General features: G+C 45.1%; 88 protein-coding genes (2 of these 88 cut by a window edge). 34 read left to right on the forward strand and 54 right to left on the reverse strand.

From position 1 onward, the window contains the following. The 5 genes from NZ848_RS12950 to NZ848_RS12970 all read right to left on the reverse strand — a co-directional run. On the reverse strand, nucleotides 1-1,317 hold the start of the coding sequence (locus NZ848_RS12950) for a VCBS repeat-containing protein (protein ID WP_259015804.1). It extends 2,076 nt beyond the left edge of the window; the window shows 1,317 of its 3,393 coding nt (coding positions 1-1,317); it begins with the start codon at nucleotides 1,315-1,317; its stop codon lies beyond the left edge, outside the window. An 88-nt stretch (nucleotides 1,318-1,405) separates the two neighbouring features. Further along, nucleotides 1,406-3,289, reverse strand: a complete 1,884-nt coding sequence (locus tag NZ848_RS12955; protein ID WP_253522590.1) for a RagB/SusD family nutrient uptake outer membrane protein — start codon at nucleotides 3,287-3,289, stop codon at nucleotides 1,406-1,408. A 19-nt stretch (nucleotides 3,290-3,308) separates the two neighbouring features. Further along, nucleotides 3,309-6,416 (reverse strand): SusC/RagA family TonB-linked outer membrane protein, encoded by a 3,108-nt coding sequence (locus NZ848_RS12960; RefSeq protein ID WP_259015926.1) that lies wholly within the window; start codon nucleotides 6,414-6,416, stop codon nucleotides 3,309-3,311. Between the two features lie 594 nt (nucleotides 6,417-7,010). After that, a complete protein-coding gene (locus NZ848_RS12965; protein WP_259015805.1) occupies nucleotides 7,011-8,033 on the reverse strand; it encodes a FecR family protein in 1,023 nt (340 codons plus the stop codon). Nucleotides 8,034-8,072: 39 nt separating this feature from the next. Further along, nucleotides 8,073-8,630, reverse strand: coding sequence for an RNA polymerase sigma factor (locus tag NZ848_RS12970; RefSeq protein ID WP_259015806.1), 558 nt, complete (start codon nucleotides 8,628-8,630; stop codon nucleotides 8,073-8,075). Nucleotides 8,631-9,180: 550 nt separating this feature from the next. On the opposite strand from NZ848_RS12970, the gene NZ848_RS12975 reads away from it, so the two are divergent. Further along, nucleotides 9,181-10,335, forward strand: a complete 1,155-nt coding sequence (locus tag NZ848_RS12975; protein WP_259015807.1) for an MFS transporter — start codon at nucleotides 9,181-9,183, stop codon at nucleotides 10,333-10,335. Nucleotides 10,336-10,493: 158 nt separating this feature from the next. Here the strand turns inward: NZ848_RS12975 and NZ848_RS12980 are convergent, their stop codons facing one another. The 8 genes from NZ848_RS12980 to NZ848_RS13015 all read right to left on the reverse strand — a co-directional run bounded on the left by NZ848_RS12980 (nucleotide 10,494) and on the right by NZ848_RS13015 (nucleotide 23,754). Continuing rightward, the gene (locus NZ848_RS12980; protein WP_259015808.1) at nucleotides 10,494-12,425 is read right to left on the reverse strand and encodes a heparinase II/III-family protein; all 1,932 of its coding nucleotides are present in this window, start codon (nucleotides 12,423-12,425) and stop codon (nucleotides 10,494-10,496) included. 19 nt (nucleotides 12,426-12,444) lie between these two features. Then, nucleotides 12,445-14,319 (reverse strand): heparinase II/III-family protein, encoded by a 1,875-nt coding sequence (locus tag NZ848_RS12985; RefSeq protein ID WP_259015809.1) that lies wholly within the window; start codon nucleotides 14,317-14,319, stop codon nucleotides 12,445-12,447. 367 nt (nucleotides 14,320-14,686) lie between these two features. Continuing rightward, nucleotides 14,687-16,303, reverse strand: coding sequence for a RagB/SusD family nutrient uptake outer membrane protein (locus tag NZ848_RS12990; RefSeq protein WP_259015810.1), 1,617 nt, complete (start codon nucleotides 16,301-16,303; stop codon nucleotides 14,687-14,689). Nucleotides 16,304-16,436: 133 nt separating this feature from the next. Beyond that, nucleotides 16,437-19,901, reverse strand: a complete 3,465-nt coding sequence (locus NZ848_RS12995) for a TonB-dependent receptor (protein WP_259015811.1) — start codon at nucleotides 19,899-19,901, stop codon at nucleotides 16,437-16,439. A gap of 324 nt (nucleotides 19,902-20,225) precedes the next feature. Beyond that, nucleotides 20,226-21,245 (reverse strand): FecR family protein, encoded by a 1,020-nt coding sequence (locus tag NZ848_RS13000; protein WP_259015812.1) that lies wholly within the window; start codon nucleotides 21,243-21,245, stop codon nucleotides 20,226-20,228. Nucleotides 21,246-21,455: 210 nt separating this feature from the next. Further along, the gene (locus NZ848_RS13005) at nucleotides 21,456-22,031 is read right to left on the reverse strand and encodes an RNA polymerase sigma-70 factor (RefSeq protein WP_259015813.1); all 576 of its coding nucleotides are present in this window, start codon (nucleotides 22,029-22,031) and stop codon (nucleotides 21,456-21,458) included. A gap of 121 nt (nucleotides 22,032-22,152) precedes the next feature. Next, nucleotides 22,153-22,677 (reverse strand): gamma carbonic anhydrase family protein, encoded by a 525-nt coding sequence (locus NZ848_RS13010; protein WP_101726094.1) that lies wholly within the window; start codon nucleotides 22,675-22,677, stop codon nucleotides 22,153-22,155. 75 nt (nucleotides 22,678-22,752) lie between these two features. Beyond that, the gene (locus NZ848_RS13015) at nucleotides 22,753-23,754 is read right to left on the reverse strand and encodes a YitT family protein (RefSeq protein WP_101726095.1); all 1,002 of its coding nucleotides are present in this window, start codon (nucleotides 23,752-23,754) and stop codon (nucleotides 22,753-22,755) included. Between the two features lie 224 nt (nucleotides 23,755-23,978). Between NZ848_RS13015 and NZ848_RS13020 the strand changes: the two genes are divergently transcribed. From NZ848_RS13020 to NZ848_RS13080, 13 genes are all read left to right on the forward strand, one after another. After that, complete coding sequence (locus tag NZ848_RS13020) at nucleotides 23,979-24,185, forward strand: hypothetical protein (protein WP_259015814.1); 207 nt, start codon at nucleotides 23,979-23,981, stop codon at nucleotides 24,183-24,185. Nucleotides 24,186-24,203: 18 nt separating this feature from the next. Further along, nucleotides 24,204-24,758, forward strand: coding sequence for a ThuA domain-containing protein (locus NZ848_RS13025; RefSeq protein WP_259015927.1), 555 nt, complete (start codon nucleotides 24,204-24,206; stop codon nucleotides 24,756-24,758). Nucleotides 24,759-25,127: 369 nt separating this feature from the next. Next, nucleotides 25,128-26,306: an AAA family ATPase gene (locus tag NZ848_RS13030; RefSeq protein WP_259015815.1), complete on the forward strand. Its 1,179-nt coding sequence runs from the start codon at nucleotides 25,128-25,130 to the stop codon at nucleotides 26,304-26,306. After that, complete coding sequence (locus NZ848_RS13035) at nucleotides 26,299-27,051, forward strand: HNH endonuclease (protein WP_259015816.1); 753 nt, start codon at nucleotides 26,299-26,301, stop codon at nucleotides 27,049-27,051. Before NZ848_RS13030 ends, NZ848_RS13035 begins: the two co-directional genes overlap by 8 nt. 167 nt (nucleotides 27,052-27,218) lie before the next feature. Further along, nucleotides 27,219-28,556 (forward strand): sigma-54-dependent transcriptional regulator, encoded by a 1,338-nt coding sequence (locus tag NZ848_RS13040; protein WP_259015817.1) that lies wholly within the window; start codon nucleotides 27,219-27,221, stop codon nucleotides 28,554-28,556. Between the two features lie 799 nt (nucleotides 28,557-29,355). Continuing rightward, nucleotides 29,356-29,433, forward strand: a complete 78-nt coding sequence (kdpF, locus tag NZ848_RS13045) for a K(+)-transporting ATPase subunit F (protein ID WP_259015929.1) — start codon at nucleotides 29,356-29,358, stop codon at nucleotides 29,431-29,433. A 5-nt stretch (nucleotides 29,434-29,438) separates the two neighbouring features. Continuing rightward, nucleotides 29,439-31,166, forward strand: coding sequence for a potassium-transporting ATPase subunit KdpA (gene kdpA, locus NZ848_RS13050; RefSeq protein ID WP_259015818.1), 1,728 nt, complete (start codon nucleotides 29,439-29,441; stop codon nucleotides 31,164-31,166). A gap of 8 nt (nucleotides 31,167-31,174) precedes the next feature. Continuing rightward, a complete protein-coding gene (kdpB, locus tag NZ848_RS13055) occupies nucleotides 31,175-33,217 on the forward strand; it encodes a potassium-transporting ATPase subunit KdpB (RefSeq protein ID WP_259015819.1) in 2,043 nt (680 codons plus the stop codon). Between the two features lie 7 nt (nucleotides 33,218-33,224). Next, on the forward strand, nucleotides 33,225-33,785 hold the full coding sequence (locus tag NZ848_RS13060; protein ID WP_259015820.1) for a K(+)-transporting ATPase subunit C: 561 nt from the start codon (nucleotides 33,225-33,227) through the stop codon (nucleotides 33,783-33,785). 150 nt (nucleotides 33,786-33,935) lie between these two features. Then, the gene (locus tag NZ848_RS13065; protein WP_259015821.1) at nucleotides 33,936-34,991 is read left to right on the forward strand and encodes a porin; all 1,056 of its coding nucleotides are present in this window, start codon (nucleotides 33,936-33,938) and stop codon (nucleotides 34,989-34,991) included. Between the two features lie 113 nt (nucleotides 34,992-35,104). Then, nucleotides 35,105-36,229 (forward strand): sensor protein KdpD, encoded by a 1,125-nt coding sequence (locus tag NZ848_RS13070; RefSeq protein ID WP_259015822.1) that lies wholly within the window; start codon nucleotides 35,105-35,107, stop codon nucleotides 36,227-36,229. A gap of 191 nt (nucleotides 36,230-36,420) precedes the next feature. Beyond that, complete coding sequence (locus tag NZ848_RS13075; protein ID WP_259015823.1) at nucleotides 36,421-38,160, forward strand: cell wall metabolism sensor histidine kinase WalK; 1,740 nt, start codon at nucleotides 36,421-36,423, stop codon at nucleotides 38,158-38,160. A gap of 120 nt (nucleotides 38,161-38,280) precedes the next feature. Then, nucleotides 38,281-40,974, forward strand: coding sequence for an alpha-L-rhamnosidase (locus NZ848_RS13080; RefSeq protein WP_259015824.1), 2,694 nt, complete (start codon nucleotides 38,281-38,283; stop codon nucleotides 40,972-40,974). 364 nt (nucleotides 40,975-41,338) lie between these two features. On the opposite strand, the gene NZ848_RS13085 is transcribed toward NZ848_RS13080, so the two are convergent. Then, nucleotides 41,339-42,061 (reverse strand): hypothetical protein, encoded by a 723-nt coding sequence (locus NZ848_RS13085; protein ID WP_259015825.1) that lies wholly within the window; start codon nucleotides 42,059-42,061, stop codon nucleotides 41,339-41,341. A 379-nt stretch (nucleotides 42,062-42,440) separates the two neighbouring features. Between NZ848_RS13085 and NZ848_RS13090 the strand changes: the two genes are divergently transcribed. Continuing rightward, nucleotides 42,441-45,029, forward strand: coding sequence for a cation-translocating P-type ATPase (locus tag NZ848_RS13090; protein ID WP_259015826.1), 2,589 nt, complete (start codon nucleotides 42,441-42,443; stop codon nucleotides 45,027-45,029). 190 nt (nucleotides 45,030-45,219) lie between these two features. Here NZ848_RS13090 and NZ848_RS13095 read toward each other — a convergent pair whose 3' ends face one another. From NZ848_RS13095 to NZ848_RS13105, 3 genes are all read right to left on the reverse strand, one after another. Continuing rightward, nucleotides 45,220-46,761 (reverse strand): M28 family metallopeptidase, encoded by a 1,542-nt coding sequence (locus tag NZ848_RS13095; RefSeq protein ID WP_259015827.1) that lies wholly within the window; start codon nucleotides 46,759-46,761, stop codon nucleotides 45,220-45,222. Between the two features lie 185 nt (nucleotides 46,762-46,946). Continuing rightward, on the reverse strand, nucleotides 46,947-47,786 hold the full coding sequence (locus tag NZ848_RS13100; protein ID WP_259015828.1) for a maleylpyruvate isomerase N-terminal domain-containing protein: 840 nt from the start codon (nucleotides 47,784-47,786) through the stop codon (nucleotides 46,947-46,949). Nucleotides 47,787-47,966: 180 nt separating this feature from the next. Beyond that, nucleotides 47,967-49,520 (reverse strand): serine hydrolase, encoded by a 1,554-nt coding sequence (locus NZ848_RS13105; RefSeq protein WP_259015829.1) that lies wholly within the window; start codon nucleotides 49,518-49,520, stop codon nucleotides 47,967-47,969. A 484-nt stretch (nucleotides 49,521-50,004) separates the two neighbouring features. Here NZ848_RS13105 and NZ848_RS13110 point away from each other — a divergent pair, with 484 nt between their 5' ends. The 9 genes from NZ848_RS13110 to NZ848_RS13150 all read left to right on the forward strand — a co-directional run bounded on the left by NZ848_RS13110 (nucleotide 50,005) and on the right by NZ848_RS13150 (nucleotide 58,177). Further along, nucleotides 50,005-50,382 carry a hypothetical protein gene (locus NZ848_RS13110; RefSeq protein WP_259015830.1) on the forward strand — a complete coding sequence of 126 codons (378 nt, stop codon included), beginning with the start codon at nucleotides 50,005-50,007 and terminating at the stop codon, nucleotides 50,380-50,382. A 194-nt stretch (nucleotides 50,383-50,576) separates the two neighbouring features. Beyond that, nucleotides 50,577-50,969, forward strand: a complete 393-nt coding sequence (locus tag NZ848_RS13115; protein WP_259015831.1) for a hypothetical protein — start codon at nucleotides 50,577-50,579, stop codon at nucleotides 50,967-50,969. A 185-nt stretch (nucleotides 50,970-51,154) separates the two neighbouring features. Further along, on the forward strand, nucleotides 51,155-53,521 hold the full coding sequence (locus tag NZ848_RS13120; protein ID WP_259015832.1) for a TonB-dependent receptor: 2,367 nt from the start codon (nucleotides 51,155-51,157) through the stop codon (nucleotides 53,519-53,521). Between the two features lie 93 nt (nucleotides 53,522-53,614). Continuing rightward, on the forward strand, nucleotides 53,615-54,781 hold the full coding sequence (locus tag NZ848_RS13125; protein ID WP_259015833.1) for an exo-alpha-sialidase: 1,167 nt from the start codon (nucleotides 53,615-53,617) through the stop codon (nucleotides 54,779-54,781). A gap of 11 nt (nucleotides 54,782-54,792) precedes the next feature. Then, a complete protein-coding gene (locus tag NZ848_RS13130) occupies nucleotides 54,793-55,605 on the forward strand; it encodes an MbnP family protein (RefSeq protein WP_259015835.1) in 813 nt (270 codons plus the stop codon). Nucleotides 55,606-55,608: 3 nt separating this feature from the next. Continuing rightward, a complete protein-coding gene (locus NZ848_RS13135) occupies nucleotides 55,609-57,114 on the forward strand; it encodes a cytochrome c peroxidase (protein WP_259015836.1) in 1,506 nt (501 codons plus the stop codon). Then, nucleotides 57,111-57,347 (forward strand): YHS domain-containing protein, encoded by a 237-nt coding sequence (locus tag NZ848_RS13140; protein WP_253522682.1) that lies wholly within the window; start codon nucleotides 57,111-57,113, stop codon nucleotides 57,345-57,347. Before NZ848_RS13135 ends, NZ848_RS13140 begins: the two co-directional genes overlap by 4 nt. Next, nucleotides 57,344-57,685, forward strand: a complete 342-nt coding sequence (locus NZ848_RS13145) for a heavy-metal-associated domain-containing protein (RefSeq protein ID WP_259015837.1) — start codon at nucleotides 57,344-57,346, stop codon at nucleotides 57,683-57,685. Before NZ848_RS13140 ends, NZ848_RS13145 begins: the two co-directional genes overlap by 4 nt. A gap of 144 nt (nucleotides 57,686-57,829) precedes the next feature. After that, nucleotides 57,830-58,177: a hypothetical protein gene (locus NZ848_RS13150; RefSeq protein WP_259015838.1), complete on the forward strand. Its 348-nt coding sequence runs from the start codon at nucleotides 57,830-57,832 to the stop codon at nucleotides 58,175-58,177. 91 nt (nucleotides 58,178-58,268) lie between these two features. On the opposite strand, the gene NZ848_RS13155 is transcribed toward NZ848_RS13150, so the two are convergent. The 13 genes from NZ848_RS13155 to NZ848_RS13215 all read right to left on the reverse strand — a co-directional run bounded on the left by NZ848_RS13155 (nucleotide 58,269) and on the right by NZ848_RS13215 (nucleotide 73,775). After that, entirely contained in the window at nucleotides 58,269-60,722 is a 2,454-nt protein-coding gene (locus tag NZ848_RS13155) for a glutaminase family protein (RefSeq protein ID WP_259015839.1), read from the reverse strand. Between the two features lie 190 nt (nucleotides 60,723-60,912). Next, complete coding sequence (locus NZ848_RS13160; protein WP_259015840.1) at nucleotides 60,913-62,151, reverse strand: MFS transporter; 1,239 nt, start codon at nucleotides 62,149-62,151, stop codon at nucleotides 60,913-60,915. Between the two features lie 292 nt (nucleotides 62,152-62,443). Next, nucleotides 62,444-63,742 carry a Gfo/Idh/MocA family protein gene (locus NZ848_RS13165; RefSeq protein WP_259015841.1) on the reverse strand — a complete coding sequence of 433 codons (1,299 nt, stop codon included), beginning with the start codon at nucleotides 63,740-63,742 and terminating at the stop codon, nucleotides 62,444-62,446. Between the two features lie 612 nt (nucleotides 63,743-64,354). Continuing rightward, entirely contained in the window at nucleotides 64,355-65,125 is a 771-nt protein-coding gene (locus NZ848_RS13170; protein WP_259015842.1) for a 3-ketoacyl-ACP reductase, read from the reverse strand. After that, a complete protein-coding gene (locus NZ848_RS13175) occupies nucleotides 65,122-66,573 on the reverse strand; it encodes an oxidoreductase (protein ID WP_259015843.1) in 1,452 nt (483 codons plus the stop codon). The genes NZ848_RS13170 and NZ848_RS13175 overlap by 4 nt, the downstream gene beginning before the upstream one ends. Before the next feature lie 16 nt (nucleotides 66,574-66,589). Beyond that, complete coding sequence (locus NZ848_RS13180) at nucleotides 66,590-67,975, reverse strand: glycosyl hydrolase (RefSeq protein ID WP_259015844.1); 1,386 nt, start codon at nucleotides 67,973-67,975, stop codon at nucleotides 66,590-66,592. Beyond that, nucleotides 67,975-68,844 carry a sugar phosphate isomerase/epimerase family protein gene (locus NZ848_RS13185; protein ID WP_259015845.1) on the reverse strand — a complete coding sequence of 290 codons (870 nt, stop codon included), beginning with the start codon at nucleotides 68,842-68,844 and terminating at the stop codon, nucleotides 67,975-67,977. Before NZ848_RS13185 ends, NZ848_RS13180 begins: the two co-directional genes overlap by 1 nt. Before the next feature lie 16 nt (nucleotides 68,845-68,860). After that, nucleotides 68,861-69,790, reverse strand: a complete 930-nt coding sequence (locus tag NZ848_RS13190) for a sugar phosphate isomerase/epimerase family protein (protein ID WP_259015847.1) — start codon at nucleotides 69,788-69,790, stop codon at nucleotides 68,861-68,863. 257 nt (nucleotides 69,791-70,047) lie between these two features. Next, nucleotides 70,048-70,530, reverse strand: coding sequence for a CAP domain-containing protein (locus NZ848_RS13195; protein WP_259015849.1), 483 nt, complete (start codon nucleotides 70,528-70,530; stop codon nucleotides 70,048-70,050). A 166-nt stretch (nucleotides 70,531-70,696) separates the two neighbouring features. Next, nucleotides 70,697-71,524, reverse strand: coding sequence for a DUF4097 domain-containing protein (locus tag NZ848_RS13200; protein ID WP_259015851.1), 828 nt, complete (start codon nucleotides 71,522-71,524; stop codon nucleotides 70,697-70,699). A gap of 1 nt (nucleotide 71,525) precedes the next feature. Further along, a complete protein-coding gene (locus NZ848_RS13205) occupies nucleotides 71,526-72,392 on the reverse strand; it encodes a DUF4097 family beta strand repeat-containing protein (RefSeq protein ID WP_259015854.1) in 867 nt (288 codons plus the stop codon). 26 nt (nucleotides 72,393-72,418) lie between these two features. Next, a complete protein-coding gene (locus NZ848_RS13210; protein ID WP_259015855.1) occupies nucleotides 72,419-73,240 on the reverse strand; it encodes a HEAT repeat domain-containing protein in 822 nt (273 codons plus the stop codon). Then, nucleotides 73,230-73,775: an RNA polymerase sigma factor gene (locus tag NZ848_RS13215; RefSeq protein WP_253535574.1), complete on the reverse strand. Its 546-nt coding sequence runs from the start codon at nucleotides 73,773-73,775 to the stop codon at nucleotides 73,230-73,232. Before NZ848_RS13215 ends, NZ848_RS13210 begins: the two co-directional genes overlap by 11 nt. A 340-nt stretch (nucleotides 73,776-74,115) precedes the next feature. Between NZ848_RS13215 and NZ848_RS13220 the strand changes: the two genes are divergently transcribed. Further along, nucleotides 74,116-75,069 (forward strand): aldo/keto reductase, encoded by a 954-nt coding sequence (locus tag NZ848_RS13220; RefSeq protein ID WP_259015856.1) that lies wholly within the window; start codon nucleotides 74,116-74,118, stop codon nucleotides 75,067-75,069. Between the two features lie 3 nt (nucleotides 75,070-75,072). Here NZ848_RS13220 and NZ848_RS13225 read toward each other — a convergent pair whose 3' ends face one another. The 6 genes from NZ848_RS13225 to NZ848_RS13250 all read right to left on the reverse strand — a co-directional run bounded on the left by NZ848_RS13225 (nucleotide 75,073) and on the right by NZ848_RS13250 (nucleotide 84,471). Beyond that, the gene (locus NZ848_RS13225; protein ID WP_253522722.1) at nucleotides 75,073-75,372 is read right to left on the reverse strand and encodes an AtuA-related protein; all 300 of its coding nucleotides are present in this window, start codon (nucleotides 75,370-75,372) and stop codon (nucleotides 75,073-75,075) included. Between the two features lie 321 nt (nucleotides 75,373-75,693). Then, nucleotides 75,694-77,016: an acyclic terpene utilization AtuA family protein gene (locus tag NZ848_RS13230; RefSeq protein WP_259015858.1), complete on the reverse strand. Its 1,323-nt coding sequence runs from the start codon at nucleotides 77,014-77,016 to the stop codon at nucleotides 75,694-75,696. 397 nt (nucleotides 77,017-77,413) lie between these two features. Continuing rightward, a complete protein-coding gene (locus NZ848_RS13235) occupies nucleotides 77,414-78,709 on the reverse strand; it encodes a CitMHS family transporter (protein WP_259015859.1) in 1,296 nt (431 codons plus the stop codon). Between the two features lie 88 nt (nucleotides 78,710-78,797). Further along, nucleotides 78,798-80,774: an alpha/beta hydrolase domain-containing protein gene (locus NZ848_RS13240; protein ID WP_259015860.1), complete on the reverse strand. Its 1,977-nt coding sequence runs from the start codon at nucleotides 80,772-80,774 to the stop codon at nucleotides 78,798-78,800. Between the two features lie 308 nt (nucleotides 80,775-81,082). After that, nucleotides 81,083-82,684 carry a carboxylesterase/lipase family protein gene (locus tag NZ848_RS13245; protein ID WP_259015861.1) on the reverse strand — a complete coding sequence of 534 codons (1,602 nt, stop codon included), beginning with the start codon at nucleotides 82,682-82,684 and terminating at the stop codon, nucleotides 81,083-81,085. A gap of 149 nt (nucleotides 82,685-82,833) precedes the next feature. Beyond that, the gene (locus tag NZ848_RS13250) at nucleotides 82,834-84,471 is read right to left on the reverse strand and encodes a carboxylesterase/lipase family protein (protein WP_259015862.1); all 1,638 of its coding nucleotides are present in this window, start codon (nucleotides 84,469-84,471) and stop codon (nucleotides 82,834-82,836) included. 118 nt (nucleotides 84,472-84,589) lie between these two features. On the opposite strand from NZ848_RS13250, the gene NZ848_RS13255 reads away from it, so the two are divergent. Beyond that, nucleotides 84,590-85,291: an NUDIX hydrolase gene (locus tag NZ848_RS13255; RefSeq protein WP_259015864.1), complete on the forward strand. Its 702-nt coding sequence runs from the start codon at nucleotides 84,590-84,592 to the stop codon at nucleotides 85,289-85,291. 338 nt (nucleotides 85,292-85,629) lie between these two features. Here the strand turns inward: NZ848_RS13255 and NZ848_RS13260 are convergent, their stop codons facing one another. The 3 genes from NZ848_RS13260 to NZ848_RS13270 all read right to left on the reverse strand — a co-directional run bounded on the left by NZ848_RS13260 (nucleotide 85,630) and on the right by NZ848_RS13270 (nucleotide 88,866). Continuing rightward, nucleotides 85,630-86,742, reverse strand: coding sequence for an aldo/keto reductase (locus tag NZ848_RS13260; protein ID WP_259015865.1), 1,113 nt, complete (start codon nucleotides 86,740-86,742; stop codon nucleotides 85,630-85,632). A gap of 144 nt (nucleotides 86,743-86,886) precedes the next feature. Then, nucleotides 86,887-87,879, reverse strand: coding sequence for an aldo/keto reductase (locus NZ848_RS13265; protein ID WP_259015866.1), 993 nt, complete (start codon nucleotides 87,877-87,879; stop codon nucleotides 86,887-86,889). A gap of 87 nt (nucleotides 87,880-87,966) precedes the next feature. Continuing rightward, entirely contained in the window at nucleotides 87,967-88,866 is a 900-nt protein-coding gene (locus tag NZ848_RS13270; protein WP_259015868.1) for a helix-turn-helix domain-containing protein, read from the reverse strand. Between the two features lie 362 nt (nucleotides 88,867-89,228). Here NZ848_RS13270 and NZ848_RS13275 point away from each other — a divergent pair, with 362 nt between their 5' ends. The 4 genes from NZ848_RS13275 to NZ848_RS13290 all read left to right on the forward strand — a co-directional run bounded on the left by NZ848_RS13275 (nucleotide 89,229) and on the right by NZ848_RS13290 (nucleotide 94,911). Next, nucleotides 89,229-89,678: a hypothetical protein gene (locus NZ848_RS13275; protein ID WP_259015869.1), complete on the forward strand. Its 450-nt coding sequence runs from the start codon at nucleotides 89,229-89,231 to the stop codon at nucleotides 89,676-89,678. Between the two features lie 249 nt (nucleotides 89,679-89,927). Further along, nucleotides 89,928-92,303: a TonB-dependent receptor gene (locus NZ848_RS13280; protein WP_259015870.1), complete on the forward strand. Its 2,376-nt coding sequence runs from the start codon at nucleotides 89,928-89,930 to the stop codon at nucleotides 92,301-92,303. Between the two features lie 23 nt (nucleotides 92,304-92,326). Continuing rightward, on the forward strand, nucleotides 92,327-93,613 hold the full coding sequence (locus NZ848_RS13285) for a DUF4249 domain-containing protein (protein ID WP_259015871.1): 1,287 nt from the start codon (nucleotides 92,327-92,329) through the stop codon (nucleotides 93,611-93,613). Continuing rightward, a complete protein-coding gene (locus NZ848_RS13290; protein WP_259015873.1) occupies nucleotides 93,610-94,911 on the forward strand; it encodes a DUF4249 domain-containing protein in 1,302 nt (433 codons plus the stop codon). Before NZ848_RS13285 ends, NZ848_RS13290 begins: the two co-directional genes overlap by 4 nt. 12 nt (nucleotides 94,912-94,923) lie before the next feature. Here NZ848_RS13290 and lepB read toward each other — a convergent pair whose 3' ends face one another. Continuing rightward, nucleotides 94,924-96,084 (reverse strand): signal peptidase I, encoded by a 1,161-nt coding sequence (lepB, locus tag NZ848_RS13295; protein WP_259015874.1) that lies wholly within the window; start codon nucleotides 96,082-96,084, stop codon nucleotides 94,924-94,926. A 216-nt stretch (nucleotides 96,085-96,300) separates the two neighbouring features. Between lepB and NZ848_RS21520 the strand changes: the two genes are divergently transcribed. The 3 genes from NZ848_RS21520 (at nucleotide 96,301) to NZ848_RS13315 (ending at nucleotide 98,797) form a co-directional block, all read left to right on the forward strand. Continuing rightward, the gene (locus NZ848_RS21520; protein ID WP_309600834.1) at nucleotides 96,301-97,203 is read left to right on the forward strand and encodes a redoxin domain-containing protein; all 903 of its coding nucleotides are present in this window, start codon (nucleotides 96,301-96,303) and stop codon (nucleotides 97,201-97,203) included. Beyond that, complete coding sequence (locus tag NZ848_RS13310) at nucleotides 97,200-97,667, forward strand: MarR family winged helix-turn-helix transcriptional regulator (protein WP_259015875.1); 468 nt, start codon at nucleotides 97,200-97,202, stop codon at nucleotides 97,665-97,667. Before NZ848_RS21520 ends, NZ848_RS13310 begins: the two co-directional genes overlap by 4 nt. A gap of 266 nt (nucleotides 97,668-97,933) precedes the next feature. Next, nucleotides 97,934-98,797: a DUF5780 domain-containing protein gene (locus NZ848_RS13315; RefSeq protein WP_259015876.1), complete on the forward strand. Its 864-nt coding sequence runs from the start codon at nucleotides 97,934-97,936 to the stop codon at nucleotides 98,795-98,797. A 246-nt stretch (nucleotides 98,798-99,043) separates the two neighbouring features. Here NZ848_RS13315 and NZ848_RS13320 read toward each other — a convergent pair whose 3' ends face one another. The 13 genes from NZ848_RS13320 to NZ848_RS13380 all read right to left on the reverse strand — a co-directional run bounded on the left by NZ848_RS13320 (nucleotide 99,044) and on the right by NZ848_RS13380 (nucleotide 110,198). Beyond that, nucleotides 99,044-100,393, reverse strand: a complete 1,350-nt coding sequence (locus NZ848_RS13320) for a TolC family protein (protein WP_259015877.1) — start codon at nucleotides 100,391-100,393, stop codon at nucleotides 99,044-99,046. A 10-nt stretch (nucleotides 100,394-100,403) separates the two neighbouring features. Beyond that, complete coding sequence (locus NZ848_RS13325) at nucleotides 100,404-103,475, reverse strand: efflux RND transporter permease subunit (RefSeq protein WP_259015878.1); 3,072 nt, start codon at nucleotides 103,473-103,475, stop codon at nucleotides 100,404-100,406. A gap of 2 nt (nucleotides 103,476-103,477) precedes the next feature. Then, nucleotides 103,478-104,509, reverse strand: a complete 1,032-nt coding sequence (locus NZ848_RS13330; RefSeq protein WP_253522783.1) for an efflux RND transporter periplasmic adaptor subunit — start codon at nucleotides 104,507-104,509, stop codon at nucleotides 103,478-103,480. A 92-nt stretch (nucleotides 104,510-104,601) separates the two neighbouring features. Continuing rightward, nucleotides 104,602-105,195, reverse strand: coding sequence for a TetR/AcrR family transcriptional regulator (locus tag NZ848_RS13335; RefSeq protein ID WP_253522786.1), 594 nt, complete (start codon nucleotides 105,193-105,195; stop codon nucleotides 104,602-104,604). 91 nt (nucleotides 105,196-105,286) lie between these two features. Next, nucleotides 105,287-105,775 (reverse strand): DinB family protein, encoded by a 489-nt coding sequence (locus tag NZ848_RS13340; protein WP_259015879.1) that lies wholly within the window; start codon nucleotides 105,773-105,775, stop codon nucleotides 105,287-105,289. Nucleotides 105,776-105,965: 190 nt separating this feature from the next. Further along, nucleotides 105,966-106,517, reverse strand: a complete 552-nt coding sequence (locus tag NZ848_RS13345) for a DNA-3-methyladenine glycosylase I (RefSeq protein WP_259015880.1) — start codon at nucleotides 106,515-106,517, stop codon at nucleotides 105,966-105,968. A gap of 139 nt (nucleotides 106,518-106,656) precedes the next feature. Continuing rightward, a complete protein-coding gene (locus NZ848_RS13350) occupies nucleotides 106,657-107,220 on the reverse strand; it encodes a DUF4256 domain-containing protein (RefSeq protein ID WP_259015881.1) in 564 nt (187 codons plus the stop codon). Between the two features lie 31 nt (nucleotides 107,221-107,251). Then, the gene (locus tag NZ848_RS13355; protein ID WP_259015882.1) at nucleotides 107,252-107,710 is read right to left on the reverse strand and encodes an RES family NAD+ phosphorylase; all 459 of its coding nucleotides are present in this window, start codon (nucleotides 107,708-107,710) and stop codon (nucleotides 107,252-107,254) included. A gap of 1 nt (nucleotide 107,711) precedes the next feature. Beyond that, nucleotides 107,712-108,197: a type II RES/Xre toxin-antitoxin system antitoxin gene (parS, locus tag NZ848_RS13360; protein ID WP_259015883.1), complete on the reverse strand. Its 486-nt coding sequence runs from the start codon at nucleotides 108,195-108,197 to the stop codon at nucleotides 107,712-107,714. Nucleotides 108,198-108,262: 65 nt separating this feature from the next. Beyond that, a complete protein-coding gene (locus NZ848_RS13365; RefSeq protein WP_259015884.1) occupies nucleotides 108,263-108,667 on the reverse strand; it encodes a DoxX family protein in 405 nt (134 codons plus the stop codon). A gap of 139 nt (nucleotides 108,668-108,806) precedes the next feature. Continuing rightward, nucleotides 108,807-109,400: a YdeI/OmpD-associated family protein gene (locus NZ848_RS13370; RefSeq protein WP_259015885.1), complete on the reverse strand. Its 594-nt coding sequence runs from the start codon at nucleotides 109,398-109,400 to the stop codon at nucleotides 108,807-108,809. Then, nucleotides 109,387-109,869, reverse strand: coding sequence for an SRPBCC domain-containing protein (locus tag NZ848_RS13375; RefSeq protein ID WP_253522809.1), 483 nt, complete (start codon nucleotides 109,867-109,869; stop codon nucleotides 109,387-109,389). Before NZ848_RS13375 ends, NZ848_RS13370 begins: the two co-directional genes overlap by 14 nt. Continuing rightward, complete coding sequence (locus tag NZ848_RS13380; protein ID WP_259015886.1) at nucleotides 109,869-110,198, reverse strand: ArsR/SmtB family transcription factor; 330 nt, start codon at nucleotides 110,196-110,198, stop codon at nucleotides 109,869-109,871. The genes NZ848_RS13375 and NZ848_RS13380 overlap by 1 nt, the downstream gene beginning before the upstream one ends. A 404-nt stretch (nucleotides 110,199-110,602) precedes the next feature. On the opposite strand from NZ848_RS13380, the gene katG reads away from it, so the two are divergent. Further along, a complete protein-coding gene (gene katG, locus NZ848_RS13385; protein ID WP_259015887.1) occupies nucleotides 110,603-112,870 on the forward strand; it encodes a catalase/peroxidase HPI in 2,268 nt (755 codons plus the stop codon). Nucleotides 112,871-112,984: 114 nt separating this feature from the next. Here the strand turns inward: katG and NZ848_RS13390 are convergent, their stop codons facing one another. Beyond that, nucleotides 112,985-115,343, reverse strand: the 3' portion of a protein-coding gene (locus NZ848_RS13390) for a hypothetical protein (RefSeq protein ID WP_259015888.1). The gene runs 56 nt beyond the window's last position; 2,359 of the gene's 2,415 nt are visible here — the last part of the coding sequence; the start codon falls outside the window, past its right edge; it ends in the stop codon at nucleotides 112,985-112,987.

Raw genomic sequence — 115,343 nt, forward strand, 5'->3', positions numbered from 1 at the left:
GTCCATATTGGTGTAGTCGCGCAGGTAACCGTTGGTAATGAACAGGTCTTTCCAGCCGTCGTTATCATAATCGGCAAAGAGTGCGCTCCAGCTCCAGTCGGTATTTGAGATACCTGCCAACTGGCCGATTTCAGAAAACTGAGGCGTTTGAATGGCCGAACCATTGTGAAGCACCCCCTGGTTTAGCTGCAACATATTGCGCATATACTGATGCCCGAAGCCTACTTTGAGGTTGAAATCAAATTTCTCGTAGTTATCGGGTGCCATCAGCAATTTTTGCCGGCGGTTGTCTTCCGGCAGCATATCTAAGGTAAAAATATCTGTAAGGGCATCGTTATTGATATCGGCGGCATCGCTACCCATTGAAAAGTGCGAAAAATGGCCAATGCCCTGTTCTATCTGATTGATAAACCCACCTTTTTTGTTATTGAGGTAGAGAAAGTCAGGAATGGTGTAGTCATTAGATACGTACATATCCTGCCAGCCGTCATTATTGTAATCGGCAATGGCAATACCCAGGCCGTAAGACAGGGCCGAGCTAAGCAGACCTGCCTGTTTGGTAATATCTTTAAAAACGGGTTCGCCGTTTTTTCCTTTATCGTGTCTGAAAAAACGCATTCCGTTGGAAGCGTCATCAGTTTTTAGAATATCTGCAGTGGTGGATTCGTCAAGTACTGGTAATGATTTAGGGTTGTGGTTCAGCAGAAACATGTCCAGGTCGCCGTCTTTGTCGTAATCAAAAAAGGCAGCCTGCGTACTGGTGGCTGGGCTGTCAAGGCCGTATTCATGTGCTTTTTCGGCAAATACAGGCACTCCGGCAGCATTTTTACCCTGATTGATAAACAACTGATTGGTGCGTTTTTCTGGCAGCAAATTGCCCGAATAACATACGTAAATATCAAGCAGACCGTCGCCGTTTACATCAGCCATGGTGGTTCCGGTTTTCCAGGGGCCTTCGCGGCCTGCTACTCCGGCGGCTGTGGTTATGTCTTCAAAAACCATATTGCCTTTATTTAAATAAAGGCGGTTTTGCTGCATATTGCTTGTAAAATAAATATCATCCAGCCCGTCGTTGTTCACATCGCCTACGGCCACGCCACCGCCATTATAGAAGTACTCATACATTAAAACGTTGGTATTAAGCCCCTCGTTTATTACGTTCTGGAAATCTATGTGGGTCTTTTCAGGCTCTAGCAGGGTAAACAATTGTGGTTCGTCTGAGGCTTCATCGGGTAGTGTGCCTCCTGCCTGGTCTTTTTTGCTGCAGGCTTGTAATATTAATAATAAGGTTAGCGAAACTAGGGTCTGGAATTTCATTGGTAAGTGATTAGGCTTCAAAACAAAAATTTGGGTAGCTGTGCGCTTCTTGAAAAACGCGCAACTACCCAATTTATAAAGAGGTTAATTAATACCCCGGATTCTGAACCAGATTTTTGTTACGGTTAATTTCGTCGCGGTGAATAGGAAGGAAATACATCTTATCCAACCATGTACGGTTTTCTTTACCAGGGTCAAGCTCATTTACAATGTATTCGTAATTGTAGTTATCACGGTCATACTTATACAATGAAACGGTTTTGCCAGGTTTAAGTGTACCTAAAATGGTAATAATGTTTGCTTTTCTGCCTAAGGTAGAAGGCGCAATCATCCAACGACGGGCATCAAAATAACGGTGCTCTTCAAAAGCCAACTCAACGCGGCGTTCGTTGCGGTAACGTTGACGAAGCGCATCGCCCGACTCAGTAACGGCAGGCATACCTGAACGGAAACGGATTTTGTTCAACCATGTGCGTGCTTCTGCATCTTCACCCAATTCAATACAAGCCTCAACATAGTTTAATACGGCTTCGGTGAAGCGCAAGTGAGGCCAAGGTACTTGTTGCCATGTGTTCTGGTCAACAATTGCCGGGCTAGGGTCAATAAATTTACGCATATAGTAACCAGTGTAGCTACCGTTCCAGTCTTCAACTGTACTCTTACGGGTATCTAAACCAAAGTATGCGGTTTTGGTACCTGAACCGCTACCTAGTTCATACTGACCAGTTTGAATCTGATTAGCAGGGTCTTTAGCGGCAACGTCAGCCGTACGTGGTTTCCAAGGCGCTCCGTCATAAAGAATAGAAGCATAGAAACGTGGGTCACGGTTGGCGTAAGGGTTGCTTTTCTGGTCAGCATTGCTCCAGCTGAACTTCGTTCCATCCATCATCTCATAGTCATCAACAAAGTGTTGGATAGGTGCATTACCAGCCCAGTTGTGATATCCGTTAGGACCATTGAACAGACCCTGACGACCACCATCTTCTTGCTTGGCATTGATAAAGTAGCGGCCAAAAAGCAAATCTTTTTCTCCACCATTTCTTGAAAGCGATAGATTGTTATAGTTCTGTGTACCTTCTGCTGCACTTACAGGTGCAGAAAGGTTAAGCGCATAGCCATAACCAGACAGGTCTAATACTGCTTTGGCAGCAGCTTTAGCTTTTGTCCAACGTTCAGCACGGCTACCAGAAGATACAGTAAGTACTTCAGGTTTACCAAAAGCACCCATTACAGATGATTTGGCTTTAGCAGTGTTTACATCATACAGGTCGCTGGCAGCATACGTAAGCATACGTGCTTTAAGCGCCAGCGCAGCAGCCTGAGAAGCGCGGCCAGCCGCCATTGATTTACCCGCAAGCAAAGCAGCTGCATCGTCGCAATCTTTTGTAATAAAGTCAATACACTCCTGCATGGTGTTACGCGGAGCAAGGTAATCTGCTTCACCTAGTGCATAAGGGCGATTAACCAAAGGTACACCACCATAAACACGCACTAACTGATGGTAAAAATAAGCACGCATAAAAAGCGCTTCACCTTTCAGGCGATCGGCAATTTTGCTGGTGTTATCAAACTTAGGGCTTGCAAGGTTGGCAAGAGCCAGGTTACAGGCTCTGATACGCACATACAGGTTACCCCAGCTAAAGCTACGGTTGTTACCGGTAGCGCTGGTACCTTGTCCCCAACCGATATCAGCAGGGTTTGAACGGGCTTCTGTAATAGTTGTGATACCACGGCCAGGGTGAGTAAATGAGGTTTCATCAGTTAATGATGCCTGCATTTCTTCACTAAAACCACCCATTTGCAAACCACCGTAAATTTCGGTTACGAAAGCCTCTGCCAAAGCGGCATCAGTCCAAACGGCTGTTTCAGACACCTGGTCAAGCGGACTGGTGTTCACAAAATCATCATTACAACTTGCTACAACTAAACCAGCTATAACAGTTGAAGCGAATATTTTCTTAAATTTATTCATTGCTGTTCGATTTAATTTTTTAGAATGTTGCTGTTAGACCTACGTTAATAATTTTCGACTGAGGATAGTACTGTCCTGTTGAGTTATCAGTCTCTGGGTCATATACTTTCAGTTTGTCCCAAGTCAACATGTTTAGTCCGTTTACATAAACTCTAAAATTACTAAAGCCAACTTTTGAACCAATTGCTTCAGGAATGGTATAACCAATCTCGAAGTTTTTCAGACGGATATAGTCTGTGCTTCTCAACCAATAAGTATTACCATTTGAATAATACTGGTCGCTACGGTTAGCAATACGTGGGTGTACGCTGCTAGGGTTGTCGATTGTCCAACGGTTTTCGTAGATATCTAACAAGAAGTTACCAATGTTACCAGACTCACCTGCACTTACGTATTGTTTAGCGCCAGCGGCACCCTGGAACAACACGGTAAGGTCGAAGTTTTTGAATTGTGCTGACAGGTTAGCACCACCCTGGAACAACGGAAGGTTGGTGTTATCTGTACGTACCTGGTCATCAGGTGTAATTTTACCGTCGCCGTTGTAATCTTTGTATTTCATATCACCAGGACGTAACTGGTTTACGATAGCCTTGTAATCAATCTTGTTTTCGTTGATTTCAGCCTGATCTTTGAACACACCGTCATAGAGATAAGCCATGTAGGTATTCATAGGGCGGCCTGTAGTACGTTGCCAGTCTGGTGCACCCGGAGCTTCGTCCCAGAACACAACTTTGTTTTTAGCGTATCCACCGTTAACGCTGGCGCTGAATTTCACATCGCCCACTTGTCCGCGGTAACCTACGTTAAATTCCCAACCTTTGTTTGATACCTTACCGATGTTTTCAGCAGGCAATGTTAAACCGGTTGATTGCGGAACCGATGCATTTCTGAACCAAAGAATGCTGGTACGTTTGTTAGAGAACACATCAAATTCGAACGATAATTTACCGTTGAACAACTGACCTTCCAAACCTAAGTTTGAGTTATTGGCAACCTCCCATGTAATGTTGTTGTTAGGGATACGAGTTTCGTACAAGGTTTTTGTTTCAGTGTTATTGATGATATAACTACGGAAACCATAAGTAGACAGGTACTGATAAGTAGCAGGTGTAGTTGTATTAGGCAGGTAAACGTTATCGTTACCCATTTGCCCCCACGATCCGCGTAGTTTCAGGTAATTAACCACAGGTAGTGCATTTTTGATGAAGCTCTCTTCAGAAAGCACCCAACCCATCATTACACCCGGGAAGAAACCGTAACGGGTTGCTTTCGGGAAGATATCTGAACCATCATAACGCCACAAGAACTCAGCAAGGTATTTTTCTTTATAGTTATAGGCAACACGACCGAAGTAGTTCAGACGAGCACTGTTATAAGCACCGCCACCGTTGTTTTTCTCAAGGTCACCACCGGCAAAAATCTGGTCGATAGAAGTTGAGATGAAGTAACGACGGAAAGCATTGAAGTTATCACCCTGAATAGTCTCACGGTTAGTACCAGCCAATACGGTAAGGCCATGCACACCAAATTTACGTTCGTAAGTACCAATGGCACCTAATAGAATGTTCAACTGGTTTTCGTTACCCAAAGTAAGGCGTGGCTCGGCAGGGCCGCGTTTGCTTGGTACCAATACTGGCGTTCCGTCCGGGTTTGTACCAGAACCTTTTTCATAAAGTGTCCATGGTGTCTCCCAACGTTTAGTGCTACGGATACGTTTGTCAATAGACGCTGTACCGGTAAATTTCAAACCTTCAATACCAGGGATTTTGATATCCAACTGTCCGTTTGTCTGGAAATAGTCTTGTTTGTCGCGGTCATAACCTGTCTGGTTAGTTGTAATAACCACCGGGTTTTCACCGTTTTCGATGTCAGGACCTGGTAAGCCGTTTGGCCAGAAAGCAGGTTGATGTGGTTTACCACGCATCTGCATACGGAAAATAGCACTGGCAGATTTGGTAGGGAACTTACGAGCCTCTTCACGTGCCAATAAACCAATTTGCAGGTTCATGTACTTGTTGATTTTGGCATCAAGGTTTACTCTGATGTCATATTGTTCATAACCTGTTGCAGAGTTTTTGTAGAAGGCATCCTGTTTCTGATAACCTAAAGTTGACAAATAACGGAAGTTTTCTGTACCACCTGTTACCTGAAGGCTATGACGAGACTGAGGAGACCAGTCTTTCAAAGTAGCTTTGTACCAGTCGGTGTTTGGATATAACCAAGGGTCTGAGCCGTCGGCGTATTTCTGAATATCGCTAGGCGAGAAAGGCGCTTTTCTGATGTCGCCGTTTGGTCTTGTATAAACACCATTGGTTTTATATGCCTGGTTGGCAGCAGCCCACTCGCTGGTTGGCAAGCCGTAGATGTCAAGATCGTTCAACATACCAACATACTGAGCAGCGTTAGCCAGTTTAGGCACTACGGTTGGTCTTGCAAAACCCTGGTTGAAAGAGTAAGAAAGCTCTGGTTTACCTGTTTTACCTCTTTTGGTGGTAATCAGGATAACACCGTTAGCCGCACGAGAACCATAAATAGCGGCAGAGGCATCTTTAAGAACCGAGATGGTTTCGATATCGGCCGGATTCAGACGAGACAAACCACCGGCACGGTTAGGGATACCATCAATTACAATCAGGGCTTCGCTATTGTTAAGGGTATTGGCACCACGAATACGAATGGCTGAGTTATCATAACCTGGCTCTCCACTTCTGTTGACGGCAACAACACCGGGAAGACGACCAGCCAATGAGTTAGAAAGGTTAACAGCAGGTGATTTTACCAGCTCTGCGCCTTTTACACTAACAACCGAACCTGTTACGGTTTCTTTTTTCTGCACACCGTAACCTACAACTACCACTTCGCCCAACGTTTTTACGTCTGATTTCATGGCGATATCAATTACAGAGCGGTTACCTACAATTACTTCCTGTGGTTCAAAGCCTACAATGCTAAAAACCAATACCGCCTGGTTGTCTGGCACTACAAGGGTGTAGTTACCGTCGCCGTCGGTGGTGGTACCTTTGGTAGTACCTTTAATTGTAACGCTTACGCCCGGCAAACCTTCATTCTTATCGGCTTCGGTTACCTTTCCTTTTACTGTTTGTTCTATCACCTCACCATCCTTCATCCGAAGCTCATCGATATGAGACATTTTTTGTAGTTGAGATTTCTTTCTAAGTAAAATCCGGTCACCGATAACCTCATAAGAAATTTGCAATGGCGTAAACAAATCGTCAAGCACTTCAGAAAGCTTGTTGCTCATCATGATAGATACTTTCTGATTCAGCCGTATAGTATTTGAACTATACACAAACTTCACATCAGCCTGTTTTTCTATCTGGCTAAGAATTTTCTTGACTTCCAGTGACTCTATCCTTAAAGATACGTTAGTGTTGAGGACTTCCTGGCCGTTTACATCGTAGGCGTAGGAGAGTCCGCTAAAAAGAGAGACCATCAAGAGTTGAATAAACGTAATTTTCATTGCTTTAAGCAAAAAATGTTTGCTACGTACGTCTTTTTTCATACATTTAGGTTGTTTTTATACTTAAGATAGGTAAAAACTCTGCTTCCTTTCAACCGAATTGCCGTTCGGCAGGAAGCGCTCCGGAGCCGATAATGTGACAGCATTGTCGGCTTTTTTTGTTCATGTTTTCATTGTGATTACTGAAGTTTTGTTTTTAGTGATTATTATAATTTGTAGGTTAAAATAGAATTCAAAATTTTATCTGCAACCTTCGCCGCTCACAAAGTAGCTGGTTCCGCGCTGCTCAAACCGGGCATTAATGGTTTTGCATATTAATTCAAGTTGTGTGGCTAGCGGCAGGTCGTTTAAATCGGCCGTAATAACGCAATGTTCCAACTCCTGATTTTCCAGAATAATTTCAATACCATACACGTTTTTCAGTTTTTGTAACACCTGCGGTAACACAGTATCTTCAAAAGTAAAATCATGTTGGGTTATCTCCGGCACCAGCATAATTGGTTTCTCAACTATGCCTGTCATAATTTTTCTGGATGCCTTGTCGAAAGTTACCTTCTGATTTGGCGTTAATATCACTCCGTTCTTTTTTCTGTCGGCGTTTTCTGAGACTTCATAAACCGAAACGCGGCCGGAAGTAACCGAAACCTCTATGTCGCTCACGTTGTCGTATGACTTAATGTTGAAGCTCGTACCTAGTACCTCGGTTACCAGGTCTCCGGTATGTACCATAAATGGCGCATTCGGGTTTCTTTTTACGTTAAAAAAGGCCTCGCCTTTCAGATACACATGGCGGAAACGGGTTCCAAAATGCTTGGGGTAACTAATACTGCTGTTGCTTTTCAGTTTTACAACGGTACCGTCTTCCAGTTTTATGTCGCTGTCGGTGGCTGAGGTATTCCTGATTTCAATGTCTGTTGATTCTTCGGTTTTGGCAGCCCGGGCTACCGGCTTCAACTCTTTTTTGTTGAAATACAGCACGCCGTTTACCAGACCAATTACCAACATGGCGGCAACCCCCCATTTTAACAATTTGAGCATCCGCCCTTTTGTCGAATGGTATTCTTCTTCAACCACACCAATGGTGTTGTTGTAGATGCGGTTCCAGAGGCGCTTTCTGATAGCCTCTTTTTCTTCAGGGTTAAGTGTTACCCTGGTGTTTTTCAACATATTTTCCTGCCATTCCCAAATCAGCCTTTCTTCTTCAGAATTACACTCGCCGGCCAGGTATCTTTCTAGTAGTTTGTCGAATTCATGCTGGTTCATAAACCCTGCACCGTAGCTAACGGCATTTTTAATTGCTAATTAATTATCTGTATGATAAGCCTTCAACTGTTCTTTTAAAACCTTGAGGGTTTTGGTAAGGTGGTATTCAACGGCTTTTTCAGACAGGTTCATCTGATTGGCTATGTCTTTTACCGACCTGTTTTCGAAACGGCTCATCTTGAAAATCTCTGAGCTTCGTTCGGGCAACGACTTCATGGCTTCTTCTACTGCCTTGGCCAGGTCAGTAAAGTTGACGATTTCGTCGGTTGAGTAAGATTGTTGTATCTGATTAAATATCAGGTACTCCTGATATTTTCTCTGTGTAATCTGCGACTTAATATAATTAGTTGACAAATGCTTGATAGACACAACCAGATAAGAGCTTAGGTGGCGGATAACACTTACCTGCCGGCGGTTCCAGAGGCTCTCAAACAAATCATGCACCAGCTCTTCTGCTTCTTCTCTGGTTCCGGTTTCGTTAAAGGCAACGCCATACAACTTCAACCAATAACGGTTATAAATTTCTTCAAAAGCGGTCTGGTTATCGCTTTTCAAGAAAGAAACCAACTCTTCATCACTAAGTTTCTGGTACTGCATTTTTTAGGATAGGTCTGAATTCAAACGTATTTGTTCCTGAAATATATAGTCAACTTACGCACTAAAATCCCTAAATCATTTTACATATTCTTTGAAAAATACAACTTAAAACGGTTTAGCGGATTCCCTGTATTTTAATTCTCTCAAAAAAACGAGAACTAAAAAGTTGGGCTCAAACAATCAGATAATTCTACAAATCAAACAGTTAGCTTTTGCAAAAATGAACGCTAGCGGGGTACTTAGTAATTTTTAAAAACTTTTAAAAATTCTTGGTATAATACTATTCTTCGTGGTTAGGTTAAATTATCTTTCAGATTGGTGTGAATTATTTCTTTAGATGGTTAACCTTTTCTTTTTTGTAAATAAAAACCGAATAAATACTGAAACAGTGCTGGCCGGTTTCAGAGGGTTGAAAGGATTATCATTGTAAAATTGTAAATATTATTAAAGAATTAAAAAGTAATTAATAATTTTTTTTAAAAAATGCTGCCATTTGAACAATTGTTTATTTCTTTAATGTTACGTTTGGTTTTATCTTTTTTAATAGTTTATGCCCACCTCTTTTTCTGAATCAAAGCCCGGCAACTACCGGATTGGCCCGGCTCGCCTGGCTACCTCATTGTATTTTCTTGTTTGTGGCATTGGCCTGGCCAGCTGGGTGCCAATGGTGCCGCTGGCAAAAATAAGGTTGCAACTGAACGATGCCGGCCTGGGCCTTATTTTGCTTTGCCTTGGCGCCGGAGCAATGACCATTATGCCCTTTACTGGTGGTTTGATCAATAAATTTGGAAGCAGGTTAATAATGCTGGTATCTGGCTTGCTTACCGCGGCCGTGCTGCCGCTTCTGTTATTTGCCAACAGCAGCCTGGCGCTGGCCGGTGCATTGTACCTGTTTGGCATAGGCATAGGTGCGATAGATGTTTCTATGAACGCGCAGTCGGTTGTGATACAAGACAAAGTAGGTAAGTACATTTTATCGTCTTTTCATGGCTTGTTTAGTGTAGGCGGGCTGATTGGCTCGATGGGTCTGGGCTTTTTGCTTGAACTGGGGCTGTCTCCTACCCTTGCCATTTTTACCATATCGGGTTTGCTGGTGCTTATTTGTGTTAGCCAGTATGGCTCTTTGCTGCCTAGGGCTGCCGAAAACAAGATGGACGTAGCCACACTGATAATACCCAAAGGGCCGGTGCTGGTACTGGGGCTGATGTGCTTTGTGGCTTTTCTGGCCGAAGGAGCTATTCTTGACTGGAGCGCGGTGTTTCTGAAGTTTCACCGGAATTTTGATGAGTCGATGTCCGGGCTGGGTTTTGCAGCTTTTTCGGTGGCTATGGCCGTTATGCGGTTGTCGGGTAATACTATTATTAACAGGTTCAGCCAGCAAAAAGTAGTGATGGGTGGTGGCATAATAGCAGCCGCCGGTATTTTGCTGGCTGTAAGTGTGCCTATCGGGGCGGTAACGGTTTTTGGTTTTGTGCTGGTAGGCATAGGTTGCGCCAATATTGTGCCGGTGTTTTTTAGCACCGCCGGCAGTATGCCCGGTGTACCTGCCAGCGCAGCCATTGCCGGTGTTACTACCTTAGGTTATATCGGCCAGTTGGCTGGCCCTGCCATGCTGGGTTTTGTGGCCGAAATAACGAGCTTATCTTTTGCACTGGGGCTGGTAAGTATATTGTTGCTGATGGTGGCGTTCAGGTTTAAGTCATAAACTGTGATTTAACGGATTAAATGATTTCACTATTTTCTGTTTCACCTACTGAAGCCGGTGAATCTGGCAGAAGAAAACCTTTCAAATTTGTTCAATTTCTTTCTCATCATACAGAGAAATCATTTAATCCGGTTATTCAACGCATAAGACGAAAACCCTCATTTCACCACCGTAAACACATTTTTCCCTTTATCAGATAATGTCTTACTGGTCAGGATAATCCGCCGAACGGGGCGGCTATCCCATTTGGTTTTGAAGCTGTTATATTCCATGCCTTCGGTTGAGGGAAGGTCGGTCGATACGGCCCAGTTTTTAGCTGCATAGTTAACCGATAGCTGCTTACCTTTAGGAGTAGTAAGCACAATTTTACCCGGTGTTCCGGTATCAATATCACAGATGGTCATAAATACCTGTTCTATTGAGACAGGTTTTTCTGTCAGCACATAATCATCGGTAATCTCTACCACATTTTTGGCCTTGTTTAGTTTTACGATACGGTTCCAGTTTTTTATACCTGCTGTTTTATCATAAGCGGGGGCGATATCCATGCTGAGCGACGCCTCCTTATCGGTAACGGAACTTTTTACGTTGATGCCTTCAAATGCTTTTCCGGCCAACTGGCCTTTGCCGTTAACAATGGGCAGGTTATGGTATTGCGACTGCGTGAACCATAATTCGTAGCGTTTTGATGAAAAAGTGCGAGCCGTGTAATTACCCCGTCCGGCATCAATGATAACGGGTTCACCGTCTGAATAAATCAGGAAGTCGCCTACATCGTTATGATTATGGCTTTCGGCATTGTGCCCGGCGTGTGTAGCCAGATAAAGACCATTGGCCGACCGCGTGGTTAGCACCTGAATATCTGCAAACCAGGCATCGCCGCCCGGCTGATAGGTAACAGGCGTTGCCGGTATTTTGGCAACTGTTAATAAATTGGCAATGCGGCGCATCCGATGGAAACTATTGTTGGATGACACAGTGGATGGGAAACGCTGATTTGCCCACAAACCAAACTGCACAAGGGTGTTGTCGTTAATTGCCTTGCCAAAACGGTAGAGCATCAACCCGTCCGGGCGAAGTTTAGGGTCAGCATCGGCAAAGTTCACAAAGTAATCGTCTGCGATGTGTGTTTTGTAAACATAAGACGCCATGTTTTTTATAAGCGGCTCGTTATAAATATCAATTTTACCGTTAGAGTCGCTTTGAAGGGTTTCAAGGGCATCAAAAACACAGGCGCCAGCCGCAAACCAGTAGCTGGGGCCTTCGTCGCAGCCGCCGTCCTCGCCCAGGCTGTTCAGGTAGGCATCCATCAGTACCGAGTAAGTATGGGCGTTTGTGGCGCGTTTGGCTTCGTCAGTTTCAAGCAGTAAATCAGCCACCAGAAGGTTAGAGACTATCCAGGGGTTCCAGTTATTAACGGGGTTGGTTCTGCTCAGGTATCCGTAGCGGCTAACTTCTCTTATCGGCTCAAAAATCTTTTTGCTGGTTTCAGAATAGATTCTTTTACGCAACAAAGGAGAGATTTTGTCCAGCTTGTCGCCCACAAAATAATCGGTAAGCGCCAGTACAGCGGCGGTTTCGGCTCCGAATAAATCAACTGTCGGGTCTTCGGCGTCTGGCAGGCCGCTTTTGGCCTTCTGAACACCCAAATGCGCAGGCACACCCCAGTAGGTTTCTTCACAAATGGCCCATACGTAATTCATGATGGCTTCGGTGAATCGCCCTTTATTTTCTACCGACTCTGCCAGTACCAGGTCTATCAGGTTAACCCGGCGTGCATAAGAGATTTTAGAATGCTTTTCCCTGTCGCCGGAGCGGACGTATTCCATCAGCAAACTGGCTGACAGTTGCGGCATTTCTTTTTTTTCGGCGGCTTCGCCTGCTTTTATCAGCCCTTGTATCAATGAATCAGGCAAAGCGGCCTTCCATTCATCCGGTGTTCTGGGGTAGGGTCTCCATTGGTTTTTAGGTACAAGCGCCTGTTTATAAGCATTGGCCGTGTACTTATTAGCCAGAATATTACGCTGGGTAACCTGTGCATTTGCTGTAAACAGGCATATTAACAGCGCAATGGTGAGTATGTTTTTCATAGAGGTTAAGGTTGAATAGCTATTGTTTGTTCCAGTCTTTCAGCGGGCGTACAGATTTATCTGCTTTGGCGCCTTCGGGTATCAGTAAAACGGTAAGGGCCGCGGTGGCATTGGCTGGCAGGGCCACTTCAAAACCTACCAGCGTAGTGCCAGGGTTAGGCGCGTCGTAATCATGAGGCGGCACGGTAGACCATGTTTTAATACTGGCACCGGCGGGTTCAAGAACTTTCAGTTGCATTTTTTTGCCTTTTTGTATCAGGGTAGCGGTGCCGTCTTTTTCAAGAGTTACTTCGGCAGGAGTAAGCATTGCCCAGCGAACCGTAGTTGCCTGCGTTGCAGATGTAATTTCGTCTCTTACGGCTACGTATTGCCCTTTAATAATGGCTACACCTCTTAAAGCCTGCTGAACCTTGTTTTTGTAAACGACTGAGATGTCGCTGTTGGCGCTTAAAAACCCCGGCTTATCTGTCCAGTGGTCAATAGCGGCGTAACCTTCAACCCGCTGAAACTCACCATCAAAACTTAAAGTACTATGCGCCAGGTTGTTGTATCTGTACACCTGCCAACGCTCAGCGTCTTGCTCTCTTCCCCATATCTTTACACCTTTTGATTCAAGGGACTCATACTCCTGCATACCGAAGTCCATCGACCATCGTTCGCCGTTGGCATCCATAACAAATGAGCCAACATCCATGTGTCCATGATTAACCGAAGGCGAACCGGCTTTAAAACCTACATAAATGGCATTGGGGTTGGTCCATGACGTGCGCATCAGGGCGACAGGGTTTTTGCCCTGCCCTACCCATATCAGTTGTTTGGGCGCAGTGGCATTGTCAAGGCTCATGTTTTTGCCCCATATTATGGCTGCCGGTAAAAGCCTGTCGCGGCCTAAACTCCGGGTATCGCCCTGCAGATAGTTTTTTTCGTTAAACAAAAGGCTGTTGTCTTTGTTGCGGTCGGCGAACCAGAACATAGCAGGGCTAAGGCCGGCACCATTACCGGCGTCAGAATAATTGAAGTTTTTGCCCGACGAACCCACCATCTGCTGAAAATAACCTGCCGTTTTCAAAAATCCAGGGGCAGCAGATAAGTCATAATCAGACTTGAACACCTGTTGAACAGCGCTCAGAAACATAACATTGAAACTGGTGCCATAGCCCCAGTAGCTGTAACCTTCGGGGTAGGCTCCTTCGGGTTTGTAGTCTTGCATGGGCAGCCTGATGGAGCCAATGCCACGGTCTATTATTTGCGTGGCTAACGCTGTATTGTCTTCAAAAATGGCCAGTGCGCCGTAGGTAATGCCTGCGTTGCATACCTGGTTCCAGTTATGGGAGGCTTTCAGCCAACTGTTATACCGACTGTCTAAAGACGGTTCGATACCTTTTTTAAGAATGGCATCTTTGATGATATCTTTTGATGAAGCCTGTAAATCATAATACAGCCAGTCGTAGCCAATGGCTACGCCCATGGTCATTTCGGCCACGTCTAAAAAGTGGCTGGGGTTCCAGTCGCTGAACTGCGATACTTTCAGCAATTCCTGTTCGGCTCTTGCCAGGTATTTTTTATCGTTGGTGGTTCGGTAGGCATAAGACAGGTAAAATACCCGGCGAATACATTCACGCGATGTGGCCAGCAGCCTTCGGCCTATCTGTATGCGTTCAAGGGTGGGTTCGGCAAGCAGGCGGTTGCTTTCGTCGATAATCACCTGGTGTATTCTGGCCCAGTTTTTATCGGCAGCTATGTTGTCAAGAATTTTTTTCTCTTCACCTTTTGCCCATAAAATACGCGGATGCGCAGGCATGGTAACGTTTGGTTTCAGATAGGTTAACTGCTGGCCTGATACCCCGAAAATGCAAAACAGTGAAATAAGAAAAATGAAAGATTTTTTTATCATAGGTATTTCCGTTGAGGTTGAATGGTGAATTTTTTTAGGTGTGAATTGTCTCTTATAGAACCCTATTGAATTGTAGTGCGTATGGTTTATAAATGTCAGAATATATGTTTTATTTTTGGTATTAACAATCAAAACGGGTTAGCAGGATGGCATTGGTATTATACCCGTTTGGATAAATTTATCGCATTTGTAGAGACGCATTGCATGCGTCTTCAGAGGCCAATCCTTGTATTAAAACCATTTTACCTATCAGGTCTGGCAAAATCAATTTTCGAAGAACCCTATTCTACGATTAGCCGCAAGCATTGCGGCTCTACAGGGATAATTAATAATCCCGAAATTAATCGGGATTATTCATGGGTTTGCATTACCACTTAGGGTTTTGTTTCAGATTTGAATTAAGCGATATTTCGTTGATAGGCAATGGCCACAGGTAATCTTTGGTGGGGTCAAACTTACGGAAGCTCGCCGCCTGCACCAATATAAAGTTGTCTGCCGTTACGTTTACCGTAGTGGTAGTGCCGAACTCAATCTTGAAGAAATAATTACCCAAAATAGGCTTAGGCAATTCGGTTTCGGCGGTTTTCCAACGGATAATATCCCAGTAACGCAGGCTTTCCTGTGCCAGCTCAACGCGGCGTTCGCGGCGTATTTCGTCTCGCATATTCAGGCCATTGGCCGCTACAAAAGCATTGCTGAGGCGGGCTACCTTACCGCGGTCGCGCAAGCGGTTTACCGACAGGTCAAGGTCTGCATCGCTTATCTGGCCTTCCAGTTCATATCTGGCTTCGGCATAAGTAACCAAAACCTCTGCATAGCGTAAAACCACACGGTCTATTAGCGATGCCTGCGTTACCCAGTCGTCAATATTTGAATACTTACGGAAGGTGAAACCCGTTTTGTTAAATACCAGCGGTGCAATATCAAACACAGGCTTGGTACCCATGTAGGCATCGCCCTTTTTCATAACCGTAGCGCTCAGGCGTTCGTCGCGATTGGTAAACACATCGGTAGATACCGCCGGCTTGGTATAAAGCGGAGACTTATCGATGGGCAGGCCGTCTTTCATCAGGTAGGCATCAACCAGGCTTTTGGTTGGGCTCAGGTTTCCGTTTTCCAGGGTACCTCTGTAATAGGCGTGCGTGCTAACGCGGTCTGTAACGGCAACCCCATACTGGCGAACAATGATGTTTTCACGGTTCTGGCGGCCTTCTCCTTCATACTGAAAAAGGTTAAAATAGTTAGCAAACAAATCATGCTGCTTGCTATCCATTACGGCTTTGGCTGCTGCCACTGCCAATGTAAGATGCTGGTTGGCATCGCCATAATTATGGAATTTCGAGCGGGTGCCCTCAAATAATGCCACTCTGGCTTTAAACGCATAAGCCGCCGTATTTGATATACGCCCGTAGTCGGCGGTACCAAGGGTAGTTGGTGTGGGTAGTTTAGCCGCGGCAAAGTCAAGGTCGTCATAAATCTGTTTGTAAATATCTGCTCTCGGGCTGGCCGCTGCGGTAAGTTCAGGCGAAGCGTCGGTTAGGGTTTTCAGAATCAGCGGTACATCGCCATACTTCTGAACCAGAGAGAAATAAGCCCATGCTCTGAAAAAACGTGCCTCGGCCGAGTAACGGTCTATGGCTGTCTGGCCGGCTGCGGTAGCTTTAGGGGCTTTTTCAAGTATATTGTTAGCGGCCCTGATAAGCTGGTAGGGTGTGCTGTAGTTGCCGTCTGTTGCCGGAGCGAGACGAGAACCGTCGCTGATGCTGTTGGAAGCAAGGCCCACGGCGTCGTCAGACCAAACGTCTTCTGCATTGAAAGCAGGCAGAAATGTGTACAGGTAATTGGCTGCGGCTTTCAGGTCAGACTCTGACCGCCAGAAGGTTTCATCGCTGATGCTGGTTTCCGGAAGGCGGTTAACGTCGCAGGCGGTTAAACCTAGCGAAACCGCCACAACAAATGATATATGTTTGATGAATGCTTTCATGAGTTTTTAAATAAATGGTGAATGAGTGAATGGCAAATGAGTGAATGAATGAATAATGCTTTCTTTCAAGCTAATTCATGTTACGTCAATGTTCAATAATTTACAATTCACTATACATCTTCCTTATTGCTGATTAAAACGAAAGGTTCAGACCTACTGATGCGGTGGCAAAGAACGGATAATCGTTATCTACGTTATCGCGGTTTTCAGGGTCAAACAATCCCTTAAATTTACCCAATGCCGAAACCGTGAGGAGGTCCTGACCTGAGAAGAACAACCTTGCTCTTGAAATATTAATCTTTGAGGTCCATTTTACAGGCAAGGTATAACCCACCTGAATGTTTTTCAGACGTGCATAGCTGGCATTGAGCACCCATTTGTCAGACGGCAAAAAGTTGTGCGTGGCACCCACATACGGTCTTGGGTAAAGCGCATCCTGGTTTTCAGGTGTCCAGTAGTCGCGGTGCACGGCAAGGGCCTGTTTCCAGGTTACCAGCAATGGGGCTATGTTTTCGGCATTCGGGCGGTAGCTGCGTTTACCTACACCCTGCACAAAGGCGCTGAAATCAATGTTTTTCCATTGAAAGCCCAACGTAACCCCAAAAAGGTAACGTGGCTGTGTAGTACCCAGCAGCACAAGGTCGCCATGGTTGTCAATATTACCGTTACCGATGGTCAGCCTGCCATCGCCGTTCTGGTCTATGTATTTTACGTCTCCGGGGCCTGTGCGGTTATCCTGAAAAGCCCAGGTTTTCACCTCATCAGTATTTGAAAAATAACCGGCTGTCTGGTAACCCCAGATGGTGTTAAGCGGATAACCCTCTATGATGCTGTTGGTACCTGCACTGATGACCCTGCGACCCGAGAAGTTCAATAGTTTATTCTGATTGTCGGATAAATTGGCTGCTACGTTATAAGAAAAGTTTGAACCGATGGTGCCACGGTAGCGGGCTTCCAGCTCCCAACCCCACGATTTCAGCTCACCGTTGTTTTTACGGGGCGTACCGATACCTATTACGGCCGGTAATTGCTGAGGCGTAAGCATATTGCGGTTGTATTTTACGTAATAGTCGCCGCTGATTTGTAGTTTATTCTGAAAGAAACCCAGGTCGGCACCAATGTTAGAGGTCTCGATGGTTTCCCATGACAACTGTGCCGATGGAATAGAACTCTGATATATGTAAGAGGTGCGCGAGTCGCCCAGTACAAGCGAAGCGCTGCGGCTAAGCTGATTGAGGTAGTCGTAGTAGCCGAGTGTATTACCCAAAGCGCCACCCAGGCGGCCCCATGAAGCACGGAGTTTGAGTTCGGAAACGAATTTGAGCTGATTGGCGAACCATTCTTCGCGGTGGATGTTCCAGCCAGCCGAGGCCGAAGGGAATACCTTTACACGGAAGCCCGGCGCCAGCCTTGAGCTTTCGTCAGAACGAAGTGTACCTTCAATCAGGTATTTGTCGGCATAGTTATAATTGACACGGCCAAATACCGACTGGTACGCATACGCATAAATATTCTGGCTGTTTACTTTGGTTTTGTCGTCGCCCAGGTTCAAAGTCGGTAAATCATTGCTCACCAGGTTAGAAGCTGCCGAATAATTAGAAGAGAACCGGAATGATTCCCACTGATACCCTGCAAACAAGCCCAGGTTGTGCTTACCGCCAAATTTTTTATCGTAGTTTGCCAACAACTGTATATTGTTGTTGGTGGTTAGCTCATTTGTTACATTGAATGAGTTAACCTGATTGAGATAACTTAATATTCTTGATTTACCCCATAATGGCACAGTGCGGTTAAATACTTCTCTGTCGCCACGGCGGTACTGGGTACCTACCACTGCTCTCAGGTTCAGTCCCTTAATGATTTCTGATGCTTTAAGGGTAAACACGCCATCAAAATAGTTACGGCGGTATTCGTTATAGCCGCCTGCTTCCATAGATGCATAAGCAGTGGCGGCAGAACCGGCTCCATTATAACGGCCCTCTGGCGTAAAAAACGGCGTGCGGGTACGCAGCCGGTAAATCTGGTACAGCAGCCCCTGGCCGTTTATACCGGCAGACGAGCTCTCGGTTTTGTCGTTTGTATAAGAAAGACGAGAATCTAAAGATAAAATACGGGTTAGCTGTGCGCCCAGATTCATGCGCAGGTTGTAGCGGTCGTAGCTGTCTGGCCCTACTTTAAAAACACCGTCTTTGCCATAATAACCACCTGAAATCAGGAAGTTCAGTTTGTCTGTGCCGCCTCTCATAGACAGGTTGTGCGTACGCATAGACGAGTATTTTCTAAGAATCTGGTCGGTAAGGGGTTTCTGATTATAGTACAGATAGGTGCTGGTATCAACCGGGTTTACCACGTACTGAATACCATCTTTTATACGCTGAAGGTCATCGGCGTTGTATTCAGGGCCACTGCCCGAGTTGGCACGGGCCAGATTGGCATATTCAGCTTCTTCAAGCAAAGACATTCTGCCGGGTACGTTAATGGCCCAGTCGGTTCCTTGCTGAGCCAGGTAATCGAACGAAATTTTACCCGATTTACCCTTTTTGGTAGTTACCAATATTACACCACCCGCAGCCTGTGCGCCATAGATAGCGGCCGCAGCGGCGTCTTTCAGCACGCTGATGCTCTCAACGTCGTTGGGGTTCATGGTTTGCAGGGTATTGCTAGGCACGGCTACACCGTCTAGTACTACCAGAGGGCTTACGCTACCATTGGCCGTGGTGGCACCACGTACCTGAATGCCGATGTCTTCGCTACCGGGCTGGCCACTGGTGCGGGTAATGATAAGCCCGGGGCTCATACCCTGCATGGCTGTGGCCAGGTTACTGGCCGGGCGGTTTTCAATAGCGGCGGCGTCAATGCTTGATACGGCGCCTGTCAGGTTTGCTTTTTTCTGGGTACCGTAGCCTACCACCACTACTTCGTCGAGCGATTTCATGTCAGACCCCAGCACGATATTAATAGCCGTGCGGTTGCCAACGGTTACTTCCTGTTTTTCGTAGCCCAGAAAACTAAACACCAGCACCGAGCGCTCGTTAGGTACATTAATGCTGAAATTACCCTCGGCATCGGTAGTTACGCCACGTGTGGTGCCCTTAACGGTTACGTTTACGCCCGGCAGGCCGCCACCTCCATCTTTATCGGTTACTTTTCCTTTTAAGGGCTGGTCGGCCACGGCTGCTTCGTTGGTGCTTTCTTCCATTTTAGCAGCCTCAATATTTTCAAGAATGGTTTGTTTTTCTTCCCAGTTCAGAATAATCTGCCCGCCTATAATGCGGTAATTAACCTGCATAGGTTTTAATAATGTTTCCAGTACGTCTGATAGTTTCCGACCAGATACCGCAAAATTTACCTTGCGGTTGGCATGGATTAATTTTGAGCTGTAGACAAATTTCACATCGGTCTGCTCTTCAATCGACTCCAGCACCATACGCAAGCTTTGGTTTTCGGCATTCAGAGACACCGACTTATTGAGGAACTCCTGTGCTTTGGAGTCATAAGCGTATGTAACCGAAACGAAAACCATTGCCAATACAAGCTGAACAGCAGATATTTTCATAGCAAGTAGCAAGAGTTTACTTGTTTGTAATCTTTTTTTCATACATTTGAACAATTTTGTTAGAGGTAAGAATTTGGCAAAAGGAACCCTGGTTTTCACGCACAGCGAAAACTATCCAGGGCATTAGGGCTGACAATGCTGGTACCATTGTCAGCTTTTTTTGTGGTCGGGAGGTTAAAATTTAATCATAATTAGGTACGTATAGTTTGCGTTAAATAGATTGTAATATATTAGGTTGAATAGATAGCCCGGTTAGTTCAGGAGTACACCTCCGGTTGCTGGGCAACAATTGGCATACTCCTGTGTCGATAGATGGTATAGTTTATATTAAGTTTGAATAGATACGTTTTAAAATACGACGGCAACTTACTCACAACCTTTCCCGCTGATCAGAATCGTGGTTCCTTTCACTTCATATTTGCCATTAATGGTTGCACAAATGATATCCAGCTTTGTATATAGCGGCTGGGCCGTTATATCTGCTGTAATCGGGCAATCATTCAGTTTTTCGTTTTCTAATACAATTTCAATTCCGTACACTTTTTTCAGCTTGTCAAGTACCTGGCTGATGGGTGTGTCGTCAAATTCAAATTTTTCAGGCTTGTTGTTGATGGGCTTTATCTGAGGTAAAGGCTTGGCAACCAGACCGGTTATAAAATGCTTTTCAACAGCAAAAAATGTAACCTTGTGGTTGGGTGTAAGTACTACACCCCTGTTCTGGTTGTCTGCTCTTTCTTTTTCGTACACCGAAACCTTGCCCGAAATCACTTCTACTTCGGTTTTTTGCTTGGCCTCTACGGTGCGTACATAGAAACTTGTACCCAAAACTTTGGTAACAAGTTTATCGGTAATTACATAAAATGGTTTGTCGGGATTTTTACTTACCTCAAACAGAGCTTCTCCCCTGAGGTTCACTTCCCTTTTAGTCGCAGCAAATTGTTTTGGATACTGTAGCTGGCTGTGTGGGCTTAGCGTTACGGTGCTTCCATCTTCCAGCTTAATTTTTACGGGCTTGGAAGAGGTGTTGTCCATTAATTGCATTTCATGGACAGAACTTTGTAAAGTTGATTTAGTAGCGGGATTGGAATGTGCGTTGATGTACCACCAGGCGCCTGCACCCAGTAAAATGGTAACAGAGGCGGCAATACTGAGGCGATAATTACGCCAGAAACTGATTGACGGCCGGGCTTCTGTTTCAAAAAGACCAGCTTCTATTTTTTGCCATAGTTTATATTCAAGTGCCTGCCACTCCTGCCCGGTGTAATTCTGTCTGGGTTCTTCATCAATGAGTTCATACCACTGCTCAACGAGTTGTGATTCTGATTCACTGCATTTCCCATCTAAGTACTTCTGAAGGAGCTGACTAAACGCTTTACGGCTTTTCATCTGAGCGTAATAGATTCTTTGTTTAATTACTATGTCGTATAAGCCCCCGATTAACCGCAAATAGTTTTGTAATTTCTATGAATAATACAACAAAAAAGGGGTTTTTATAAAAAGTTCTTTGATAAATTATATAAAATTTATGGTAAAACGGTGGAGTAAAATTCGGAAAAATGGCAAATGAAGAGGCAAATGAAAATGAAGGCAGGCATTTTACTTCAGAAAAAACAGCAGGCACCAGGTAAGAAACTCTTTCAGGTGTTCGCGCATGAATCGGAGCGACTGCGAAATGTGGTATTCAACAGTACGCTCAGGGATATTCAGCATTTCAACAATTTCGCGGGTACTTTTGCCTTCCAGGCGGTTCAGGCGGAAAATATGCCGGGTTTTCTCGGGCATTTGTTCCATTGCCTGCTGGATAGACTGCGACAGGTCATGATACGCAATGGTTTCTTCAAGGCTGTTTATTTCTTCGTTGCTTTCGGTGGCTGCATACGCGGCAAACTTTTCTTCCTGCAGTTGTTTTCTGATATGGCTGATAATCTGGTACTTAAGGGCAGTAAAAAGATAGGGCTCAAGGGTTTGAATCTGCACGGTGGCGCGTTTCTCCCACAGGTTAATGAAGATGTCCTGCACCAGCTCTTCCACAATTTCTCTGGCATACACTTTTCTTTGGGCTTTCTGAAATAACTTACGCCAGTAACGACGATAAATCTCTTCAAAAGCTTCCTTATCACCCAAAGTCAACAATTTTACCAGTATGTCGTCACCAATGCTTGCGTACTCCACCCTATGAGACTTTTAAAAGAACAAATATAGATTTATTAAGAAAAATAATAGCAGCAAACATGCAATTTTAAGACACATCAACAGATATGTATCGGTTTGTGTCAAAATATGAGCAATTGTATTACTGATTGGCTGAATCCTGAAACCACCCGGCATACATTACGTAGTTGTTGGCCGTACGCATGAAGACCTCTTCGAGTTCAGGCGAGACTGCTTTCAGGAATCTGGCCGGATTACCGGCATAAACAGAGTTAGGTGGTACGATGGTATTCTGGGTGATAATGGCTCCGGCGGCAATGATAGACCCTGTGCCTATAACGGCGCCGTCCATGATAATGGCTCCCATGCCAACCAGTACTTTGTCTTCAATGGTGCAGCCATGCACAATGGCATTGTGGGCAATGCTTACGTTATTGCCGATAATTGTTTTGGTTTTCTGGTAGGTGCAGTGTATAACGGCGCCGTCCTGGATATTCACCCTGTCGCCCATTACAATGGCGTTCACGTCGCCGCGCACAACGGCGTTAAACCATACGGTGCAGTCTTTGCCCATGGTAACATCGCCAACGATGGTGGCATTGGGCGAAAACCAACAATTATCGCCCCAGGTGGGGCTTACGCCTTTAACAGGTAAAATAGTAGCCATTATGATATAAAAAAGTGCCTGATTGAATGTCAGGCACAAAATTATACAAACGCTTCAATATTTAATGGATAAATTCTAATGTGGCACCGAACGTTTTTTTATCATGCCGCCTTTGGTGTCTTTGATGCTGGTCATGATAACAAATGCGTTGGGGTCTATCTTTTCAATTTCAAGGTTTAGTTTACTGACCTCCAGACGGGTAATAACGGTATAAACTATCTTCATATCGCCCTCGGTGTAGCCGGTTTTGCCAAAGCCTCTTTCACCTTTGTAAACGGTAACCCCACGGCCCATTTCTTCAATAATCATTTTTTTCATTTCCATGGGTTTCAGCGATATGATGGTTACACCGGTGTATTCTTCAATACCCTCAATTACAAAATCGACAGTTTTTGAAGCCGCCAGATAAGTAAGCATTGAGTAAAGCGCGGTTTCAATAGACAAAACATAGGCCGCCACCGAGAAAATAACCACGTTGATAAGCAGGATTACGTCTCCGATTGTAAGGCTGGTACGGCGGCTAAGGGTAATGGCCATTACCTCGGTGCCGTCAATAACGCCACCACCCCGCATGGCCATACCGATACCAAGACCAAGGAAGAAGCCGCCAAAAACGGATGTAAGCAATTTGTCGTGTGTGATTTCAGGATAAGGTATCAGGGCTACGGCCAAAGCAAGCGCAACAATGCCGAAAGCTGTTTTAATGGCAAATTCTTTACTGACAACCCTTAAGCCCAGAATAATAAACGGAATGTTGACAAGAACCAGAATGAGCGAAAGCGGGTAGTCGGTAACGGCCCGGATAAGGAGCGAAATACCTACTGCGCCACCATCGATGAAATCATTGGGTAACAGGAAGCCATCGAGGCCGAAACCGGCCGACAAAACCCCCAGAATGATGAGAAAAGAATCTTTAAATAAGCGGCGGATAGTAACTTTTACTTCGCGAATTTCTTTGGCTTGCTGGTATTTAGAGCGGTCGTTGTTTTTGCTGCCGTCGTCAATAAAAAATGACAAGAACAGATTAAGTAAGATTTTTGGAAGTCGGAGTAGAACATTTTCTTTTTCTTTGCGCATATATTATATATTTGGTGGTAAAAGCGAAGATACTCAATTGAGGGCGCTTAAGCAATTGAAGAAAATTAATAAATCCTTAAAAATCAGGCAGTTTACGATAAAAAACACCTATAAAATAGGCAAATTGAGCCATAAAGTCAATGCCCGATTTGTTAAAATTATGTTGTTTTAGTGCCACTGGCACTGGTTTTTCGTCTTTATATCATAAGCCCAAATTAAAAAGTATGGCTATTAAAAATTCAGGCAGGTTAATCTGTAAAAAACTAATGTTGGTTATGTTGATGTCTTTAATTGCACAGCAGATTTATGGCCAGAGCCGTTTCAGAGTGCTGGCCCTGGCAGAAAGCACCGGGCATCATATACACTATTCAGCCCGTGCCAAAGTCTGGCTGAACCAACTGGCAGCCGACAGCAGTTTTACCATTGACTAAATACAAAATACCGATACCATAGACGAGGATTTTCTGAGCCATTACCAGCTATTTATTCAGTTAGACTACCCACCTTATGGCTGGAGAGACAAGGCAGCAGCGGCATTTGTTAAGTATATAGAACAAGGCAAAGGCGGCTGGATTGGTTTCCATCATGCTACTTTGCTGGGTGAATTTGACGGCTACCCAATGTGGCAATGGTTTTCTGATTTTATGGGGGGCATCAGATACCAAAACTACATTGCCACATTTGTGGCCGGTGAGGTAAACATTGAAGACAAACAGCACCCAATTATGATGGGTGTGCCGGGTAACTTCAGAATCAAAAAAGAAGAATGGTACACCTACCATAAAAGCCCGAGAGCCAATGTACATGTAATAGCCAGTGTAGACGAAAACACATACACCCCCAACACCCCAATAAAAATGGGCGACCACCCGGTGATATGGACAAACCCAAACATGAAAGCCCGAAATGTCTACATCTTCATGGGCCACTCGCCCGAGTTGTTTGATAATGAAGCTTATAAGACCTTGTTTAAAAATGCTATTTTTTGGGGGGTTGAGCAGTGAGATGGTTTGATTCTGCTATTAAAGAAAAATTGGAAGTTTTGTTATTATTTTAAGACCGATTTATTTAAATGTCTACTAGTTTAAATTATTAATATTTTTATTGCAGTTTTAGCATATAGTTTAACCGTATTAGCATCTGAATATTTTAATCTGATAAAATTTTCTTACTTCCTAATTTATGTAAATTTTAAGTAACCCCTATTTACCAAATTAGTTTATTTTAAACAAATTCATTCTAATAGTATAATTTTTGAAGATTGATTGAATCAGAAATAATGTAAAAGAAGTATAAAGCGTAACAACACTGATTTTACCATTAAAAAGAAGTTTTGCACAATGTTTATTTGTTTGAATTTATTATAAAATAAAATGCTAAAAATAAATAAGATTATAATAAATGGAATAGGGCCAATTAAGAATTTGGAACTTTCATTTGATGACCATTTCAATATTATTTGTGGTCAGAATGGTATTGGAAAAACCACGATACTTGATTGTTTGGCTCAATCATTTACTCTTAACGTAATATCTGTAAAAAAAACAGCTAATATTTCGAAAGGCAAGTGGACTATTTCGGTATTAATAAATAACGAACAACATGAACGTTTATTTGATATATCTGCTTTTCATCCTAATGAGACACATATTTCAAATCCTGGATTTTATTACAACTCAAATGATGTTATTGTGTTTAAAACTCATAGAGATATACTTTATCAAAATTTAAAAACAATCAATACCGATGCGCAAAAGCAGATAGGTACATTTGCATCGGAAACCGTGAATGGTTCGGAAGTTAATGATTTAAAGAATTGGTTCGTTAATAGGCATCTTTGGTCTGCACATGAAAATCATTTAGATGAAAGTCAGATTAGAAATATTCATCTTGCGAGAGAATGCTTTAAGATTTTAAATTCGTCCATTTCTTTTAGTAAGGTTTTACCAAACTCCAATGACATTTTACTAAATACTCCTAACGGAGAAATTTATTTTGAATATTTGTCTTCTGGCTATAAATCGTGCATAGCAGTTTTAATGGGTCTCATTAAGGAAATAGAATTGAGGTATAAAAGCCCTAGTAAATTTATCAAAGATTTTGATGGTATTGTTTTTATTGATGAAATTGATTTGCATTTACATCCTGAATGGCAAGCAAGGATTTATGAATCTTTAAAAATTATTTTACCAAATGCTCAAATATTTACTACAACACATAGCCCACATATTATTCAAGTAGCAGAAGCCAAAGAAATTATTCCTTTGGCATTAGATGAAAACAACGAAGTAAAGTTGAATAGTATTATAAATCAAGATTATGGCTGTCAAGGTTGGACAGTTGAAGAAATATTAGCAGATGTAATGGGAATGTCCGAAACAAGAACCCTTACATATTTAAATGCAATATCAAATTTCAATCATGCAATTGATTCCGAAGACTTTGATGCTGCTAATGCACAATTTATGATATTGGATTCAATGCTGCATCCAGAAAACTCATTAAAAAAAATACTCAAAATTCAATTAACTGGTTTATCGAATAATGATTAAATTAGATAGAACTCAAAAACCTGTAGAGCTTACTCTTGAATTACAGCTTAAATTGACCAATGAATTTAAATCAACCGGAAAATCAGTCTGGAATTTAGATTTTATTAAAAATGCATTATTAACTCTTTCAAATGGAAAGTGTTGCTATTGTGAAACTAATATTAGGGAAGAAAGTAAATATTTAGAAGTAGAACATTTTCATCACAAGGAAACCTTTAAAGATGAGGTTTTGGATTGGGACAACTTGCTTCCTTCTTGCAAAAAGTGTAATGGAACAAAAAATGATCATAATACAAAGAATGAGCCAATAATAGACCCAACCAAAATTAACCCGAAGAATCATTTAAAATACTGGCGATATAGGGTTAAAGGATCAGATGAATTAGGAAAACTAACTGTGTCTGTATTAAATTTGAATGATCAAGACAGGTTAGTAAAAAAAAGATTTGAAATAGGAAATGCAATTCAAGAAAAATTAGAAGATTTAAATGAATTATTAGATGATTATATTAATGGTATTCAGTCCAGCACAAAAAGAAAAAATAGAATAGTTAATGGGATTAAAAATCTTATGAAGGAAGGTCTTCCTAGTGCAATATATTCGGCAACGTCGGCAACATTAATATTAACAGACATAGAGTTTTCATTAATAAGAAAAAAAATGCTAGAACTAGGATACTGGGACGCAGAATTGAACCAACTTCAAATAGATCTTTCTAAAATAGCATTGGACCTCGAAACGTAAGTTTGAAAGTAATTTAAAACCCTTCATTCGTAAGTCTTAAATTTGAATATAATATTTGCTTAGATTTTAATTGACACAGTTCAATTTACAGTCTCTTTCTATTCTATATTTGTGCGTCTCAAGTTTTACGGTAATAATTCCGATCAAGTAGTTCGCATACCCCAATAATGAAAACAATCCTAATAATAGACGATGAAGAAAAACTGAGAACCTTGCTGGCGCGTGTATTGCAGTCGGAAGGGTTTGAGGTGGTGGAGGCCGGTGATTGCCGGGGTGGATTGAAAAAACTGGAACAACAGGCGATTGACGTGGTGTTGTCGGACGTGAAGCTGCCCGATGGAAACGGGGTTGATTTACTGACCAGAATAAAAGCCTTGCATCCGCTGGTTGAGGTAATTTTGTTAACGGCTTACGGCAACATCAGCGATGGCGTGCAGGCCATGAAAAACGGCGCTTTTGATTATATAGTAAAGGGCGACGACAACGAGAAGATTATCCCGCTGCTGCACCGGGCTATTGAGAAAGTACAACTGCAAAAGAAAGTAAAAGACCTGGAAAAACGGGTGGGTGAAAAGTTTTCGTTTGATGCCATCATCGGAAAGTCGAAAGCCATTCAGCAGGCCATTGATTTAGCCAGAAAAGTAGCGCCTATAGATACCACCGTTTTACTGACAGGCGAAACCGGCACCGGTAAGGAAGTATTTGCACAGGGAATACACCAGGCCAGCCAGCGGGCGGGTAAAGCGTTTGTGATGCTCAATTGCAGCACTTTCAGCAAAGATATTATGGAAAGTGAGCTGTTCGGGCATAAGCAGGGGGCATTTACGGGGGCTATAAAAGATAAAAAAGGACTGATTGAGGAAGCCAACGGAGGGACGCTCCTGCTCGATGAAATTGGTGAAATGCCGCTGGAGCTACAGGCCAAATTGCTGAGGGTATTGGAAACCAGTGAATTTATTAAACTGGGCGACACCAAACCCACGAAATCAAATTTCAGGCTGATAGCAGCTACCAACCGCGACCTAAAGCAGGAATACGAAGCAAACCACTTCCGGTCAGACCTCTACTTCAGGCTCAATGTATTTGAAATTCACCTGCCACCCCTGCGCGAAAGGGTTAAAGACATTGATTTGCTGGCTGCTTATTTTATGCGCCAGTTTTCTGAAAAAACCAATAAACGTGTGGAGAAAATAGATGAGGAATGCCTGGAAAAACTGGAAAGTTACCAATGGGTGGGTAATATTCGTGAGCTGAAAAATATCATTGAACGTGCCGTAATTCTGGCAGATACCGACACCCTAACTGCCGATTTGTTACCTTTTGATGTTCAACAACCCCGCCAAACCAACAAAGGCACGTTATCGGCGTTTTCAATGGCCAGTGTAGAAAAACTACATATTCAGAAGGTATTAAACTATACCAAAGGCAACAAAGCCGAAACCGCCCGCCTGCTTGAAATCGGTATTGCAACGCTGTATAGGAAAATTGAAGAGTATGGTTTGTAGGCCTACTTCTTATATCAACCCCTTGTTACAGGCACCAACCCTCGTAAATAAAAAGAACCGCCAATAATACATAAAAGCTATGCAGCGAATGTACTGTCTTGAGGATATACATCCGGCGAGATTTTCAATACCCCTCCGCTGACTATGCCATATATGCCTAAGCATATCATTAAGATATTTAAAGAAGTTTTTGGTTGTGGTTGGTTTCATAATTAAGAATTTTCAATTCAAAAATATACTACCAACGAATTGAATAAATTGATTTAAATCATGCTAAGATTAAAATCAATTCACTAGAGTTTTTTATTCTTCTGTTGTTACTTTTTGGGCTGCAAAAAGTAACCAAAAAGCAGCCCATCATTCAAACTCGCACATTTAAAAATCTGATGTATCATCTCTCTTTATCAAGTTTTTTCACCCGATTTTTAACTGTGCTCAAACAGGAATGACGTAATAAGGTATCTAATTTTTAGTTGATATTCTTGACTCTGTGAAACTTCGTGCCATAACTCCGGGCAACTCCGTGGTTAATTAGCCATAATTAATTATATACCTCCATTTTGAGAAAAGCTTATCATTTTGATAGGCTTTTTTTGTTGGCACCGCCCCTTTACATAACAATAAACAACTCATTATCAATTACTTGCAAAATTTATTTACAATCAGGCACAAAGATTGGCATAAGGGTATCAGAACTAAATTAATAATACAATGGTAACGCTCATTTTAATCGTAGTTGGTGCAGCCCTGTTTGGGGTTTGCTATAAGTCTATCCACTTCTTTGAAAAAATCTAAAACCATGACAGCACTATTCATTTTATCGATGTTGGTTTTCGGATACCTGGTGTATGTATTGCTTAAACCTGAAAAATTCTGAATCTTATGAACACTGAAATATCAGGCATCATTGCCCTCTTTGTGGTTACGCTATTGCTGGCCATCCCTTTCGGAAAATACATTGCTCGGGTTTATTCGGGCGAAAAAACATTGCTAGACCCCGTTTTTAACCCCATCGAGAAACTTTTCTATCGTTTCAGCGGCATAGACGCCAACCGGGAAATGAACTGGAAAGAACACCTGACAGCCCTGTTGGGCATCAACTTTGTCTGGTTTTTTCTAAGCATGTTTTTGTTGATGAACCAGGGCTGGTTGCCGCTGAATCCTGACGGTAACCCGTCTATGTCGCCCGATTTGGCTTTTAATACGGCCATTTCTTTTATTGTCAACTGTAACCTGCAACACTATTCAGGCGAAACCGGGGTTTCTTATCTTACCCAATTAATAGGGTTAATGTACCTGCACTTTGTATCGGCTGCTACGGGTATGGCAGCGGGCGCGGTTCTGTTCAACGCCATGCGCGAACGCCAGGCCGATAAGCTGGGCAACTTTTATAACTATTTTCTGAAAAGCTGCACACGCATTTTGTTGCCGTTATCAATTGTTGTAGCCATCATTCTTACTTTCAATGGCACACCCATGACCTTTGAAGGAAAAGACACCATAACCACCTTACAGGGCGACTCGGTGCAGGTTTCAAGAGGCCCGGCGGCGGCTTTTGTGGCTATTAAGCACCTGGGCACCAATGGCGGGGGCTTCTTTGGGGCTAACTCGGCGCATCCTTTAGAAAACCCCAATTATTTTACCAACGCCGTTGAGATGGTATCGCAGATGATTATCCCTTTCGCATTCATTTTTGCATTGGGTTATTACCTGAAACGTAAAAAACTGGCCTGGAGCATCTTCGGCGTTATGACAGTTGGCTTTTTGTTGCTTACCATACCAACAGTAATTGCCGAAATACATGGCAGCCCGGCTATTCAGCACCTGGGCGTAGCACAACCAACCGGAAGCATGGAAGGCAAAGAAGTCAGGTTTGGTACAGCCGCATCAGGCTACTGGAGCATCGCCACCACGGTTATTTCAACAGGGTCGGTCAATAGCATGCACGACAGCAGCATGCCGCTTTCAGGCGCGATGCAGTTGCTGGCCATGATGGTAAACGCCTTTTATGGCGGTTGCGGGGTTGGCCTGCTTAACTACTACGTATTTATTATTCTGGGTGTGTTTATTTCCGGTCTGATGGTCGGCCGTACGCCTGAGTTTTTGGGCAAAAAAGTAGAGGCCAGAGAAGTAAAAATTGCGGCAGTTATTGCCATTCTGCACCCATTGCTTATACTGGCAGGTACGGCCATGGCCGCCTACTTTGCAGCCAATAACACGGCAATGGGCTGGTGGTTTAATGGCAACGCCACAGGCTGGCTCAACAACCCGGGGTATCATGGTTTTTCTGAAATGCTTTATGAATATACATCCAGCGCGGCCAATAACGGTAGCGGTTTTGAAGGCCTGGGCGACAATAACCCTTTCTGGAACATCAGCACCGGCATTGTGCTACTGCTGAGCAGATACCTGCCTATTATTGGCCCGGTGGCTATTGCAGGCCTGCTGGCTGGCAAAAAGTATATACCTGAAAGTGCCGGAACGCTTAAAACAGACACCTCGACTTTTGCTATTATGACCTTTGCCGTGATAGCCATCATTGCTGCGTTGTCGTTTTTCCCTGCTTTGGCTTTAGGGCCTTTGGCAGAACATTTTACGCTATTTAAATAATTAATCCAATGACCAGAAATAATAATATTTCATTGTTCGACCGCGAACTGGTAAAAGAAGCCATCGGGCAGTCGTTTATCAAACTCGATCCGCGTGTCATGTTCCGTAACCCTGTTATGTTTACGGTCGAAATCGGAACACTCATTATGTTGTTTGTTTGTATAGCCATCTTTTTTGGCGCAGCCAATCAGGGTAGCCTTACTTACAACATTATTGTTTTCCTGATTCTGCTGGCTACTTTGTTGTTTGCCAATTTTGCCGAAGCCCTGGCCGAAGCCAGAGGTAAAGCCCAAGCCAACAGCCTGCGCAAAACCCGCGAAGAAACACCAGCCAAACTGGTGCAAACGGTAGGCGAAATGTATCTGAACGAAATTCAGATTGTTCCGTCATCTCAACTCAAAAAAGGTGATGTGTTTGTATGCGAACCCGGAGACATTATACCAACCGATGGTGAGATTGTAGAAGGCCTGGCAACTATTGATGAAAGCGCCATTACGGGAGAATCAGCCCCGGTGATACGTGAAGCAGGTGGCGACAAAAGCAGTGTAACGGGTGGCACTAAGGTATTGTCAGACAAAATTAAGGTTTTGGTAAGCACCCAACCCGGCGAGAGTTTTCTTGATAAAATGATTGCGCTGGTAGAAGGTGCCAGCCGCCAGAAAACGCCGAATGAAATTGCCCTTACCATTCTGCTGGCGGCTTTCACGCTCATATTTATTATTGTGTGTGTTACGCTGAAACCCTTTGCCGATTACGCCCAGACACCCATCACCATAGCCGCGTTTATATCGCTCTTTGTTTGTCTGATACCCACTACCATCGGCGGGCTGCTGTCTGCCATCGGTATTGCCGGAATGGACAGGGCCCTTCGTGCCAATGTAATTACAAAGTCGGGCAAAGCCGTAGAAACCGCCGGAGACATTGACGTGCTGTTGCTTGATAAAACCGGTACCATTACCATTGGTAACCGTAAGGCCACACATTTTTATCCGGTAGCGGGCGTTGACGAACAGCATTTCGTTAAATCGGCTGTATTGAGTTCAATGGCCGATGAAACCCCCGAGGGAAAATCGATCATTGATCTGGCAGGTGTGAATCTGTCAACCTACAAAATCAGCCAGCCGGTTTTTATCAAATTTACTGCCGAAACACGTAGTTCAGGTATCGACTTTGAGGGAACAAGCATCCGCAAAGGCGCTTATGATTCTATTAAAAAGATGGTTGAAAAAGCCGGAAATGTGTTCCCTGCCGAAACGGCCGAACGCGTAAAGGTTATCTCAAGCAACGGTGGTACGCCGCTGGTAGTATCAGAAAACAACCAGGTGCTGGGGGTAATTGAGCTACAGGACATCATCAAGACCGGTATACAGGAACGTTTCGAACGCTTGCGCAAAATGGGTGTTAAAACGGTGATGGTAACCGGAGATAATCCTTTGACAGCCAAATACATTGCCGAAAAAGCAGGGGTGGACGATTTTATTGCCGAAGCCAAACCGGAAGACAAAATGCAGTATATCCGCAAGGAACAGCAGGCAGGCAAGCTGGTAGCCATGATGGGCGACGGCACCAACGATGCCCCAGCCCTGGCACAAGCAGATGTGGGCGTAGCCATGAACAGCGGTACACAGGCAGCCAAAGAAGCAGGTAACATGGTAGACCTTGACAACGACCCAACCAAACTGATTGAGATTGTAGAGATAGGCAAACAGTTGCTAATGACCCGTGGTACGTTAACTACCTTCTCTATCGCTAACGACGTAGCCAAGTATTTTGCCATTGTGCCGGCCTTATTTATTGCCACCATACCAGCCTTGCAGGGGCTAAACATCATGGGGCTGCATAGCCCTGAAAGCGCCATACTGTCGGCTGTTATTTTCAATGCCATCATCATTCCTTTGCTTATTCCATTGGCTTTGAAGGGCGTAGCCTATAAACCCATAGGTGCCAGCGCCATTCTTCGCCGCAACTTATTAATCTACGGTTTGGGTGGTATTATAGTGCCATTCATAGGCATCAAATTAATTGACCTGGCCGTTTCACTTTTTATCTGATACAATCATGAAAACCATATTTTCTGCCATACGTCTTACATTGATAAGCATGGTGTTATTCGCAGTCATTTATCCGCTTGTTATTACAGGTTTTGCACAATTAGCACCCAACAAAGGCAAGGGCGAAACCGTTACCGTTAACGGTAAAACAGTTGGCTACAAACTACTGGGGCAATCGTTTACAGCAGACAAATACTTCTGGAGCCGCCCGTCTGCTGTTGCCTATAACTCGGCTGGGTCTGCCGGTAGTAACAAAGGCTCAACCAATGCCGAATACCTGGCCACCGTACAAAGCCGCATAGATACGTTTATGGTGCATAATCCTGAGGTTAAGAAATCGGCCATCACTGCCGAAATGGTAACGGCATCAGGCAGCGGCCTTGACCCGGACATATCGCCTGAATCGGCCAGTATACAGGTAAAACGTATTGCCGCAGCAAGGCATATTGGCGAAGATAAGATTATCGCGCTGATTGAATCGCACACACAAAAACCATTGTTAGGCCTTTTCGGCCCTGAAGCCGTGAATGTTTTAGCGTTGAATGTGGCTTTAGATGAGTTGAAGTAACCCAATTTTTATTTAACCGCTGAGTTGCACAGAGTTAACCACGGAGTTGCAAAGAGTCTTTTCTCCGTGGCACTCCGTGCAAAACCCGGCGAAACTCCGTGGTAAAACAGGCCTTAGTGCAATGCTTAAACCAAAGAAAAGTACAACAAAATGAAAAAAATAATAGCAGCGGCATTGATGCTCATGGTTTTAAGAGCCCATGCACAAGAAAACAAACCACTCACTTTTTCGGGCTATGTAGAAACCTATTACAGTTATGATTTCAGCAAGCCCGGTAATCATGAAAAAGCGCCATTTTTTTATAACCACAACCGCCACAACGAACTAAACCTGAATCTGGGTTTGCTGAAAGCAGCTTATGCCACAGATAAAGTAAGAGCCAATGTGGGCATAATGGCGGGAACTTATGCGCAGTATAATATGGCGGCCGAGCAGGGGTTGCTAAAAAATGTATATGAAGCCAACGTGGGTGTAAAAGTATCGGGCAAAAACAACCTGTGGGTAGATGCGGGCATTATGCCGTCGCACATTGGTTTTGAGAGCGCCATCGGTAAAGACTCCTGGAACCTGACCAGAAGCCTGCTGGCCGAAAACTCGCCTTATTATGAATCTGGCGTACGGCTGTCTTATACCTCGGCCAATGAAAAATGGTATCTGGCCGGGTTGGTACTGAACGGCTGGCAGCGGATTCAGCGTGTGCCGGGTAACCAGACACCGGCTTTTGGTACGCAGATTACCTATAAGCCCAATAGTAATGTTACACTTAACTGGAGCAGCTATGCAGGCGATGAGCAACCCGATAGCCTACGCCGCTGGCGGTACTTCAATAACGTTTACGGGCAGTTTCAGATTAATAAAAAACTGGGTTTAATAACAGGGTTTGACTTCGGTATTGAGCAAAAAACAAACGGAAGCACCCGGTACAACCATTGGTTATCTCCTGTTCTGATTGTGCGCTATTCGGCCACCGACAAACTAAGGCTGGCTGCCCGTGCAGAGTATTATCAGGATAAAAACGGCGTGATAATTGCCACTGGTACAGCCAATGGTTTTCAGACGCTCGGTTACTCATTGAACATGGATTATGCACTGGCCAATAATCTTTTATGGCGCGTGGAAGGCCGCCTGCTTGATAGCAAAGACAGGATTTTTGATAATAAAAGTCAGGTAGTTTATTTAACCAGCGCTTTGTGTTTTAGTTTTTAAACATTTTAACCACGGAGGAACGCGGAGTTAAGGCACGGAGTATCACTGTGGAAAAATTCAGTGATACTCCGTGTAACCCTTCGTGCAAATCAGTGGTAAAACAAAATTACATCATGCCTAACAAAGAAGAGAACGTACAGCATTTTCTGGATTTAATCCGTAAGTCGCGGCAGGGGAAATTTAAAGTTTACATTGGTATGAGCGCCGGTGTAGGCAAGACTTTTCGTATGTTGCAAGAGGCCCATTCTTTGCTACGTAACGGCATTGATGTAAAAATTGGCTATATTGAAACCCATTTACGGAAAGAAACTCATGATTTGCTGGACGGCCTGCCGGTTATTCCGCGCCGGAAGATATTCTACAAAGGCAAAGAGCTGGAAGAACTGGACGTGCAGGCGGTTATTAATCTGCGGCCGGAGGTAGTAATAATAGACGAGCTGGCACATACCAATATTGAAGGCAGCAAGAACGAAAAACGCTGGCAGGATGTGCTGGAAGTATTGGAAGTAGGCATTAATGTAATAAGCGCTGTAAATATACAGCACATTGAGAGCCTGAACGAAGAAATAAAAGACATAACAGGCATTGAGGTAAAAGAGCGCATACCTGATAGTGTGCTACGGATGGCCGACGAGGTGGTGAACATAGACCTGACAGCCGATGAACTGATAACCCGCCTGAAAGAAGGGAAAATATACACGCCAGACAAAGTACCTATGGCGCTGAACAACTTCTTTAAGGCTGATCAAATTTTACAACTGCGCGAACTGGCACTGAAAGAAGTGGCCAGCCAGGTAGAAAGAAAAGTTGAAACCGAAATACCCAGAAGTACGGCCATACGCCACGAAAAATTTCTGGCCTGTATCAGCAGTAATGAAAAAACAGCTAAAAATGTAATCAGAAAAACTGCCCGGCTGGCCAGTTATTATAATAGCAAATGGTATGTTTTGTACGTACAGACTCCGAAAGAAAGCCCGGATAAAATAGCGCTCGACAAGCAGCGGCACCTGATTAACAACTTTAAGCTGGCCACACAATTGGGGGCAGAGATTATAAGGGTAGAAGACCGCAACATTGCCAAGTGCATTATGGAAGTGGCCGACCAAAGGCAGATTACCACCCTTTGCATAGGCAAGCCCCACCTGAACCTTTTTAACGTGATACTATCAACCAATATATTTAATGATTTGCTCAATAAATTATCGTTTGCAGAGGTAGATGTGGTGATATTGTCGTAAGCAAACCCCTAGCCCCTAAAGGGGGAAGAAACAGATTAGCAGAGCCGCATTGCATGCGGCTTCAGGGGTTTATGAGCACCAAAAAACGTATTTAAAAATACTCTAATACTCTATTAAAATAATAAATTTTGAAGAAAGCCACATGCCATGTGGCTCTACCAAAATTTGAAATTTATCAATCCAACATTGATATGAAAATAAGAACCAAACTGACCCTGGGTGTAGGCCTGCTTTTTATACTCATTACCCTGCTTACATTTGTAGGGGCGCGGTATATTAATGCCCTGAAAAATGATACAGAGAATATTCTGGAGGCCAATTACATTACCCTTGAGTATGCTCGTGATATGCTGATGGCCCTGGACGAAGTAACCGCAGACTCCACCGCCATGAATATACTTGAAGAGAACCTGGAAAAGCAACAGGCAAACATTACAGAAATTGGTGAACGAGAAGCCACCCGGCAATTACTTGGGCATTTTAAAATGTTGCAGGCCAACAGGGCTGAGGAGTCTGTTCATTTACTGATAAGAAAAGACATTGCAGAAATTATGCGCCTGAACATGGAGGCTATTCAGCGCAAAAGCAATGTGGCCAAGCAAACGGCAGCCTCAGCTACCATCTGGGTAGCTACTACGGGTACGCTTTGTTTTCTGATTGCGTTTACCTTACTCATTAACCTGCCCGGAAATATTGCTAACCCCATCAGGAAACTTACCGAGAGCATTAAGCTGATTGCAGCCAACGATTACTCGCAAAGGGTGTATTTTGAAGACCACAACGAGTTTGGAGAACTGGCGCTTTCGTTCAATACAATGGCCGAAAAACTGGAAGAATACAATAACAGTAATTTGTCGAAGCTGCTGTTTGAAAAAAAGCGGATTGAAACGCTTATCAACAACATGCACGACCCGGTAATTGGCCTGGATGAAAACAAAAAAATACTTTTTGCCAACGACGAGGCCCTGAAAGTAACCGGACTAAAACCCGAACAACTGATTGGCCAACAGGCACAGGATGTGTCTCTGATAAATGATTTACTGCGCTCGCTGGTAAAAGATCTGGTACTGACACTAAGCACCGATACCCAGAGCAAAAAGCAGCCCATCAAGATTTTTGCAGATAACAAAGAGAGCTATTTTGAAAAAGAAATAATTGATATTGCTATTGTGCCTACCGGCGAAAAAGAAAAACGGCAGATAGGCCACGTAATTGTGCTTAAAAACATCACGCCTTTCAAAGAGCTTGATTTTGCCAAAACCAATTTCATAGCCACCATCTCACATGAGCTGAAAACGCCTATTTCAAGTATCAAAATGAGCCTGCAATTATTAGAAAACCAACAAACAGGCGCCATTAATGAAGAACAAAAACAACTAATTGACAGCATAAAAGAAGATAGCCGCCGATTGCTGAAAATAACCGGAGAACTGCTCAATCTGTCGCAGGTAGAAACAGGGAATATCCAACTTAATATCCAGAAAAGTACGCCGTACGAAATACTGCATTATGCCACCGAGGCCGTAAAAACTCAGGCAGCTCAAAAGAAAATAGATATTCAGACCGAGGTGCCAGAAAACCTGCCCGCTGTAAAGGCCGACACCGAAAAAACTGCCTGGGTGCTGATTAACTTTCTGACCAACGCCATCAATTATTCACCGGAACAAAGCCGGATTACCATCAGAATCAATCAGACAGACACGCACGTTAATTTCTCGGTAAGCGACCAGGGCAAGGGCATCGAAAAACGCTACAAAGACAAGATTTTCGACAAGTACTTTCAGGTACCGGGCAGCAATAAATCTGGTACGGGGCTGGGGCTGGCCATCAGCAAAGAGTTTATTGAAGCCCAGAACGGCAGCATAGGTGTAGAAAGCGAAATTGGCATGGGCAGCACTTTCTATTTTAATCTGGCTGTGGTTGAGGGGTAGAACATTTCTACCGATACAGTGAATTAATTCGGTGAAGAAGTCACACAATTTCACCAATCAAACTGCTCATTATTCCCATACAATGTATATTTTTACAGCCTGTAATTCAACCCACATTGTATGAAATTCATCCTGCGTTTAATTGCCCTGGCTTTGGTATTACTGGCTGCCCGGGCAGAAAGTTTTGCTGCCAACCCTCCACAGGCATCCGGTTTAAAGTGCGAACACCTACCGAATCCTTTAGGAATTGATAATCCAAATCCACGATTTACCTGGTTATTGACAGACACCCGCAAGGGAGCCAAACAAACAGCCTATCAGGTATTGGTAGATACCGACTCCGCCAAAGTGGCTAATGGCACAGGTACTGAATGGGATACTAAAAAGGTGGTTTCAGGCCATGCACTGGCGGTTTATAAAGGCAAGGCCCTGCAACCTTTTACTAAATATTACTGGGCAGTTACGCTATGGGATAAAGACGGCCAAAAAACTACACAGGCAGTGGCAAGTTTTGAAATGGGCATGATAAACCAACAAAACTGGCGCGGTGCCTGGATAAGCGACACCCGCGACGTAAACCTGAAACCTGCCCCCTATTTCAGAAAAACTTTTGCAACAGACAAGAAAATAAAATCGGCACGGGCTTATGTAGCCGTGGCAGGTTTATATGAATTATACATTAACGGGCAGAAAATAGGCAACCATCGCCTTGACCCGATGTACACCCGTTTCGACCGTCGAACGCTCTATGTAACACATGATGTAACCGCCGCGCTGCAAAACGGTAAAAATGCCATTGGCGTGTTGCTGGGCAATGGCTGGTATAACCACCAGTCTACGGCCGTTTGGTATTTCCATGAAGCGCCGTGGAGAGGCAGACCCACTTTCTGCCTCGATTTACGGATTACCTATGACGACGGCACCACCGAGGTTATCTCTAGCGGCAAAGGCTGGAAAACAGCCCTGAGCCCTGTTATTTTTAACAGCATTTACACGGCTGAACATCAGGATGCCCGACTGGCACAGGACGGTTGGAACAAACCGGATTTTAACGATAAAGACTGGAAAGATGTCATTTTCAGAACATCTCCGTCTCAAAACATAGTAGCGCAGGCAATGGTTCCTGTAAGGAATGTGGAAGAGATTCCGGCAAAGAGTATGAAAAAACTGAATGACACAACCTACCTGTTTGATTTAGGCAGAAACATTTCAGGTGTCAGCCAATTAAAAATAAAAGGTGAAGCCGGAACGGTAGTAAGGCTGAAACACGCCGAACGACTGGGTGCCAATGGTTTCGCCGATATGTCGAACATTGATATTCACTACCGCCCTACAGATAATCAGGACCCTTTTCAGATAGATGTGTACACCCTTAGCGGCAAAGGCGAAGACACTTTTATGCCGCATTTCAACTACAAGGGTTTTCAGTATGTTGAGCTTACCTGCGCTAAACCGCTGCAATTGAGCAAAGGAAGCCTGACGGGCTATTTTATGCACAGCGATGTGCCACCTGCGGGCCAGGTAACAACCGCTAACCCAACCATGAACAAACTTTGGTGGGCAACTAATAATTCGTATCTGTCTAATCTTTTCGGGTACCCGACCGACTGCCCGCAACGAGAGAAAAACGGCTGGACGGGCGATGCACACATTGCCAGTGAAACCGGGCTGTATAATTTTGATGCCATTACGGTTTATGAAAAATGGCTGGCCGACCACCGCGACGAGCAGCAGGCCAACGGTGTTTTACCGTCAATCATCCCGACCGGTGGTTGGGGTTATGAGTGGGGCAACGGGCCAGACTGGACCAGCACCATTGCCATTATTCCCTGGAATATCTATTTGTTTTATGGCGACACCAAAATACTGGCAGATAACTACAGCCACATGAAACGCTACGTAGATTATATACAAACCATTGCACCCAAGCACCTGACCACCTGGGGCCTGGGCGACTGGGTACCTGTGAAATCAAAATCGCCGGTTGAGTTTACGTCATCAGTTTATTACTTTGTTGATGCCACCATCGTTGCCAAAACGGCTGCATTATTGGGTAAAACTGCCGATGCGGCTTATTACAGTAGCCTTGCAAAAAACATTAAGGATGCCATCAATGCCAAATACCTAAACCGCGAAAATGGAATCTATGGAAGCGGCGTACAAACCGAGCTGAGTGTACCGCTGCAATGGGGCATAGTGCCAGAAGACATGAAAGCCAAAGTAGCGGCCAATCTGGCTAAACGGGTACAGGCAGATGGTAGTCATATCGATGTGGGTTTACTCGGCACCAAAGCCATATTGAATGCGCTCAGTGAAAACGGCTATGCTGACCTGGCCTATGCGGTGGCGGCTCAGGAGACCTACCCCTCATGGGGTTGGTGGATAAAAAACGGCGCTACTACGCTTTATGAAAACTGGCCGATTGATGCAAAGTCTGACATATCTATGAACCACATTATGTTTGGTGAGATTGGCGCCTGGCTCTATAAAGCTTTAGGCGGCATTAAACCAGACGAAACCAAACCGGGTTTTAAAAATGTGCTGATTGAACCGCATTTTGTAAAAGACCTGACAAGCTTTGCGGCCAGTCATGACGGCCCGCAGGGAAGAATAACTTCGGCATGGAAAAGGACAGACAAGGGTATTGAATACCGGTTGGTGATTCCGGCCAATAGCACAGCTACTTTAAAACTGCATTTGCCAGATGGCAAACAATTGTATGAAAACGGGAAGATTGTAAAAGCGATAATGAAGGCTCAAACCATTACATTGGCTAACGTGGTGGCTGGTGAGTATTTATTTGAGATAAGGTAAAATTTTAGTGAGTAAAAAGGTTGTAAGGGTTATTTGCTACCATATATTCACTTTTATGGTTTGATTCATAAGAATCAAAAAACAAGTATTCTTCAATATGATGCCTTATAATCCCGTAGGGATGGTATATCGGTAGAATAATAATGTTGTGTAAGAAATTGTAGCCCTGTAGGGTCGGTATATTATTATATCGTCCCTACAGGACTTTGCTCGTTTTATGGCTTTAATTTCTACTGATATACCATCCCTACGGGATAAAAAACAGTACAACATGAAGAAATAAAGACTGAATCTAGTCAATCATCTTATTATATATTGACTTACAAATTTGTCTAACTTACTATCTACTGCAAGTGCTTTTCTGTTACTTAAACCTGTAAGCCAGACTAAAACTCACCATTGGCCATAGCTTGTCAAGCGGCTTGGGTAATACGTCTGTAAGGGCATCTTTGCTAAACTGCACGGCTTCTCCTGATGCGTAATCGCTGGTAACATTGTATTTGCCCTGATAAACCGCCCCCACTTCAAATTTAAAACTAACCCTGCGCTTAGGCATGGCTCGGCCCAGCCCAATGCCAAAATAAGGCTTTACCTGCTCGCCCATTGTAAGCAGCGCATCAAAATACCCGGTTTTGGGGTCAGGGTTTATCACAATATCCCCAAATTCAAACTTTTCAGACGCGTAGCCTTCCATCTTTATGGTGTTTTTACCTATATAAGCGCCACCCGTAAAGCTGAAAACACCGTTTTTCCACGGATAAAAATCAAGTAGTATTTTGGCATTCGGAAACTTAAGATTAAAAGACTTAACCTCAGCCTCTAAATCTTTACCCATATACTCCACATCCATTTTCAAATCCTCCGGTTTGTAGGTATAGGTGGCGTAGTCAAACCCAGCCCGAAGCACCCAATGCGGATACACCCGGGTAATAACAGACCCGCCCACGCCGTATGTACCGGCATTAATGCCTATAGCCCAGGCGGTAAAGAATTTTTTACCGGGTGCGGCAGTATTTACCGTGTCCTGCCCGAAAGCAACCGTTGCCATGCCAAAAAACAGCAGACCAAGCGTAAATTTTTTGTTCATATTTTCTTTTGTTATGTTAATTTGTCCTGATAACCAGTATTGCGTATAGTATCATCGGGCATTCTATTGCTAACCTATCCTGCGTGAGAGAAAACAAATCAGGGTATCCGGGGTTATACAATTGGCTGAACCAATCATTTAACCAAAAATTTTTATTAAAAAAACGAAGGCTGAATGAGATTCCTGATAAATTTAACCCATGAAAAGCAGTAGCCGGGTTAACCATCAGCAACCCAAATATATTGGTTATTAGGGCTAATGCCAAATATAATTTAACTGTGCAGGCACCGGTAACAAATTGCCAACCGGTATGCTGTAAACTTCGAAAATCACACTTACTGAAACCACCAAATCCGGATACGGATAAATGCTTACAATTATGAAAAAAACAGTTCCTGTTTATCTTCAAAACATCGATTCTCTTTTTGAATTATTCAAAACCTCAAAAAAAGGCCTGACCGATGCTGAGGTAAAACACCGGCAGCAAAAAGAGGGCTACAACGAATTGCAGGAAAAAAAACGAATGCCCCCCTGGCTTTTATTTCTTAATCAGTTTAAAGATTTCATGATTCTGGTGCTGGCAGTGGCGGCGGTGCTGTCAGGCATTTTTGGCGATGTGGCCGACACCGTTATCATCTTTGTGATTATCATACTGAATGCAGTGGTAGGATTTATTCAGGAATACCGGGCCGAAAAAGCAATGGAAGCACTGAAAAAAATGAGTGTAACACAAACACAGGTGATACGTGGTGGCGAAACGAGCGTGATAGAGTCGAAGGAACTGGTGCCGGGTGATATTGTGCAACTGGAAGCCGGAAATGTGGTACCGGCAGATATACGTCTTTTTGAGGTAAATGCGCTGCGCATTGATGAATCGTCACTAACGGGCGAGTCTGTTGCAGTAGACAAAGTTAATAATGAACTACACGAAGAAAATATCTCTTTAGGCGACCAGCTCAACATGGCTTTTAAAGGTACGCTGGTTACCAACGGCACCGCCGAAGGACTGGTAATTGGCACAGGCATGCAAACCGAACTGGGCAAAATTGCAGGTCTGTTGCAGGCAAAAGAAGCCATTACCCCTCTTCAGGCTCGTATGACAACCTTCGGCAAAAATCTGTCATATATTATACTGGGTATATGTGTGGTGCTTTTTTTGTCTGGTCTGCTACGGGGTGAAGACCCCTTCAGTATCCTGCTTTTGTCGGTTAGCCTGGCAGTGGCGGCTATACCCGAGGCCTTACCGGCTTTAATAACAGTAGCCCTATCAAGGGGGGCATCCAGGCTGGCCAGGCAGCATGTGCTGGTGCGTAAATTACCCGCCGTGGAAACCCTGGGGTCGGTTACGTTTATATGCAGTGATAAAACCGGAACCCTGACCCAAAACAAAATGCACCTGACAGAAAAGCATGAACAGCCCATAGAAACACCGGAAGACGGGGTATCAATGCTGAAACTGGGTATGCTGCTGAACCATGAGGTGAAGTTTGAGAAGACCGACAAGCCCATTGGTGAAGCAACCGAACTTGCCCTGACAAGCCATATCATTGAAGACCTGGGTTTCAAGAAATACCACTCGCTTTTTAAAAAATATAAGCGGGTAGGCGCTATTCCGTTCGACTCAGAGCGCAAGTGCATGACTACTATTCATCAGTACGGCGATAAGTTTCTGGTCATAAGTAAAGGTGCCAGCGAGGCCATAACTGATATTATAAGTGGTACGAAAGATGATGCGCTCATCAGCCGTATTTCGGAAGAATGGGCGGCGCGTGGCATACGCGTATTGGCCTATGCCTACCGCATACTTGATAGCCTGCCGCCACAGATTAACCCCGAAAATGTAGAAAAAGACCTGATTTTTGCCGGATTAACAGGCCTGGTAGACCCACCGCGCGAAGAAGCGAAAGCGGCCATTGCCCTGTGTAAATCGGCAGGTATAAAACCTGTCATGATTACCGGCGACCACCCCGCCACCGCCCAGGCCATAGCCAGAGAAATTGGCATTCTCGACGAAGACGAACTGGCCCTGACAGGCGTGGAACTGGAGAAATTATCGGAAAGCAAATTTAAAGCGCAGGTAGAAAAGATAGCGGTGTATGCCCGGGTATCGCCAGACCAGAAACTCAGGATTGTAAAAGCCTTGCAGGCTAAAGGCCATTTTGCCGCCATGACCGGTGATGGCGTGAACGATGCCCCCTCCTTACGAGCTGCTAATATTGGCATTGCTATGGGTATTAATGGTACCGATGTAAGCAAAGAAGCAGCCCACATGATATTGCTCGACGATAATTTTGCCACCATTGTAAAAGCCATTAAAGAAGGCAGGCGGATATTTGATAACATCAGGAAGTTTGTGAAATATATAATGACCTGTAACAGCGCCGAAATACTGGTGATAGCCGTGGCTCCGTTTCTGGGTCTGCCAAACCCCTTACTGCCCATCCATATACTATGGATCAACCTGGTTACTGATGGATTACCGGCTCTGGCACTGGCCAATGAAAAAGCCGAGGCTAATATCATGAAGAGACCACCGCGCGAACCTGACCAGAGCCTGTTTGCCGATGGTGTAGGGTATCATATTGTATGGATGGGCATTCTGATGGCCGGCATAACACTGGGGGCAGAAGCCTGGGCAACCAACCAAAAATTGGAACACTGGCAAACGATGGTATTTACGGTATTGAGTCTGTCTCAATTGGGGCATGTTATTGGTATCAGAACCGAACGACCAGTTTTTCAGCAAAGGGGTTGGTTTACTAATCTGCCGTTGATAGGCTCGGTTTTGCTTACTTTAATATTGCAGTTGGCCGTAGTGTACGTGCCATTTATGAACAAGGCCTTTAAAACCCAACCTTTATCGTGGCAGGAACTGGGAATCTGTGTCTTAATGGCCTTTGGTGTTTTTGCAGCCGTTGAAGCTGAAAAACTGGTAAAGATGTTGTTTAGGAAACGTCAAAATTTATGAACTTGGTAGAGCCACACTGCGTGTGGCTCATCGTAGAATATGGTTATTAACGAACAAGGCATTCAAAATTAATCGCCCGATAAATAGGTCAAATGAATGGTTAGACCCCAGAAGCCGCAGGCACTGCGGCTCTACGAAGCACAAAATCCCCGCAGAGGTAGGGATTTTGTGCTTATATGCAAACCATATATTATTTCTTTCTTGGCAGTTTCTCGTCGCGCATGGCAGCGTTGTACACAAACGATGCCACAATGGTTGCTGCCTGTTTCAGGTCTTCCGGTTGCAGGTGGTCGTAAGTATCCATGTTGGTATGGTGCGTACGGGTGCTGTATTCAATTTCATCCTGAATGAACTGAAAGCCCGGAATACCCACACCTGTAAAGGCCAGGTGGTCGGTACCGCCAGTGTTGCGGATGGTAACGGTTTTGGCGCCTAAATCATGAAACGGCTCTAACCATTTGCTAAATATAGGGCGGCAGGCATCATTACCCTGCAAATAAATACCTCTTATTTTTCCGGTACCGTTATCAACGTTGAAGTACGCCGCCACGTTATCGCCTTCGGCATTACTTTTCTTGGTATTGGGGTCTGTCAGGTGATTTTTCACGTAGTTTCTTGAACCGTGCAAACCTTGCTCTTCAGCACTCCAAAGGGCAATGCGGATGGTTCTGCGAGGTTGTACCCCCAATGTTTTTAGGATACGAACCGCTTCTAACATTACGGCCGAACCGGCAGCGTTATCGGTAGCACCGGTTGCACTGTGCCATGAGTCAAGGTGGGCACCCAGCATTACCACCTCTTCTTTCAGCTTAGGGTCTGTTCCCGGAATTTCAGCCAGCACGTTATATCCCTGTAAATCCTGCGTGTAGAATTTGGTTTTTACGTCAATTTCCAATTGAACCGGGATACCCGCTTTGGCCAGACGGCACAAAGAAAGATAATCTTCAGCCGATAGCATAATATCCAGCAGGTTTTCAGGGTCTGTTGCCTTGTACGGCCCACCACCCTGTACAAACAAAGTACCGTCTTTACCACGGGTGCTCATGCTCAACAATGCCAATGCGCCTTCTTTTTTGGCCATCTCTTTGGTTTTGGTTGAAAGCAAAGTGCTTCTGCGCATGGCTGCCATCATTGAACGGAAGGCCGTATCAGGCTGAGAACGGTTGGCCGAAGCCGGGGCGTCATTAGCCATTTTCTCCAGTTCTTCGTCTGTGTAACGGGTAGCATCAGCCTTGAACGAAGGCGTGATTCTATCGCTTTTATATAACAAAATAATTTTATCTTTCAACTTGCCTTTGTAGTTTTCAAGGCCAAGGGTATCGGTTTCTTCAATCAGTAATATCTCAGCCGTTTTTAATTTACCTTTTGTTCCGGCTGTCCAGGTTTTGGGGTAGGCCAATAACGGGCGGTAGTACGGGGCTGTCATGGCCAGATAACTTTTTTGCAGTTCCCAGCCTTTACCAAACTCGCCCCATGGCTCTAGTCTGGCCTGGTTAAGGCCCCATTCGTCAAGTTTTCTTTTTGAATAATTGGCTGCACGCGTAAAACCCGGAGAACCCTGCAGCCTTGGGCCGCTTACGTCAGTAAGGTTAAAGGCGATGTCCATTACCTTCGAGTTTTTCAGGCCTTCCTGACGGATTTTTTTAACCATTTCCAGGTCAACTTTTTCTTCCTGAGCCGTAAGTGCCAACGAAATAAAGAAGAAGGCAATAACAGGTAGTAATTTTTTCATGAGGAGATGTTTAGTTTGTTTTTGTTTTTATTAAAATAGCTTTGGAGGAACTAAAGGTAAAAATTCAAGGTCGTGATTCCAAAATATTGCGATTAATATGCAGTTTGAGGCGATTAAACGGGCTGAAAGGGTGATGATGAAGTGATTGTGAAATTTCTGTAATCAATGCAATTTCAGCATTTCCCTCACGCCATCACCGCCAGCATTTCCAGTATTTTTTCTCCTGTTTCCTGATTTCCTTCCAATTGAATGTAGTGACGGGCTTCTTGTTTAGATATGCCTTTGGTCAATAATCGCCATGCTATGGTGCCATCAATTGTAACAATTGCCAGCGGGTTAATGCCTGGCTCTTCTGCCAGTATCCAGGTGTTATGATAATAATAAAGATTCCATTCTCCCCCACCCTCGCCGGTTACCACAAACCGGATGCTGTCTCCCTCATTGGCTGTTACTTGGCGGTAATGGTGGGGCAAGGCACGCATAGAGGTGGCAAGATGCGGCCAGTAAAATTCAGGTGTATAAAGCTCAGCTTCCTGCCCCACAGCCAGCCTGATTTGCTGCTGGTGGTGCCATTTCTCGGTGTACTCACGGGCTACATGAAACCAGTTTTCTGATTCCGCCTCGCCTGCCCATGCCACCGGATATATGGCTTTATCAAATGGGTTCAGGGTACTGATGTAGTTGCAATATTGTTTGCCGGTAATAGCCAGCAGTTCAATCAATACCTTCGGGCTGACTCTTTGAAAAGCCCTCACCCAGTCGGCGTTGAGTTGGTTCAGGTAGCTGATTAAATCCTGATAAGATTGAATATCTGTTGGCGGGTCGCCCGTATGCCCATCGCGTGCCGCAGAAAGCGTTCTGATATTGGTATCGAGCAAATGCGCCGCTATGTCTTTTACTTTCCAGAGCGGGGCAATGGTTTGTTTATGCCAATCGGCTTGCGAAAGAGATTTTAATACCTCAATCAGTTTTTCATCTAATTTATAGAAAAGGTCTGTTATAATTATCGGTCTGAGAGGTGTCATTTCAGAGGTGGTTTTGTTGGGTATAATTTAACCCCATCCCGACCTTCCCCAACAATGGGGAAGGAGCTAAAAGTCTCTCTCCATTGATTGGGAGATTTAGTAGGTGATGTATAATGTAAATCCATTCCGTAGGGGTTCAAAATTTTGAACCCCTACGGAATGGTATAAAAATTGATTCTATCAACGTTTAAAATCGAGATCCTGAAAATCGAAGCTAAAATCGGTGAGGGGCGATATGGCCAACATCTTAAACCCTGAACCCTTGCCGTCTTTGTCTAGCTCAAAGGTTACATAGGCGTCTGCATCCAGGCTGCGGTCTACCCATTTTACAATAAAAGTATTACCCTTGTAAGGAAACATCTCGCCATTGAGCAGGTACGAGCGCTTCGATGTAAACCATAGTTTGCCGTTTTTCATTCCTATTTCGGCATCTCCAAACCACTGGTCGTGGTAAGTGCCTGTGAAAAGGCTATTATCCATTCTGGTGGCGTTCTTTTGTTGGGCTTCAATGTCTTTCCAGATATCGTCGGTTATCTTTTTGGCGTTTGCCAGGCCTTGTAAAACGCGGTCGTGGTTTTCTTTTACGCGGTCTATGCCTTTTACACCCAGATAACTGTCTTTAATGGTATTGGTAACAGAAACAAAAGCTGCTCCCTGCTGCTGGTTGGTAAATACAATAATACCCAGTTTCAGTTCTGGTATCAGTGTTACCTGCGTTACTATACCTGCCAGCCCGCCCGTGTGCGACGCCTGCTTGTAGCCTTTTACATCTACCAGACCCCAGCCCAGGCCGTAGCTCGAAAAATGCGTATTATATGAGTTAGTACCTCTTACCGGAATTATGGTTTGGGGTGTCCACATTTCATCATGCACTGCCTCGCTGAACAACTGCTTGCCATTGCCATACTTCCCGTTGTCCATCTGCATAATTATCCATTTGCTCATGTCGGTAATGTTGCTGTAAAGCCCCCCGGCCGAATTGGCTACGTCGCTCCAGTCGCGGCGAATCACCTTAACCGTGCCGTCAACCGGTGCATGCGGGTCTATCACGTTCGATTTATCTTTCAGCCTGCGGAACGAAGCCGCCGTTTGTGTCATTCCCAGGGGTTGCAGAATCCGTTTTTCAATGAAATCTTCCCACTCCATACCAGAGGCACGCTTAACCACTTCTCCGGCTACTATATACAGCAGGTTGTCGTAGTCATATTTGGTACGGAAGCTCGACACCGGTTTCAGATAGCGGAGATTATGGATGATATCCTGTCTGGTAAAATTATTAGAATCAGGCCAGAACATCAGGTCACCGGCACCCAGGCCTAGCCCGCTACGGTGTGTCAGCAGGTCTTTTATGGTAAATTCTTCCGTTACAAAAGGGTTATACATCTTAAACTCGGGTATGAAATCGCGCACCTTATCGTCCCATTTCAGTTTCTTTTCGTCAACCAGCATGCCCAAAGCTGCAGCCGTGAAAGCCTTGCTGTTAGAAGCAATGCCGAAAAGCGTATTTTCGTCAACCTTCTTTCCGGTATTCAACGAACGCACACCATAGCCTTTGGCATGAATCACCTTGCCATCTTTTACTACGGCCACGGCAATGCCGGGTACATCAAAAGTTTTCAGGGTGCGCTCAACCAGATTGTCGATTTCGACAGAAGTAATGGCTTGTGCCATGCTGTGGCTGAAAGAACCGAGCAAAATACAAACAAGCAGGAAGAAAGGTAAAATCTTCTTCATAACGGGCATTGGTTTAAGATTGGAGATTGATGAGAAGCCAGACAAAGGCTCTTCGACAAAGATGGCCGAAAACGCACTAATTAGCAAGCAAAAGCATGATTTGTAAAAACAACCGCCATGGCTGTTACCGTTTATTGTAAAAATATGTCATTTAACAATTATTAACTATGCTGGCTAAAGCCGGTGCCCTACTTTTGTTTGGTTAATGGCAGCATTAACCATTTATGAAAAAGCTATATTATAAAAGGGAGTCCTGTTTTGTGTGGTTAATTAAAAAATCACATAGAACAGGATTCTTTGTTTTGCCCCTCATACAGGTTTCTTACAATACCCAATGGCCTTTGAATCAGCTATTAAGCCCAAAGCTGATTGCCTGTATAGCCTATGCACCATTAATGACATTGCTCATAAAAGGCATTAAAAACAAAATAATTTGACCTACTTTGCGTGTTATAATTTATATTTGCAGCAAAATGTAAGATACTTGAGAAAAGCAATTGCCATATTACTCCTGTTTTCGGTAATGGTTCGCCCTTTTACTCAGGCTTATTATTTGATTGATTATCAGCTTCGTCAGGATTTCATCGCCAGAACTTTATGTATCAACAAGGCGAAACCCCAGCTTAATTGTAACGGAAAGTGTTATCTGGCCAAGCGCCTTCAGGCCGCTGAAGAGCGCGATACCAAAGCCCAACATCATATTCTTGATAAATATGAGCTGCCTGGGCTGATATGCCACGACCTGCCGGTGGCGTATTTCCAACCTCCGTTTACCGAAAAACTAACTGCTGCTTACAACTACGCCAACTTGTATGCAGGCAGGTTTGCCATTTCTGTTTTTCATCCCCCTTGCCAGGCTTAAGCTGCCTTAGCTTGTCTTTTACCAGCACTTGTCATAATGCCTGATGCAATGCCTCATTGCCGGTGCAAAACCTGCTGCTAACCAAAAGACCCAATTTAATCTATACCCTTTATTGGCCAACTGGCATTTGCTAGTTATTGTATTATTACAGCGGCCGGTAGTGGGGTAATTAATTACCAAACCAATCATATTTTGTGTTGAAACATCTGAAGCAAATAGGAACACTGCTGCTTTGTGGCCTGCTGTTTATGCGGGTTATGGTGGCGCCTGTTATCTTTTTGCAGTATGAGTTCAACAAAGAATATATTATCAAAAATTATTGTATTAATAAAAACCGCCCGGAAATGCATTGCGACGGCAAGTGTTATCTGGCAAAAAAACTGAAGGCTGCTGAACAAAATGAAGATAATCAGTCGAAAATTCAGGTTTTCAAACTGATGATTGAGGTTTATCAGCAGGCCTGCGCCAGCTTTTCTCCGCTTACTACCATCACACCATCACACACACTTGCTTGTTTTGTTTACAGTAATGTTTACCATTACGATTTTGTTTTTTCAATGCTGAAGCCTCCTAGGGAAATTGTTTAGTGAATTAGTGATTGAACGCATGAGTGATTATTTGTTTGAACAGCTTTTTAGTAGAATTACCGCCACCTCATTTTAAGGTAGCTCGCGTACATTCCTGCTGATAATCTGGTCTATTCATTAATCATTTGATCACTAATTCACACAATTACCTAATACAAACCTTATTCATTGAAAAAGAATCCGTAATGAAACTACGTATAACATTATTTTTCCTGTTTTTAGTTATTCAGCATACCAGGGCGCAACGCCTTATTAAAGGCAAGGTTTATGATGCCCAAACCAAAGAGGCCATAACCGGTGCCAGCATTAAAGCCAAAGGGCAAACCAACGGCACGATTACCGATAATCAGGGAGGTTTCAGCCTGAAAGCCGATACCGACGAGATACAGATTTCGATGATAGGTTACAGGCCTTTAACCCTGCCCGTAGGCACTAATCAAAATATAACAGCCGCCCTTGAAACAGCCGTTGAAGACTTGCAAACCGTAGTAGTAACAGGAAACCGGGAGGCAAGCCTGCGCACAGAAACACCCATTGCGATATCTAAACTTACACCGAAGCAAATTGAAGAGGCCAAGCCCATTGCCATTTATGAGGTAATTAACAAAATGCCGGGCGTAATGATGGTGAACCTCAACAACGAGCAACACATGATGGCCATACGCCAGCCCATGACCACCAACGGCTATTATCTGTATATGGAAGACGGCCTGCCCATACGCCCGATGGGGGTGTTTAACCACAACGCCCTGCTGGAAATGAACCAGTTTACCGTTAGTTCAATAGAGGTGGTAAAAGGCCCGGTTTCATCTATTTACGGGCCAGAGGCTGTGGGTGGTGTGGTAAACTTTATTACACAGCGGCCTACGGCCGTACCTACCGCCCGCATTGGTATACAGGCCGACCAATGGGGCTTTAAAAGAATACAATATGGCGCAGGGGCAACGATTGGCAAGTTTGGCATTTATCTGGGTGGCCTGGTAGCCGACCAGAAGGATTCGTGGATGGCCAGTTCAAACTATACCAAAAACGCGCAGTATGCCCGTCTGGAGTATCACTTCAACCCGAAAACACGCCTGATTTATACTTTATCGTACAGCGATTACAACTCGCAAACCAGCGGTAGTGTAGACAGCGTGGCGTTTTTCAGCCGGAAATACGTAAGTACTACCGACTTTACCTACAGGAAATCATACTCGGTGCGTACGAGGCTTACGCTTGAAAAAGACTGGGCAGCAGGCGGGCAATCTTTTGTTACCGTATTTGCCCGCGACAATAAACTGGGGCAGAACCCAAGCTATGGTATCAGGTGGACGAGCGGCGCAAGCACAGCACGTGGAGAAATCAATTCAAGCAATTTCAGAAGCATGGGCGTGGTGGCGCAACATACGCAGCCGTTCAGATTCCTGAACTCAAAGGCCATTATTGGCGCCAGCATGGACTACTCGCCTACCGACTACTGGTCGTACCAAATTGATTTGAATGCCCAGTTACGTGCCGATAAGAAATCGGTAGAAAAATATACCATTGCCAAAGAAAGACCAGATATTAAAATTGCAGATTACGATGCCAACATCCGCAATTCGGCGGTGTATCTGCAATATGATTTTGAGCCACTAAAAAACCTGCGGGTTTCAGCAGGCCTTAGGTACGACAACCTTTCTTTTGATTACGTAAACAATCTGGATGTGGACGCCAGCGGTAACGGCATTGGCGGAGCCAAAACCTATACTAAAACCACACCGAAAATAGGTATAACCTATGACCTCGGCAAAGGTAAAGGGCTGTATGCCAATTACTCAAAAGGTTTTGCGCCGTCTGGTCTTACGGCCATTTTCCGCAAAAGACCAACCCCTGCCCCTAACGGAGATTTGTTTTATTATAACCTGATTCCGGCTACTTTTAATAATGCCGAAATTGGCGGCTGGGCCTCATTATTTAAAAACAAGGTATATGTAGATGCCTCATTCTACCAGATGCTGGGCTTCAATGAACTGCTGAACATTCGCCAGCCGGATAACTCGACCGACTATCAGGCAGCCGGAAAAACCCTGCATAAAGGTATTGAGCTGGGCATCACCTATAAGCCTGCAGCGCAATTGTTTATACGTGGTGGAGGCACTTATGCCATACACCGGTTTGAAGAGTTTATACTAAGCCAGCGGGCATCTGACGCCATTAAAGACGTAAATGGTAAAGATATGCCGTCTGCACCACGCTGGTTATGGAATGCCGAGGTAAGTTATTACCCCAAATGGCTGAAAGGACTACGCAGCGCCATTGAATGGCAGCATGTAGGCCAATGGTATCAGAACCAGATTAACACGTTGAGTTATGGCGGATATGACCTGCTGAATTTCAGAGTTGGGTATCAATGGAAAGGCATTGAGGTATTTACCAATATCATGAACCTGACCAACGCTCTTTATGCCACCAATGCCAGCAGAGGCAATGCTTTAACCGACCGCACTACTTTTACCGCCGCCGCCCCCCGAACATTTGTAATGGGTGTGCAGTATGGCTTTACCGGGAAACGGAAAGAAAACAAATAGTCTAACGAATGGTTTTGGGTAACCTGCCTTTGGAGGGTCGGCTTATGGTCGGCCTTCCGTTTCCCACTTCATTTATTCAAAAAATTAAACTCTATGAAAAACGTACTCATTTATCTGGCAATCATTGGTTTGTTTTCTTTCCGGAAGGCAAACGACGAAAATCAGATTTCAAGCCCTGCCAATGCAGGGGCCATACCTTCGTTTACTACTACAGCCAAAGGCGATATTGTTTTAAGCTGGGTAGAAAAAGATGCCCAAAAGAAAGTGTCGTTTTATTACAGCCTTTTTGATGGCACAGGCTTTGGCAAACCCCGCCGGGTACCCATTGTAGATTCAGCGGCTACACATGCGGAAGGCATGCCGAGGCTGAGTATCAAAAAAGATGGGAGCATGATTGTAAGTTTTGAGCTGAAGAAAGACAACCCCACATCCAGATTCGGATCTGATTTGCTCTATGTTTATTCAGCAGATGGTGTTAACTGGTCGGCGCCGATGTATGTGCAGGCCGACAGAGACCCTAAAAAAAGCCATTCGTTCAGCAGGCCGGTACGATTGGCTGATGGCGAAATAGGCATTATATGGCTTGATGAGAAACTGACCGCCAAAGGCCGAAGTGTAAAATTTGCCAGAACCACACCCGGCAAAGGCTTTGGTGAAGAGAAAATTATAGATAATCAGGCTTGCGAATGCTGCCGCATTGAGGCCATAACCGACAAACAGGGAGGTTTGCACATTTTTTACCGCGATATGTATGAAGACGGCTCACGCGATATGAGCTATATACACTCTGCCGATAACGGGTTTACGTTCAGCAAGCCGAGAAACGTTTATCCGGACAAATGGCAGATAGACGCCTGCCCGCATTCTGGGCCGTCGGCCACTGAAACCACCAAAGGTGTGTGGCTTACGTGGTTTACAGGCAAAGAGAAAGCAGCTGGTGTAAAAGTCTGCGACATTGCCACCGGCAAAATTATAAACGCCGAGCTGACCGATGGCGTAAAGCAACCGCAGCTAACCACCACCACAGCTGGCCTGCCAGTGCTGGCCTTTGCCAAGGGCAGAAACCAGGGCGAAGCGTTTTTTCATTCTATTGCCTTGCGTAAGCTGGGGGCAAAAGTAAGTACCACTTACATTACCGAGCCCCTGGCCGACTGCAGCTACCCTGCCCTGATAGCAAACGGCAACAGCGTATTGGTGGCTTTTGAAAAACGTATCGACGGCCAGCCACAGGTTATTGCATGGAAGAAAATTCAATTTTAAAAATCAATCAGATGAAAAAAATAGTATTCTTTTTACTTTGTGCGGCCAGCATGGCACATGCACAAAAGAAAGGCTCATTCAGTTTACATTTCGACAATTTTGTTGGCGCAGAGCCATTGGCTTTAAAAACTACCCGCTATACTAATGCCGCCGGAAACGAGTTTTCTGTTTCGCTTTTTCAGTATTATATCAGTAATATAAGCCTCATCAAAAAAGACGGCTCTATTTATACCTTACCGCAAGACCAGTCGTATTTTCTGATTCGTGAAAATAATGAAGCCACAAAAACCATTACGCTTACAGATATTCCGAAAGGGAAATACAAGGGCATCAGCTTTACAATTGGCATAGACAGCGCCAGAAGCGCATCAGACATCAGCCAGCGCAAAGGTTGCCTTGACGTGGCCGGCGAAGCACGAGATATGTACTGGGCCTGGAACTCAGGCTACATTTTTGTAAAAATGGAGGGAACCTCTCCACAATCTACCGGAAAGAATAATATTTTTATGTACCATATCGGTTTGTTTGGCGGCATAGGAGATAAAAAAACGCTAAACAACATTAAGCAAACCACACTGAGCTTTGGTGGCGAAGAGCTGCGCATAAAAGGAGGCGCCACCCCTTTGGCAATATTCATAAAAGCCGATGCACTTAAACTGATGAACGGCCCGAACAATGTTGATATGGCCAAAAACGCAACGGTTATGGGTGGGCCGTACTCGGCCACTATTGCCAATAACTACCAAACGATGTTTTCTTTTGGTGGCCTGAAACCCGTGCCGGTTGCAGTGGTAGATCAATCAGTAACCACAGGGACGAAATAAGACATGAAACCTGGAATCAGAATCGGGTTGCTTTTTGTGGCTATTATGGCGGTATTTCTGTCTTTCAGGGGTGCGCAAGACCCCGGCTTGTTTTCGGTTCCGTCTAATTTTCCGGAGCCGCGCTACCGCTTTGCCGATAATCCGCTCACAACCGCGGGTGTTGAGCTGGGCAAAACGCTGTTTTATGATGCCGTGTTATCAAGCGACAACACCGTCAGCTGCGGCAGTTGCCATCAGCAGCCTGCGGGGTTTACCCAGCATGGGCATGAATTTAGCCACGGCGTAGACGACCAACTCACCAAGCGTAATTCAATGCCGCTCTTTAACCTGGCCTGGGCCGATAGTTTCGGATGGGATGGCGGCGTGCATGACCTGGACCTCTTTGCGGTTTCGCCCATTACTAATCCGGTAGAAATGAATGAGTCCATCGGTAACGTATTGCTTAAACTTCGCCAAAACCCGCAGTACCCGGCTCTGTTCAGAAAGGCTTTCGGGAGCGAAGAAATCAGCACTGACAGGTTTCTGAAGGCGTTGTCGCAATTTATGCTTACCATGGTTTCTGCCAATTCAAGGTATGACCGTTACATGCGCAGCGAAGGCGAAGAACTGACACCCGTTGAACTGGAAGGAATGGCACTCTTTAAACAGAAATGCGCCGGATGCCATTCTGGCGAACTTTTTACAGATTACAGATTCAGAAACAACGGCTTACCTGATCTGAAACAAGACGACCAGGGACGATTTGAAGTAAACCAGAATGAGAACGACAAATTCAAGTTCAAGGTGCCTTCACTCCGGAATCTTTCTTTTACATCGCCCTATATGCATGACGGCCGGTTCAGAACACTGGAAGAAGTGTTGAATCACTATGCGGGAAGCGTACAAAAAACATCATACCTGGCCCCCCAACTGTTACAGGATGGTTTACCGGGTATAACGCTGGGGTTAGCAGAACAGCAAAAAATAATTGCTTTTCTGAAAACGCTGGACGACCCCGACTTTATTGCCAGCCAACGGTTTTCTGAAAGCAGTTTGGCAACGGCTTTGGTTAAAAAGGATATTCATACCGAGGTGGCTGATTTTAAATTGCAATCGGCTGCAGACAAAAGAGCTTTTGCAGAGTTAGTTGCCATTTACTGGCAGGTAAAGGCGGCTATCAAAAACAAGCAGACTAGGCAGGCCGCTCTAGCAGCAGGCAACCTGGCAACGCGTGTAAATGCGCTAGTTTTGTCTCAAAATCAGGAGCCAAAAGAGGCTTTTTTAAAGAAATATAAAGCGAAAATCAGTTTTGATTGCGAGCATATTATTGAAGGCGAATACTCAACAGAACACCAGACCGACCACTTTTATGAATTGTCTAAAAGTATGTTTGTTTTGCTGGCCTCTTTTAAGGCAGGCCATAACAAACTTTATTATTTTACCTGCGCGGGGTCTGACCAAAACTGGCTTGGAAACCAGGCAGGCGAAAGAATGGGTAATTGTGAGTCGATAAAAACAGAAAAACTATGAAAACTCTTATTGTAGTAACCATGCTGCTTGCTGGGCAAGCGGCGGCTTTACAGCAAACACCAACAGCACAACAAGCACAGCCTGAGCAGGCACAAAAAGACCCCGTTTGCGGCATGAAGGTAAAGAAAGACGCCAAGTTCAGGTCGGTTCATAAAGAAAAAGAACATTTGTTTTGCAGTAAATCGTGCAAAGAAAAGTTTGATAGCAACCCCGAAAAATATGTAAAGAAATGAATCGCCAGGTATTTTTATCGGCACTGGTTATTTCTTTATCAACCCGTGGAAATACCGATAACCTGAAAAAATGCAGTTTCAACACCAGCCGTGTGTGCCAGAAGTGTAAATACGGGCTTGGCCGTAATATCTATTTCGAAAAAGGTGTGAAAGCCGTAGACATAAACCCTGAGCAAAAAACAATTACCATTACGTTTGATACACGCAAAACCACAGCCGAAAAGCTAAAAAAGTACATTGTATCTTTAGGCTTTGATGCAGACGACCAAAAGGCCGACATCAATAACCGCGAATTGCTGCTGGCGTGTTGTTTTGCAGATATAACGATATGCAAATAAGGGGCATATAAATATCTGGCCGTTTATCAAAAAACAGCGCTTTTTTTTGGTAGATGACCTCTACGGAATTAAATTTGTTTTAAATAAACAAAGCCCGGCCTTTTGGTTGGGCTGTTGTCAACAATCTAAGTCCGGATAATGCTAATGAAAAAGTTGTTTCTGTTAATTTTTCTGGTGGTGGCAGGGTCGCTGGGTGCGCATGGTCAGAAAAAGAAATTCATCATAGCTGAGAAAATCAACTATGACGAAAAGACCGAAAAGGAGAAAAAAGAAACCGATAAAGAACTGAAAGACGACATGACCACATTTCTGGGTTTTGGTTTCAGAGTATCGGTAACCAATGTGGAAGAAAAACTAAAAGACCCGGCCAATCAGGATAAAAAGAAAATGGGTTTCAGGTTTCAGATAGGGCTTCAGATGCCCAAATTCATCAAAACCGACCCGCCTCAGAAACTCTTTAAAGCCGGTATGGATGTGGGAATTGTGAAATAAGGGTTTTATCGTGTAGGTTAACACAAGAAATGAGAGCCGAGGCACTGCCCCGGCTCTACCTATTTTAGAAGACAGGTAAAATTTCTCTCTCTTATTTTGTTTTCAATTTTTGCTCAAGCACTTTCATGTAATAGCCGGCCACTACACTTCTGGCCTGAAAACCCACCATTTTTCCGTTGGTGGTTTCGTGCCAGTCGCTCAAAGGTACTCTGCTTGGCGTTTGGGTGGCATATTTAAACATAGGCGTTATTAATGCCTCAAAATCCTGCTTGTTGCCGGCAAGAACGGATGTCCAGACTACCCAGTCAGATTTTGTATAGGTTTTGCGGCTGTCGAGCGGTAAACCGTAGGCGTTCTGCTTTGTCAGGTAATAGGCCACTTCTTTGGTATAAACATCTTTCGGAAACAGGTTCATCTTCAACAGTTTATCCCATACCAGATTATATTTCTGGCTCCAGGTGCCTTTGTCGTTAAAGGTAAGGGCGTAGTGGTCGCCGTCTTCTGCCATCTGCATCCATTTCTGTACCATTTCCCGGGTTAAAGCCCGGTATTTCTGGGCTGTCTGCTTTTCGCCCAGTTGCTCTGCCAGTTGTGCGTATCCGCCCAAAGCCACAATGGCCTTAACAGACAAGTTGGCGTTGCGTGCCAGATGCCCTGCGAAATCGTCGGTGCAGAGTTGCAAAGCGGGGTCAAGACCTTCTTTGCTCAGGTAGTCGGCCCAAATTGACAGGGTTTTCCAGTGCTTTTTGGCATATAAGGCGTTGCCTTCCACACGGGCAATGGCGGCCGTCAGTATTATCATATTACCGCACTCTTCCACAGGCATATCTTCTCCGTAGGTTTGTCCGTTAGCCAGCGGGTATGTGCCGAGGTCGTGGGCTGCAAAAGGTTTGGCCCACTTGCCGCTTTCGCTGTAATAAAAAATGCCGTTCAGCATACCTTTCAGCAAATCGGGGTTATAGGCCAGAAACAAAGGCGCCGACGGGTAGGTAACATCAACTGTATTAATAGACCCGTTACTGAAATTTTCTTTCGATAAGAAAAGAATATCGCCTGTCGGGCTTTTTACCAGCTTATGAGCCGCAATACTCTGCCGATAAGCCAGTTCGCACAGGCGGGCGTATTGTTCGCCACCTGCTTTCAGGGCATCGTTATAAATCTTGTTGTTTAATGCTTTACATTTACCTATAACTGCCGAATAGCTGCTCCATGCCTGTTGCAATTGGCCTTCAATGGTTGCACCTTTGGTTAATCGCCACCAGGGAGAAAGGTTGGTTTGAAAATATTGGATTGACTGGATGTCGTCATAACCAATCATAAAAACCTGCTCTTTGCCAGTACTGCCTACTTTACCTACGTTTAATACTGTGTTGAGCATCAGGTTTTTGCCGCCCAGGTTATTGTTAGGCGCAGCACTGAAAACATTGCCCATATCGGTGTTTTTGGTGATAGACTGCACCACATTGCCCGTTCTAGGAACAGCAACATACAGGTATCCCCAGTCGATGCGTACATCGTCGCCTTTCAGTTTCAGAATCTGCTGGCTGGTGGTACCGGCTTTCAGAATGGCCAGACCATTGGCACTGTATTGCTGGGCCTGCACTGCCTGTGCCGGAGTATTAACGGCGATATCGGTTGATGCCCCCAGATACAGGCGCACGTCGTGCAGCAGGTTATCGGTAGCTTTTACACTGGCCGAAATGTAAGAAACCGGACGCGCCAGCAGATTTAAATCGTTTATCAATAACGGAGAAGTAAAAGTAAGTGTAAGATTTACCTTACCGCAGCTAAATTCATAAATGGTTTGTGTGGCATTTACGGTTACCTTTTTTTGTTCGGCAGTAAAAACTTTTGGGTCTGGCGTTTCTACTATTTTTTCAACAATGCCGGCATCCAGCATAGAGCCGCCTCTGTTGTTGGTTACATGCACAGCCAGCAGGTTTTTGCCCACTTGCAGCTTGCTTTTAACGGCTTCGCTCAGCGGAATATAAATGTATTTGTGTGTCCAGCCTTTAACGCTGTAAACTGCCTCGCCGTTGATGAACACCTCTACATCGTCATCATGGTTCAGTTTCAGGTAAAGAGCATCAGAGTTACGGTCTTTCAGGGTAAATGTACGCCTTGCCCAGATATCGCGGGTTTTCCATTCGGTTTTACAAATGCCCGGATTATCGCCAAACGGAGCCAGTCCTTTCTTCCAATCGGTATCGTTAAAAGACGCGTTCATCCAGTTGGCACCAGGGTCTTTTTCTGTATACAGGGCTTCATAATTCTGCTCGTCTCCGGCAGGTACAAGGGTTTCGTAAGCGTCTCCTTTTTTACCCAGAAAACGGTATTGGTTGCCATCTACCTCTATTATACCCAGCAAAGAGTGGTTGGCGCCCGTCCAGTGTCTGGTGGTAGAAGCCGTGAGGTCGTCGGTGTTTGACCAGATACTAAAGTTGGGGTCATGTGTGATAAGCGGAAAAGCCGGGGCTTTGGTGCTTTGCGCCTGTATAAACTGCCAATTGTAAAACAGCAACAGGCTTAGAAGTAATGTTCTCATGCTAAGATTTTAAATATCAGGTGAATAGGAATAGAAAAAGCCTATAGTATTAAACAACGCAAAGTTATTGGAGGTAGAGCCGGAATGCAATCCGGCTCATCTGCAAATCTGTTTTTACGGCCATGCAATAACCGGTTTAACGACTGATTATAATTTTACCGATAAACCAATGCCCGGAGCCTGAATTACATTATTCAATGTAATCTAAGTCTCTGTTAAAAGTTTCATCTATGTTCCAGAGTGCAAAGAGCGCAATGGCCGATGTGCTAACGCCTATAATGAGTGCGGCTGTCATAATGCCCATGTCGGGTTTCAGCCATTTAAAAACTGCCAGTAGCGGAATGGTGGCTCCGCGCACAAAATTAGGCACAGTGGTGGCCACGGTGGCACGCAGGTTGGTACCAAAAAGCTCGGCAGCAATGGTGATGAAGAGTGTCCAGTAACCATTGCAGAAACCCAGAAACGCACAGGTAATGTAAAACACTGAGGCACTGCTGGCAGGTATAAGTAAATAAACCAGCACAAAGGCCAGCGACATAAGAATAAAAAGCAATATCACTTTTTTGCGGCTTTGCATAAACTGGCTCAGGAAACCACTTACAATGTCTCCGAATACCTGCCCTGTAAAGGTAAGCATTACGGCTTTGCCTGCATTGACAGGCTCGGTGATTCCGGCTGCTTTGGCAAATTCTGGCGAAAAAGTAATGAGAATACCCACCACAAACCAGATTGGCAAGCCTACCAGAATAGACATCAGGTATTTTACAAATCGGGTGCGGTTATTGAACAGCATGAGCAGGTTACCCCGTTTGATGTGCTTGTTTTTGGCTTCGGTGAATATCTTCGACTCAAAAATATTGATACGCAATAAAAGTAAAAGCAGGCCCATGCCGCCCCCTACATAATAAGATATGCGCCACTCAAAAAGCTCGGCTACAAAATAGGCACCTATGGCGCCCACCAGCCCCAGCGTTGCCACAATGGTGGTACCATAGCCCCGTATTTTTTTAGGCAGAATTTCGGTTACCAGTGTTACCCCGGCGCCCAGCTCTCCGGCCAGCCCTACACCGGCAATAAACCGGCAGGCAGCGTATTGGGGCACTGTAGTTACCAGCCCGTTGGCAATATTAGCCAGTGAATAAATGATGATAGACCCAAACAACACCGACAAGCGGCCGCGTTTGTCGCCCATTACTCCCCAAACTATACCACCAATGAGCATTCCGGCCATCTGATAGTTAAGCAGCGAGGCGCCGTGTTCAAACAATTGGTCGCCCTCAAAGCCCAGTTCTTTCAGGCTGGGTACACGCACCACATTGAACAGGAAGAGGTCGTACATATCAACCAGATAGCCCAGCGCAGCCACCAGTACAGGTAATTGCAGCAATTGCCTCAGTGTATTTTGGTTGTCAGTATCTGAATGTGTCATGAAACAGTTTTTAAGGGTTGAATCAGGTTTGTGCAATCTCAGCAAACCCCAATATTCTGAAGTTCGAGATAGAGGGATTTTAAGTATTAAATATATCATCCCTACGGGATATCAGAGCTTTGGAAAAGCTGAGCACTCTACTGATACATCGTCCCTCCGGGACTTCAATATCAGCACATAGACTGCGCCAGAGATTTTAAATCCCGTAAGGATAATATATCAGTAGCAGTATAATCCAAAACCTGTGAAAAGTCCCATCCGGACGATATATTAAATCATAATTCATTATTTATTAAACCTTGGCCGGTACGGTAAATGGCGCGCGGTATTTACGGGTAAGCATAGCGTTGGCCTCTTTGTCACCCGGGAAAGTTTCTGTTTTAGGGTCAAACTTCAGGGTTCTACCCAGGCGATAGGCAATATTGCCCAGATGCGCAATGCTGGCCGAAAGGTGGCCGGTTTCAATAGGGCCGTTCAACAATGCTTTGTTTTTGGCTCTTACGGCATCTACAAAGTTTTTGTAGTGGTCGCCGCCTGCGTTGCGGGCAGGGCCGGGCTCACGGTTACGGCCCAGATAGGTTTTGTAATCGTTATAACCGTTGATAACCATATAGCCTTTGTCACCATAGAAAATATTGCCTACCTCAACGCCGTCTTCTTTGTTGGTCATCCAGGGGCGTACTTCAAATTCTATGATTTTACCTTCTTTGGGGTACTGATAGGTTGAAGTAAGCACTTCGGGGGTTTCTTTGCAGTCGTTCCAGAGGTATTTACCACCTGCCGAGGTTATTACTTCGGGCAAGCCGACATCCAGCCCCCACATGGCCAGGTCGGTTTCATGCACGCCCTGATTCCCGATGTCGCCATTACCAAAGTCCCAGAACCAGTGCCAGTTATAATGCACATAGTTTTTGCTGAAATCACGTGCCTGAGCCGGGCCCTGCCATAAGTCCCAGTCGAGACCTTCCGGCACCGGCGATTTACCCAGATTACCGATATCAGGTCTCCATTTGTAGACAGTTCCGCGTGCCATGTACACTTTGCCAATCAGCCCGTCTCTGAGGTGCTGAATGGCCTCCTGAATAGCTGCCGAGCTACGCAGCTGCACCCCATGCTGCACAATGCGGTTGTATTTTTTGGCTGCCTCTACCAATTGCCGACCTTCAAACAGGTTGTGGCAGGCGGGTTTTTCTACATAAACATCTTTACCAGCCTGGCAGGCCCATATAGCCGCCAGCGCATGCCAGTGGTTAGGGGTGGCAATGCTTACGGCATCAATAGATTTGTCTTCATACACCCGGCGTAAGTCTTGCTCGATGTGTACTTTCTTAGCATATTTTTTTTCAAAATCTGCCGCCCGTTCATTCAGCACCACTTTGTCGACATCGCAAAGGGTGGCTACTTCAACGTTATCTAGCTTTGAGAAGCCCGAAATGTGGTCTTTCCCACGGCCATTTACGCCTATTACTGCCACCCGCAGCCTGTCGTTGGCTCCGAAAGCAGTAGACGGAATAAGAGTAGGAATAGACATAACAGCCAAAGAGCCGGGAACGGCCGTTTTAAGCATGTCTCGTCTGGTAAATTTCTTCATTGTTTTTTTTATAGTTAAAAGGTTGAAAGACGTTAAAAAATTAGTGAATGGTGAATTAGTGAATGGTGAATTAGTGAATGAGTGATTTAGTGAATGAGTGAATTAGCGGCCGCCGTTGCGGTGATTTAGAGAATGAGTGAATTAGTGATTTAGTGATTTAGTGAATGTATGATTGATGGAGTGAGCGATTTAGTGGTTATTTGGGTTAAAACCCTCCCAAATTTGATAATCAGCAATCCTAAATGGTTAATCACTCATTCAGCGAAACGCCGCCCGCTAATTCCCCGCAACGCCGCCCGCTAAATCACTAATTCGCTCAATCACTCAATCACTCATTCCCCGCAACGCCGCCCGCTCATTCAGCGAAACGTCGCCCGCTAAATCACTAATTCACTCAATCACTCAATCACTCATTCACTCATTCCCCGCAACGCCGCACGCTAATTCACTAATTCGCTCAATCACTCAATCACTCATTCCCCGCAACGCCGCCCGCTCATTCAGCGGAACGCCGCCCGCTAATTCACTAACTCACTCATTCTCTAATTCAGCGGAACGCTGACCAATAATTCATCATTCACTAATTCACTAAATCACTCATTCACTAATTGACTAAAGCCTCCCCAAAGTCAGGCCGCCGTCTACCATCAGTACCTGGCCTGTTGAGTAGGGAAAATCTCCTTTGGCGAGGGCGGCAACGGCTTTGCCGATGTCGTCGGGGAAGCCCCAGCGTTTTTGTACGCAAAGGCCGTTTTCTATCAGTTCATCATATTTGGCGGTAACTCCGGCCGTCATGTCTGTTTTGATAATGCCCGGCCTTAGCTCATAAACAGGTATGTTATATTCGCCCAATCTGACGGCAAATAATTGCGTTGCCATGCTCAGCCCGGCTTTTGATACACAGTATTCGCCTCTGTTGACAGAAGCAATAGTGGCCGAAATTGACGACACATTGATGATACAACTGCTGAAACCTTCGGTACTGGTTTTTTGCGCTATCATCCAGTTGGCAACTGCCTGCGTAAGAAAATAGGTACCTTTCAGGTTGGTTGATAGCACGTAGTCGAAACTTTCTTCAGTGGCCTGTAAAATATCGTTTCGCTCTTTGGGCGCTACTCCGGCGTTGTTGACCAGCACATGCAGGCAGCCGAAATGCTCTTTTATATGGGCCAGCATCAATTGCCTGTCCTGAGCAGAGGCAATGTCTCCGCGGCAGTAAATAACCTCTGCCCCCAGCCCGGTTAATTCATCAAGCACCTCCTGCACGGCTGCTTCCGGCCGCATACCATTAATGGCCAGATTAAAACCAGCCTTTGCCAGATGCACGGCAATACCCAAACCTATACCCCGGCTTCCGCCTGTTATGAATGCTACCTTTTTCACTTTTCTCCTTTTAATTGTTTCAGTTGGTTGGCAATGTCCATGCTTTTATAGTAAGGGTCAAGCGGGAAACAACCCGAAATAAGCCCGTTACGTGGTGCGGTGGTGCAATCGGAGAACGTGCGGCAAATCAGCTTGCGTTGCAGCGGCTGGTTGCTCAGGATGTCGGCAGGCATGGTTGGATACGACAACACCATACGACCCAGCCCTACAAAGTCGGCCATGTTGTGGCGCAACACATATTGCCCGAAATTAGGCAGCCAGTCTTGCAGGTAAGAATACCCCGACCCCACAATCACCATATCCGGAAAGGCCTCTTTCAGCTCTTGCGTAACGGCCAGATGCCGGGCTACCCCCAATAATGGCTCTTCTGGCGGCTGATACCCATCAGAAGGCGGAAAAATAGCCGGCCTGGTAAGATGCGGGTTATAATAAGGGCTACCGGCAGTAATACATATTAACTGAATACCCAGCGACTGCGCCAATGCCAGAAAAGCCTTGGGTTCGTCGAGGTCAATGGTGGTTCCATTGCCAGCACCGCCAAAAGCATATCCGTAGTTTTCAGCTGACAGGTAATCCGGTTCGCCCTGTCCATCCTCTCCTTTTTTGAACGGCACGAAATCAAAAGCGCTGAGGCGGATACCCATTTCAAGGCCGGGGGCCTCGCGTTTAATGCCCTCTACAATATTGCGGAGGAAACGCGTGCGGTTTTCGAAACTGCCGCCGTATTTGCCTTCCCGGTTAAAAGAACTCAGAAACTCATGCCCCAGATACCCGTGGCAGTGTTTTAAATCAACAAAATGATAGCCCGCCTTTTGTGCCATTACGGCCGCTTTTACGAAATCGGCTACCAGTGCATCAATATCTTCGTCGGTCATTAACGGGTAATCTTCTCCGATGCCGAATTTTTTATCAAGTAATGGATGATGATATAATATTTTAGACTCAAATTTTTTATGGCTATGAGGTTTGCAGAAACGGCCGGAATGTGTAAGCTGCAGCCCTACCATCAGATCATCGGTATTGCCAAATTTTTCGGCGTGCTTGTTCATTACCAGATTAAACAAGTCAACAAAATCCTGAAAGTTGGCTTCGTTTATACATAGCTGGTTGGGGTTTGCCCTGCCTTCATGCCTTACGGCTACGGCTTCGCAGCCCCACAAAAGTTTGGCGCCGCTTATGGCAAAGTTCTCCCAGCGGCGTTTGGTAAATTCGGTGGGGCGGCCGTCTTCGGTGCCGTCCCAGCCTTCCATGGGTAAGATGCAGAATCGGTTGCCGATATACCTGCCCGACTGCAAAGAAATTCCCTGAGCAAAGGGCGATTCGGCTGCATCAACCAGTTCATCATCAAAATCGAGGTCGACCTGGTTGTCAGCCAGATACTTACGTAAATCGGCGGTGGTTTTTAACTGGGCAACTCTTGAATATTTCGGTTTACTTTTGGTACTCATGTTCGGGTGGTCAGGTTTAGCTGTTCAGACAGTTATAAAAAGTGTAGTAAGTGCCATTATCAATCAGCTTCTGCACATACAAAGCCACTTCTCTGATATGATAATCGCCCCACATACTTGATTCGCCGCAGGCAATTTTGCTTCCTTCCGGCACGTAGTCCCAGCCATTAGGTTGGTGATAAATTGAATGCAACAAAATACCCTGATGCGCGTGGCTGGTGCTCAGGTAGGGTTCTTCCAGCAAACGGTTCAGTACTGTCAGTCCTGTCTGCCAGTATTTTTCCCCGGCGTCGGTTTCTCCTTTGTTGCTCAGGTACTTACCCAAACGCAATAAACCCTGTGCCGCAATGGCCGCCGCCGAGCTGTCGACAGGCTCGTAATCATTAAACGGATTGGCGGGCTGGTCAAGGTAATTGCCCAGTTTGTGCAGGTTAGGTGCGCCGGTATCCCAGTAAGGTATGCCGTCTACCGGGGTATGTTCTATGTAAAAATCGCAGGTAGCGCGGGCGGCTCTCAGCATATAATTTTCTATTACGTGGCGCCCACCGAAAGGGTCCAGCTCGGCATCGTGCAAGGTACTGATAAACTCAAGCTCTTCGGCAAAGCCGCAGATAGCCCAGGCGAGTCCGCGGGTCCAGGTCGTGAAACCTGTATAGCCCTGTTGAGAATTAGGACAGCGGAAATTACCGTCGGTAGTATTAAAAATGCTTTCGTGTGCGGTGCGCCCCCAGATATCGTAGGTGTCGCGGCCTTCGCCGTAGAACACCGAGTAATCGGCGGTGGCTTTTATATGAGATAAGGCCCTGCCCAGTAAACTTATTTTTATATCGTTTTCTGCCTGAAAAACATGCCCCAGTTTGTAGCTGAGCATGAGCGCACGGCACGAGCGGATGGTATCTACAAACAAAGAATGTGGCCCGTTGAACGAGTGAATAAAACCTCCGTTTTTAATGGGTGTCCAGCGGCTGGCCTGCACGGCGCCTGATATTTTGAGTGCCAGTTCGTAAAAGTTTTTCTCCCAGGGGTTGTGTTCAATTTTGCCTTCCTGCATCAGCCGCAACAGGTTGCCGTAGGTACTTACGTTGTTGAAGCCGTGGTCGTGCACGCCTATATGGCTGATGTGCGGCGCCATTAAATCAATGGTTTTCTGGCGGCCCATTTCCAGAAAACGGGTGTCGCCCGTTGCATCAAACTGTAAAATGGCCGAACCGAACTGAAAGCCCTGTGTCCACTCTGTCCAGCCACGGGTAGTGTATTTACCAGCGGCAGTAAAAACAGGCGAACCCTTTGAAACATCATAATTATACTCAATAGAAGAGATTTTTTCGCCTGAGAGCTCCCAGAACTTTTTTAGTTTATTGCTTAAATCAGTTGGTTGAAGATGGTAATCAATGCGAATCATTAGCGGTGGGTTTTATTTTTTTTCAGATTTTTTAAATAGGCTATGGTTTGTGGTACCTGTGTGGCAATGTTTGCGCTTTCGTCTTCTATATAATAATGTTCTACACCGGCTTTGCGGGCGGCAGTTAACACGGCCGGAATGTCTATCTGGCCTGTGCCCAGCGCCACATCGTTTTCAGGAGAAGTACCGCCCGACAGATTACCCGCCACGCCTTTTTTCAGGTCTTTGAGGTGCATCAGTTTAAAACGGTTGCCGTATTTGTTAAGCAATGCGGCCGGATCCTGACCGGGGAAGAATGTCCAGAGGATATCCATTTCAAAACTTACGTATTTTGGGTCAGTGTTTTGCACGATGTAGTCGAACAAGGTTCCGTTTTCATGCGGTTGAAATTCGTAGCCATGATTATGGTAGCAGAAGCTTAGCCCGTACTTATCTTTCAGAATTTTGCCGAAACGGTTGAAATCCTCTACCGTTTTTTGGGCAGTTGCCAAGGTAAAAGGCGCCTGATGTGGTATCCAGGCTACGCGTACAAAACTGGCGCCGAGGGTTTGTGCATTTTTGGCTACTTCGTCAATATTATTGGTCAGGTCGGGGTAGCCTACACCGAATGACGAGCATTTCATACCGCGGGCATCTAACAAGTTGCGTAGTTCCTGCGCTGTTTTACCAAACAGGCTCGAAAACTCCATATCGGTTATGCCCAGAGCCTTGATGGTGTCCAGCGTTGCGGCCACATCTTTACCCAGACTTTTGCGATAAGTATAAGATACCATGCCCGGTTTGTCAGGAAAAAGCGCTTTGCCTTTCTGCGCCATTAGCGGGGCAATGCCTGCCAGTAATAATACTAAAGGGTAGAATAGTTTCTTCATTTTTGGTTTTGGGGTTTTACAAACCATTATCTTTCATCCAGCCTTTCAAAACCATCAGGTCTTTTTTCATGGCTGAGGTAACAACGCCAGGTTCTACAGTGATGGTTTTAGCGCCGTTTTCTGCACCACCGAGCTTGTACTCAAAGTGCATGGTAACAGGTACAGAAACATTGTATTGTTTCAGTAAAGAAAGGTATTTGCCGTAGTTGACAACTCCCTGCCCCAGCGGACAGCCCTCTTTTACTATCTTGTCGGCATTAGGCACACGTCTGAAATCTTTGATGGCTATTGACTTGATATAGGGCCGGATGATTCTGAAACCTACCTCCCAGGATGTCTCGCTTTCGTGCGTAGCATGATGCACATCATACTGGCAGCCCAGAAAAGGCGAGTTGATTTTTTTGAGAATCGGTTCAAAGTCCCATACGGCAGCGCCCAGAAAAAGCCCGGCGTGGTTCTGGTATTCGGCAGAGATATTATACTTTTTGCTCATTTGTGCCACGCCCCTCATTTTTTCTTCAAAGGTTGCCACTTGCGCCAGGATATCCTTTTTCATATCGAACTGATACCAGCCCATACGGAAGTGCTTAATACCCAGTGCCGATGCCGTGCGCAATACATGCTCGGTAAGGGGGGTGGCTTCCAGAATATTGGTAACAATCATGGGCATACCAATACCGGCCTTTTTGCAGGCTTCAACTGCTTTGGGCAGGTCTTCATCCACGCGTTCGGGTATTACGTGGCCATCGGGGCGAACGGTTAAGTCAATGCCATCAAAACCGATGGCAGCCACGGTTTCGGCTAATTTGATGTAGTCGGGTATCCAGTGGAGCGTCTTTGAAAACACGTTGATTTTCGGCTCGGGTGTGGGCTGTGCAAAAACTATATTACTTTTTGCAAAAATACTACCAGTAATGGCAGTGCCTATAAAATGTCGTCTGTCCATGCTTAAAATTAGTAAAATAATTCTAACAGAAGTACAATTTATGAGGTGAAAAATTATGATTCGGAAGATAAAATTTTGGTAGACCCGCAAGCAGTGCAGCTAAGCGAAGAATTGGGATATCGATGAACTTCGAATATCAACGATAGGTAGAAATTTATTATATTGAGAGGCAATCCAAACTTTAAATCAATCATTTCACTTTTTGGATATGCCTCTGAAGCCGCTCTGCTTGCGGCTCTGCGAGAAAATATTAAATATTACCCACCCCGCTGATTAATAAATATTTGGGTAAAATACAGATTGCCGTTTCTGGCCCGTGCTATGCCAACACCTGTGAGGTTATAATTACCTTCAATATTGGTGCGATGACCAGGGCTTTTTATCCATTCTTTTACCACTTCTTTGGCTGAAAGCTGCCCGTAGGCTACGTTTTCGGCACTGGCATTGGCATTACTGATAGTTTTCATGAGCCTGGCTACGCGTTTATCGAATCCGCCATGCCCAAACCTTACCTTGCCCATTGCCATATTGAGGCTGTGTGTGGTGGCTTCATCGGTTATCTGCGGCATAAGGCGAAGGGGTTTCAGGTGCCGGGTGGCGCGGTAAGCATTTACTTCGTTATTGATGGCAAGCTGCATACTTTCAAGGTCATTAGCTGTATGGCTGTTTTGCGCGGGTACATTTGTGCGGCAACTGAGCCAGAGCATGGCGGCCACACCAATCAAGAGCATCCGTTTCATTTTGTATTTTTTCAAACATTAACGTATGCAACCGGGTAGGATATTGTTCTGGTGCCTGATGTAGAAAAAGAAGTTGTGCAGAAATAAACCAATAAAAGCTTTTAAAAGAGTGGCCTCCGGCAAGTGCCGGAGGAACATCTAATTTATAATTCTGTATGGGAACAATTTATTTGGCGCGACGGATATAAATATTGCCGTGCATGTTTTTCATCATTATTTCGCTGCCTCCGGCGTTTACTTTACCCTGAATCCAGTCTTCAATGTTTACTTTATACATACCGTTCTGAGCAGTTTTATTAGACTTAGGAGCCGTTTTATCTACGTCGATATCAAAATCGCTGTACACTTCTCCCCGGTCTGACTTCACCTTTACGTTGAACTTGGCCGTTGCCGGAAACGTAACATCCACATTGCCATTAAGGGTAGTGAAGGCCATCGGTGAATTAGCCACCGATTTAAAATTGGCTTTTATGGCTCCGTTTGTTGTATTGGCCACGGCAGAGCCGGATATATTGCTTAGCACTATGCCTCCGTTTACGTTATTCACTTCCATATCGCCCGCAACGTTTTCAATGCTGATTTCGCCATTGTTGATGGTACTGACTTTCAGAGAAAAGTTATGAGGTACTTTTATGGTAAGGTTAACCGGCTGACGGGCACTTTGGGCTGATACCTCTACTCGGTTATTTTTTTCTTCGGCTGATATTTCAAGCCCGCCGCGGGGCGTAATCCGCTTCATGCCCTGGCTGCCTTCTTCTGTTCTTTCTTTTCTTGTATTAGCCACCGACTCTGCGTCAATAACAATATCTTTACCTGCATAACCCACCACCTTAATAGAGCCATGAATTAACCCTACCTTTAAAGAACCCGGTTTGGCGGGGTCTGTCAATGGTACTACCAGTTGTTCTTTGACTTCGTTTTGTGCAGCTACTGTATGGATAGTAATGGTTGATACCAGCAGCATCATTCCTAAAATTGATTGGTAATTTTTCATTTTACGATTGCTTTTTAATATAAATGTTTCCGTTGAACGTTTCGAATCTGAATAATCTGCCACCTTTTCCGATTCGGATGGATGACCGTTTGTCGAGCTTATAGACTGTTTTTTCGCCATTATGCTCCGTATTTTTTATTACTTCCGGGGCCAGCAGTTCGGCATCAGGGAAATCGGTATAAAACCCGCCATTGAAACTCTTGAACTGCAAGTCGGCCGAAAATGAAGCCGGATATGTTACCCTGATGTTACCATTAAGTGTGTAATAAGACGATTTCTCGGGCGGGCTGCTGAGGTAATTGATGGTTACGTCGCCATTAATGGTGTGCACATCTGTTGTTCCTCTGGCATTTTCAAGCGCAATACCGCCATTAATATTACGGGCCTTTATATTGCCGCTCACATCTTTTACATGCACTTCGCCATTATTAATGGTTGATACATCAAGATTAATATTTGCGGGTACCCTGATAATAAAGTTAAGATTGCTTCGGTATTCAATCCGGCGTTCCCGGTTGTTGTTTCTTCTTTCTTCATGAGGGCGGGTGTAATAAGGCGCTTTAATGTAAACCAGAATGCTGTCGCCGGTTTCTTCAAATTCTAGTTTAAACTCTTCTTTGCCTTCGTCAACAATGGCCTGGGTTTTACCCGAAATGGTTTTATCAATTTCTACCAGAACCTTTGTGCCTGTGTAACTCTCTACCTTAATAGAGCCGTCGATATTATAGACACCGACGACTGTCTGGGCGGCAGGCTTTTTTAACTCAAATTGCTTGCTGATATGCTCTTTAAATTCGAGCTTCTGCGCTGCAGCAGGGGTACAGCCAAGCACCACACCTGCTAAAAGTAGGATAACCAATTGTTTCATAATTTTGTATGTTTATGCTGAAAACGCTACGATAAAGCCTTAATGGTTTCTTTGATTTTGGTTTTTACGATAATGTCAACATTATCCTGTTCCAGCAACCGTTGCAGCGGTTTAATAGAACGTTTCTCTTCCAGTTTCACCATTACATCGGCCAGGGCGGCCTGAACCAGCGGGGTGTCCTGCTTCAGTATAGAATGCACCAGCCCTTCTCTTACTTTGGGGTGGTCGGCCAGTTGCACCAGGGCTTCCAGCGTTACCAGCCGCACGTTTACGTTAGAGTCGTTATTGAGGGTGCTAAACAGGGCATCTACCACTTTTTCGTCAACATCGCCTATTTCTTTGGTATAGCTAACGGCACGCAGGCGTTCGTTAGCCGATGAATTTTGCAGCAGCGAAAGCACTACTTTCTGGTTCATGTCCTGCACCTGAGCCGAAAGCACCTCAATCTGCTCTTTATAATCTGGCGTGCGGCGGTCGTTGAGCCAGTATCCACCCACCAGGCCCACAAAAAGTACACATAAGCTATAGGCCAGCCTTACTACATTGCGCGGAGCAAAAATTACTTCTATGCCTTTGCGCAGGGTTTCCCATACGGTTGGTTTATGTTCCTTCTTCCGGGCATCGGCCTTGAAGGTTTCCAGCATGGTATAAAACTGTATCGGCAGGTTGTGGCTGGGGTTGGGTACATTTACGTTTCCCATAGCTTCCCACAGTTTACGTGTAGCCTGTAATTCTGCCTGGCAGTCGGGGCACTGATTCAGGTGTATTTCAAAAGCTGCCCTTTCATCTGCCTGCAACTGGTTATTCAGCCAGTCCAGCATTTTATCTCCTGCTTGTTCACAATTCATGAGCTTTGCCTCCATTTTCAATTTTTAAATAATGTTTCTTCAGTTCATTCATGGCACGGTGCACACGCACTTTAATGGCGCCTTCGGTGGTATTCAGTATGGATGCGATTTCATCATATTTCAGCTCCTGATACCTACTCATAACCAGCACTTCTTTGTGCTCGGGGCTTAATTTATCTAAAGCTATTTGCAGCGCCTCGGTTTGCTGTTTTTTCTCCAGTTCGCCATCGGCGGTGGCATCTCCGCTTATCCTTTCGGCATAGGCTTCCACATCATAATGCTGCTGCGACCGCTTGTTTTGCCTGTACGCATCTTTGATTACATTACGGGCCAGGTGATACATCCAGGTATGAAACTCGCCCTCTGCGGTAAACGTGTGCCTGTATTTCAACATCCGATAAAACACATTCTGCACCAGGTCTTCGCTCGTTTGTGAGTCGCCTGTCATGTGATACAGGAACCCATACAGGGGGCGATGGTAACGCTCAAAGAGCAGTCCCATTTTATCGAGGTCGCCCGCTTTTACCTGGAGCATCAGTAGGTTATCTTGTGTATTCACACGTTTATAAATGTAATGTTGTTATCAAATTCGTAGTGGAAACCGCGCTGTATCTGAAAGGTTACAGGTAAATTAGAAAAAAAATGAAATATTTTACAATAGAACAAACAAAGCATTGAAAATCAATAAAATACACACATCATAATCATATTTTTTCGTAAAGCTGCAATGCTTTCGGCTACTATGGCCCGTATAAGCCACGAATTTTCAAATTCATAATCTTCCAAAAACCAGTTGCTGCAATTAGCCGCGTAAAACGAGGCGCAACCGAAAAATTTGTCTATTTTCGCAACTATACCATCAACAGGGTTTATTCATGAAATATCTTACATTTAGCAATGGTGATTTAATGCCTGCGCTGGGGCTTGGCACCTGGAAATCGGCCAAGGGCGAAATCTATAACACCATCAGAACCGCGCTGGAAATTGGCTACAGGCATTTTGATTGCGCTTTTATTTATGACAACGAACGCGAAATCGGGCAGGCTTTTGCCGATGCACTGAAAAATAATGAGGTAAAGCGTGAAGACCTCTGGATAACGTCTAAGCTATGGAACAACCGCCACCGCACAGAAGATGTGCAACCGGCCATTGAAAAATCATTGCGGCTTTTGCAGGTTGAATACCTTGATTTGTACCTGATTCACTGGCCGATAGCGCTGGTTCGTTCGGTGAATTATCCGCAAAAGGCAGAAGATATGATAAGCCTGAATGACTTACCATTAAGCCAGACCTGGCAGGCCATGATTGACATGAAGACAAAAGGGCTGACGAGGCACATTGGACTTTCTAATTTCAGTATTAAGAAAATAAGCGCTTTAAGAGACGAAACAGGTGTAATGCCCGAAGCCCTGCAGGTAGAATTACAACCTTTTCTGCAACAAAAAACCCTGCTAGACTTTGCCCAACAAAATAATATAGCCTTAACGGGCTTTTGTCCGCTGGGATCGGCCGACCGACCGGCCAGCAGGGTCTCGGCCAATGAACCCAGGTTATTTGAAAACGAAACGATTCTGGCCATTGCGCAGGAAAAAAACTGCACCGCTGCACAGGTTATGCTGGCATGGGCTGTAAACCGTGGCACATCAGTAATACCTAAGTCGGTGCAGGAGCATCGGTTAAGGGAGAATCTGGCGGCAGCCGATATTGTGCTTTCTGCCGAACAAATGGACAGAATGGCGCAACTAGACCAGCATTACCGATACATTAAAGGTGATTTCTGGTGCCTGGAAGGAACCGATTATACCGTCGAGAATTTGTGGGATGAGTAAGGGCTACACCTCCATCTCAAGCAATGCATAACTTAAGGCCTTGCCGTGAGGGTCAATCGCTAATGATGTGGTTACACCTCCCAACAGGGCGTTCTGGCATACAAAAAGTAGGGAATGTATATTGGGCATTTCGTACCGGATGATTTCTCCGGATACTACGTCTTTCAGATGAGTTTTTACTTTTTCGGCCGTAATGGTTTTGCAAAGCATTTCGTAGTCTGATTCCTGGTAAGGTATCAATGACAGCGTAAGTGTGTTGCCTTTGTCTCCGGCACGGCTATGGGCTATGTTGTAGAGTTTCATGGTTTGTTTTTGATTGAGCGGCCGCCGGGGCGGGGATTGGGGAATGAGTGATTTAGTGAATTAGTGAATTAGCGGGCGGCGTTCCGCTGATTTAGTGGGCGGCGTTCCGCTGAATTAGTGAATGAGTGATTGAGTGAATTAGTGATTGAGTGAATTAGCGGGCGGCGTTCCGCTGATTGAGTGAATTTTGTCTTGAACTTTGATTAAGTGGTTTTTAGCCATGGTTTATTTATGGATTTTACTGGTTGCATTTGTTAAACTCCATTAGTATTTGGTAAAGTCAGTTAAATGAGTGTTCATTACAATCAAAGTTCACGACAATTAAGTCTTAAAATACTCAATCACCGGCTTTATGTTTTTTCTATCAATCAAAGTTGAGACGATACCTACTACTTCGGTTACGGATTTTCTTACGCCACCCCCACCGGCTGGGCCATTGGTATAAAGTGCTTCTACTTCTTCGCCAATCAGGGCGGCATCAGTATGGTTTGCGGCTTTTGCTGCTGCACGCAGACGGATTTCGTAAGGCTCTGCCAGATTACCAAAATTGGTTCTATGTACAGCGCTGCTGCCGATGTAATCTATTCTAAGTTCAGGAAATTGGTTTTCCAAGCGCTTCCTGAGTATTTCGCCTGCCAGTTCGGCTCGGGGCAAAGCAGAGGCTCCGGCATAGGCAATTTCTCCTTCACCCATAAAAAATGCTTTGTAGCCTACACTTACCTTATAGGTATCTGGGCGGGCCTTGCCTGTTCCTCCGGTTACCTGTACCTGATTAGCGCCAATTTCTTTCAGATAAACAGTTGTGAAATCTGTTACTACATCGGGCGTGTAATATTCGTAAGGGTTAACAACTTCATACAACAGTTGCTCTTTGGCTGTTTTCAGGTTTACTACACCGCCTGTGCCTTCTACTTTACTGATAATGGCTGAACCATCGGCATCAATGTCGGCAAAAGGATGTCCGAGCTTGTCCATATCAGGCACAGGCTTTTTGATGGGGTCGGCAAAGTATCCTCCGGTAATATGGCCTGCGCATTCAAGCAGGTGGCCAATTACAGTGCCTTTGCCCATTAATTCATAATTATCTGTTGCCCAACCGAACTCATGAATCATAGGCGCCAGAAACAGCGAAGGATCTGCTACCCTGCCTGTAATGATAATTTGCGTGTCGGCCTGCAGGGCTTCCAGTATTCCTTCTACACCCAGATAAGCATTGGCAGAAATCAGCTCTCCACTTTTTTGAAGTGGTTCGCCGGTTTCAAGAGCCGGGGTATCCGACGATATTTCTGCAAATACATCGTCACCCAACACAGCGGCTACTTTTACTGATAAGCCGAATTTTTGGGCTATTTCAACAATTTTCTTCGCCCCTGCAACCGGATTAGCTGCCCCCATATTGGTAATAAGGCGGATGTTATTCTTTACCAGCAGTGGCAAGAGGCTTTCAATGCGGCGTTCCAGCAGTGGGTCGTAGCCTTTGGTGGGGTCTTGCAGTTTGCGTTTTTGCGCCAGGGCGATTGTTCGTTCGGCGAGGCATTCTAAAACCAGATAATCCAGATTGCCTTTTTCGGCCAGTATGATGGCTGGCTCTAGCCTATCGCCGGAAAATCCTGCTCCGCACCCTATTCTTATTTTTTGTTTCATTGCTTAATGGATTTATAGGCAGTATGTGCTCAAATAAGACCTATCGAAATTTCTTATTCCATGGTTGTTACTTTTTTTAGCTGAAAAAAAGTAACCAAAAAAGCAGCCATCATTTAACTCGTACAATTAAAAATCCGGTAATCGCATTCATATTTACGTAACCTTTCGCCCGATTTTTAATCGTACTCAGACAAAAAATGATGCTTTAAGGTCTGTTATTTTTTTTTATTTTTCCTTTGCACTCAATTAAAATGGATTTTGCTGACTGTACTTTACCACTGAGTTACGCTGAGTTTTGCACGGAGTTTCACCGTTAACATTGGCTTTAACTCCGTGTACCTCGGTGTTGAACTTTGTGTCACTCTATGGTTTAGAGCTTTCGGAGTTAATTTTCTATCTAAATATGCAAAGACCCCGTCAGTAATGCCACAATCGTCATTACTATGGTGGTACCCCAGGCCCATTTGAAGACGAATTTCTGGTGTTCGCCCAGCTCAACTTCTGATAAGCCAATCAGCAGAAAGGTTGATGCCGTAAGCGGGCTGAGCGGGAAACCAACCGTCATTTGTCCGAGCAGGGCAGCCCTGCCGATTTCCAATGGGTCGATACCAAACTGCGTGGCTGTCTGGCTCAGAATAGGTACTACGCCAAAATAGTAGGCATCGGGCGTAAAAAGCATGCTGGCAGGCATACTGGTAATGGCCGTAAGTGTAGGTAACCACCCGGCGTGTTGCTGAGGGATGAGTGACACCAGACTGGTGGCCATGGCCTCAATCATTTTTGAACCGGTAAGAATACCCGAAAAAATGCCTGCGGCGAATATCATACCAGACACCAGAAAGATATTGGTGCCGTGGCTCTTCAGCACTTTCTGCTGGTCGGCCAGTTTGGTGTAATTTACCAGCAGCGCAATCATGGCGGCCACCACAAACAACACAGGTGCCGGAACCCAACCCATCATAAGGGTAATAATCAGCCCGACGGTCATCAAAGCATTTAATACTATCAGTTTGGGTCTTCTCAATTCACGTTGTGCGTCTGTTAGGTTGGCGTGGTGATCGTACTGAAATTCAAGCACACCCAGCCGTTTGCGCTCTTTTTTGCCGAAAATGTAAGCCACAAACAACACCCAGGCAATACCACCCAGAATTGCCGGTATGTTAGGGTTAAATATATGCACGGCATCTGACTTAAGTGTTGAAATAGCTCTGGCTGACGTACCCGACCACGGCACCAGATGCAAAGGCCCTACGCTAAGGGCTACAATACCCGAGAGCATGAGGCGATTGATTTTCAATTGCTTGTAAATAGGCAGAAAGGCCGACAGCACTATCATAAACGTAGCGGTGCCGTCGCCATCAAGATGCACAATCATGGTAAGAATGGCCGTGCCTACGATTACTTTCAGGGGGTCTCCTTTTACGGAACGGACAATAAACGCAATAACAGGGTCAAAAAGGCCGGCATCCAGCATGGTGGCAAAGTACAGCACGGCAAACATCAGCAAGATACCCGTTGGGGCTACCTGTTTGATTCCGGCCAGCATCATATCGCCCAGTTCTTTGGGTTTAAAACCCGCCAGCAGCCCGAAAACAACTGGTACCAAAACCAAAGCCGTAATAACCGACAGCCGTTTGGTAATTATCAGCACAAGAAAAACCACAATGGTGGCAAAGCCTAACAGAGCAAGCATAGTTCAGGTGTTAGTAGAATATTTTGTTCAGAAATGCTATTATCTTGATGTATGCCGGGATGCCCTCTTGCAGGCCTTTGCAACGCTGTTAATAATTAAATATCGTTAGTTGCTCAGCCTTTTTTATTTCGCGTTCGGCGTCTTCGGGCAGGATCAGGCGTTGTTTTACCAGCCCGGCTGCTGCTGCTTTTACTTTGTTCACATAGTCGGTATGGTTGGGGTAGCGCTCTTCTAACGACAAACGGCTGTCGCCCGCTGCAATGCGTTCGGCTTTAGTTTTGGCAAACGGAATATACATCCCTTCCAGAACGGCCAGATCGCCTTCCCCATAACCTGCTTTTCGCAGGCTCCAACCTGTATAAGTGCCCAGCGGCACCTGATGCGTGAGGGTTTCAAGGCCTCCGAGTTCGTTGTTATCGGCATTTACTTTGGGTACCAGCACCACATAACGTTTATCTTTTTTGCTTACGGGGGTTTCTGCCAGTACACCGCTCATCATTTTTTCATCAAACTGTGGGCCGAAGTCACGCACATACATTTCGTTCAGCAAACCCCTGAAAGGTATATGCGCTACCGGTTGCCAGCCAATTTCGGCACCTTTGGCAAGGGTGTTGTTTTTCAATTTCGGGTAGATACCTGGTGGTGGCAGGGTGCCATCTAATACCCATTGCTCCAACGCTACCTGCAAGGCCCGCCAGCTGTCGAGATATGAATTAGGATTAGCCATAAACCCGGTCAGTTTATTAATATTGCTATTAAAGGCTGGTGTATGTTGCGTACCCGAGAACAGGTAAATGCGCACGTTGTCTGGTATTTCAAGGTCTTTGGTACCGTAAACGTCTGTGGTACGGAGCGACATCCGCGACTGCCAGTATTCAGTAGAACTAAGCGTATGCATTATTTTAGGCATAAAACCCTGCTTCTGGCAGGCGTCCAGTATTCCACCGTCGGTTCCGGAAAGCGGGTCATACGTTTTTGACCACGTAAACGGTGCTTCATTACCCGGAAAAACCACTTCTTCGTGCTGCATTCCTCCCCCACCCGGCCTGCCAAAACGAACATTCAGAGTAATTCGTCTGGCGCCAATATGTACATTCAGCCCTTCAAAAACAGGTTGATTGTCTTCGTCGGCATTGAAACCCAGATGCAGGAAACTCCGCAAAAAATTACCACACTGCGACACCCCAACGCCTATGGCTGCCTTTACCTGATTGGCCAATGGGTTATCGGCACTTTCAGAATGCCTCATAAATGCCACAATGTCTCGCGTGGCAGCAAAGCCCAGCCCCAGCACCAACGGATTTTTAGCCGTGTAGTTCAGCTCATAAATATAGTTAGGGTCGAAACCGCCTTTTACTGAAATCCGGGTAGTGCTGGGCTGGCCCGGAAAAGCCTCTTTTGAGCAATCGGCAAAGGCCCAGTCGGTATATGGCACCACTTCAGGTTCGTCGGCGGCGTGGATGCGCCTGGTTAATGTGGCTGTTTTGTTATCTGAAGATACGGTTTCATACGGCGTATGGAACTGCGCACTGAAAGCCCCCGCGCTAAGGTTTTGGGTAGGCTCGTTTTCAGACACTATAAATTCGGTATGCAGCCGGCCAATAATTTCTTTACCGTTTTCGGTGGCAACAGGTACTTTTATTTTCAGCTTGTTGTCGCCGTAAATATCTCCCTGCCAGCCTCCCCACAGGTAAATGTAGCCTCTTTTCAGCAAAGTGGTATCGGCCGGAAAAGCGTTGCCGCGGTTGGGCACATTATAGAATAACAGGTGGTTGCTTTTGTTGACATCGACAGGTTTCAGCAGAATAAACTCCATCTCGTATTCAACCATCCCGCGTGCATTGCGTGGTGCCAGTGCGATATCCTGGATGATAGTATTGTGGCTATCTGCGGGGTTTACTTCGCCGAAAGCCCTGCCTATGAGGCGTTGGTATGGCCCGGCTGCTCCGAAAACCCTGCCATTGGCATAAGTTTCGGCCTTTTCTATTACTACCCTGACAATTCTGGCCTCAGTAACCGACACACTCAAGCAAAAAAATAAGAGTAATGCTGTTAGTTTTTTCATGTTAAGTTGGGTATTAATTAGCAAACCGGTTGTGTACCTGAATAACCAGCCTTATTACTGATTGTTTTAGGTGGTAATCTACAAAAATAACTCTCTGGCAAAAAACCTGCAGAGAGTTATTGTGTAGATTTAAGCTGATTTATGAGCCGCAAACTGAATAAAAAATAATTGTTGACGGAATACACCGCCAACATTATTTATATCTATTCAACCAAGCGTATAAGTTACAATTAATAATGGTGAATGAGTGATTGAGTGATTGAGTGAATAACTATTCGCTCATTCGACATTCACTCATTCATCATTGTTTAAGGCTGCGCGGTTAATTCCAGCAACTCTTTATCGTGGTGATAACTGATGGTGCTGGTATTGTTGAACATCATGGTGGCGCCTTTTTCTACCGTATAAGGTTCCCATTTTGGTAATCCCGGGGCATTAGGATTTCCGGTTTTGGCAAAGTTGATCCATGCCTGGCTCATTTTGGCTGCCAATGCGTGTGCATCTTTTCCACCGCCGGTCATTTCTTCGCAACGGGCTATATTATTAAACACAAAAGGGATTTCCATACAATGCAGGGCTTTGTATTTGCCGTCTAACACCGGCGACTGCCAAGTAAACAGGTACATATATACCGGTGCGCCGCCTGCAGCCGCTTTGGCTTTGGCCTGAACCACTGCACCCGGGCGGAACATCAAATCAATATCCATCAGGTCTGATGGTTTGGTATCTGCCGGATACGCTTTTTTCACGGCTGCTATATAAGCATCTGCTTTATCTTTATATCTGTTTTTGATGTATCCATTCACTTTTTCGGCATCGGCATTAGACATACCGCTGAACAACGAGGCCATGAACTCATTTTTAACTGTACCTATCATTAAAGGTATGTTTTTAGATAATTCAACGGCTGAAGGGTCTGTAAACTGATGCGGCAGAAACTCGCCGTCGCGGCTTGGGCCCCAGCTTAGTCCGAAACCACCAGGGCTGCGGCCTTCTGCTTTCATTTTGTCGGCTACTACTTTCAGGGCTTTGTTTCCGGCGTCAACCAGGGTGGCGTACGGTATCGTTTGTAGTTTATCTACTTCGCCGGGTTGCAGGTTCAGGGCTTTCAGTACCTCGGCGCCTATCAGCTGGGTATCTGCTTTTTCAAGCAGAGTGGTACGGAATGCGCCACTCTGGTTAACTGCTTTATGGAATAAACCTTTAGCCGACGGAGCCGCCATGAGTGTATTTACCTTAGCGCCACCACCCGACTGGCCAAAGATGGTAACATTACCGACGTCACCGCCAAAGTTACCGATATTGGTTTTTACCCACTCAAGCGCTGCTACCATGTCTATAATACTCAGGTTAGCCGATTGCTTGTATTTTTCGCCAAAGGCTGACAGGTCAAGATACCCCAGAATATTGAGGCGGTGGTTGATAGATACTACTACAACATCGCCTTTTTTGGCCAGGTTTTCGCCGTCATAAGAGGGTAGCTCCTGCGATGAACCGGCTGCAAAGCCACCACCGTGAATCCAGAACAATACCGGGCGTTTTTTGCCGTCGTTGATGCCGGGTGTCCAGATATTAATGCGCATACAGTCTTCGTTGGTATAGCCCCAGTCGTGATGGAAAACGAACTCGCTTTCGTCTTGTACAGTTGTGGTTGGCACCATTAACGGCGATACCGGGCCATAAGTTAATGAGCTGCGCACCCCCGACCAAGGCTTGGGTTTATGCGGGGCTTCAAAACGTTTGGCTTCGGCATACGGTATTCCCTTGTAGGTATATACGCCGTTGTGCACATACCCGCGCACCTTGCCCGACTCCGTGCTGGCAACAGCTACGTTTTCGCCGGTTACTAATTGTGCCGAAGCACCTACTGCCATGCCTAATGCCAGCAGCGATAAGAAGATTTTTTTCATAGATATAGATATAGATAATCGTGAATTAGTGAATGAGCGATTTAGTGAATGGTGATTTAGTGAATTAGTGAATTAGTGAATTAGTGAATGAGTTTTGATGCGTAGCATTACAACTATCTATTATTCGCTAATTCACCATTCGTGATTCGTTATTTGTTATTCCCATAAGCTTTGTCTAAAAACAGATAGCGGGCGTCGTCTTTTGCTTTTTCGGCCTTCGATTCTGTGTTTAGTATCATCACCGGTGGGGTTCCATCACCTGCCTTGGCCGCTGGCCAGTCAGGTAATTTAGCCCCGTTTGGATTCCCGGTTTTGATAAAATTAGCAAAATAGTTCATCATAGTTTCTGATACTTTGTAGTCGTCGGCCGTCCAGGCATACTCTTTTATAAGGTGCAGGTTACCCATGCAATATTCAATCTCGCAGGCATGAGGTGCGCCAACAGCCTCGGGCATTTTTGGTGTGTTGCCTTCTTTTTTAACAGTGCCCCCTGCCAGACCCGAAGCCAGCGACTGGTCGACCAATGCCGGGCGTAATTTACTGTACAGATAACGGTAAACCGGTTGTGCGCTGTTGATACGGTGGAGGTCGAACCACTTCCAGGTGCTGTAAGCAATGAAGCGGTCTGATGCCAGTGCCGTGGCCGATAATTCGATTTCTTTTTCTGAACCGTGCGGGTAGAGTTTCAATACTTCTTCGTAATCGTTCGGGTATTCTTTTTTCACACGGGCAATGTAGGCTTCTTCTTTGTAAGACGGACCAAACATAAAGGCCTGGCCGGGGATTTCGGCTGAGTTCCAACCCAAAAGCAAAGGCACCTGCGCCTGCTCTTTGGCATTGAAAATCTCGGTAATGGTTTTAGGGTAAAAATAGCCATCAATAACGGTTGGGAAGCCAAAGCGTTTCGATTCGTTGTAAATCTCGTAGATTTCGCGCGTGCTTAGCGCTCTTAGTTGTGCCAGCGTTTTATAACCTGCTTTTGTAGCAAATTCTACTCCGGTTTTTTCGGCCTCTGCCAAAGGCACTGGTGATAGCGTTGGGTTGATACCCGCGCCGCTTTCACCAATGGCACCGGCTATCAGGTTTCTTGCCAATGGCGATGCCATCTGCGCACTTACAGAAATTGAACCTGCCGACTCGCCCGCTATGGTTACTTTCTTAGGGTCGCCACCAAAGGCTGCAATATTTTTTTGTACCCATTTAAGGGCGGCCGCCTGGTCTAGCAAGCCGTAATTGCCCGACGCCTTGTAAGGTGCCTCGGCGCTAAGTTCAGGGTGAGCAAAGAAGCCGAAGATATTAAGCCGGTAATTAACCGTAACCACTATAATGCCTTTTTTGGCCATTGCCTCGCCGTCATAGCGGGGTTCAGAGGCATCGCCGGCTACAAAACCGCCACCGTAAAAATAAACCAGCACGGGCAGGTTTTTGGTGTTGCGCAGGGCGGGTGTCCAAACGTTCAGGTACAGGCAATCTTCGCTGACACCGTTTGAACGGGAGTTCATATCGCCGAACACCACCGTTTGCATAGGGCGTGCCGAAAATTGTTTGGTTTCTTTTACGCCTTTCCAGTTATCAACGGGCTGCGGGGCTTTCCAGCGCAGGTTACCCACCGGCGGCTTGGCAAAAGGTATGCCGAAGTAGGTTTGAATGCCGGTTTTTGTATCGTAATTTCCTTCTATTATACCGTTGGCTATGGTGGTTTGCACGGCAAAGGCATTGTTGCCCTGTGCCTGAACCGCCGTAGATGCCAACAGCAACAGACTAAGAAAATAGCATATTTTTCTCATTTTTTTAGGTAATATTAAGTTATTGTCTCAATTTGTGACAATAATAATTGGTTTTTAGAAATAATCATACTTATTTCTAAAAAATTTATATTTGCAGCCGAATAAAATACCTGACCCTATGGAAAATAAAGAATTTTTACCGCACATCGCCTATGACTCAGTGATTTTCGGATTTTCGGGCAACAAGCTGAAGATTCTGATCATGGAATATCACAACACGGGCTTTTTTGCACTGCCCGGTGGGTTTGTAGGTATAAAAGAAGACCTGAACGCGGCTGTAAGAAGAGGTTTGAAAGAAAGAACCGGCCTTGATAACATTTATCTGGAGCAGTTTTATACTTTTGGCGATGTGGCGCGTTTTCAACCGCATTTTATGAAGACCATCATGGAAGCGAACGGACATAACCTGCCCGAAAACCACTGGATGCTCGACAGGTTTATATCTGTGGCCTATTATGCGCTGATTGATTACTCTAAGGTAGTGCCGACACCCGATGCGCTGTCGGACTCGTGTGAATGGTATCCGCTTGATGAGTTGCCCCCCCTGATGCAGGATCACCGCCAGATAGTAGACAAAGCCCTGCAAACCCTGCGCGATAACCTGGAACGCAAACTGGTGAGCGTAAACCTGCTGCCGCCGTTGTTTACCATGAACGAATTACAGAAAGTATATGAAGCCATATTGGGTGAAAAGCTGCGCCGGACGACCTTCCAACGCAAAATGTTAAGCCTAAATATTCTGCAACGCCACGACAAGCAATATAGCGGTAAAGCCCACAAGGCACCGTTTTTGTATAGTTTTAAGGTGATGGAGGGGTGAGGGTTTGGGGCCAAGGGCAGAGAGTATAGGGGCTGAAATTAGTGAATATTAAGACAATTTGTGGTTAGAACATTTTGTTCGTGATACGCCATTGTGTTATGAAAAGTAATTTGGAGGTAGAAATTTTGCCGTGTAGGGGTTCAAAATTTTGAACCCCTACGGCTATAAATTTAGAGATGATTTTATTTGCAACGGCATAGAATCATTGACGTAATCCTGATTTCATTTCGTTGCCATAATCCTAATTGATTTAAACATTTCCAATTTAGCTTTTTGTGTATCTTCATCAACATCTTCGGCGAACATGAAAATCTAAAATGCTTTTGCAAGGCTAAAGCTCATCGCCTTACCTGCTCGGCTGACTGGCCTGTATATCGCTCACCTACTATCTTTATCTGGTTAATCCGGGCTGTTAATTGTGCCAGTTCATCGGGTGCAAAATTATAACTGGCTGCCCATACGTTTTCTTGCAGATGCGCTTGCTTGGTGGTGCCGGGTATGGGTACTATAAACGGCTTTTGTGCCAGCAACCAGGCCAGAGCCACCTGCGTTACTGTAATCCCTCGCTGGTCGCCAAAGTCTTTCAACAGGTCAATCAAAGGCCAGTTGGTAATAATGGCTTCGGGCTGATAACGGGGTAAAGTCTGGCGGTTGTCGTTGGCAGGGTTGTATTTTGTACGCTCGTTTATATAGCCTGTCAGTAAGCCCCTGCTAAGTGGGCTGTATGGTACAAATCCAATGCCCAGTTCTTCGCAAACTTTAATTACATCTGTTTCGGGCTGCCTTGTAAACAACGAATACTCACTTTGCAATGCCGTAACAGGCTGCACTGCATGTGCGCGGCGGATGTTTTCAGGGCCTGCTTCGCTCAATCCAAAATGCTTTACTTTTCCTGCAGTAATAAGGTCTTTCACTGTGCCTGCCACATCTTCAATAGGTACGTTGGGGTCTACGCGGTGCTGGTAAAGCAGGTCGATATAGTCTGTTTTGAGACTTTTCAGCGAGTGTTCTACAACCTGTTTTATCCGTTCAGGGCGGCTGTCGAGTCCGAGACCCGGTTTACCCTCTTTAAAGCCGAATTTGGTTGCCAAAATTACCTGCTTTCTGATAGGATACAGGGCTTCGCCCACCAATTGTTCGTTTACCAGTGGGCCATACGCTTCTGCGGTATCAAAGAAATTGATGCCCAATTCAGGGGCTTTACGAATCAGCGCAATCATAGCTTTTCTGTCAGGCACAAAACTTCTGTGGTAACTCATGCCCATGCAGCCCAGGCCCATTGCCGATACCTGCATACTATGTTTGCCGGTTCCTAAAATACGCTTACTCAAACCAGCGGCATTGATGCGCTGAGAAGCCGCCTCTGAATTTCCGTAAGCCTGCCAACCCAGCATTGTACCGCCCATAATTACTCCGTCTTTTATAAAGTTTCTTCTGTTCTGATTTTCCATTTTTTCATTGTTTAAAATCCAATCGTTTTAAAAATTGGGTAATGTGTTGATGCCATAAACGCAAACACAAGGCAATACCACCAGATGTATTGGGTACGTTTGTCATTCAGGAATGATTTATTTGTTGAGAAAACAGTTTACCTGTTATAAGCCTGTAGATTTTTCCATGGCTTCGGTGTAACGCGCTCCGGTTACTTTTATCTGTGCCGATGCAGCCTCAATGTCTGCCAGTTCGCTTTCAGTTAATAAAATGGCTGCTGCGCCATTATTCTCTGTCAGCCGGTGAATTTTGGTGGTGCCGGGTATGGGTACTATCCAGGGTTTTTGCGCCAGCACCCAGGCCAGCGCTATTTGTGCCTGTGTGGCATTTCTTTTTTCAGCAAACTGATGCAGCAGGTCTAGCAGTGCTTTATTGGCCACGCGGGCTTCTTCGGTGTAGCGGGGCAAAACATTGCGGATATCTCCATCGGCAAACCGGGTGGTTTCGTCTATTTTACCAGCCAGAAAACCTTTACCCAAAGGGCTGAAGGCCACAAGCCCGATGCCAAGTTCTTCTATTGTGGGTATAATCTCTGTTTCATGCTGGCGTGTCCAGAGCGAGTACTCACTTTGCAGTGCTGCAACCGGTTGCACGGCATGCGCTTTTCTGATAGTGGCGGCTCCGGCTTCTGACAAGCCAAAATGCTTCACTTTACCTTCGGCAATTAAATCTTTTACGGTTCCGGCCACGTCCTCAATTGGCACTGAGGGGTCAACTCTGTGCTGATACAGCAAATCTATTGCCTCAACCCGAAGTCTTTTCAATGACTCCTCAGCCACTTTTCTGATGTTTTCAGGGCGGCTGTTAAGACCTGTATGTTTATGCTGTGTACGGTCTATATTAAAACCAAACTTGGTAGCAATTACTACTTTACCTTTAAATGGCTCAAGCGCTTCGCCAACCAGTTCTTCGTTTGCAAAAGGGCCATATACCTCGGCGGTATCAAAAAAGGTTACCCCCTGCTCTGCTGCACTTCTGATAACCTTTATCATTTCGCTTTTTTCGCCGGCAGGGCCATAACCGAAGCTCATTCCCATGCAACCCAGGCCCATTGCTGATACTTCAAGACCTCCCTTGCCTAATTTACGTGTTTTCATGGCTATATTGTTTTATTATATGCTAATGCAAAATTAGCCTGGCAGGAGTTGTTAAGATAACGAAAATCAAAGGATAGCTTACGAAAATCAAACATTTCTGAATTTACCCGGACTCTGCCCCGTGTGTTTCCTGAAGAAATTATTGAAGTGCGTTACCTCAGTAAAACCGAGGGCATCGGCAATTTCAGAAACATTCCAGTTACTGTGCCTCAGCAACACTTTGGCTTCGCGCAGTACACGCTCGGCAATCAGCTGAGAGGTGGTTTTCTGTGTTATTTCTTTAACTGCCCTGTTCAGGTGATTGACGTGCACATTTAACTGACTGGCAAAGTCTGACGCTGAACGGAAGTTGATTCTTGGATGCGCTTCTTCTATGGGGAACTGCCGTTCGAGAAGCTCAACAAACATGGCTGAGATACGCTGAGATGCTTTCGCAGGTTGCCGTGCTGAAAGATTGTCTGATTGCATTTTCATGGCAAAGTGCATCAGTTCAAAAACCAGGTTTCTCAGTACATCGTATTTGTGTATATATTCAGAATTGAGTTCTTCAAACATACGTTCAAAAATGCCTTGCAGTTTAAGTACCTCTTCATCAGTAAGTTCAAAAACATGGGTGCCATCGGGCTGAAATACCCTGTAGTGGTCTGGATTACCGAATTGATTGAAGAAGTGCTTGTTAAAAATGCAATAGGCGCCATCGCGTATGTTGTCGAGATGTTCCCATTTATAAGGTATCTGCGGATTCGAAAACGCAAGCGCCTGCTTCTTTACTTCAATTATTTTGTCGGCATAATGAACCTTGCTGTTACCCACAACAAGCATTATTTTATAGAAATCTCTTCTTCTGTAAGGAATCTCCCTTGGTTCATTATCCGAAAGTGGTTCCAAACTGAAAATATTGAAATGCCCTATTTCATTCCGGATATTTTCGGGCATCCAATTAAACTTTCGTTTGTAAAGTTCTTCAATGGTCTCGCTGGTATCCATCGTATTCTATTTTGGCTGATAAAAATCAAAATTAACTGGTGCGGGCTGTTCCCGATAAACAAAAATCAAATGTAAACTTACGAATTTCAAACAAAGCCTGAAAGAGCAGGCACCATGATGCCTGTTATTTTCAATCTTATTTTAGCGTTTAAGCCTTACGCTTCATTATATCTAATGCCTTTTATGGCCATGTTACAATAGTTTTAAATTTGCCTGGCTTCTAAATTAAATACATGCCCGCCTGCAATCAGTTAATATTATGGTATTTATTAATTTCTACTTATCTTTGAACTATGCAAAAGAAACTTCTGATAATTCAACTTATTTTTTGCTTGTCGTGTACTAAGAAAGAACCGGAACCAATGGTTTATAGTATTGACCCTGTTTTGCAGCCCTATGTGACGAAGTTTCTGGAAGAAGCCATGATACGCAACGTTAATGTGCCGGCTATGAATCTGGATATGCGGTTTGACAACCTGAGTTTTGAAGAATGCGGGCATTATGTACAGAAAAAAAACGGCCAGCGTGTGGTGGTAATTAACCCCGGCTGTTGGCAGAATGTGCCTGCGCAAAACCGCGAGGCACTGGTGTTTCATGAGTTGGGGCATTGTTTTCTGACCCGCGCGCACCGAGACGATGTGCTACCTAATGGGGCTCCGGCTAGTATCATGAACTCCGTTGGTAATGGCGCCTACCAACCTTGTATTTACCCCATCGACGGTGACACCACCTGCAATAAAACAGCAAGAAGAAGCTATTACGTAGACGAACTCTTCTACCATAAAACACCTGTTCCGGCGTGGGGCAAATAGTATAGTATCTTTAATTATTGCGCCCGGGTGTTATTAGTTCATCAGGTAAGGTCGAATCTCTTTAATCCTGTACCTGAAAACCTGGCCTGAAAAACCGGAATACCAGATATTTGTGTCTTATTTACACCATTCAATCAAATAGTTGCCTTCTTTATTTCCTGCCCTGAGAAATAACCCCGGTAATTAACAGCATTCGCACAGTAGGCAACGTCATCAAATAAAGCATACAAAATTCAGGTTCTAACCCTTATGAAGCCATTACCTTTACTTTTTCTGATAATCCTTAGTCTGCCATTAAAAGCCCAGATACTTTCCGGAACCATACGCGACTCGGTTGATAATGCTCCGCTACAGAAAGCCGCCGTGGTGCTTGACTACGAAAAGATTTTAAGAGGCACTTATACCGACACAGAAGGGAAATTCAGTTTGCTTCTTCCGCCGGGGCAGCACGTGCTTATTGTGCGCCATGTAGGTTATTTACCGTACCGGGTGAACATTTCAGGAGGGCAGAATGTCAATCTTGACATCAGGCTGCAAAGTGTGTCGGCGCAACTGGAAGAAGTGGTGGTGTCTGACAAAGGCTACGACCGCACCGTGCGCGAGCCTCTGCTGGGTGTAAGCCGCATTAATATTAAAACCATAGAACGGATGCCCGCAGCGCTGGGCGAGGTTGATATTCTCAGAAGTCTGCAACTGCTGCCCGGTGTTACCAGTGTGGGCGAGGCCGCCAACGGTATCAACATCAGAGGGGGTAATACAGACCAGAGCCTGATACTGATGGACGAAATGCCTATCTTTAACCCCACACACATGTTCGGGTTGTTTTCGGTGTTTCCGGCAGATGCCGTGCGGGGGCTGGATTTATACAAAGGCAATGTTCCGGCGCGTTATGGCGGGCGGGCGGCGTCTGTGCTGGATATTTCATTAAAAAACCCTAACCTTACGCAGTTTTCTATGTCGGGGGGTATCAGTCTGGTGTCTAACAAATTAACGGCCGATATGCCGCTGATAAAAGGCAAACTCGGGCTGATAGTCTCGGCAAGGGGGTCGTTCAATTCTTCTGTTCTGCCCATTATCTCAAAAAAACTGGATAGCATCAAGGCCAATTTCGGCGACCTGGTAGGCAAGCTCTTCTGGCGGATAGACCAGAAAAATACCATGACAGCCAGTGCCTATTTCAGCAAAGACATTTTTCAGACCAACCTCATTGGCGGTCTGGCCGACATCAATTCTGTAAACACCCAATACAGGCACCAGACCCTAAACGGCATGGTGCAGTGGTTCAGTGCGCTTACGCCTAAACTCAATTTACAAACCACCGCCGTTTCGGCCAGTTACAGGCCGGATATCCTGTCGGTTGAATCAGGCACCGGCAGTGAAGTAACCTTGCGGCAGGAAATCAGGTATAAACAACTGAAGTCTAACCTGAATTACCAGACAGATAACGCCAAAACAGAAATCGGTATCAGCGCCATACATTATGGCCTAAACCCCGGAGAACTGATGCCGGGCGGCAGCGTGAACATAGCGTATGTGAAAACTCCGGACGAAAATGCGCTGGAAACCGCCATTTATGCCGACCACGAGAGAAGTATATCTGATAAACTGGCGGTATCTGCAGGCTTGCGTTATTCTTATTTTATGAATCTGGGGCCGCGTGTGGTAAGGCAATATGCGGCCGGAGAAACCATGAGCGAGAGCAGCATTATTGATTCGGTAAGTTATGGCGCATGGAAAGTAAGCAAAGCCTATGGCGGTTTTGAGCCGCGGCTGGGTATCAGGTATGCCATCAGCCCCGATATGTCAATCAAAATTGGGTATAATATGATGCGCCAGTATATGCAGGCCATTACCAATACCACTACGCCTTTGCCAACCGCACGCTGGAAAACCAGCGACGCCAACATTAAACCGCAGATAAGCCAGTTGTTTACCATTGGCTGGCTGCGTAACCTGAAAGGAAACACATTTGAGGTGTCGGCAGAAGCCTACTGGAGAACCACCAGCCATACACTGGATTACAAATCAGGGGCCGATTTTATGCTGCAGCCGTATCCGGAAACCCAGTTGCTGCCCGGCAAAAGCAAAGCATACGGTTTAGAAATGATGCTGAGCAAGAAAAAAGGAGAACTGACGGGCTGGCTCAATTACACCTATGCGCGCACGCTGAACCGGGTAGATGGCAGCGTTGATTTCAGCCAGCAGATTAATAATGGCGAATGGTACAGGGCTAATTATGACCGCCCCCATAGCCTGAATCTGAGCATCAATATCAACCAGGGTAAATACCACAGTTTTTCTTTTAACTTTGTTTACAGCACCGGCAGGCCATTTACTGCTCCGGAAGGGCAGGTGTATTACCGCGACCGCCTCTACCCATATTATGGCGAACGGAACCAGGCCCGCCTGCCCGACTACCACCGGCTTGATTTTGCCTGGAACATCTACAACCCAAGCATGAAAAACAGACGCTGGCAGGGGCATTGGGCATTTACGGTTTATAACCTGTATGGGCGCAAAAATGCCTATTCTATTTATTTCAGCGGCTCAGAGCCTAACCCTTACAGGCTGGCTATTTTTGCCACGCCTATTCCGTCGTTATCATACAATTTTCAGTTTAAGTAAACTTTCAAAACCAACAGATTCAGGTGCGGGGTAGCAAAAAAATATTTTGTTTTATAGTGTTAATGCTGGCAGGGTTGAGCTGCATAGACCAGATTGAATATGATGCCGCCTATAAAGTGGATGTGCTTTCGGTAGAAGGCAGGGTAACCAACGGCCCGGGCGAGCAAATGGTAAAGATTCACCGGTCTAAAGTACAAAACGGGCGCGCTGGTATTATAGTAGTAGAAAAAGCCAGGGTTGAACTGGTGGTGAATAATACCGAAGTAATACCCATGACCGAAAAAGAACCCGGCGCCTATTATTTACCAGCCAGTTTTAAGGCCAGAATCGGAGCCGCGTATCAGCTTAGATTTGAGCTGGCCGACGGAGGCAGGTATGAGTCGACCATAGAAGTAATGCCCGCAGTGCCAGACATTGCCGAACTACATATTAAGTATAATGCCTATGAGCCTTTTGACAAGCCCGAAGGCTATAAAGGAGTACATTCTATATACGTGGATGTGCAGGACCCCGCCGACCAGGAAAACTTTTATAGCTGGGAATACACCATCTATGAAAAGAAACAATGGTGCCGCACCTGCGAAAACGGCATTTATGCCGTAAATGAAGTTATACCTGGGCAATACCCGTTTAACAGGTTTTATCAGTCGGGCAGTAAACCTTATGAAAACTGTTTTACCCAGCCTGCCGAACGCAAGCCCGGAGCACCCGCCTTTGTAAGCAAGCCCTGGATATATGATTACGAATGCCGCGAGGGCTGCTGGGAAATTTTTAACAGCGAAACCATGAATCTGTTTGAAGACCGCCTCACCAACGGCGGCCGGATTATAGAACGCAAAATTGGGCGGATGCCCTATTACCAATGCACAGGGGCATTGATAGAAATCAGGCAGTTTTCTTTAACCAAAGAGGCGTTCAGGTATTTTAAGCACTTTCAGGAACAAACCGAAAACAATGGCGGCATTGCCAGCACACCGCCTACGGCACTGAAAGGCAACATCAGAAATATTGCCAACGACCGCGAGGTGGTAGTAGGGTATTTTGCGGCGTCGGCGGCCATACATGTACGGCACTTTGTAGACCGGAAAGATACCGGCGACCTGGTGCCGCCGGGTTTGTTTGAGATTTTAAACCAGCGGAAACCTAATGCAGAACCAGAACCGCCTGAAGTAGCCCTTATGCTTATTTGGGATGGCCCACCCAGAGTACCCAGGGCCACCTGTCTGGAAACCAGACATAGTACCGGAAAAAGACCCCTCGGGTGGATAGACGAACCAGAACCAACTAAATGCACACCAACAAAAAAATGAAACCTCAAAAACAAGGTTTATTCTTACCATCAGCTTTAATACTGGTAGTTTTACTGGTGGCGGCAGGCTGTGTAGAGCAGATAGCGTTTAATGTAAACAATAATCTGAATGCCATTATTGTTGAAGGCCGCCTGACCACCGCCGACGAGCCGCAAACATTGAAGCTATTCCGTGCCAAAACCGATGCACTGTCAGGTCTGGTATCTTTGCCGCTTACCGGTGCAACAGTGCAACTGCTGGTTGATGGCTCAGAAACGGTAACTTATACAGAAGATAAAAACCGGCCGGGCTATTATGCGCTGACGGAGCATTTCAGGGGGCAGACCGGAAAGACTTATCAGTTAAAATTCAGACTTACTGACGGTGCCGAGTATGCGTCGGAGCCGGAAAAACTGGAAGCTGTTGCACCAATGAAAAACGTGAATGCCACATTTAACCCTACTGCCGCCGCCATAAATGGTATAGGCTTTAATGGTTTTCATGAACTGTATGTGGATACCCAAGACCCTGCCGACCAACGCAATTTTTATAGCTGGGAGTGGGTGCTTTATGAAAAACAGGAATGGTGCAAAAGCTGTGTGAGAGGCGTTTATGCGGTTAATAAAATATTGCCGGGGGTTTACCTCAACAAACAGTACTTTGTGTCGGGCAACGAACCGTTTGAAGATTGTTTTAGCCCAAAATACACCTGGGATAGCGACTGGGAAATGCCGCCCATTCCGACTACCGAATGGACCTACGACTACCAGTGCCGCACCCAATGCTGGCAGATATTTTATAGCCCAACACTAAATCTGTTTGAAGACCGGCTTACCAATGGCGGACAGATTTTGCAAAGAAAAGTTGCCAAAATACCGTATTACCAGTATCAGGGTGCATTGGTTGAATTACGCCAGTTATCGCACACCAAAGATGCGTATGCGTATTTCAGACTTTTTCAGCAGCAGACAGAAAACAATGGCGGCATAACAGACACCCCGCCTACGGCTCTGCGCGGCAACATCAGCAATATCCGTGATAAAAAAGAAACAGTAGTGGGCTATTTTGCGGTATCTGATGTTTCGATAATCAGATACTGGCTCGACCGACGTGATACGGGCAATGCGGTTCCGCCCGGGCTTTTTAAAGCCCTGATGGCCCGCGCCCCAAGCCCTGAACCCTCTCCTTCAAGCTCGGGGCCTGGTGGTGCGGCCAAGATACTCATCTCAGGCGGCCCGCCGCGAGTACCAACGGCTTTGTGTATCAAGAACGACTCGCGCACGCCCGAAAAACCCCTGGGCTGGGTAGATAACCCATAGGCTGCTGCTGCCTTAATGAATTATACTGAACAAGCGTTTCCAGCGTACTTTGTTGAAGAAAGTACCGTTTTTATCGAACGACATCCAAACAAATACGGCCTTGCCTACAATGTGGTCTTCCGGCACAAAGCCCCAGAAACGCGAGTCGTCAGAACTATGGCGGTTGTCGCCCATCATAAAATAATAGTTCTGTTTAAAAGTATAGGTGCTAATGGGCTTGCCGTTTATTAATATTTGTCCGTTTTCGTAGCGGGCATCATCGTTACCATCAAAAGTGGTAATAATACCCTTATAGAAAGCCAGTTTTTTTTCTGTAAGCGCAATCGTCATACCCTTTTTGGGTACAGTAAATGCCTCCATGTTATCCTGATTATTCGGAAAAAGCCGCGCATTATGCGGAAACGTAACATAATTCCGGTTGCTGGTATCACCTTTAGCCAGTAATACCTGTTGGGTACGCTTCACAAAATCCTGGCTCTGCAAATCTTTAATGGCTTTTTCGGTGGCTCTTACATCGTACACAATGGTGTTTTCGGGGCTTACCAACTGGCTGAACTCAGTAATGCCGTATTTCCTGAAAACCTTGTCGTTCACCAAATCACTGGTTTCAACTTCATATTCCATCTGTACCGTTGCCGGGCTTATAAAAGGCTTGCCGTTAATGGTTATTTGTCCGGCATTCAAGGCCACCACGTCTCCTGCCACACCAATACAACGTTTAATATAATTGGTGCGTAAATCAACCGGGTACTTGTCATAACCGCCAAACTCATCGGGCCGCTCGGGGCAGCCGGGGTAATTAAAAACCACCACATCGCCATTTTTAACATGCGTAAAACCCGGCAAACGGAATTGCGGAAGCTGAATCCAGTCGAGAAACGAGGGGATTTCGGTACCCCATATTTTCTGATGTGTGAGCGGTACCTGCAGAATCGTTTTGGGCGTACGGGTGCCATAATGAAATTTGCTTACAAAAATAAAATCGTCTGTCAGCAGGCTGGCTTCCATAGAGCCACTGGGAATGGTGTAAGGCTCAAACATCAGCCAGCGTATCAACGAGGCGGCCACAACGGCAAACAAAATGGAATCGAACCATTCGCGCAGGGCAGATTTCTTTTTTTTGGCTTTAGGGGCAGAATCAGGCGTTTTTGTAGAGGTAGTTTTATCAGTCATTCGCTTTTAAATAAGATTGCCCTGCTTTGACCTGAAAACCCTGCGGTGGTTTATTTGCCATCTGTATTTTTTTACCTGCCCCCTACACTGCCCATTGGCAGCATTACTTTTTTAGCCTTGCCACATTAAATTTTCAAAAAGTATGTGCCGGGTCAACTTTATTTACTAAATTTGCATCGCAAGCGATTTAATTTTAAACGACTAAATTTTAAATAAATGAAAACTTCACGCATACAAAACCTGTTCAGAATTCTGTTGGGTGCATTGATGACCCTGGCTGGTATTGGCCATCTTACTTTTCAAAGGCAGGAGTTTCTGGCACAGGTGCCCCGCTGGTTGCCCACTAACCCCGCATTTATGGACTTCGTGGTGCTTTCTTCCGGTTTGGTTGAAATAGCCCTGGGGCTTTCTATGATATTTCTGGTTAAGCACCGCGCCAAAGTGGGTATCGCACTGGCCATTTTTTACATCCTTATTTTTCCGGGTAATATATCTCAATACACCAACGGAATTGATGCCTTTGGCCTTGATACCGACCAGAAACGGTTAATCCGCTTATTTTTTCAGCCGGTTTTGGTACTTTGGGCCTTGTGGTCAACAGGCGGTTTAAAACTTTTGTTCAGCAAAAAAGCAGATAGAGCAGCTAAGAGTTTTTATGATTTTGAAGCCAAAGCGCTTTCGGGCAAGCCCGTTTCTATGAGCCAGTTTAAGGGCAAAACCGTAGTGGTGGTGAATACAGCCAGCAAATGCGGCCTTACCCCGCAATACGAAGGCCTTGAAAAACTATACCAGGCCAATAAAGACAAAGGGCTGGTGGTGCTGGGTTTTCCGTGTAACCAGTTTGCCAATCAGGAGGCTGGCAGCTCAAAAGATATTGAAGAGTTTTGTCAGTTAAATTATGGGGTGAGCTTTCCGATGTTCGAAAAAATTGATGTAAACGGCCCGAACGCCCACCCGATATTTGATTACCTGAAAGCCGAGCAAGGTGGTTTGCTGGTTGATGACATCAAATGGAACTTTACCAAATTTGTGGTTGACAAAAACGGTAAGGCTGTAAAAAGATATGCGCCCACCACCAAGCCTGAAGACATGGAAGCCTACATACAGCAAATGCTATGAAAACCGAACAAGATTTTACGGCGCTTTATCTGGACAAACAGCTTTGTTTTCCGCTGTATGCGGCTTCAAGGCTCACAACCCAATTGTATGAGCCGTTTCTGAGCGAACTTGATATAACCTACCCCCAATACCTGGTTTTACTGGTGCTTTGGCAACACAATAGCCTGACAGTAACCGAAATTGGAGCCAGGCTGTATCTGGAATCTAACACTTTAACGCCTTTGCTTAAACGGCTGCAGCAAAAAGAACTGGTGGTAAGAAAACGCTCAAGCGAAGACGAACGCAAAGTGCTGGTTTCGCTCACCGAAAAAGGCGAAAAGCTTAAAGAAAAAGCGGTGCTGATACCTGAAAAAATACTGAGTAGTTTCTCTGACGATTCTGTTGCACTTGAAGAAATTGCGGGTTTTCATAAAACGCTCAATAAGCTATTGGGGCAGCTGAATACTAAGTTAACCTCTGCCTGATTTTAGCGGAAGAGCCATTACCAGTTATGCAATATATAGTATTAATTGAATAGCTAAAACGTACATAATGTTTTGATATTAGTTTGGGTAAGGTTAAAAAGCGCTCTTGTTTAAGGGCGCTTTTTTTGGTGCCTTGAGTTGGGTAACAGTAATATAATGTATCAATTGGCGCGTAATGCCAGTTATTATGGGTAGATTGGAGTAAAACCTGTACACAAAACATTTTTCTTTGTTTTATTTAATAAAAGCCAGGTAAATGAATATATATGCAAAAATTGCTGTTTTTTTTATTGTTGAGTTTGAGTGGGTTTGCTCAGAGTGGCGTAGTACTTAAGAAAAGGCTGGACAGCCTGAAACAATTGCGGCAGAATCAGGAACAAAGTCTGAAAGCGCTCCAGAGCCAGATATCGGCCACCGAGCAAAGGCTTGGTTTGGTAAGGGCATTGGAACCGCCCGTGCGTTTCGGGAAAATAACTATTACTAACCGCGACGAAATTGTTTTCTGGAACGACCGCTTCAATAAGCCCATGGAAATGATGTATAAAATTCCGCCGAACTCTGAAATTTCGGTAGTTGGCTATAAAAAAGATTTTAATGATGGCAACGACTACGTGCAGGCCATACATAAAGGCAAAACCGGCTATATTGACGCCTATTTTTTGCGGACCAATGAAGAACTGGCCAAACGGATTGAAGCCATAAAAGCGCAGAATGCCCAAATTGCAAACGGCCGGAAAGAAGAAAAAAATACTAAGCAAAACGCAAAGCAAAAAGTAAATGACCCGCCGCTGGCCATTAATTCAGTTGACCTCAAGTATAATTCAGTAAGCACGCCCGAAGCCAGTGTGGTGGTTTCAAACTTAAGCACTGAAACCATAGACCGCTACGAAGTAACCATTGCCTGTTATGATGGCTACAACCGGCCGGTAAATCACCCGGTTCGCAAAAACAACCGTTTCAGAGGAGTTTACCAAGTAAAGCTGGCGCCGGGCCAGGCTAATGTTTTAGGTAACTGGATTTTAGAAGGCCACGACAACGCCACAAGAATAGTGGTGTCGCTGGTTTCGGTTCGTTTTGCAGACGGAAAAACCTGGAAACCCACTAAGGCTATAACGGTGAAAAGTTATTAACCCAAGGCTTCAGCAACCGCCTTACCACCACCAAATGCGCTTTCAGAAATGAAGGAGTTTTTTTGTTTATCAGATTAGTTCGCTTCCATTATCATTCCGGCAATTAAAAATCAGGCTTGTTCCATCGGCAAGAAAACAAACCATTTGTGCCATACATTTACCACCTGAATGGCGGCCGCCTCACTATTCTTTGCTCTATCCTTGCGGCCGCCCTCATTTGGCAGTTTTTTTGGGTTATTCCCTATTTTATTTCCGGCCGGTTACCTGCAGGTAGGTTGTAACGGCCAGTTTGTACTGTGTTTGTGCTTCCGTCAGTTTATTGGCGGTTTCTGTTACCAGGGCCTGGGCTTCCAGCAGGTCAGACAGTGTTACCAAACCACTGGCATAACCCGACTGGCTCACTTTCAGGTTTTCTTCTGCCTGAATGGCCGTTTGTTTAATAATGGCTATCTGCTTCCATGCTTCGTTCAGGTCTGTCCAGGCCTTTTCCATTTGTAGTGACAGCAGGCCCTTGGTATCCTCAAAGCTGTTGGCGGTTATCTGCTCTTTTATTTTAGACTCTTTGATACTGTGAGACCCACCCCACCAGTCAGATATCGGAACAGATACCGAGACATACGCCAGCCCGTTGGTAAAATTCTTGGTGCCACTTTCCAGAAAATTAAGATGGTAACCCGCCAGCCCCAGTGCGGCAGTTGGCATATACTCTCCTTTTTTCATTTTGGTTTGCAGTTGCGCCGCTTCTACCGATTTCTCCAGTAGTTTATATTCAGTGCGGTTGGTTAAAGCCCCGCCATGATTCACATAATAGGCCATCGGGTTCCGGCTTATGTCAGGGGTTTCCTGCAATGCCAGGGTGCTGTCATATTCAATGCCGATGGTCTGGCAAAACTGCATGGTTGCCAGTTTTTTGCCGTTTTGCAGTTTGTTTTTGTTGGCCGCCAGCTCACTTTGTTTAATCTGCACTTTCAGCACATCGTTTTTAATAATTAACCCGGCTTTGTGGGCATCGTCTACCTGCCTGCGCACATCATTCAGCAACACCTCATATTTTTCGAGCGTTTTTTGTTTTTCCTGTAACGCTATCAACTGCCAGTATTGCTGTTCAACTTTCAGCAGCACTTCGTTTTCGCTTAGCTGCTGTTGTTTTTCTTTTACATCTACATTAAGTGCGGCCAGCTGGTTGCCGGTTGTAAGCCGCCCGCCGGTATACAATGGCTGGGCAATATTCAGCACTCCGGCTGCTGTGCGCTGCATCATGCGCAGGTCCATACCCGGAAAATACGCAAACTGTGTGGCACTGGCCAGGTTGGCCGGGTTGCCGTCATACACAGGCAGGTTGCCGCCATCCATCTTGAATTTTACGAGCGGGTCTATGGCCTGCATGCCAAATACGTTGGCGCTTACCTTCGGAAAATAATTGGTGTAAGCATTCTGCTGTATTTCTCTGGCTGCTTCAATTTCAAGTGCCGTGTTTTTATACGCCTTGTTGTTTTTCAGGGCAAGCGCCTGGCTTTGCTCAAGGGTAAGGGCGGTTTGGCTATAGGCTGCTGCCGATACACACACAGCAGCCAATAAGAGGGTTATATGTCTCATTTTCAGATTTTTAAGCGTAGTTCTTTTTAAATAATTGCTGATACAACACCGGCACCATAAACAGGGTGAGTATCATAGACACCAGTAACCCGAAACATACCACCGCACCCAAAGGCCCCCACAGGGTAGAGCCGCTCAGTATCATGGGTACCACGCCTACGGCTGCCGCAAACGAGGTCAGGAATATAGGGCGCATTCTGCGTTTACCGGCTGCTACGGCGGCGTTCAGGAGTGTCATGCCGTGGTGGGTTCGCAGTTCTTCGGCATAATCAATCAGGATAATCCCGTTACGTACCACAATTCCCATCAGGCTCATAATACCCAGAAACGATGTTAAACCAAAAGGATAACCCGTAATAACAATACCTAATGCCGCACCCAGAAAACTCAGCGGCATGGTGGTCATTACCAACAGAGCCAGTTTAGGTTTTTTGAACTGGAACAGCAGTATAAAGAAGATAAGCAGGATACCAGCCACCAATGCCTTGGCCATTGGAATATAGTTTTCAACTTCGCTTTCTTCTTCACCGCCATAAGACAGGGTTGTCTGTTTTGGCAAAGGAATGGTTTTTATAGCGGCCTTAATATCAGCCAGTACTTTGTAGGCAAGGGCGCCGTGTTTTACGTCAGCCCTTACGGTGATGGTTCTGGTACCGTTGCGGCGGATAATCTGTCCTTCGCTCCAATCGTTGGTGATGCCGCTGGCTATCTGCCTTACAGGAACAGTTGCGCCCGTAATTGGCGAGGTTACGTTCTGATTGGCGATGTCGTCAAAGCTGTTTTTTTGGCCCGGGGCGTTCATCAGTTTGATGTTAACGGGGTAGTCGCCCTCCCAGATGGTACCCACAGGCATGCCAGACATACCAGCAGCCAGCGACGCCGCCACTGTACCTTTGGTTAAACCAAGCCGGTTGGCAATCTCATCATTGATTTCAACGCTTATACCCTGCCGTGGATTAAGGTAGTCGGTTCTGGCCCAAATAACGTTTTCGTTTTTATTCATGGCAGCTTTTACCTGCATGGCAACGGTCTTGATGCTGTCGAGGTTATCGCCGCTGATACGCACCTCAATAGGTGCAGTGGTGCTGAGCATATCCAGCTGTTTCATACGCACATACGCATTCGGGAAATGATTGCGGTACCTGGCTTCATATTCTGTCAGCAGGGCAATGGCATCATTGGCTGTCTGGGTATTTACCACCAGCTGCGCATAATTTCGGGACGGAAAATTGGGCGCATACGTGGTATGAAAACGCGGCGAACTGGTACCTACAAAGGCGGCCACATTGGCAACGCGCTTGTCTTTTATCAGCATTTTTTCGAGGCTGTCAGAAACAAAGGCGGTTTGCTCAAGCGTGCTGCCTTCAGGCAGATAAATTTCTACTGCAAACTGGTTACGGTCTACTTTCGGGAACAACTGGCGTGGCACCGTTGCAAATATGGCTAAACCTGCTACCACAGAGCCAATGCCGGCCAGAATAGTAGTTTTAGGAAATTTGAAAGCCAGCTCAAGCATTTTGTCGTATAGATTCTGAATCACATCCAGCAGCGACTTCCTTCCCGGTTTGGCGGTTTCTTTCTTGATTCCTTTTTTAATAAACACATAGCTTAAGTACGGAACCAGAAAACAGGCAATAAGCAAAGACGTAATAAGGGCTACACCAATGGTTATGGGCAATGCACCCACGAAATCGCCCACCATGCCGTCAAGAAAAAACATCATAGGCACATAAGTGGCAATAATAGCCATCGTGGCCGAAAACACCGGTATAAACAGTTCTCTGGCGCTTTTCCAGGCGGCGTTCCAGGGGGTTTCGCCGTGGTCTAGTTTTTCAATGTGTCCGTCAAGCACTACAATGGCGTTGTCTACCACCATACCCAGCACCACAATTAAACCCGCCAGCGACACCGTGTGCAGCTCAATGCCTAAGGCATATAAAATACCGAGGGTAATAAAAATTGAAATAGGAATGGTTGCCCCGGCTACCGCAGCTACCCTGAAAGGCAGCAGCAGCATGGTTACAATAATAACGGCTACAATGGCAATGGCAAATTCTTTCAGAAAGTGGGTTATTGAATGCTCTACGGCCTGTGGCATATCGGCGATTTTGGCAATCTGCACATCGGGCGATATTTTGCCTTTCAGCGATTCAAGCGTTTCGTCTACCGTTTTACCAAAAGAAACAATGTTGTTTCCGGGTTGCATTTCCAGCGATATCAGCAGGCTGTTTGTGCCGTTGTTTTTGATGATGGCGTCTGGCTTAGGATATTCTCTTACCACGCGCGCTACGTCTTTTACCCTGATTACATTACCGTTGGGGTCGGTATAAACTATCTGGTTTTTGATGTCTTCTTCCGATTGATAGGTTGACGGAATGTGTATCGGGGTTATCAGCTGGCCGTTGTCCAGCTCGCCGCCATAATAAATAGAGCCTTCCAGTTGCGCAGCGGCCAGTACATTAACGGGTTTTACACCGTAGTAAGCCAGTTTGTCGTTGTCAGGATAAATGGTTATCTGCTCCTGAACCAAACCAAAGTGTTTCACTTTAGAGACCGACTTTATTTTTCTGAATTCAGTTTCAATTACTTTCAGTTCGCGGTCAAGTTCTTTATAGCTCTTGCTGTCTGACTGCACCGTAAGTAATATGGCCGACGTATTTCCGAAGTCATTATTGGCAACCAAAGCCAGCACCTGCGGCGGCAGCTCAGATTTAAGATTGTTTAAGCCAAACTTTATTTTGTCCCAGAAGGCATCAGGGTCTTTCACGTTATTATTTACCTCAACAAAAACAATCAGCATTCCTTCTTTAGAGATAGAATAGGTTTTTTCGCGGTTTACTTCCTGAAACCCATACAAAAAGCTTTCTACTTTGGTGGCTAGCTTTTCTTCTACCTGCGCTGAATTGGCACCGGGATACACCCCGATGATTAAACCCTGGCGAATGGTAAACTCAGGAAACTCGTTCCGGGGCATTATCATCAGCGACACAAGCCCTGCAATAGAGAGTATCACTGTAATAATGATGGCTATCTGCTTATGCTTCATAGCCAGTTCTATAATATTCAGTTTCTGTTTTTTCATGATTAACGCGCAATTTGAACTGTTGAACCATTACTTAATTTTTGCTGCCCGGCTACAATAACGTTGGCAGCCGGCGGCACTTCGCCCTGCACCAGCACCTGGTTATCTATCAGCTTCAGGGTTTTTACGTTTACTCTCAGAGCTTTACCGCCTTGTTCGATGTAAATAAACTGCTGGCCGTCTGCATCTTTCTGCAAGGCTTTGTTTGAAACCAAAACGCCGGTGCGTTGGTCATGAGCCGTGGTCTGTACCGAGCAAATCATGCCGGGTTTAATTTCGGCTGCCGAATTCTGTACTTCTATTTTTACAGGATAAGAGTGCGACAGGATGTCGGCCGTTACGCCAATTTCTTTTACCGTGCCGGTAATGGTTTTACCTATGGCATTGATGGTTATTTCGGCGGTTTCGCCTTTTTTGAACATGCTGATTTCGTCTTCCGGAACCGGTATTTTTACATAAACCGTCTGGATGCCCAGTAGCTCAAGCACCGACATTGACGGAGCCACGTTCATGCCGGGCTGTACATTTTTTTTGCCTATTACCCCGCTTACAGGCGCATACAGGTTGCAGTCGCTGATGCCTTTCTGAGCAATTGCCACTGCCGACTTTGCCTGTTGCAAGCCTGTTTCTATGTCTACCCATTTTATTTCTGGCAGGGTGCCGTTTTCTTTCATGGGTTTCATTCTTTTGTAGGCGTCTTCGGCCTGTTTCTGGCTTGCCAACGCTGCCTGATACGTGTTTTGTGCAGTAGAGGCGTCTAGCCTGGCCAGCAACTGGCCTTTCTTTACGTTCTGGCCTTCGGCCACCAATATATCGGTTACAGTGCCCAGAGTGGCAAAGCTCAAAACGGTTGTTTTCTGGGCTTCTACCACCCCCGAGTATTTCGCCTGCACAACGCCGCTGTAAGGCATTGGCTTTTCTACCTGCACGTTATAATCTTTTTTGGTTTCTACGGTTTTGGCTGGCTCGTGTGATGCGCAACCTGCTAAAACCAACAGGCTTGATGCCGCTAATAAATTTAATCTGCTTGTCATTGGTTTGTTTTGTTTACTGTTTGACTAAAATCGTTTTTTGGTCGAATTTGGGTGCTAAAAAAATGCTCCGAGAAGCATTGTGTTGGTGTGCTTTACCTGCCCATTCCTTTAATTATCATATCCACCAGCAGGTCTGCCTTGTCGGCCAGTGCGGTGTTTTTCTTGCGGGCTATTATATCCAGTTCAATTCCTCTGATACAACTCACCATCAAATCGCTGAGCAAATCAAGGTTTTCCAGAATCTCTTCTTTCAATTGCCCGGTTTCTACGCCTTTGGCCAGAATAGACTCCAGCAAATGTTTTTCTTCGTGGTCATACCTGTTTCGCAGGTTAGAATATTCTTCATTTAATCTTCCGTTCAGGTCGTTTTCAACTACCAGGCTGTATAGGTTTACCTTCTCTTTAATGGCTTTTACCTTTGTTACAATGTAGGCCTTCAGCATACAAATGGAGTCGGGTTGTTCATTAACAGCGGTTTTAACGCTATAAAAAAACTCGTCGATTTCAAGGTTGATGACCCTGTCGAATATCTCTTCTTTATCTTTAAAATAATAATACAAGGTACTTTTGCTTTTGCCGGCAGCTTTGGCTATGTCTTCCATGGTGGTTTTTTTTAAACCATATTGCTGCATTAATTTTTTGGCTCCTTTTATTATATCCTGAATAACCAGTTCGTCCTTTTCCATAGTTTTAAACTTTTCGACTAAAAATGTATTTTGGTCGACAAATGTAAAATCGATTTTTGAATTCGCCAAATATTTTCTTAAAAATTTATGATTAACCCTTTATTACCCAGTCGAAATCGCTGATGCCTGCCGATTTGAGCCGCTCTATGATTTGGGCTGTATGGTGCTGAATATGCCTGATGTTAACCAGGTGCAGCTCAAGCCTGCTTACGGGATACCACTCAAAGCCCGAAGGCGCATGGAGGGGCAATTGAGAAAGGTCATGTGCCAGGCTGGCTTGTATATCATCTATAAAGCTGAGTATTTCTGAGGGTGTATGGGCGGTAGTGGTGGGGTAATTGCCGAGGTTTTCGGCGCCGCGATGGGCATTTTGCCACGGAGTAAATGACCACGGGTTAGCCGAAAGATACATTTTTGCTGCCCAGAGGGTATGAAAAGTGAGCTGCCAGACAGGGTGCTGGCTGGTGTGGGTATGCCACAAATTGGTGGGTACTTTTACAATAGCAGCGCGCAACATGGCAAACGCAGCTCTGTATTGCGACTCCAGCACTGCAATTATGAGTTCATTATCGGCTGCCATCAATACATTTTTATACAATACTCGCGCAATTTTTGGTGCTTTGCAAAAGAAAAAGGCAGAAAAAGGCTTGAAACTCAATAAAGCAGGCTGAGTGGTACTGCAATGAGGCGGCCCGTAAGGCCGCCCGTGCAGATCGCGTAAAGGTTGCCGCAATGCAGCGGCGGACTCAATCAAAAAATCGTGGAGGTTATTAAACAGCCTTGTGCCAGAGTGGTTTTTGGGCTAATACTTTATGGTATATGTGGCAGTTGGTATCGTGTGCGCCGGGCAGATAGCCAATGCTCATCAGAAATTCGTTTACAATTTCTCCGCCTGTAAAGCGGAAAGTTTTCTTAAACAATTTCACCCATTCGTCTTTGGTGCGTGGGTGGTGGGCTTCCAGCCATTTTTCAAACGACCCATGCGACGCCTGCAAACCCTGTATGGTACGGGCGTTTTCAATGGCGGCGTTAATTTTCAGTCGGTTTCTGATAATGCCTGCATCGGCCATCAGGCGTTCGCGGTCGGCCTCGGTATAATTGGCTACTTTACTGATATTGAAGTTATCGTAGGCCGCGCGGAACGACTCTTCCTTGCGAAGGATGGTTTCCCAACTTAAGCCAGCCTGGTTGATTTCCATCAGCAATCGCCCGAAAAGCTCGTTATCGTCATGTATTGGAAAACCATAATGGTTATCATGATAGTTTTTATGAAGCGCCTGTTGCGCGCCCGTCATGCGGTCAATGTAAAAGCAATACGACATCTGGCTGATTGTTTGATACAGCAAAGATAAAATGCAAACTACACAGGGTAGCTACACAAAATGAAGAGTTTCAATTGAAAGCGGTTTTCAGGAGGAATTAATCTGGTTTTGTTACTGATGCAGCGCAATTTGAATGCCCTCATACTTTTAACAAGCCGCGGAAACCTCTGGCAGCGTAGTAAGAGTCAGCGCCGTTATGGTAGGTCCAGACATGATTATACCGGCTGTCGCCAAAGATAGCCCCGCCGTGCTTTCTAACCGCATCGGGGGTAAGCAGCCAGCTTGAAGTTTTGGTATCAAATTTACCAAGGGTTTGCAAATGGCGATACTGTTCTTCATTCAATAATTCAATGCCCATTTCCTCAGCCATATTTATGGCACTGTTGGCGGGTTTATACTCCTTTCTCGCGTTTAATGCCGGGTGGTCGTAGCAGATACTCCGGCGGCCTTTCGGGCTTTCAGCCGAACAATCGCAGAAAATATATACGTCGGTATTGGCGTCGTAACCAATAACATCAGGCTCGCCTCCGGTTATTTCCATTTCGTTTAACGACCACAATTTATCAGCATCAACCTCCAGCTTCGCCCTTACAAGCTCCCAGCCTATTGCTTCATGCCGATTCTTATTTTTTTCAAAACGGGTTTTCAGGGTTTTGAGTAGTTCGGTGCGTACTTCGGCTGGTAGTTCCTTTTTATTGCTCATGGGTTTTGCTGATTAAAGGTTGGATGGTAGTTTACATCAAAAGCCTCCTATCAAATGGAAATTTCTCAATTTTGCTTATCTCAATTCGATTAAAATCTTTATGATTAGGATTGATGAGCAGGTTAAAATCTCCTTGTGTAACGACAGAGGGGATTCGTAAAACACAATACTGGTTGCCATATACAAACTCATCGCCGAATTTCTGAGTAGATACCGGATGTGGAAAGTCTTTCCAGTTAGCCGGTAGTGCTGCCTCTGCCACCTCTATTATGGCTATATCATCCGGAATGTCAATACTTATCATCACATAATCTTCCGGCAGCGTAGCCCATGTAAAATGCACTGCCACTTCGGCCATAGCCAACGAACGGTTGGCAGCGGCGTAAATCAGTTCTACTCCTGCTGAATTCCACCTCGCCCCTTTCATGGCTGCCCCTTTGCCCGACAACGGACTGGCATGTTTCTCGCGTGAAAGTCGGTAAACTTCCATGTTACACCAAAATACCGTGATTAATACGCACCAGCTCACTTATCACCAATTCTTTGCCATAAGAATCGCGCAGCAATTCAATCGGCTTCTGGCTTCCAAGGGCATAATTGGGGGTATTGAGCCACAGACGCAACTTATCCATATTACCGAAAACATCCAGCCCTACCTTTGTAACTTCAGCCAGTTCAATGATTTTCTCAGAATGTATTGGCTTGAAATGGTGATTGGTAGATGTTTTGTATCTCTGCAAAGACTTGGTAGAAATATCAAGAAAACCCGCCCAGTCAGTTTCTGAAAAAGGTGTGTAGTCCTGAATCAATCCGAAAAGTGAATAAGGAATACCTGCCCTTATGACCGCAATGATAAGCATTTTGTTGGCAAGGAAATCCTCATAAGTAACTGATTTAGTATCAATACGAGCCTGTTTCAGAAATGAAGTAATTTCTTTGCTGAGCTTAATTTCTATATTTGATTTTGCGGTTGTCATGGTTTTACATTCAGACATTTGTCTGTAAATATACGACAAATGTCTGAATACGCAAATTATATACACTATTTCTGCAAATCAATTACTTTTCTGCTGGCAGGTCTGAAATACCATGAGGTTACCGTAAGCACAACCAGTAGTATTGGCCCAAAGAAAGCCTCAAAGGTGGTGTCGCCTACGGCCAGGTGCGAAAACAGCGCGCCTGCCATGGTTACGAAGAATCCGGCATAGGCCCATTCTTTTACTACCGGGAATTTCGGCACGAGTACTGCTACCACACCGAGCAATTTCCAGACACCAATAATGGTAAGGAAGTATTCAGGGTACCCCAGATGGTTGAAAAGGTCTACCTCTTCTTTCAGGTGTATGAGCTGCACCACGCCGCTTGATACCATACCCAGTGATAGCCAGATGGTGGCTATCCAATAGATAATTTTGTTTCTTTTGGCTGCTTTTACGGTTGTTTCCATTGTTGTAGCGTTTATGTAAGTAATGAATGCTAGGTAAATTAGGATGTCTTTTTAGTAACAGCGAATGAATTCGCTGGCTATCAAAACAAAGGAGCATTTGTTATGTATTGTCGACTAAAGTCGGCAGTTCTAACTACAATCAATCCTCCAACCCCTTCCCTTCCAGTATCTTCGGTATGAATTTTTCTACCCTTGCCAGGCGGGTTGATGCCTGCTTTGCCTGCCCGAAATGAAACAGATATGCCTTTTGTCGCCCGGGTGTCAGGGCTTCAAATGCGGTTTTCAGGGCAGGGTTTGTATCCAGTTTTTGCTGAAACTCATCGGGTATGGTATAATCTGAGGTTTTTTTTAGAGTTACTTTCAATCCGGCCTTTTCAATTTCAATAGCTTCATAAATATGTGCTTTAATGATTGCCTCCTGCGTCGCTACCTCACTTAAACTGGTAAACCGCATTTGCCTTGCCGACTGCACGTTTGCTGTCTGCTGAATCAACAGGCCGTCGGCATTGCCCATCAGAGCACCTTTAAAAAACAGTAGTGCGCAATAGTCTTTAAAGCCGTGTATCAGTACCACATTATTGCCCTGATGCGTGTAACAGGGGCAGCCCCATTTCAAATCTTCTGCCAGCCCGCAGCCAAGGGCAAGGCTCCGCAGTTGCGCATACGCTGCCTTCCATTGGGTGGCTTTATTGAAGAAAAAATCAACTTTGGGGTTTAGGTTACCTGCTTCCATCGGTTTTTTGTTGATTCATGATTTCCTGCAAGCGGCCGTGCGCCATATTCAGCCCGAACTCAAACGGCATTTTCAGTTGCAGGTCGCGCAATTCAACCGACCTGTAAATGATGTGCATGCTGAAAAGGCTGGTGGTATCGGTCAGTTTTTTAAAATCCAGAAACTCAAGTGTTACATCAAAGGCGGCGTTATCCATCTGGAACGTGCGCACTATCCGTTGGTTGGGTTCAAAGGCATGAATAGTGCCATGCGCCTGAAACAGAATATTACCGGCGGCATCGGTAGTTCTGAAATGCCAGCCTCCATACTTGTGGTTATCCAGTTTCAGAACTTTATTGCCCATCCATTGTTCCACAATTTCGGGTTCTGTATAGGCCTTAAATAGCAGGTCTACCGGCAAATCAAATTCCCGGGTAATCACAATCTCCTGCCTGCCTGCTTCGGCACTCACTTTGGTTTTACGTTCCATCAGGTATTATTTTTAGCTTGATACTGTTTCAGAATCGCCTCCAGTTTATTAAACCTTTCATCCCATATCTGGCGGAAAGGTTCTATAAAGTCGGCAATCTCTTTCATTTTCTCCAGGTTAATTGAGTAATAAATCTCCCGTCCGCTTTGTTCCTGCGCCAGTAGCTCGCATTCAGTCAGTATCTGCAAGTGCTTCGAAACGGTTGGTCTGGCGGTATCAAAATTAGAGGCAATGGCCCCGGCTGTCATGGCTTGTGTGGCTACCAGAAGCAGTATGGCACGTCTGGTGGGGTCGGCTATGGCCTGAAAAACATCTCTTCTTAAGTTCATTGCGTAGCTATTTGACTACAAATATACGCGTAGCTATTTGGCTACACAAATTTTTACAGCTTTATTTTTGCTTTATTTCTTATCCATCGATTTATTTGGTTGTGGTTACTTTATCGAATGTTTTATTAGCCTCCAAATACCTCAAAGGCATTACCACGCAACGAATCTGTTCTGCTGATAAACAAAATTTAATACATAATTGTATTGACTTAATTCCCTGACGCTTAACTTTATAACAGCAACTCAGAACATAACGGTACATCAATTCAATTAACCAACATAGACAAAATCTATAAAACCATAGATTTATTCGATTTTGATTATTATACACAACCCCATACCTTTACAGCATCAAAAATTGATTTCAACATTATTCATTCAATCATAAAAACTTTTTAGATTCCATGGAAAAAGAAACAGGAGATATCAGCAAATGCCCGTTCCATAACGGCACCCTGAAAAGCAACACAGGCGGTGGCGGCACCAGAAACCGCGATTGGTGGCCCAATCAGTTAAAGATGAATATTTTGCGCCAGCACTCGCAGTTGTCGAACCCGATGGACAAAGATTTTAACTATGCCGAGGCTTTTAAAAGTCTTGATCTGGCAGCGGTGAAACAAGACCTGCACGCCCTGATGACTGATTCGCAAGACTGGTGGCCTGCAGATTTTGGTCATTACGGCCCTTTGTTTATCCGTATGGCGTGGCACAGCGCGGGTACCTACCGTGTTACAGACGGCCGCGGTGGCGGTGGCTCTGGCCAGCAACGTTTTGCGCCGCTAAACAGCTGGCCAGATAACGTGAGCCTTGATAAAGCCCGCCGTTTGTTGTGGCCTATCAAGCAAAAATATGGCAATAAAATTTCATGGGCCGATTTAATGATTCTGACAGGAAACGTGGCGCTGGAATCGATGGGTTTTAAAACTTTTGGCTTTGCAGGTGGCCGCGAAGACGTATGGGAACCGGAAGAAGATGTGTATTGGGGCTCTGAAACTACCTGGCTGGGCGGAGACCTGCGCTACGGGCATGGCTCTGAAGGTGTTGCCAAAGCGCATGGGGTGGTGTCGTCTGACGATAATGCCGATGGCAAAATTCATAGCAGAGATCTGGAGAATCCGTTGGCAGCGGTACAAATGGGCTTGATTTACGTAAACCCTGAAGGCCCCGATGGCAACCCCGACCCGATTGCAGCGGCTAAAGATATACGCGATACTTTTGGACGTATGGCCATGAACGACGAAGAAACCGTGGCACTGATAGCCGGTGGCCACAGCTTTGGTAAAACACATGGTGCCGCCCCTGCCACCCACGTTGGCAAGGAGCCGGAAGCGGCCGACCTTGAACTGCAAGGCCTGGGCTGGAAAAGCAGCTACGGCAGCGGCGCAGGCCCAGATGCCATTACCAGCGGACTGGAAGTAATCTGGACAACCACCCCTACACAATGGAGCAATAATTTCTTTGAAAACCTCTTTGCCTTTGAATGGGAACTAACCAAAAGCCCGGCAGGCGCGCACCAATGGGTGGCCAAAAATGCCGATAACATTATACCGGATGCATTTGACGGCAGCAAAAAACACCGCCCGTCTATGCTGACAACCGACCTTGCGCTAAGGTTTGACCCTGCTTATGAGAAGATATCACGCCGTTTTCTTGAAAACCCGGATGCCTTTGCTGATGCTTTTGCCCGTGCCTGGTTTAAATTAACCCACCGCGACATGGGGCCACGTGCCCGTTATCTGGGCCCGGAAGTACCGGAAGAGATACTTACCTGGCAAGACCCGATTCCGGCAGTAGACCATGAGCTGGTAAATGAAAGCGATGTGGCTGCCCTGAAAGCAACCATTCTGGCATCGGGCCTGAGTGTTTCTGAGCTGGTTTCAACGGCCTGGGCTTCTGCTTCTACCTTCCGTGGGTCTGACAAACGCGGTGGTGCCAATGGCGCCCGCATCCGTCTGGCTCCGCAAAGATACTGGCAGGTAAACAACCCTGCGCAACTGCAAAAAGTGCTGGGCGTGCTGGAAGGCATCCGGAAGGATTTTCAGGCCGGTGGCAAGAAGATTTCAATGGCCGACCTGATTGTGCTGGCCGGTGCGGCTGGTGTTGAGAAAGCGGCCAAAGATGCCGGACACGACGTAACCGCGCCATTTTCTCCGGGACGCATGGATGCCACACAAGAGCAGACTGATGTAGAATCGGTAGGTTTCCTTGAGCCACTGGCTGACGGTTTCCGCAACTACCGCAAGGCGAATTTCAGGGTTTCAACTGAAGAATTACTGATTGATAAAGCCCAATTGCTGACACTCACAGCCCCTGAATTAACCGTTTTGGTGGGTGGTATGCGTGTGCTGGGTACTAACTACGACGGCTCTAAACATGGCGTATTTACGCACCGCGTGGGTGAGTTAACAAACGATTTCTTTGTAAATCTGCTGGATATGAGCACGGCCTGGAAGGCGGCATCGGCAGATAAAGAGTTGTATGAAGGCACCGACCGCGCCACCGGCGACTGGAAATGGACTGCCACCCGCGCCGACCTGGTGTTTGGCTCGAACTCAGAACTAAGAGCCATAGCCGAAGTTTACGGCAGCTCAGACGGACAAGCGAAATTCGTAAAAGACTTTGTAGCCGCCTGGACAAAAGTAATGAATCTGGACAGATTTGATTTGGTTTGATAATAGTGGTTTTTGGAGAAACGAAAAGCAGCCTGATGGGCTGCTTTTTTTGTGGAGGGGGGGCAATCAAATATTCCAAGCGCAATATCTATAAATCGCTTTTTCCATAACACATTAAGAAAATGATTTTTCAATATCAAATCGATAAATTCCTGCACTTTCTTCAAGTCTTTTAATGACATCCATTACATCATCGTGTGGCATCTGGTGTATATGGTGGAGTGATGAATAAATATTGGCATATTCATTGTAGATATTGGTTGAAAAAATTCCGGTATCATCTGTACCTACCACTATGGATGGTATATTCTTTCCCTCCTTTTTCCACCTTATCCAGTTAATTAAATGATAAGTACTAAAATCTCTATGGTAGCCAATTCTTACATTACTTGTAGGAAGTGTCTCAATTACAATCTCTCTTAAACTCATGAACTTTAGCACTTCAATCTGAAGGATTTCCAATTGAATTTCATTGAGAATAGAAAAAGGATTAATATCAATAATCTCATCATAATTCTGTCTTATCGTTTCAGTATGATAATTTAGGTAAACCTCTAGGGCATGATCAGGATTACTGTGTCCGTATTTTTTTCTAAATCCCTTATCTATAGCGAAATCCCATTCTTCATCATCAAATACGAGACTTAATCTTGCATCCTTGCGTTTCTCTGATGATACATGTATAGGGCAGCACTGTCTCATTAACCAGGCTTTTTCTAAAACTTTAATAGGATATCGGGTTTTATATATTTCAAAACTCAGGTTATCTACTTCATTAATTATATAAGGCAAAACTTGCTGTAAAGAGTCTATACTAAATTGAAGAATCAAGTGATAGCAAAAAATCAGATTATCCAGGTGAATACCCTTTTTTATTTTAAACTTATTACCAACCGCTTTTGCCCAAAGTTTAACAGAAACGCCTGTGGCGGTTGCATGCCCTATCCTGTCAGACTTTCTCAAATCACAAAAATTGATTGCTTCATAAATAGCTCGTAGTCCATCTAGAATATGGTAGAAATCTTCTCCGGCATGATACGTAAAATGTCGTATGCCAGCACGACGCATCATTCTGTATACCGGGGCAAAAACCTCCGGAGGCGCATCAAACTCATTAGAAGCTGCATCAATGCCAGCAATTCTATATTTATACTTATGTTGATTCTTTTTTAAAAAAGTGATTACTTTTCCTATCACAAACAAGTCGTGCCTTAAAGACCGATGTCTAACTGTCTTACTTTTGTTTTTTTCAGGCTGTTTAATGAAATGCGCAACAAGACTTAATTCAGGCAATGGCACATTATTACCGATACTTTTTATTTTAAAGTCAGCAATTAGCTTTTTCCAGCCAGAATCTATATTGGCAAATAGGCTTATCATCTCAACCTCGGTTTTTTTGGGAGAAAAACGTCCTTCCAAAAACCTGATGTACCTTAAATCATTTCCATTCATCTGATGAAAACGATGAAGGTAATCCTTTTCAGGTCCGTCCCGAAACTTATTCTTTGTAAGTTTTTGAAATTGGTCAAATCCGTTCTGATGAACCTGCTGAACTAATAAACGATTAGTTAAACCAAGAATCAGTAAATAGAAATGTAGCAAGCCAGCTAATAACTCATTGGGATTACGATAAAGCCTGTCGAGTATTAATATATGCATTAGCATTTCAACAGACATTTTGCAAGTACTTTCCGAATCATGCTTAAAAACCAAGGAAGCAAACGGATGTCTGAAACTCCCTTCATAATCAGGGGAATTATTAATAATCTTATACAAGATGATATTCTTGTTACCAATGTTCTGGTTGAAAGACGTATTATCTATAAAAAGAAAATCAAAGAAAAACTTACGTAAGTTTTGTGCTATTTTTAAAAGTCGGTAGTATTTTAATGGCTGAATTACACCAAACTCCTGCTCTAGCTGTTCCTTAACCATGTTCTCTTTGAAACCCATTTTTAAATGACCATAAGTTTCCCTGGGGTTAAAAAGAAAATCCTGCCATACCTTGTCTGTTTCAGAGGCTCCGCTGAGATGAACATGCAAATCATGGAATCCGTGACTTTTGGAAACATAATAATTAAGCTGAGACAAATCTGCTCTTGGAATGGAAGTATACCGAGTATTAGGAAGTATATAAGTTTGGAAATAACTATATATTTCACTTTTTTTAGGACTGATACTAACTGGTGACTTTTGAAATAAAAACAGACTTTGCAACCACAATGGAGGAATATAAGTTAGTAATTCCTGCCAGTTATTTTGCTGCTCAGACTTAATTCTTACTCTATTCTGGTTCAGCTCAAGAAACTGACAGACCCAAGCAGGCATAGTATGAGAAAAAAGTTTTGATAAATTGTCTGTTTCACTAAAAATTTCTGAAAGCTCAAACTTCAACAAGTGGTCTGGCAAATATGGATTTTGAGCCCTCTTCAATAGAAAAAGGCGTCTGCTTATGTCCTCTATGTTAGCATAC

Origin of the sequence: Emticicia fluvialis (genome assembly GCF_024793945.1) — a bacterium.
GTDB lineage: Bacteria > Bacteroidota > Bacteroidia > Cytophagales > Spirosomataceae > Emticicia > Emticicia fluvialis.

Excerpts from the sequence above, each read along its gene's own strand:
- NZ848_RS13275 (WP_259015869.1), top strand. The coding sequence starts at position 89,229 with ATGGTTTATAGTATTGACCCTGTTTTGCAGCCCTATGTGACGAAGTTT.
- lepB (WP_259015874.1), bottom strand. The coding sequence starts at position 96,084 with ATGACTGATAAAACTACCTCTACAAAAACGCCTGATTCTGCCCCTAAA.
- NZ848_RS13315 (WP_259015876.1), top strand. The coding sequence starts at position 97,934 with ATGCAAAAATTGCTGTTTTTTTTATTGTTGAGTTTGAGTGGGTTTGCT.
- NZ848_RS13235 (WP_259015859.1), bottom strand. The coding sequence starts at position 78,709 with ATGCTTGCTCTGTTAGGCTTTGCCACCATTGTGGTTTTTCTTGTGCTG.
- NZ848_RS13160 (WP_259015840.1), bottom strand. The coding sequence starts at position 62,151 with ATGACACATTCAGATACTGACAACCAAAATACACTGAGGCAATTGCTG.
- NZ848_RS13125 (WP_259015833.1), top strand. The coding sequence starts at position 53,615 with ATGAAAAACGTACTCATTTATCTGGCAATCATTGGTTTGTTTTCTTTC.
- NZ848_RS13240 (WP_259015860.1), bottom strand. The coding sequence starts at position 80,774 with ATGAAAAAACTAACAGCATTACTCTTATTTTTTTGCTTGAGTGTGTCG.
- NZ848_RS13320 (WP_259015877.1), bottom strand. The coding sequence starts at position 100,393 with ATGAGACATATAACCCTCTTATTGGCTGCTGTGTGTGTATCGGCAGCA.
- NZ848_RS13010 (WP_101726094.1), bottom strand. The coding sequence starts at position 22,677 with ATGGCTACTATTTTACCTGTTAAAGGCGTAAGCCCCACCTGGGGCGAT.
- NZ848_RS13270 (WP_259015868.1), bottom strand. The coding sequence starts at position 88,866 with ATGGATACCAGCGAGACCATTGAAGAACTTTACAAACGAAAGTTTAAT.
- NZ848_RS13150 (WP_259015838.1), top strand. The coding sequence starts at position 57,830 with ATGAAAAAGTTGTTTCTGTTAATTTTTCTGGTGGTGGCAGGGTCGCTG.
- NZ848_RS13230 (WP_259015858.1), bottom strand. The coding sequence starts at position 77,016 with ATGAAACAAAAAATAAGAATAGGGTGCGGAGCAGGATTTTCCGGCGAT.
- NZ848_RS13080 (WP_259015824.1), top strand. The coding sequence starts at position 38,281 with ATGAAATTCATCCTGCGTTTAATTGCCCTGGCTTTGGTATTACTGGCT.
- NZ848_RS13035 (WP_259015816.1), top strand. The coding sequence starts at position 26,299 with ATGATTAAATTAGATAGAACTCAAAAACCTGTAGAGCTTACTCTTGAA.
- NZ848_RS13030 (WP_259015815.1), top strand. The coding sequence starts at position 25,128 with ATGCTAAAAATAAATAAGATTATAATAAATGGAATAGGGCCAATTAAG.
- NZ848_RS13095 (WP_259015827.1), bottom strand. The coding sequence starts at position 46,761 with ATGAAAAAATTACTACCTGTTATTGCCTTCTTCTTTATTTCGTTGGCA.
- NZ848_RS13085 (WP_259015825.1), bottom strand. The coding sequence starts at position 42,061 with ATGAACAAAAAATTTACGCTTGGTCTGCTGTTTTTTGGCATGGCAACG.
- NZ848_RS13130 (WP_259015835.1), top strand. The coding sequence starts at position 54,793 with ATGAAAAAAATAGTATTCTTTTTACTTTGTGCGGCCAGCATGGCACAT.
- NZ848_RS13215 (WP_253535574.1), bottom strand. The coding sequence starts at position 73,775 with ATGCTCCAGGTAAAAGCGGGCGACCTCGATAAAATGGGACTGCTCTTT.
- kdpB (WP_259015819.1), top strand. The coding sequence starts at position 31,175 with ATGACCAGAAATAATAATATTTCATTGTTCGACCGCGAACTGGTAAAA.
- NZ848_RS13100 (WP_259015828.1), bottom strand. The coding sequence starts at position 47,786 with ATGACACCTCTCAGACCGATAATTATAACAGACCTTTTCTATAAATTA.
- NZ848_RS13060 (WP_259015820.1), top strand. The coding sequence starts at position 33,225 with ATGAAAACCATATTTTCTGCCATACGTCTTACATTGATAAGCATGGTG.
- NZ848_RS13350 (WP_259015881.1), bottom strand. The coding sequence starts at position 107,220 with ATGAGCAATAAAAAGGAACTACCAGCCGAAGTACGCACCGAACTACTC.
- NZ848_RS13340 (WP_259015879.1), bottom strand. The coding sequence starts at position 105,775 with ATGGCAGCCGATAATGAACTCATAATTGCAGTGCTGGAGTCGCAATAC.
- NZ848_RS12995 (WP_259015811.1), bottom strand. The coding sequence starts at position 19,901 with ATGAAAAAAAGATTACAAACAAGTAAACTCTTGCTACTTGCTATGAAA.
- NZ848_RS13015 (WP_101726095.1), bottom strand. The coding sequence starts at position 23,754 with ATGCGCAAAGAAAAAGAAAATGTTCTACTCCGACTTCCAAAAATCTTA.
- NZ848_RS13310 (WP_259015875.1), top strand. The coding sequence starts at position 97,200 with ATGAAAACCGAACAAGATTTTACGGCGCTTTATCTGGACAAACAGCTT.
- kdpF (WP_259015929.1), top strand. The coding sequence starts at position 29,356 with ATGACAGCACTATTCATTTTATCGATGTTGGTTTTCGGATACCTGGTG.
- NZ848_RS13140 (WP_253522682.1), top strand. The coding sequence starts at position 57,111 with ATGAAAACTCTTATTGTAGTAACCATGCTGCTTGCTGGGCAAGCGGCG.
- NZ848_RS13365 (WP_259015884.1), bottom strand. The coding sequence starts at position 108,667 with ATGGAAACAACCGTAAAAGCAGCCAAAAGAAACAAAATTATCTATTGG.
- NZ848_RS12965 (WP_259015805.1), bottom strand. The coding sequence starts at position 8,033 with ATGAACCAGCATGAATTCGACAAACTACTAGAAAGATACCTGGCCGGC.
- katG (WP_259015887.1), top strand. The coding sequence starts at position 110,603 with ATGGAAAAAGAAACAGGAGATATCAGCAAATGCCCGTTCCATAACGGC.
- NZ848_RS13200 (WP_259015851.1), bottom strand. The coding sequence starts at position 71,524 with ATGAAAAATTACCAATCAATTTTAGGAATGATGCTGCTGGTATCAACC.
- parS (WP_259015883.1), bottom strand. The coding sequence starts at position 108,197 with ATGACAACCGCAAAATCAAATATAGAAATTAAGCTCAGCAAAGAAATT.
- NZ848_RS13225 (WP_253522722.1), bottom strand. The coding sequence starts at position 75,372 with ATGAAACTCTACAACATAGCCCATAGCCGTGCCGGAGACAAAGGCAAC.
- NZ848_RS12960 (WP_259015926.1), bottom strand. The coding sequence starts at position 6,416 with ATGAAGGATGGTGAGGTGATAGAACAAACAGTAAAAGGAAAGGTAACC.
- NZ848_RS13355 (WP_259015882.1), bottom strand. The coding sequence starts at position 107,710 with ATGGAAGTTTACCGACTTTCACGCGAGAAACATGCCAGTCCGTTGTCG.
- NZ848_RS13105 (WP_259015829.1), bottom strand. The coding sequence starts at position 49,520 with ATGAAGAAGATTTTACCTTTCTTCCTGCTTGTTTGTATTTTGCTCGGT.
- NZ848_RS13265 (WP_259015866.1), bottom strand. The coding sequence starts at position 87,879 with ATGAAAACACGTAAATTAGGCAAGGGAGGTCTTGAAGTATCAGCAATG.
- NZ848_RS13345 (WP_259015880.1), bottom strand. The coding sequence starts at position 106,517 with ATGTCGTATTGCTTTTACATTGACCGCATGACGGGCGCGCAACAGGCG.
- NZ848_RS13195 (WP_259015849.1), bottom strand. The coding sequence starts at position 70,530 with ATGAAACGGATGCTCTTGATTGGTGTGGCCGCCATGCTCTGGCTCAGT.
- NZ848_RS13370 (WP_259015885.1), bottom strand. The coding sequence starts at position 109,400 with ATGGAAGCAGGTAACCTAAACCCCAAAGTTGATTTTTTCTTCAATAAA.
- NZ848_RS13075 (WP_259015823.1), top strand. The coding sequence starts at position 36,421 with ATGAAAATAAGAACCAAACTGACCCTGGGTGTAGGCCTGCTTTTTATA.
- NZ848_RS13185 (WP_259015845.1), bottom strand. The coding sequence starts at position 68,844 with ATGAAGAAACTATTCTACCCTTTAGTATTATTACTGGCAGGCATTGCC.
- NZ848_RS13065 (WP_259015821.1), top strand. The coding sequence starts at position 33,936 with ATGAAAAAAATAATAGCAGCGGCATTGATGCTCATGGTTTTAAGAGCC.
- NZ848_RS12970 (WP_259015806.1), bottom strand. The coding sequence starts at position 8,630 with ATGCAGTACCAGAAACTTAGTGATGAAGAGTTGGTTTCTTTCTTGAAA.
- NZ848_RS13325 (WP_259015878.1), bottom strand. The coding sequence starts at position 103,475 with ATGAAAAAACAGAAACTGAATATTATAGAACTGGCTATGAAGCATAAG.
- NZ848_RS13210 (WP_259015855.1), bottom strand. The coding sequence starts at position 73,240 with ATGAATTGTGAACAAGCAGGAGATAAAATGCTGGACTGGCTGAATAAC.
- NZ848_RS13135 (WP_259015836.1), top strand. The coding sequence starts at position 55,609 with ATGAAACCTGGAATCAGAATCGGGTTGCTTTTTGTGGCTATTATGGCG.
- NZ848_RS12955 (WP_253522590.1), bottom strand. The coding sequence starts at position 3,289 with ATGAATAAATTTAAGAAAATATTCGCTTCAACTGTTATAGCTGGTTTA.
- NZ848_RS13155 (WP_259015839.1), bottom strand. The coding sequence starts at position 60,722 with ATGAGAACATTACTTCTAAGCCTGTTGCTGTTTTACAATTGGCAGTTT.
- NZ848_RS13220 (WP_259015856.1), top strand. The coding sequence starts at position 74,116 with ATGAAATATCTTACATTTAGCAATGGTGATTTAATGCCTGCGCTGGGG.
- NZ848_RS13070 (WP_259015822.1), top strand. The coding sequence starts at position 35,105 with ATGCCTAACAAAGAAGAGAACGTACAGCATTTTCTGGATTTAATCCGT.
- NZ848_RS13335 (WP_253522786.1), bottom strand. The coding sequence starts at position 105,195 with ATGGAAAAGGACGAACTGGTTATTCAGGATATAATAAAAGGAGCCAAA.
- NZ848_RS13180 (WP_259015844.1), bottom strand. The coding sequence starts at position 67,975 with ATGATTCGCATTGATTACCATCTTCAACCAACTGATTTAAGCAATAAA.
- NZ848_RS13205 (WP_259015854.1), bottom strand. The coding sequence starts at position 72,392 with ATGAAACAATTGGTTATCCTACTTTTAGCAGGTGTGGTGCTTGGCTGT.
- kdpA (WP_259015818.1), top strand. The coding sequence starts at position 29,439 with ATGAACACTGAAATATCAGGCATCATTGCCCTCTTTGTGGTTACGCTA.
- NZ848_RS13120 (WP_259015832.1), top strand. The coding sequence starts at position 51,155 with ATGAAACTACGTATAACATTATTTTTCCTGTTTTTAGTTATTCAGCAT.
- NZ848_RS13040 (WP_259015817.1), top strand. The coding sequence starts at position 27,219 with ATGAAAACAATCCTAATAATAGACGATGAAGAAAAACTGAGAACCTTG.
- NZ848_RS13245 (WP_259015861.1), bottom strand. The coding sequence starts at position 82,684 with ATGAAAAAAATCTTCTTATCGCTGCTGGCATTAGGCATGGCAGTAGGT.
- NZ848_RS13260 (WP_259015865.1), bottom strand. The coding sequence starts at position 86,742 with ATGGAAAATCAGAACAGAAGAAACTTTATAAAAGACGGAGTAATTATG.
- NZ848_RS13375 (WP_253522809.1), bottom strand. The coding sequence starts at position 109,869 with ATGGAACGTAAAACCAAAGTGAGTGCCGAAGCAGGCAGGCAGGAGATT.
- NZ848_RS13090 (WP_259015826.1), top strand. The coding sequence starts at position 42,441 with ATGAAAAAAACAGTTCCTGTTTATCTTCAAAACATCGATTCTCTTTTT.
- NZ848_RS21520 (WP_309600834.1), top strand. The coding sequence starts at position 96,301 with ATGAAAACTTCACGCATACAAAACCTGTTCAGAATTCTGTTGGGTGCA.
- NZ848_RS13145 (WP_259015837.1), top strand. The coding sequence starts at position 57,344 with ATGAATCGCCAGGTATTTTTATCGGCACTGGTTATTTCTTTATCAACC.
- NZ848_RS13290 (WP_259015873.1), top strand. The coding sequence starts at position 93,610 with ATGAAACCTCAAAAACAAGGTTTATTCTTACCATCAGCTTTAATACTG.
- NZ848_RS13380 (WP_259015886.1), bottom strand. The coding sequence starts at position 110,198 with ATGAACTTAAGAAGAGATGTTTTTCAGGCCATAGCCGACCCCACCAGA.
- NZ848_RS13165 (WP_259015841.1), bottom strand. The coding sequence starts at position 63,742 with ATGAAGAAATTTACCAGACGAGACATGCTTAAAACGGCCGTTCCCGGC.
- NZ848_RS12985 (WP_259015809.1), bottom strand. The coding sequence starts at position 14,319 with ATGATAAAAAAATCTTTCATTTTTCTTATTTCACTGTTTTGCATTTTC.
- NZ848_RS13250 (WP_259015862.1), bottom strand. The coding sequence starts at position 84,471 with ATGAGAAAAATATGCTATTTTCTTAGTCTGTTGCTGTTGGCATCTACG.
- NZ848_RS12975 (WP_259015807.1), top strand. The coding sequence starts at position 9,181 with ATGCCCACCTCTTTTTCTGAATCAAAGCCCGGCAACTACCGGATTGGC.
- NZ848_RS13175 (WP_259015843.1), bottom strand. The coding sequence starts at position 66,573 with ATGAGTACCAAAAGTAAACCGAAATATTCAAGAGTTGCCCAGTTAAAA.
- NZ848_RS13330 (WP_253522783.1), bottom strand. The coding sequence starts at position 104,509 with ATGACAAGCAGATTAAATTTATTAGCGGCATCAAGCCTGTTGGTTTTA.
- NZ848_RS13255 (WP_259015864.1), top strand. The coding sequence starts at position 84,590 with ATGGAAAATAAAGAATTTTTACCGCACATCGCCTATGACTCAGTGATT.
- NZ848_RS13190 (WP_259015847.1), bottom strand. The coding sequence starts at position 69,790 with ATGGACAGACGACATTTTATAGGCACTGCCATTACTGGTAGTATTTTT.
- NZ848_RS12980 (WP_259015808.1), bottom strand. The coding sequence starts at position 12,425 with ATGAAAAACATACTCACCATTGCGCTGTTAATATGCCTGTTTACAGCA.
- NZ848_RS12990 (WP_259015810.1), bottom strand. The coding sequence starts at position 16,303 with ATGAAAGCATTCATCAAACATATATCATTTGTTGTGGCGGTTTCGCTA.
- NZ848_RS13000 (WP_259015812.1), bottom strand. The coding sequence starts at position 21,245 with ATGAAAAGCCGTAAAGCGTTTAGTCAGCTCCTTCAGAAGTACTTAGAT.
- NZ848_RS13280 (WP_259015870.1), top strand. The coding sequence starts at position 89,928 with ATGAAGCCATTACCTTTACTTTTTCTGATAATCCTTAGTCTGCCATTA.
- NZ848_RS13020 (WP_259015814.1), top strand. The coding sequence starts at position 23,979 with ATGGCTATTAAAAATTCAGGCAGGTTAATCTGTAAAAAACTAATGTTG.